This is a genomic window from Pseudomonadota bacterium (assembly GCA_039196715.1).
In the GTDB taxonomy this organism is placed as follows: domain Bacteria; phylum Pseudomonadota; class Gammaproteobacteria; order CALCKW01; family CALCKW01; genus CALCKW01.
In genome coordinates this window covers 1-114,013 of record JBCCUP010000004.1, presented here as the reverse complement: position 1 = coordinate 114,013, position 114,013 = coordinate 1, and the positions used below count along the sequence as shown (strand labels likewise).

Here is a 114,013-nt window from a genome sequence, read left to right as displayed (position 1 = left end):
ACTCCAACAGCGCCATCGGCAAAACGGTCCACCAGCTCGTGCCGCCCGACATCGCGCACCAGCTGTCTGCCGAGGATGACCGGGTGCTGGCGTCGGCCAGTGGCCGGATGACGCGCGTGTACGCGTCGACACGGGGTCACTACCGTGGCCACAAGCAAGTGGTGTTTGACGCCAACGGCGTGCCGGAGCTGATCCTGAGCACGGTTGAGAACGTGTCCTCGTCCGAACGATCCCGCCTCGAGCGGGAGCGCAACACCGCCGATCTGGCGCGCGCGGAGAACATCGCCCGCGTGGGCAGCTACCGCTGTCACCCTGCGGGGTCGCGGCTGTTCATGTCGGCATTTCTGCGGCAGATGTTCGAGTTCGACGACAAGAGCATTGCAGTCAACCTCAAGGAGTTTCTCTCGCGACTCGAGCCGCGCTACCGCGAACGGGTCATGATTGCGCACGAGCGCCTGCGCCAAGGCAAGTCGGTCGAAAAACAGAACATGCGCTACACCAACAGCGCGGGCGACACGCTGCACCTCGAGTTGCGGTGCGAAATGGCGCGCGAGTCCGAGAACGCGCCGTTCTCCATCCACGGCACGGTGCACGACGTTACCGACCGCGTGAAGACCGAGGAGAAGGTGCGCTTCATGGCGTACCACGACGGGTTGACGAAACTGCCTAACCGCTCCTTCTTTTTGCGGCGGGCGACCCAGGCCATGGGTCTGGCCACGGCCGGTGGTCGCCCCTTTGCCCTTCACCTGATCGACCTTGACGGCTTCAAGGCGATCAACGACTCCCGTGGCCATCAGGCGGGTGATCAGGTATTGCAAGTCGTGGCCAAGCGGATCCAGACGACCATCAAGAACAGCGATCTCGGTGCGCGCTTCGGCGGCGACGAGTTTGCTGTGCTGCAGCTTGACGTCAGTTGCGATGCCGATGCGACGGCGCTGAGTCAGCGTCTGATCGAGCGCATCAGCGCCGAGATGATGATCGACGGGCAGTCCACACTCGTTGGAGCGAGTGTCGGTGTTGCGATATTCAACCCGGAAGAAGTCGACCTGCAGGTGATGATGCAACGCGCTGACGAGGTGCTGTACGTCGCCAAGCGGGCCGGGCGAGGTACCTACCGTCTCGCGAGCTGAGTGCCGCTGAACCCCGAGCGACCGAGGCGCGTTGACATCCCCCCTTGACAGCGGCGTGCTCCCGCCAACGCCCCTCTGCACAGCGGCTGTGGCGTGGGGGATTCGGGCATAATGTGGCACGAGTCCACCTGAGCGCACGGCATGCGTTTCCTCCACACGGCCGACTGGCACCTCGGTCGTCAGCTTCACAGCCATCCACTGCTGGCGGACCAGGCCGAGGCGTTGGAGCAGTTGCTCGGTTGGGTGGAGGCGCACCGCGTTGACGCCGTTCTGATGGCGGGCGATGTCTACGACCGCTCGGTGCCGCCCGCTGATGCGGTCACCCTGTTGAGCGACACCCTCGACCGACTCTGCGGCACGCTGAACGTGCCGGTTGTCCTGATCCCTGGCAACCACGACAGTGCGGAGCGCATCGGCTTTGCCTCCCAGCAACTCGCCGCTGCCGGAGTGCACGTGCGCGCCACGCTTGAGCGAGCGCTCGATCCGGTGGTCTTGCGGGATGCGCACGGGGACATCGCCGTGTACGCCTTTCCCTACACGGACCCGCCCGCTGCGCGGGCCGCTTTCGAGGTGCCCTTCGCCAGTCACGATGCCGTGCTCGCGTACGTGTGTGAGCGGGCGCTCGCCGACAACCCGCCCGGGCGCCGCGTGGTTGCGATGGCACACGCCTTTGTCGACGGCGGCGACGCCTCGGACTCCGAGCGACCGCTCAGTATCGGCGGCAGCGACCGCGTGGAAGCGCAGTGCTTTACCGGCTTCGACTACGCCGCACTCGGGCATTTGCACCGACCACAGGCTGTGGGCAGCAACACCGTGCGCTACAGTGGCTCGCTCGGCAAGTTCTCCTTTTCGGAAGTCGGCCACACCAAGGGCGCAGCGCTGGTTGACATGGATGCCACTGGCGAGGTGAGTGTGACGCACTTGGCATTCACGCCGACCCGCGATCTCATGCGCATCGAGGGGTATTTTGATGAGTTGATTGCCTCGCCGTGTGCTGCAGCGCGCGAACACTACCTCACGGTGCGCCTGCTCGACCGCGGTGCCATTCTCGATGCGATGCCACGGCTGCGGGCTGTGTACCCCCATGTGTTGCACCTCGAGCGCCCGAGTTTCGCGCCCGAGCGGAATCCCACAGCGCCGGCTGTGCATCGCGATCACGGCGTCGTCCCGCTGTTTGACAGTTTCATGCAGGCGGTCACCGGTGAGGCGCTGAGCGCGACGGAGACCGCGGCACTGGCCGAGGTGCTCGACGGCATGGCACGCGAGGACCGCTGAGGTGCGGCCGCTGCAACTGCGGATGACCGCGTTCGGGCCGTTTGCCGAGCCGCAGCTGATCGATTTCGAGCGCCTGGGGTCGGCTGCGCTGTTTCTGATCGAGGGGACCACCGGGGCGGGCAAGACCACCATCCTCGATGCCATCTGCTACGCGCTCTACGACCGCTCGACCGGAGGGGAACGCGACGCGCGGCGGATGCGCTCCGACTTCGCTCAGGCTGATGTGCTGACCGAGGTGGAACTGGTCTTCGCGTTGGGCGACGCACGCTACCGCATTCGCCGAGTGCCGGAGCAGGAGCGCCCGCGTCAACGCGGCACCGGTGTCACACGGCAGGCACCCACTGCAGAACTCTGTCGGTTGGACGGCCCGGATGAAACGGTGCTGGTCGCGCGCAAGGTCGGCGATGCAAACGCCGCGATCACACAGCTCACCGGCTTGACCGTCGAGCAGTTTCGGCAAGTCATGGTGTTGCCCCAGGGGCAGTTCCGGCGCTTGCTCACGGCGGAATCGAAGGACCGCCAGGCGATTCTGCAGAACCTCTTCGGCACCGCGCTCTACTCGGACGTGGCCGAACGGCTCAAACGGCTCAGTGGCGAGCTTGCAGGCCGCGATCGAGACATCGGCATACGGCTCGATGCGGCCTGGCAGAGTATCGGACTCCCGCCCGAAAGCGACATTGATGCGCTGATCACCGAGACCCGGCTCGAGGCGGGCGCGCAGCGTGAACGGCGGCATGCGGCAGAGGCCGCTCTGCACACCGCGGTCGAGGCGTTGGCGGACGCCGAACGTCTCGCTGCGGCGCACGCGGCGCTGCGCGTCGCCGACGACGCGCACCGGACGGCGCAGCTGGCGTTGCCGGCGCACCGGAAGCGCGAGGCCGTGCTGGTTGAACTGGAGGCCGTCGACGCGTTGCAGCCCACCTGGCAGGCGTGGCAACAGGCGATCGCCGACCTCGACGTCGTCACGCGAGACGAACAGGCGCAGAGCGCGGCGCTGGCGCGCAGCCAGGCCACACGGGCCGAGGCCGAGGCGCAGGCATCGGGTGCGCAGCGTGACCACGAGCGCCGTGACGGGCTGGTTGCCGAAGCGCAGCGCATGGCGGGCCTGTTGCCGCAACTCGAGGCGCTTGAATCTGCCACTGCCGATGTGCAACGCGCGGCCGTCGAGGTGGTCGACGCGGAACGGGCGCGCACCCTGGCCGACACGGAACACGCCGCGCTGGTGGAGGCGTTGCAAGCGCAGCGCGACACAGTGCTCGTGGCCGAGCGCGCCGCCCTCCGGGTGCCGGAGCTGCGAAATCAGTTGGACTCATGGACGCGGATGGCCGCGGCGCGTGCGCAACGTGCGTCGATAGGTGAGGCCATTGAGCGCCAGCGCGGCGAACTCGACCGCGCGCGACAGCAGGCGAGCACGGCCGCGCAACTGCTCGAGCGCGCGGCCGCCTTGCGCGAGCAGGGTGAGCGCGTTTCGGCGACCCAGCACGCGCTCGAACTGGCCGCGTCGCTGACGCCACAGTCGCCGTGCCCGGTGTGTGGCAGCCGCGACCACCCCGAGCCGGCCGGCGCACAGCGCGAGCTGCTCGACCCCGCGCTGGTCGACCTCGACGCCTTGCACCGCAACGAGCGGGACGCCACGGTCAACCACCGCGATGCGGTGCACGACACCCGCGCCATCGAAAGTCGTATCGACGCGCTGGTCGAGCAGCAGCGTGGCCTCGATGTGCTCACCGCGGGTGTCGATGACACCGCGCAGCGGTCGCTCGAGACCGAGCTGGTCGAGCTGCGCACGGTGGCGTCCGGTCTGGACACGGCTCGCGCTGCCGTGGTGTCGACCGAACACGCGCTGGTTGCGATTGGCGACACACGGCGTGCGGCCGATGAACGTCACCGACAGGTGTTGCAAGTCCTTGCGGCAGCGCAGCAGCAACAACGGCAGTTGGTCGCGGCGTTTGGCGACGCTGTCCCTGAGCGTGCAGCGGTCCTCGCGCGGCTTGTGGCCGTGAACGCCGAGCGCGAGGCCATCGAAGCGGCGTCCGTTCGCGCGCAACAGGCGCTCGAGACCGCCGGTCTGCGTCTGGCCGAGGCAGCGGCCCGACACGACAGCCTGCGGGCGCTGCGGATGCGTCGCGAGCATGACTGCGCGTCGCACGAGGCCAGTTGGCTGCATGCGCTCAGTGCCAGTCCCTTTGCCGAGGTGAACGACTTCCGCGTGGCGCTCGGCAAGCTCGACAGCCGAGACGCGCTGCACGCGGAATCGCTGGCCTTTGAACAGCAGCTGCGCGACCTGGAGGCCGAGCGGGGCGCGCTGCGCACGCTTGTCGACGGGCGCCCGGCGCCGGCGCTCGAGCGCCTGCAACGCCGTGTCGATAGCGCACGGCAAGAGTTCGATTCGTGCGCCGCGCGGCTGGCAACCGTGCAGGCTCGGCTGGCGCAACTCGACCAGGCCGACAAGACCGTGGCCAAGCTGCGGTCCGAGCGTGAAGCGGTCACGTCCCGGTACCGTGTGCTCGGCAGGCTGAGCCAGGCGGCAAACGGGCAGAATGCGTTGCGCCTGAACCTCCAGTCCTTCGTGCTCTCGGTGTTGCTGGACGATGTGCTGATCGCAGCCGATGAGCGGCTGTTGCGCATGACGCGGGGCCGCTACCGCCTGGTGCGGCGTGAAGGCGTAACCCACGGAGGACGGCAAGCCGGCCTCGACCTGGACGTCGACGACGCGCACACGGGGCGACGGCGCCAGGCAGACACGCTGTCGGGTGGCGAGAGTTTCCTCGCGGCGCTCGCGCTCGCGCTCGGACTCTCGGACGTCGTGCAGGCGCACGCCGGCGGCATTCGACTCGACACGCTGTTCATCGACGAGGGTTTCGGGTCACTCGATCCCGAGGCGCTGGACCTCGCGGTGTCGGCGCTGGTCGATCTGCAGTCCAGCGGCAGGCTGATCGGGGTGATTTCCCACGTGCCGGAACTGCGCGAGCAAATCCAGGCCAAACTGGCTGTGCGTGCCTGTGCCAGCGGCAGCCACGCTACACTCACCGTCAATCCAGGCGCTCGCGCCGTGACCTAACGCAGAGGACAGTCTCGATGTCAGCACACGATATACGCTCCCGTCAGGACCGACGGATGGCCGAGGACCTGTTGCAGCAACGGCCCGTCAAGCGCGTCAACGACATGATCGAGCGGCAGGAGGCCGAGGGTCCGATGGGCACACGCCGGCGGCTGCTGGCGACGTCCGTGCGCATGAGCCGGTCCATGGCGCCGGCGATGCACAAGACGTCCGATGCGTGCATTGAAGCGCTCGGGGTCGACATCCCGGTGGAGCTCTACGTGTTTGCCAGCCCGCAATTCAATGCGATGTGCGTCAAGCCTGAGGACGGCCGGCTGTTCATCATGTTCAGTTCCAGCCTGCTCGAGGGATTCAACGACACCGAGTTCAAGTTCGTCATGGGGCACGAGCTGGGCCACTACCTCTACGGCCACCACGACATTCCCATTGGCTACTTGATGCGCGGTCAGAGCCGTCCAGACCCGAAGCTCGCGCTGCAGCTCACCGCCTGGTCTCGGCACGCGGAAATTTCGGCCGATCGCGCCGGGGCGCACTGCGCCCAGGACCTCACTGGTGTGTCCAGCGCGCTGTTCAAGCTCGCCTCCGGTCTGACCGGCTCGCTCGTCGATTTCGACCTCGACGCCTTCATGGCACAGGTCGACGACATGCAGCTCGAGGACGCCGAGCCCGGGGCGGGCGCGCCGACCGGCGACTGGTTCATGACCCACCCGTTCAGTCCGTTGCGGGTGCGCGCGCTCAAACTGTTCCACGAGTCCGAGCTCGTCGTGCCAGGTGGGCGCTCACTCGACGACCTCGACGCGGGCGTACAGGCCCTGATGGGGTTGATGGAGCCCAGCTACCTCGACGGGCGCACGCAAGGCGACGAGAGCATGCGACGCCTGTTGTTCGCTGGTGCGCTGGCGGTGGCCAGCGCGGACGGGCAGATCACCGCCGACGAGATTGCCGTGTTCGAACGGTTTTTCGGCAGCGACAGCTACTCCGATTCGCTCAACCTCGGCCGCCTGGAAGCGGAGCTGCCGGGCCGGGTACAGGATGTTCGGGAGGCGGTTGGTGTCGGTCGGCGGCTGCAAGTGTTGCGCGACCTGGCGACGGTGGCGTGTTCCGACGGGGTCGCCAGCGAGGCCGAGCGGGCGGTGCTCGGTGGGCTCGCGCGCGACCTCGAAGTCGACGCCGGCTTGGTCGACCAGTTCCTCTGCGGTGTGCCCGAACTCGACTGAGCCGCGGTTGCGACGCGCCGCTGGGCGCGCGCCACTGGCCGTGCGCCACTGTCCGTGCGCCACTAGCTCCGTGCAGCGGCGAGCAGGGCCTCGACGTTCTCGTCGTTGCAACCGGAGGGGAGGTAGCCCACGTCGATGGACCAGCCAACCCGCCAGGTACCGCAAAAGCTGACCCACTCGCCGTCCGGGCGGCGCGTGAAACCCGCGTGGATCTCCCGCGCAAACACGCTGCCGGCGTTTTCGACCACGTCAGTCGATAGCCGAGCGACCAGCCAGTACTGGGTGCCGCCACCGTCGAAACGGTAGCCTTCGACCGCACCGTCGCCGGTGTTGCTCAACCCGGTTCCGCCTTGCAAGGGCACACCGTGGATCTCGTCGGGTGGGGCGCCGTTGATGTTGAGCTCGGTCAGGATGCCCACGCTCATGTCGCGCAGGTTCTTTGCTGCCTCCGAGACCTTGGCGTCGCGGACGTAGTCCTTGTAGCTCGGCACTGCGATACCCGCCAATGCACCTATGATGATCAGCGTGACCAACAACTCGAGCAGCGTGAAGCCGGTCGTTTGTTTTCGCATGAGTTTCGCGGCCAGAACAGGGGTATCGATGGGGTTATCGGCAGGCGCGGCGAAAACATTGAACAGTCCTGCGCCGTTGCCCGCGCGCGTGTCAGCCGGTTGTGGTGGCTGAGTGCGTCGAGCGCTTGTCTCGTTTCTGTCAAGTTTGGTACCGTGACGGGATAACCGGGCCACCCGTTGGAACCCCCCTGGCGTGATTGATTCGCATCCCCCGCTGCTTCCGGCCATCGCGCGCGGCGACATCCGCGCTGTCCGGCCGCTGGTGGACCGCTACGGGCCCCTGGTCTGGTCGCTGCTCTGCCGTCACCTTGGCGATGATGCCGCCCGGCACGTGAGCTTTCAGGTCTTTCGCGAACTCTTCGACAACGCGGCATCGCTGGTGCGCGAGGACGTCCCCGAAGTCGTCACGGTCGCGGCGGTCACGCGGCGTCAGCTCGCGGCCAACGGGGCGACGGCGACCGGCACGCGTGTCAAATCCGGCGCAACCACCGTCGCGGACTGCGTCCGCCAGGTCCCGGAGCTCGTGGCCGTGAGCCGCGCGATGATTGCCTTGCCGAACGACCAGAAACGGGTGGTCGAACTCGCTGTCCTGCACGGCCTCAGCGTCGAGGCGATCGCCGACCGGACCGGGATGGCCGTGACCGCAGTGCGTCGCAGTGTGCGACAGGGCCTGCAGGTGTTGCGCGGAGAGATGTCCACCGGCAAGACCGCACCCTCGGCCGAGGAGGGCGCGACGCTGTGAGCTCGGACACCGAAGAGCTGGCGAAACTGCACGAATTGATGTGCAGCGATGCGCTCGAGGGCGGTTTGTCCCTCGACGAATCCGTCGCCTGCCAGCGGTTGTCGGAGCGCTACCCGCAGGTCAACACCCGGTTCTATTGGGAAGCACTCGGCGCCGCAGACCTGGTGCTCGATGGGGCGGGGTCGGAACCGCCCCCGGAGGTGCGCGAGGGGTGGATCGCCCTGTCCGAGTCGGTTGGCCTGAGCGTGTCAGCCGACGAGCGCCTCGATTCGACCGTGGCCGTTTGGGACGACGGGGCTGTTGACGTCGAGCGCTACGCGGCCGAGCGTTCACTCGGTGCGACAGAAACGCGTGAGGGCAGTGCATGGCCCTGGGTTCTGGTGCTGCTGGTTGCCCTCGCTGGCGCCGGCGTCTGGCTGTACCCTGACGTCAGCCGCGCCTTGCAGGAAAGCACCGTCGTACAACAGTGGTTCGGCACGGCGCGCCCGCAGGGTGAGCCACAACCGGTCACGCTTGTGCTGACCGGGGAGGAGGCCGGTCGGGTGGTCTGGGACGACGCGCTGCAACGCGGTCGGTTGGAGATCAACACGCAGGGCATGACGGTGCCACCTGATCGCCAGGCTCAGGTGTGGCTGGTCGACGGCGACCGGGCCCGTCGGCACGTGCCTGCTGCAATGCTGAGCGCCACCCGTTCATTGCAATCGGTCGACCTGGTCGCGCCCGTGCGCATCCGTCAGTACACCGGCCTGCTGATCACCTCGGAGCCCGTGGGCGGCAGCCTGTCCCCCTCGCTGACGCACACGCTGGCCGGGTTCAACGCCAGCACCAACTGAGCCCGCCGCGGGCGCGGTGCCAAACCTGCAGCCGCTGCTACACTCGATCGTGTGAATGAACGTGTTTCGGCACGCCATGAGACCGGGAGTGTGAAATGAATCGGCTGGGAGCAATTGCCGTGTGGCTCTGCTTGCTGGGCTTCGCGTCAGCGTCGGTCGCGCTCGACGTGTTCACGCCGACCGAGTGGGCGCTGTTGCTGGGTGCGCTCGCGCTTGGCCTGATGGTGATGACCCTCGTGAGCGTCGGCCCGGTTCGCGCGGCGAGCGCGCTGTGGCACGCACTGGTACACCGGTGGCATTCCGACGAAGGTGGGCGCCTGTTCGACCAGATTCTGGAGTGGGCGACGGCCGCGCGACGCGGCGATTTCGGCGACGTGGCGAAGCGCCGCCGGCGCGCCCGTAACCGGTTTGCGCGCGAGAGCCTCGGCCTGCTCGACAAGCACGACAGCCCTGTCACGCTGCGCCTCGCACTGGAGCAGAGCATCCGCACCGGCGAGGACGCCGCACTGGCATCCGCACGCGTGTTTGATGCCATTGCGGCCAACGCCTCGGTCGCTGGCGTGTTGGCCGGCAGTGTGGCGTTGTTCGTGCTGGCGGCGCTCGGGCAAGGCACGACTGCGGCGATGGCCGCGGGCGGACTGGCCTTCGGCCTCTTGGTGTCCCTCGGTGTGGTCCTCAGTGGCACGGTGTTCCGGCCGCTCGCGGCCCGGCTGCGTGCGCGGGGTGTCCGGCGTGGACACGACCAGGCGCGCGGCATGAAGGGCCTGATCGCACTGTTGCAGCGCGCGCACCCGCAACGTGTTCGGGTGGCGCTTTACGGCGACCGCTGCGCAATCGAGGTCTGAGTACGGCGCCCGGCTTGTGCGGTCGCCCGCCACGGGTGCGGTTATTGCTCTTCCAGTGTCATTCTGGCCCGGAGAACGCCTGAATGGTTGACGTCAACATCCTGCTGCTCGCGGCGCTCTGCCTGTCACTGGCGGCATGCGCCATGGCCATGGCGTTGCGGCAACACCGCCGGATCCACGAGCAGCTCGTCGCCGACCTGCGTGTGCGTGTCGCCGAACTCAATGAGCAGGTCCAGATGGGCGAAGTGGTCATGCAGAACCAGGCACGTCGGATTGAGCGCCTCGCCTGGGAACTGGGTCAGGTGCAGGACAGTCGGCGCGCACCGCTGGTCTCACCGCCGGTGACCGGAGACTCCAACGAGCGCATCAGCCAGGCAATCAAACTTGCCAGGCGCGGTGAGTCTGTCGAGTCATTGATGTCGCTGTGCGCGCTGGGCCGCGGTGAAGCCGAGTTGCTGGTCAAGTTGCACTACCGTCCCGGGATACACGAAAACAGCGACGCCGCCTGAGCTTTCGTCGCGGTGGGTCCGCCGGTCCACACGCCGCTGTCTCCGCACGTACAACTCCACACCCCGCACGTCGCCTTCTCAGTGCGTCTGTCGCACACCCACGCCGTGTGTTGCCGTGTCGGCCGCTCGACAGTGGCCATGGTTGGCCCACTCAGGGAACTTGGCACGTCGATTGCAATCTGTAATTTCAAGACACGTGTTGTCTTTCTCTGAACAGTCAGTTGCCCGCACAGCGTATGCCGTGCGGGTTTTTTTTTGCCCGTCGCAGAAGCCGGATCGGCCGATGCCCCGTCCTGCAGCGAGGGCAGTCAACTTTTTGCCGCCGTTCGGGTCCCACGGTCAGGGCGCGACGCGACAGCCAGGGCGTCAGGCGAAACCAGACGCGCTGTGCTATGCAATAGCGCTCATGTCAGACCGCTGTCGTACGGTGGCGTCGGTGTCGCGTTTTTTGACGCGCCACAGGTCCCGCCGGAAAAACGTCATGTTTTTGATGAGAATAAGTTTATAACTGATTGAAATTAAAAGAAATAGTATGGCAAGTAAATTGCATAGGTGATACCACGTCCGCACCAGACGGACCGGGGTACACACAATGACCGTTCAAAGGAAATCAACCGTGGTTACGCACAAGCCGACTCAACACGCCACTGCATGGACACTTCGCAAGCTCAAGCTCAGCGAATCCCTCGGCCAGACCCTCGATATCAAGGAGATCGTCAGTCGGTTCTACGACGACGTTCGGCGGGACGTGCCGATGAGCGGACTGCGTTTCGTCCGACCTGAACTGAGCATGGATTTCAGCTTTGGCAACCCGGGTCAGCACCGCGCCGACTTCAGCGTTCGCCTTGGCGGGCAGTTGCTCGGCACCCTGACCCTGTCTCGCAGCTCGCCGTTCAGCCCCGAAGAGGCGCGTCACGTGCGCAATCTGCTGCCGTGCGTTGCGCACCCGTTGCGCAACGCAGGTCACTACCAAAAGGCCCTGCGTTCGGCCTTTCAGGACCCGCTGACGCAAGTGATGAACCGCGCGAGCCTCGAGCAGGCGTTGCCGCGCGAGATCAGCCTGGCACAACGCCACCGGGCGTCGCTGTCGCTGCTGGTGATCGATCTCGACCACTTCAAGACCATCAACGACACCCACGGTCACCTGGTCGGTGACAGCATTCTGGTGAAGATCGCCAACACCATCCGCAGCTGCCTGCGCAGCACGGACCTGGTCTACCGCTACGGCGGCGATGAGTTCGTGGTGTGTCTGCCGTCGACGCGCCTCGGCGCTGCGGTCGACGTGGCCGAGCGTATCCGGGCCAGTGTCAGTCGCCTGCAAAGCGAGATCGACGGTCTGACGTTGAGCGTGACCATCGGTGCCACGGAGGTGGGAGAAAACTGCGTGCTCGAAACCCTGTTCGAGCGCGCCGACACCGCCTTGTACGAAGCCAAACGGCGCGGCCGCAACTGCGTCGAATGTGTTGCAGCGCCGCAGCCCGCGCGGCTGCGTGAAGGGGTCACTGCCTGAGTCGACCGGAAAGGCGGTAGTGGCATTGACACGGTCAACAAGGGGCCCTATTATTCTCGGCTTGCCGAAGCGACCGCTTCGCGGCCTCGTCCCCATCGTCTAGAGGCCTAGGACACCGCCCTTTCACGGCGGCGACCGGGGTTCGAATCCCCGTGGGGACGCCATCTCTCCGCCCGTGGGGGATGCGTTGGCCGAACAGCCATTAGGCCGGCGAACCGCAAACGATTGTCAACCCCGTCACACGCGTCGGCACTGCCCTCGCGACAGCGGTGTGGCCGAGCTTCGGCTGGCGGCACGGGAGGCTCGAGACGCTGACATGCTGATCCTGACGCGCAAGGTGGGAGAATCGGTCATCATCGGCGATCAATTCGTGGTGCGGGTCGTCGACGCGCGTGGCAAACATGCCAAGCTTGGTATAGAAGCACCCAGGGATGTGGCGGTCCACCGTCAAGAGGTGTGTGAGAAACCGCAGCAAGCGGACGACCCCGACACACCTCGGTAGCGCGGATAACGAGCGTGCACGTGAGGTGTGCATCTCACACCTCTCCGCGCTGCACCCGCACTGGCCGGTGCGGCAACCGGCGGTTCACAGCGACGAGTTCGCCCCCCCAGACACAGCCACCGTCGAGCGCGACCACCGGCCCATACACGCCATACCCCAGCGCCGCCCAATGCCCGGTGTGTATGTGCACGTCTGCAAAAGCGGCTGAGGCAGCGGCGTACCAGGGTGTCACACCGACCGGTAACGAATCCGGTGCGCCTTTTTCCTTAAAATTCAAACTGCCGTCGGTGTTCAGGCACCGCATGCGGGTCAGTGACGCCGCGGCGAAGTGCACCGCCTGCCGGGTGTCTGTCGGTGGTTGGCACTCGGCGGGTCGCCGGTAGACCTCCTCGAGCGCGTGCCTGGCATCGTCGCCGCTGAGGCCCCGGTGGAGCGCGTTGGCCATCGCCAGGTTGTCGGCGAATGACAGGCCGGGGAACAACCCGGCGTGCACCAGCACCGCGTCCGATTCCCGGTGGATCAGTGGCTGTCGGCGCAGCCAGTCGCAGAGTTGATCGACATCCGGCGCGTCGAGGATCGACGCCAGGGTGTCACCCGGGCCCGGGTGACGCAGCCCCGACCAGCAGGCGAGCAGGTGGAGGTCATGGTTGCCCAACACCACGCGCAGGCGATCGCCCATGAGCTGGCTGAGCGCGTGGATCCGGCGCAGGGTGTCGAGACACCGTGGGCCGCGGTTGACCAGGTCGCCGGTCAACCAGAGCGTGTCCCGCGTGGTATCCAAGGCGATGCGTTCGCACAAGGCGTTGAACTCGTCGAGACAGCCGTGCAAGTCGCCGATCGCCCAGTCAGTCACGTTGCGTCCGCCCCGCGATGCACACGGGTCAATGCAAGGTGCGCGGCGCGCTCAGCAGGCAATCGGGGATCACGGCGTCGAAGGTCGCGCCCTCGTCCGTCACCATAAGGTAGCGCCCACCGAGCGTGCCCATGTCGGTTTCGAGCATGGTGCCGCTGGTGTATTGAAAGCCTTCCCCGGGCTTGAGGTGTGGCGTTTCACCAACGACGCCTTCGCCGTCGACGTAGGAAATCTTGCCGTTGCCGTCGACGATCTTCCAGTGCCGTTTGATCAACTTGGCCGCAGTGACACCGACGTTTCGAATGGTCACCGTGTAGGCGAAGACGTAGCGTTCGCTGCGAGGGTCTGACTCGGATTCGAGAAAGTGCGCCTCGACCTGAACGTCAATACCTTGACTCAAGTCTTCGCTCATGGGGGGGGTGCTCTGGGACGCGGGGCAGTGGGTGAATCCTAGGGCATCCCACAGGCCGGTGCGAGCCTGTGCACACGTTCACCCGCGCTGCGCTCGCTGGAGCGCACCGAGTTGTCGCGATAGTGCAGCATAGCCGTCCGGTGTGATCCGTTCTGCACGCGATCGGGGGTCCACGCCGGCAGCCGCGATGTGTTCGTCGTCGAGCAATCCCGATAGCGCGTTGCGCAGGGTCTTGCGTCGGGCGTTGAACGCGGTGGACACCACGGTGTGGAAGACATCGAGCGAACCGACGTCGAAGGGCGGCGTGGCGTGCGGCACCAGGGACACGACGGCCGAGTCGACCCGTGGCGGCGGGTCGAAGGCCGTGGGTGGCACGTCGAAACGCGGCACGACCCCGCAGTGGTAGCGCAGCATGACGCTCAGGCGACCATAGGCCTTGCTGCCCGGCGCCGCGGCCATGCGATCGACCACCTCCTTCTGCAGCATGAAGTGCATGCTTTCGACCACGGCCTTGTGTTCGCACACGTGGAAGAGCAGGGGGGTCGAGATGTTGTAGGGCAGGTTGCCCACCAGACGCAAGGGGGTTTCGAGGGACTGCGACAACGCCGTGAAGTCGAAGGCAAGGGCGTCTCCCTGGTGAACCGTCAAATCCCCGATGTCCGCCGCAGCGCGCGCCAGTCTGGGTACCAGATCGCGGTCGAGCTCGAGGGCATGCAGCGTCTTGCACGCCCGCAGCAAAGGCAGCGTCAACGCGCCGAGGCCCGGGCCGATCTCGACCAGTGCCAGCCCCCCGGCCGGGTGCACCTGGCGCACGATTCGGCTGACCGTTGCGGTGTCAGTGAGAAAGTGCTGACCGAAGCGCTTGCGCGGGCGGTGTGCGGGACGCTCGGTCACGGCGCGGTGTGCCGAGACAGACGGCATGCCTCTTCGACCGCGGCGACCAGGCTGAGGTGGTTCGCACGGCCGGTGCCGGCGAGCTCGAGGGCGGTGCCGTGGTCTACCGAGGTACGGATGATCGGCAACCCGAGCGTGACGTTCACGGCCTGCCCGAAGCCGGCGTACTTCAGGACCGGCAAGCCCTGGTCGTGGTACATCGCCAGCACGGCGTCCGCGTCGGGCAAGTGGTGAGGCGTGAACGCGGTGTCGGCGGGCAGCGGCCCGCTCAGGCGCAAGCCCTCGTCGCGCAGTGCCTCCAGCGCGGGTGTGATGACCTCGATCTCTTCGCGGCCGAGGTGTCCCCCCTCGCCGGCGTGCGGGTTCAGGCCGAGCACCAGAATGTGCGGTGAGGGGATGCCGTAGCGGCGTCGCAAGGCGTCGTGCAGCGTGCGGGTGGCGGCCTGCACCGCGGCGGCCGTGATCGCGTCGGCGACACGGGCGAGCGGCAGGTGGGTGGTGACCAGCGCGACCCGGAGGTCGCCCGCCGCCAGCAGCATCACCGGATCGGCACCGCAGGCCTCGGCCAGGTATTCGGTGTGGCCGGTGAAAGCGACGCCTGCGTCGTTGATCACGCCTTTGTGCACCGGTGCGGTCACCATCGCGGCGTAGTCGCCGCGCCGACACCCGAGCAGGGCGTGGTCCAAGGTGTCGAGCACGGCGCGGGCGTTGACCGGGTCAAGGCGACCCGCGGCTACGGGCCGAGGCGTGTCGATCGGCTCCACGACGACAGCGGCCTCGGGTGCGACCGAGCGCAACGGTGGGCAGGCCAGTCCCAGCGACTCGGCACGCGTCGCCAGCGTGCTGTGCGAGCCCACCAGCACCTGCTGACAGTCGCGTCGCTCGGGCAGAGCGAGGCAGATGTCCGGGCCGATGCCCGCGGGTTCGCCAAGCGTTACCGCGATGCGCACGGGGCCGCCACGCGGTCAGCTGGCATCGGGAAATTCGAGGTAGGCCTCGTCCCGCAGGCGTTTCAGGTAGCGGTCGGTTTCGGCGGCGAGTTTGCGCTGGGCGATGCGGTCGCGTGCTTCGTCGCGCAGGCGTGACTCGCTGACGTCCTCGATGCGGCGGTCGAGCACTTCGATCAGGTGCCAGCCGAACTGCGAGCGCACCGGCCCGCTGAGGCTGCCAATGGGCAGAGCGGCCGCGGCTTGTTCAAAGGGTTCAACCATGTCACCGGGACCGAACCACGGCAACTCGCCGCCGAGCACGGCGCTGGAGAAGTCCTCGGAGTGGCGCTTGGCGAGCTCATCGAATGATCCGCCGCGGCTGAGGTGGTCGCGGAACTCCAGCAGCTGCAGGCGCGTGGCCTCGTCGTCGCGAACCGGGTTGGGTTTGAGCAGCAGGTGGCGGGCGAGCGTCTGAGTGATTTCGACCTGGCTCTGCTCGCGCACGTCGGTCAGGCGGAACACGTGCACACCGGCGCCGTCGGGCAACGGCGGTGTGCTGTCACCGACGGCCATCTCGGCGGTCAGGGTGTTGAGCGGTGAGGGCAGTTGTGCCGCGGTGCGCCAACCGAGCTCACCGCTGTCGAACGGGATGCTCTCGCGCCGCAGCGTTTGCACCAGCGTCGCGGTGGTTGCCTTGCGTTCGATCAGCCCGACCAGCCGACGCACTTGACGTTCGAGTGTGGCGCGGCTGCGCGCGGTGTCGGTACGCGGGAACGGAATGCTGAACCGCTCCAGAGCGAACTGGGTTGCGGACATCAGGGAGCGGTTGTCCTCGAGGTACTCGTCGATTTCGTTTTCGTTGACCGCGATCGATGCGAGGATCACGCGCTCGCGCAGGCGCTGCAGCACGAGTTCACCTCGGATGTTCTCGCGCAGCGAAGACCAGGTCACGCCCTCGGCTTCGGCCTGGCGGCGAAAGTCGCTCAGCGACAGGTTGTTCTGTCGCGCGAGCTGCTCCATGCCGCGGTCGAGTGTGGCTTCGTCGACGGCGATGCCGAGCCGCTGTGCCTCCTGCGCCTGAAGTGAGCGCATAATCAATTCTTCGAGCGCGGCTTTGCGCAGCGATTCGCCTTGCAGGCGCGGGTTTTGTGCGCGTATCTGCTGGCTGGTCGAGCGCAGTTCGGACGCCGTGATCACGCCTTCATTGACCAGCGCAACGATGCGGTCGAGCGCCGCCACGGCGGGCTGCAGAGCCAGGAGGACGGTGACGGCGACCGCCAGGAAAAAAGAGTCGCGGCCACGCATCGTCGGGGGCAGCTCAGTAGGGATCTTGGTAGCCAAGAATAGCACGTTCGAATTGCTGCCCCACGCTGTTGCCGAGGCCGCCGAGGCCCTTGAAAATGATCTCGAGTGACACTTCGCTGAGGTCGTTCGTGCCCTCGCTCAAGTACGTGCGTGCACCGCCGCGAAACGCCCAACAGCAACTCTCCCAACTCACCCCGAGAAACTGTTCGATCGAACGGTTGTCGTCCAGGGCGTACTGCCAGCGGCCGAGCAAGGTCATGTCGCTGCGAATGCGGTGGGAGAAGGAGAGATCGGCTTGATCGAAACGGCCTTTGTCGAGCCGGTGGCCCAGGTTCACCAGGCTGTGGCCGTTGCGGTAGCGAAGATCGATGCCACTGCGCTCGAGTTCGCCGTTGTCCGGCGAGAGTTGAGCGGTCGCCCGCAGTTGCCAGTTTCGGATGCCACTGTAGACACCCTCGGCCACGATGTCCGAGCGCGTGCGTTCCGCGTCGTCGTCGTCCAGACCCACGGTTCGGCTATCGAAATAGAAGCTGCTGCCAACGCCGTAGCGCCAGACCTCGCGTCCCGCGCTGTCGGTGTGGCGGCTGCGCAACGCCAGCGAGAGTTGGTTGGCGTCCCCGATCCGGTCGCGGCCGGAGAAACGGTTCTCACGAAACAGCTGGTCGAAGCTGAAGTCGTTGAGGCCGCTGTCGAAGACCGGCAGGTCATCCTGGTCGACCCGCGACGCGTACAGGTAGAACGCGCGCGGCTCCAGCGTCGAGCTGCTGCCGTCGGCGTTCTGACGACGCAGTTTCACGCCGCCGTCGAGCGACAGGATCGGAACCGTGCGTTCGAGTCGCGTCGACTGATCGGGTGATGCGTTCTGCAGCCAGTACCGGGTGTGAGCGAGCGTCGCGGCCGCACTGAAGAAGCCCCACTGCCGCACCTGTTGGTAGGCGAGCCGCGGTCTCAGATCGAGTCGCACCGCGTCGATGGAGTCGTCGCGCTTGAGGTTGACCAGCTCGCTGTTAAGCGTGAGGCGCAGCGGGCCGGGCGGCTCCCAGAGCGTGCCGCCGAGCAGTAACTGGGGCAGGCGGCTGTAGGGCCGATCCGCCGCCGCCAGGTCGTCGTCGAGCGTCTGGTAGCTCTGCACCCGCAGCAGGCCCGCCAGCGAGTCAAGCTGGTAATGCACGTCCAGCCTGCGGTCGATGTGGATGATGTTGGCGATGCTGGCACGGGCACTGAGGTCCTTGAGGTAGTCCGGGTCCGAGACGTCGCCGAACGCGACCTCGGTGCGCACGTTGGCAAAGGGCCGCCCCTTCTGGTTCAACTCGACATGGCGCCGGACGTCGCCGAAATCGCGGTCGTCGAGGATGTCGTAGCGCAACTGCCAGTTCGAAGAGCGCGTCAGATAGCGAAACTCGCTGCGCAGTTGCAGGCCGCGTTTGCTCATCAGCCGTGGCGTGAAGGTCGCGTCCACGTTCGGTCGGATGTTCCAGTACCACGGCACGCTCAGTTCGAAACCGCGGTTGTCGGAGTTGCCGATTCGCGGGTAGAGGAAGCCGGTCTTGCGCGCGTCGCTCAGCGGCCAGCTCAACCAGGGCAGATACATCAGTGGCACGCCGCCCACCTCGAAGCGGACGTCGCGTGCCGTGCCGGTGTCGTTGTCGGGGTCGAGCTCGATCGACGAGGCGCGCAGGTTCCAGACGCGTTGGTCAGGCGGGCAGCTCGTGACGCTGGCGTCGGTCAGTGCGACGCGCTTGTCCTCACCCACGACCAGCGTTTTGGACTCACCGCGCAAGTAGCGTGTCGGGGTTGGCAATTCGAACCGGGCGCCGGAGACGCTGAGCTCGTCGTTGTCGAGTTGCGCGTCGAAGCCGTCGGCGCTGACGACAAGCCCGGGCGTGTGGATGGCGGTTTTGCCGGTGCTGCTGACCCGCAGCGTCTGCGTATCCAACAACGCGCGTTCGGTGCGCAGCACCGTGTCCTGGTACTGCAGCCGCACGTCGCCCTCGAGCGCCAGCACCCCTTCGGGCTCGCCGGACAGCGCGTCGGCCGTCGCGCTGAAGGGCGTGGTCGTGCCAGCGGCTGGCCCCGAGGCCACCGGCGGCAACTCAGGCGCCGGCACCACACATTCGATTGCCACGGCCTGCGCCGGCACCGAGAGCAGGCACAGCAAGCCGAGCCGAGAGACGAACGGAGCGGGAACGGTCAAACTGTCCTCGGTGGTGAGCGCCGTGGTGGGCGAGGGCCGGGTCGAGGCCGGGGCCCCGTGGCGCGCGCGCGGGACCGTTGATCTCAGCCAGTCGGATTGGCCAGAATGGTGGCGGATTCATCGAGAATGTAGCAGCTACCGGGGACAACACGTGCAGGTAACAGAACGGAAGGCTCCGCCGGTCGAGGCGAGCTGGCTGCGGCATATCGGGGCGGAATTCGAGCAACCCTACATGCGCGATCTCTCGGGGTTCCTCCGCCAGCGCAAGCGCGCGGGTGCGACCGTGTACCCGGCCGGCGCCGAGATGTTCAACGCGCTCAATGCGTGTGCCTTTGACCGCGTGCGGGTGGTTGTGCTCGGCCAGGATCCGTACCACGGGCCCGGTCAGGCTCACGGCCTGAGTTTCTCGGTGCGGCGCGGCGTCGACATCCCCCCGTCGTTGCGCAACATCTTCGACGAACTGCAGAGCGACCTCGGCGTCGCACCCGCCGCACACGGCGAGTTGCAGCACTGGGCGGACCAGGGTGTTTGCCTGCTGAACAGCGTGCTGAGCGTCGAGCGCGGGCGCGCGGGGGCGCACCAGGGGCAGGGGTGGGAGCGGTTCACCGATGTGGTGGTGCGGGTGCTGGCGGAACAGCGTGAACACCTGGTATTCATGCTCTGGGGCAGCTATGCGCAGAAGAAGGGCCAGTTCATCGACCAACAGCGTCACCTCGTGATCAAGAGCCCGCACCCTTCTCCGCTGTCAGCCTACCGCGGCTTTCTCGGCAGCAAGCCCTTCTCACGCTGCAACGCCTATCTCGAGCACACCGGGCAAACAGCGATCGACTGGGCGCTGCCCGACTAGCGCGATCGGCGGGCTGGCGGGCGGGCGCGGCGAACGGCTGTGGCGTGCGGCGGTCGCAGCGCTATCCTTCTGAAACCATCAGCCAATGGCGGCGACCTCGTGCCCTTCGACGACGACGGGGTCGGACCCCTGTGGAGACACCATGCCCGGCAGACCCAACCGATCACCCTTCTTCCCTGGCGTCGCCGCTGCAGTGCTGGCGGCGGGCCTCTGTGGCACGGTCGCCCGTGCCGACTACAGCACCCACCCCGAGGCCGCGGCGTTCATCGAGCGCATGCACAGCGCACACGGCCTGCCACCGGCCGAGACCCGGGCGATGCTCGCCGGTCTCGAGCGATACGATGCGGTGCTCGAGGCCATGGCACGGCCGGCAGAGAAGACCCTGACCTGGGCGCGCTACCGGCCAATCTTCCTCAAGCCGGACCGTGCCGAACAGGGTGCGGCCTTCTACCGCGAACACCGGGAGGCCATCGACGCGGCGGCGACGCGCTACGGTCTGCCGGCGGAGATCATCGCGGCGATCATCGGCGTCGAAAGCCGCTACGGCCGCTACAAGGGCAAGCACCCGGCGCTGCGTTCGCTCGCCACCCTGGCGTTTGATCACGCACCACGCGGACGGTTCTTCACGCGCGAGCTCGAGGAATTCCTGCTGCTCACGCGCGAGGAGGCGCTCGACCCGCTGACGGTGAAAGGCTCGTATGCCGCTGCGATGGGCATGCCGCAGTTCATCTCCTCGAGCTACCGGGCCTACGCGGTCGACGGCGACGGCGACGGCCGGCGAGACCTCTTCAACAACATCGAGGACGTGGTTCACAGCGTCGCCAACTACTTCGACGCGCACGGGTGGCGCGTCGGCGAACCGGTCGCGACGCGGGTCACTCCCGCGGGCGACGTGCAGGCCCTGGTCGATCAGGGGTACAAACCGTCGCTCGCACCGGCGCAGCTGGCGACGGTCGGCGTCGAGGTCGACGCGGTCCGGGGCGACACGGTCGCGCTGCTCGCACTCCAGGGGGCCGAAGGGGTGGAGCACTGGGTTGCTTACCCGAATTTCTACGTGATCACCCGCTACAACCACAGTCCGTTGTACGCGATGGCGGTTTTTCAGCTCGCACAAGCTATAAAGAGTGCCATGCCCTGACACTTGTGTTCGCGCGGTGCGTCCCGCCCCGCACGGCGCAGATCACGCCAACCAAGGTGAACCAGACCGATGCGCAAAGCCAACCCGCTCACGGCCGTCCTCGCACTCCTCACGTTGAGTCTGTCCGGCTGCTCGCTGTTGCCCGGCAACGAGTCCTTCGACGAGCTTGCCGACGGGCCCGGTCGCATCCTCCAGCCCGAAGAAGTGTTGGACGCGGTGCCGACCGACGAGCCCTTCGCCGATCTCGGCAACAAGAGCCCGTATTCCGTCAACGGCCGGTTCTACTACGTGATGGAAGACCCGACGCACTACCGGGCACGCGGGGTCGCCTCGTGGTACGGCCGCAAGTTTCACGGCCGCAAGACCTCCAGTGGTGAGGTGTTCGACATGTACAGCATGACCGCGGCACACCGAAACCTGCCGCTGCCGACCTACCTCGAGGTCACCAACCTCGACAACGGCCAGGTGGCCATCGTGCGCGTCAACGACCGCGGCCCCTTCGTCGATGACCGCCTGATCGACTTGTCCTATGCCGCTGCGATCAAACTGGGTCTCGCGGACGCCGGCACGGCCAATGTCGAAGTGCGCGCGATCACCGGTGACGAGATCGCCTCGGCCCGCGAGATCGCCGAGGCGGGTGCCGCCGAGGTGCGCGCCGCCGAGGGCGTCGAGGCGCTCGCCGCGACCGATCCCGTGACGTCGGCGGCTGATGCCGCCGTGGACGGTGCGGCGGACACCGAAGACGACACCGCCGCGGCTCTGTCGGCCGTGATCGCGTCGACTGCGGCATCGAGTGAGGCGACCGAGAGCGCCGCCGAGACTGCCAGCAGCGAAGCTGCCGTGCAGGCGGCAAGCACCACTGTGGCGGTCACCGCGACCGGCGACGCCAGCATGCGCGTGCTGCAGCTCGGAGCGTTCAGTCGGCAGGCCGGCGGTGAGAGCGTACGCAACACCGCGCTCGAGGCAGTGCCGGGCTCGGTGGTGCGCGTGTTGCAGGCGGACCGCGACGGCGCGCCCATCTACCGTGTGCGCCTCGGGCCGATCGCCGACAGCGACATCGATGCGGTCACGGCGGCGCTCGCCGAGGCCGGCATTACCTCGGTGACCGTGATGCCGGCGAGCGCGGCGGCAGGCGATTGTGTGGCGGGCTGCTCCTGAAGTTGTGACAATGGCGCCTCGCCCGTGACGCGTGGCGCCGACCGGTCGGCGTGCGCCGCGGCGGCGTCCTGACCCACCATTCTTGCAGACCGTTCCGATGACATGTTCCAGGGCCCCACTCGCGCTGTTCTGCGCCTGCCTCTGCACGGTGTTCAGTGCAGCGGCCGCCGCCGCCGACATCCTCAAACCGCTGCCGGCGCCGCCCGCGCTCTCGGCGAAGGCCTACGTGCTGATGGAGTACGAGTCCGGCCGGTTGCTGGTGGCGCACAAGGAAACCGAGCAACTCGAGCCGGCCAGCCTGACCAAGGTCATGACGCACTACGTCGTCAGCGATGAAATCGACAAGGGTCTGCTGGCCCGGGACCTGAACGTCACCGTCTCGGAGAAAGCCTGGCGCATGGGCGGGTCAAAGATTTTCATCGAAGTCGGCAAGCAGGTCAGCGTCGACGACCTGATCCGCGGCATGGTCATCCAGTCCGGCAACGACGCCAGCGTGCAGCTGGCCGAAGTGATCGCGGGCAGCGAAGACACCTTCGCCGACCTCATGAACCAGTACGCGACCCACCTCGGCATGCGTGACACGCAGTTCCGCAACGCGACCGGCATGCCGGACACCGAACACGTGACGACGGCGCGCGACCTCGCGACACTCTCGCGCGCGCTGATTCGCGATTTTCCCGATTCCTACGCCCTGCACTCGGAGCGCGAATTCGAGTTCAACGAGATCCGTCAGAAGAACCGCAACGAGTTGCTCTGGCGGGACCCGTCGGTGGACGGCCTGAAGACCGGCCACACCAAGGCCTCGGGCTACGGCTTGATTGCCTCGGCCGAGCGCGAGGGCATGCGGCTGATCTCGGTTGTGCTTGGCGCGGACAGTGCGCAGAGCCGCATCAGCGAAACCGCAAAACTGCTGAACTACGGCTTCCGCTTCTTCGAGACGCTCCGCCTGTTCAAGGCCGAAGAGCCGATGGACGAGCTACGGGTCTGGAAGGGCGCAGAGCGCACGGTCCCGGTCGGCGTGCTGGAGGAACTCACCGTGGCCATCCCGCGCGGCCACGGCGAGCAGCTCGAGAGCAACCTCGAACTGCGCCGCGGCCTGCAAGCGCCGGTGGCCACAGGTGACGAGCTCGGTGTGATCGTGGTCCTGTCCAACGGGGAAGTGCTGCTCGAGCAGCCGGTTGTCGCCCTGCAGGACGTCGCCGAGGGTGGGTTGATCGAAGTCGTGCGCGACAGCATATTGCAGGCTTTCGAATAGCGGTGAGGGGCCATGCGACACGACGATTCGCTGTTGGAGTTTCCGTGCGCGTTCGACGTCAAGGCGATGGGGAAGCCGGAGAACGGCTTTCGCGCGCTGGTGGCGTCGCTGGTTGGCCAGCACGTTGACGATCTGTCCGATGCAACTGTCACCGAAAGCCCCAGCCGGGGCGGCAAGTACGTGTCGGTCACCGTGCGCTTCGAGGCGACCAGCCGTGCCCAGCTCGACGCGATCTACCAGACCCTGACCGACGAACCGCGCGTGCTGGTGGCGCTCTGAGGCAGTGTCGTCGCGGTCGGATCTGGTAGTGCGTACGCTCGGTGAGCTGCGGTACGACGACGCCTTGGCACGGCAGCGGGCGTTCACGGATGCCCGCGGGCCGGACACGGCCGACGAGGTGTGGGTTGTCTCGCATCCGCCGGTGTTCACGCTCGGTCAGGCCGGCAAGCGGCACCATGTGCTCGACGCGGGTGACATCCCCGTCGTGCAGAGTGATCGCGGCGGCCAGGTGACCTACCATGGGCCGGGTCAGGTGGTGGTGTACACCTTGCTCGACCTGCGGCGGCACGGGCTCGGCGTGCGGGCCCTGGTGAGCGCGCTGGAGAACACGGTTGTGGCCGTGCTCGGCGACCACGCGGTGGTCGCGCAAGCCGACCCGTCGGCGCCAGGCGTCTACGTGAACGGTGCCAAGATCGCTGCGCTCGGCTTGCGTGTGAGGCGGGGCTGCAGTTACCACGGGCTGGCATTGAATGTGTCGCTTGATTTGCGCGTCTATGATCGCATTAACCCCTGTGGGTACCCGGACATGACTGTGACACGCACCCGGGACCATGGCATTGGCGCAACGGAAGCGAGCCTGGGCTCGGCGCTGGTTCGCCAGCTGGCGTGCACATTGGGCGTCGGTATCAGCCACGGAGACGACGGTGGGCGGGAACCGCGCACCACAGAGAGGATTGGGCATGAGTGACATTCTGCAGGGCAGCTTTCGTGGCATCCCGGTGGTGCAGGCAAAACCGGTCCGCTCTGGCCAGAAATACGCAACTGTTAACGGTTTCACTGCGATCAAGGACGGCGTCAAGCAGCGGCGCGACACGCCAGAGGAGCCCAGAGCAGAGGCACTCAAGAAGCCCGGCTGGCTGCGGGCGCGTGTGCCGGGTGGCGGCAAGTTCGGCGCGGTCAAGGACACGGTACGCACGCACCATCTGGCGACGGTCTGTGAGGAGTCCAAATGCCCCAACATCGGTGAGTGTTGGAGTGCCGGCACGGCCACCTTCATGGTCATGGGCGCCGTCTGCACGCGGGCCTGTCGGTTCTGCAGCGTCGACACCGGCAACCCGCGCGGCTGGCTGGACCCCGAAGAGCCCGAGAACACCGCGCGCTCGGTGGAGCTGATGGGACTGCGTTATGTGGTCATCACCTCGGTCGACCGCGACGATTTGCCTGACGGCGGTGCCGGCCACTACGCGGCCTGCGTCGAGGCGATCAAACGGCGCTGTCCTGAGACCGCCGTGGAAGCGCTGACGCCGGATTTCGACGGGCGTGAAGCGCTCGTCGAGTGCGTCGTGGATTCGGGCCTGGAAGTCTTTGCGCAAAACGTCGAGACGGTGGAGCGGCTGACACACCCGGTGCGGGACCCGCGGGCCGGTTACGCGCAAACCCTCGCGGTGCTGGCCCACGCCAAGGCGCACCGGCCCGCCGTCCTGACCAAGACCAGCCTGATGCTCGGTCTCGGTGAGACGGACGACGAAGTGCTGCACACCATGGACGACCTGCGTGATCGGTCGGTTGACATACTGACCCTGGGCCAATACCTGCGCCCCACCGCCAACCACCTGCCCGTCGAGCGCTACGTCCACCCCGATGCCTTTGCTGCGCTGCGCGAATCGGGGCTCGAGCGTGGCTTCCGCGAGGTCGTCGCCGGGCCGCTGGTGCGCTCTAGCTACCGCGCCGAACGTGTGCTCGACGGCAACAACGTCGGCTTGTGAACCGCGGCGTGCAGTCTGAGCGGCGGGTGACGGTCCGCGGTGTCTGATTTGCCGCCGCTGCGCGCCGAGCGCTCGCTCCGCCCCCCCGCGCGCAAGCCCTGGTGGCGCCGGCGTCGCGTCTGGTTACTGGGGTTCTCGCTGCTGGCCACAATAGCGTTGCTCGTGGTCACCGTGGTGGCCATGGAAGCGCTCACGGTCATGGATTCGCGCATCGTCAAGGCGATGAACGGGCCGAAGTGGGACATCCCGGCGCGGGTCTACGGTCGCCCGATGGAGCTCTACGTCGGTGGCACGACCACGCAGTCGCAGTTTGAAGGTGAGCTGACGCAGCTTGGCTACCGGCGTGACGAAGCGATCGGCCCCGGACGCTTCGATGTGCTCGGTTCACGCGTCCTGGTGCAGACGCGCGGTTTCCGGTTCGCCGACGGGCCCGAGCCGGCGCGGCGTCTGCAGTTCGATTGGGATGACAGCGGCCTCACCGCGATCGAGGACGGGCAGGGCGACCCGATTGATCTGGTCCGTCTCGAACCGCCGCTGATCGGCCGGATCTCGCCGGACGAAAGCGAAGACCGCTTGCTCGTGGGCCTGGAACACTTGCCCGAGACCCTGCTCGAGACCTTGCTCGCCGTCGAGGACTCACGCTTCTATACGCACCCGGGCCTGTCGTTGCGCGGCATTGTCCGCGCGATGCTGACCAACCTGCAGGCAGGACGGTTTGTCGCCGGCGGCAGCACGATCACGCAGCAGTTGATCAAGAACCTCTTTCTCACCAGCGACCGTACCCTCAAACGCAAACTCACCGAGTGGCCGATGGCGCTGCTGCTCGAGCGCCGCTACAGCAAGGACGACATCCTCACGGCGTTCATCAACGAGGTCTACTTTGCCCAGGACCGCAGCCGCGCCGTGCACGGCTTCGGCCTGGCGAGCCTGCACTTCTTCGGCGTGCCGGTGCAGGAGCTGCAACACCATCAGATCGCCCTGTTGGTCGGTCTTCTGAAAGGACCGAGCTATTACGACCCGGTCCGGCGGCCCGAGCGCGCCAGGGCCCGGCGCGACGTGGTCCTCAAGGTCATGCGGCGCGACGACATCATCGACCAGGCCGCGTTCGAGCGCGCACTTGCGCAACCGATCGCCGTGGCCGCCGGCCAGCGCGGTGCCTCGAACCCGGCGTTTCTGGACGTGGTGCGCGCCCAACTGCTGAGTGACTATGACCTCGCCGACCTGCAACAGGGTGGCCTCAGTGTGTTCACGGGCTTCGACCCCCGCGTGCAACGCGAACTCGAAGACGCGGCAGCGTCGCGCATGGCGGTGTTCGACGCCGCAGAGCAGGCGGGCGGCAGTGAACTGACGCCGCTCGAGCTGGCGGCAGTGGTGACGTCGGTGGCGAACGGTGAGGTGCTCGCGGTGCTCGGCGGGCGCTCGCCACGTTACGCGGGCTACAACCGGGCACTGTCGGCGCGGCGGCAGATCGGGTCGCTGGTCAAACCGGCCGTGTACCTCACGGCACTGATGCAACCCGAGCGCTGGCACCTCGCCTCTCAGCTGCTCGATCAACCCACCGAGGTCGCGCTGGCGAACGGCACGGTCTGGACGCCGGAAAACATCGACGGCGAGAGCGCCGGGCAGGTCAGCCTGCTCGAGGCGCTCACGCGTTCGTTGAATCAGGCGGCGGTGTCTCTCGGCCTCGAAGTCGGGGTCGAGGCGGTGCTCTCGACCCTGCGGCGCCTCGGCGTGGACCACGATCTGCAGCCGCTGCCGTCGGCCTTGCTCGGTGCGATCGAGCTGACCCCCTTGGAAGTGGCCCAGGTCTACCAGACCCTCGCGTCCGACGGGTTCAGTACCCCGCTTCGCGCCATCCGCTCCGTGGTGTCGCGCCAGGGAGAGGTTTTGCAACGCTTTCCCCTGCGGGTGCGCCAACAGATCCCGCCCGACGTGCTGCACGTGTTGCAATACGCGTTGCGCAACGTCATGCGCGAGGGCTCCGGTCGTCGCGCCTACTGGCGCCTGCCCGAGCGGACCGAGCTCGCCGGCAAGACCGGCACCAGCAACGCGTTGCGCGACAGCTGGTTTGCCGGTTTCGGTGGCGACTACCTCGGCGTGGTCTGGATCGGGCGCGACGACAACACCAGCGCCGGCCTGACCGGCAGCCGGGGTGCCCTGAGTGTCTGGTCGGCGGTGTTCGACCAGCTCGGTGAGCGCGGCTTGGTCAACGCAGAACCCTCGGGCGTGCAGTACCGCTGGGTGGACCTGAGTTCAGGGCGTGCAATCGATGCGAATTGCGAAGGTGCGCGGTATATTCCCTTCGCGACGGGGAGCGAGCCGGGGCCCCCTGCACGGCGCCGGCTGTTCTCCCGGTGTCCCTGATCCAACCCGGCTTGCCAGCACATGAACAGCACCCCCTCTGCCGTGCGCCTCGCCGCACTCGTCGTCTCAGCGGCCTGGCTCAGCAGCTGCGCGGTGCCAAGCGAGCGCGCGGTGGTCGTGCCCACGACCCCGCAAACCGCCGTTGAACCCGCGGTTGGCGCCGACCCGATCGAGTCGGTGGTGCCCACGCGCTCGACAACGCCCGCGCCGCCGCCCATCCCGGCCGCCGAGCGGCTCAAGGCGCAGGCCGCTGCCGCCTACGACGCGGGCGACTTTGCGCGCGCGCTCGTGCTACTCGAACGCGCGCAGCGAATCGCGCCGCGCGACGGCACCATCTACCTGGACATGGCCACGGCACACCGGGCAGACGGGCGCAACGCGCTCGCGTGCCAGTTTGCCCGCAAGGGCCTCTCCGTGCCGGTCAGTGGGGAAGTGGCGGATGCCCTCGAGGAACAGCTCGACCCCTGCTAGCACGCCGCTCAGCGGCGTTGCAATTCCGCGAGTTTTCGGATCATCGCAACGCGGTCGGCGTTGGCGCCGAAATCGCGAATGCCAAGCCGTGACGCACTGCGAATCGCCACCGTGCCGTGGTCGCGTTGCCACAACAGTTCGAGGTCGTCACGGTAGTTCATCAGCGGCGTGCGTGACTCGAAATGCACGTAGTCGCCTTCGCGGGCACGCTGTGTGAAGCCGGGCAGGGAGCCGATCGCGTCCAGCAGGCCCTGCCAGTCGCGCTCACTTGCGTCCTCGAAGGCGATCGCGTCGATCGCGTTCGGGTCGACGGCGTTCGACGTGACGCAGTTGGTGGCGCGCTTGCACACCGCGAGCCCGTTTTCCACGGCGCCGCCAGCAGCCGTCTTGCTTGACAACACCGGCACGATCAGCGCCCGCAGCAGCGACCACACGATCAACGGTGTGATCAGGATGATGATCACGGTCTTCATGGGCTCAGCCGATCGATCTGCCAGCCGCTGTGCAGGCGTTGGTAGAGGAACCGGTCGTGCAGTCGGCTGGTGCGCCCCTGCCAGAACTCGAAGCTTTCGGCGCGCAGGCAGTAGCCACCCCACCGGGCGGGCCGCTCGATCGGACCGCCGTGGGCTTCGGCCTCGAAGGTCGACACGGCGTGTTCGAGCGTGGCGCGGTCGGCCAGCACCTGGCTCTGGTGCGAGGCCGCTGCGGCGTGTTGGCTGCCCGCCGGACGCGAGGCGAAGTAGCTGTCGGCGGCGCTGTCGGGCAGGCGGGACACCGGCCCGGTAATGCGGATCTGACGGTGCAGAGTGGCCCAGTAGAACAACAGCGCCGCGCGCGGGTTGGCCTGCAGTTCACGGCCCTTCCGGCTCTCGGTGTCGGTGTACCAGCAGAAGCCGTCCTCGTCGAAGTGCTTGAGCAACACCACACGCGCCGAGGGCACGCCATCGGCGTCAGCCGTGGCCAGGGTCATGGCCGTGAAGTCGTATTGCCCCTCGGCGTTGGCGGTTTCGAGCCAGTGTTCGAACAGCGTGTGCGGGTTGTCGGGCAGCTGGTCTCGGGTCAGTTCGACCGAGCCGTAGTCGTTGCGGGTGTCGCGTTGGTCTCGCATGGCGGGTGTCGGCGGTTCGACGGAGAGTGTGGGGCCCCGCAGTGTACACGGCTGCTCCGCGAGGCACCTCGGGTTGCTAGAATCGCGGGCGATTCAGGTCCCGACAACCGCCCCCGGAGAGTGCCATGCCCTCATTCGACATCGTGTCCGAGGTGGACGCCCACGAACTTCAGAACGCCATCGACCAGGTCAACCGCGAGATCGGCAACCGCTTCGACTTCAAGGGCGCTGACGCCAGGGTGGAGCTCAACACACCCACGCTGACCCTGTCTGCGCAAAGCGATTTCCAGGTCAAGCAGATTCGCCCCATGCTGTACGAACGGCTGGCGAAGCGCGGTATCGACGTCCAGTGCCTGGACGAGGGTGCAGTCGAGCCCACCGGCCAGCGGGCGCGTCAACTGATCACGGTGCGCGAGGGGGTCGACAAGGACCTGGCCCGCAAGGTCGTCAAGCTGGTCAAGGACAGCAAACTCAAGGTGCAGGCTGCAGTCCAGGGTGACCAGGTGCGCGTCAGCGGCAAGAAGCGTGACGACCTGCAGAAGGTGATGGCGGTGATCCGCGGGGCCGAACTCGGGCAACCGCTGCAGTTCAACAACTTTCGCGATTGAACCCTTGCCGGTGTCGGCCTGAGCGCGTAGTCTGGCGCCGTTCTCGGGGCGGGGTGGAATTCCCCACCGGCGGTGAACGCACCGGTGGCACAGGTCGCCGTGTGCGGCAGCCCGCGAGCGCTTCGACCGAACCCCTTGGGTTGGTCGAAGGTCAGCAGATCCAGTGAGACTCTGGAGCCGACGGTGAGAGCGCGAAGGGCGCCCGTGCAGCGGGTGCGCTAGTGCGCTCCGACAGTCCGGATGTGAGAGAACGCCGCGCCGATCCGGCGCGCCGCGCGTGCGCGCGGCGTGCGGTCGTGAGCGGCGCCGCCCCGTTGGTTTTCGCAACACGGGGCGCACACATGTCACTTCACAACGCCAACATCGCCTTCATCCGGGCGCGCTGGCACGCCGAGATTGTCGATCAGGCCCTGGTGGGTTTTCGCGCGCGGGCAGCCGAACTCGGCCACCCTGATTCCGGGTTGCGTGTCGTCGACGTGCCGGGTGCCTTCGAAATGCCGCTGATGGCCAAACGGCTCGCCGCCACCGGCGAGGTCGACGCGGTGGTCGCCGCCGCCCTGGTCGTCGACGGCGGCATCTACCGGCACGATTTCGTCGCCAGCGCGGTGGTCGACGGCCTGATGCGTGTGCAGCTCGACACCGACGTGCCGGTGTTTTCGGTCTCGCTCACGCCCCACCACTTCCACGACGGCGAGTACCACCGCAACCAGTTTCACGCCCACTTCGTCGATAAAGGGCGCGAGGCCGCGAACGCCGTCGACGCCCAGCTTGCGGCCCTGGCCGCGCTCTAGATGCTGTCGTCACGAGCCGGATAATCGGCTGTAAACGGCGCGGGCGTCGTACGTCGTACGTCGCACGCTTTGCTGCGCTTCCGCTGCTGGCCTGTACCAACACGTACACTGCGCTGCGGTTCTCGCAAATCGTTCCACGCCGGCGCTGTTTTCGCTCGAGTCTTCAACTCGTGACGACAGCATCCAACAAGCTGTCTCAGGACTGCGTGTGCTGCTGTAGCCAGCGGTCGAGGTGGTTGGCGAAGCGTTGGCGGTCGGCCGGGCTCAGCGGGGCGGCGCCGCCGGTGTCCACGCCGCTGGCGCGCAGGGTGTCCATGAAGTCGCGCATCTGCAGGCGGGCGCGGACGTTGTCGGCGGTGAAGGGCTCACCGCGGGGGCTCAACCCGGTGGCGCCGCGGGCAACGACGTCTGCGGCGAGCGGGACATCCGCGGTGATCACGAGGTCACCCGGCTGACACCGCTGCACGATTTCGTGGTCGGCGACGTCGTAACCGCGGGGCACCTGCACGCCGACCACGTGCGCGGAGCGCGGCAGCGGCAGGGCGTGGTTGGCGATGAACACAGTGCGCATGGCGCAGCGTTCGGCGGCGCGGCACAGCAGCTCGCGCAGCGCGACGGGACAGGCGTCGGCGTCCACCCAGATGGTGCGCTGAGGGGCGTGGTCGTCGGTCACGGTGCTGGGGACACGCGGTTCAGGGGCCGGCGCATGTCAGTTGGCCCCGGCAGTGCGCACGGCCCGGAGCAGGGCGCCGCCGTAGAGATCGTAGCGCGTGTGCGCGGAACGCAGGTCGCCACTCGGTGCGGGCCCGGTCAGGCACGGCGCGGTGCGCGGCCGCTTGACCACCACGCGTCGGGTGGCGACGTTCAGGGCGACGTCGAGCAGTTGGTCGCTGTCGGTGTCGGCACCCGCGAGGAGCTGCAAGCGCTGCATCGCGCGGGCGTTGGCGGCGGTGTGCTTGCTGCGGGGGTACATGGGATCGATGTAGACCACCTCGGGTGCGTCGAGCTCGGGTGCGGCCAACAAGGCGATGGCATCGCCCTCGACCACGGTCATGCGCTCGGCGATGGCGCCGGTGTCCGGGTGCGCGCGCGCCTCGGCCAGGGCCGTGCGCAGTGCCGTGGCCGCCTCGGGCACGCGTTCGATCAAGGTCACGGTGCAGCCGAGCGACGCCAGCACGAAGGCATCGGTGCCGACGCCTGCGGTCGCGTCGACCACGCGGGGCGCCGGCGTGCCCCGCACCCCGACAGCGCGCGCCAGCGGTTGCCCGCGGCCCCCGCCGAACCGGCGCCGGTGCGCCATCCGCCCACCCACGAAATCAACCGTGAGCGGCTCCCCGGCGTGGGGCCTAATCGGGGCGACCCTTGGTGTGGCGGATGTCCTTGCCGTGCACCAGATACACCACGTACTCGCAGATGTTGTTGGCGTGGTCGCCGATCCGCTCGAGGGCCCGGGCGCACCAGCTCACTTCGAGGATGTTTCGGATTTCGCGCGGGTCTTCCATCATGTGCGAGATCAGCAGGCGGGACAGCGAGTCGTATTCGCGGTCGATGTCGCCGTCCTGCTTTGCCGTGCGCAGTGCCGCGTCCACGTCCATCCGGGCAAAGGCGTCGAGCGTGTCGCGCAGCACCGCCTTGACGTGCTCGCCGAGGTGCCGGAGCTCGGCGTAGTAGGCCGGTCGGCGCGGCTGGGTCGAGAGCGACACCGACACGCGACCGAGTTTCTGTGCCTCGTCTCCGATGCGCTCGAGGTCGGTGATGGTCTTAATCACCATCAGCACGAGGCGGAGGTCGGAGGCGGCCGGCTGCCGCAGCGCCAAGACCTGCGTGCACAGCTCGTCGATCTCGACTTCCATGCCGTTGACCTGGTGGTCGGTGTCCAGCACTTCCTGGCCCAACTCGCTGTCGACGTCGAGCAGCGCCTTGAGCCCGTTGGCGACCTGCTGTTCGACCAGGCCGCCCATCTGCAGCACGCGGTTGCGCACGTCCTCGAGCTCTTCGTTGTAGCGGTGCGAGGTGTGTTGGTTGAGGTTCAAATTGTCGACGCCGACTCTGTCCATCAGCCGAACCGTCCTGTGATGTAGTTTTCAGTCAATTGGTGACTGGGGTTGGTGAAGATGTCGTTGGTGGCGCCCACTTCCACCAGGCGCCCGAGGTGGAAATAGGCCGTTCGGTCCGACACCCGCGCGGCCTGTTGCATCGAGTGTGTGACGATGGCGATCGAGTAGTTCTTGCCGAGCTCGTCGATGAGTTCCTCGATTTTCGCCGTGGCGATCGGATCCAGCGCAGAGCAGGGTTCATCCATCAGGATCACCTCGGGGCTCACTGCGATGGTGCGCGCGATGCAAAGGCGCTGCTGCTGACCGCCAGACAGGCCGGTGCCGGGCTTGTCCAGGCGATCCTTGACCTCACTCCAGAGGCTCGCACGGCGCAGGCTTTGTTCGACGATGTCGTCAAGTTGCGATTTGCTTGAGGCAAGCCCGTGAATCCGGGGGCCGTAGGCGACGTTGTCGTAGATCGACTTGGGAAAGGGGTTGGGCTTCTGAAAGACGATGCCGACGCGGGCACGCAGCAGCACCACGTCCTGCGATTTGTCGTAGATGTCCTCGCCGTCCAGCGTGAGCTCGCCTGACACGCGGCAGCTCTCGATCGTGTCGTTCATGCGGTTCAGGCAGCGCAGGAAGGTCGACTTGCCGCAGCCCGAGGGGCCGATCATCGCCATGACCTCGGTCTTGCCGAGGTCCAGGTCGACCCCGTGAATCGCCTGCGTTTCGCCGTAGTGCACGTCGACCGCTGACATGCGCATCTTGGCGTCCTCCACCCGCACGTTGCCCACCGTGCCGTCAAACTGTTCCAACTGACCTTCGAGGTCGGGTGCGGCGGACTCGGCGTGGGCGGCCGGGGTCAGAGGCGCTGTCTCGGTATACGTGGTCATGCGAGAACGTCCGGTGGGGTGGTGCGCGGCTACCAGCTGCGCTCGAAACGCTTGCGCAGGTACACGGCAAACGCGTTCATCATAATCAAAAAGACCAACAGGACCACGATGGCCGCCGACGTGCGCTCGGTGAAGGCGCGCTCGGGGCTGTCGGACCAGAGGTACACCTGCACGGGCAGGACCGTGGCCGGGTCCGTGACGCTGGTTGGCACATCGACGATGAACGCCACCATGCCGATCATCAGGAGCGGCGCCGTTTCGCCGAGCGCCTGGGCCATGCCGATGATGGTGCCGGTCAGGATGCCGGGCATCGCGAGCGGCAGCACGTGGTGGGTGATCGCCTGCATGCGCGACGCACCGAGCCCGAGCGCCGCGTCGGCAATCGACGGCGGCACCGATTTGATCGCGGCGCGGCTCGCGATGATGATCGTCGGCAAGGTCATCAGTGACAGCACGATGCCGCCGACCAACGGCGCCGAGCGCGGCAGGTGCAGGAAGTTGATGAACACGGCCACGCCAAGCAGGCCGAAGACGATCGAGGGCACAGCGGCCAGATTGTTGATGTTGACCTCGATCAGGTCGGTCAGGCGGTTACGCGGTGCGAAGCTCTCGAGGTAGACCGCCGCGGCGACGCCGATCGGGAACGACAACAGGAGCGTCACGATCAGGGTGTAGAAACTGCCCGCCAGCGCCCCGCGGATGCCGGCGAGTTCGGGTTCGCGCGAGTCGCCGCGTTCGAAGAAGGTCCAGTTGAAGCGGGTGGCAATGCGGTCCTCGGCCTCGAGTTGATCGAGCCAGCCAACTTGCACATCCTTGAACCGGCGGTCTTCCTCGGGCACCGCTTGCAACGCGGGGTTCTTGCGGTAAGTGTCGAGGTCGTCGTCCGCGAGCACCCAGAGCGAATAGGTCGTGCCGATCAGCGCAGGGTCGGCCTTCACGCGGTCGGCCAAGGTGAACTCGGCCTGCGCACTGACGAGCTGGTACAGCGCCCGTTTCTGCTTGCGGTTCGTGACGTTCGGGAACATGTCCCGCAAGCCTTGTTTCACGGCACGGCCGTAGCGCGCCTTCGCGATGTCCTCGGCACCGGCGTTGTCAGGCAGGCGCAGCACGTCGGGCATGAGCGGCACGTCGATCTGCACGTAGGTCGAGGTGAACGCCGGTAGCGCCTTGGTGATGATGTTGCCAAGCAGGAAGACGAGAAAGACGCCGCTCGCGACCACCGAGGCGAGGCCCCAGAGCCGGAAGCGTCGCTCGCGCGCGTAGCGCCTGGCGAGTCCTGCACGGACGATTGCAGTGGTGGTCGACATGCCGCGTTACTCGTACTGCTCGCGGTATTTGCGCACCACATGGAGTGCGAACACGTTGAGCAACAGGGTGGTGAAGAACAGCATCAGGCCCAGCGCGAACGCCGCGAGGGTTTTGGCCGAGTCGAATTCCTGGTCGCCCGTGAGCAGGGTCACGATCTGCACCGTGACGGTGGTGACAGCCTCGAGCGGGTTGATCGTGAGGTTGGCCGATAGCCCAGCTGCCATCACCACGATCATGGTTTCGCCGATGGCGCGGGACGCCGCGAGCAGGATCGAGCCGACGATGCCGGGCAGCGCCGCCGGGATCACGACCTGGCGGATGGTTTCGGACTGGGTCGCGCCGAGGCCAAAGGAGCCGTCGCGCATGGCCTGGGGCACGGCCTTGATCACATCGTCTGACAGCGAGGAGACAAACGGGATGATCATGATGCCCATGACCAGGCCGGCCGCGAGTGCGCTTTCCGAGGCGACGTTCAGCCCGATCGACTGACCGAAATTGCGGATCGCGGGCGCCACGGTCAGCACGGCAAAGAAGCCGTAGACCACTGTCGGTATGCCAGCCAGGACCTCCATGACGGGTTTGGCGACCGACCGCACGGCGCTTGGCGCGTATTCGGACAGGTAGATTGCCGACATCAGGCCGATCGGCACCGCCACGATCAGCGCGATGGCGGAGATCAGCAGCGTGCCGACGAAGAGCGGGATGGCCCCGAACGACCCGGAGGCGCCGACCTGGTCTTCGCGGATCGCGGTCTGCGGGCTCCAGACCGTGCCGAAAAGGAAGTCGGTCGGCGGAATCTGACGGAAGAACTGCAACGCTTCGAACAGCACCGACAGCACGATGCCGAGGGTCGTGAGAATCGCGACCGAGGCGCTCGCGGTGAGCACGCCGAGCATGAATCGCTCGACGCTGATGCGCGCGCGCAGGGATCGGGTGATGCGCATGCTGGCGACCGCGGCGCCGGCGATGGCCAGCGCCAGGGCCAGCACCGTGCGCAGGGTGCTCGAACGGACTTGCAGCGCTTGGTAGTGCTCGGCCAGCGCACGCGTGTTCTCGTCGGTCTCCGTGTCGAGCTTGCCACTCTCGAGCAGGTTCTTGGCCTGGTTGAGCAGCAGGTCGACGTTGGTCGCCGCAGCCGTGCTCGGGTCGATTCGCGAGGCCACCTGGCGGTCGATCACCGGGCCCTCGAGCACGCCCCAGAGCACGAGCAGGATCAATGCAGGCACGACACACCAGATTGCCGCCAACGCGCCGTAGTAGCTGGGCAGCGAGTGGAGCTGGCTGACATTGCGCCAACCGCCCACGGTCCGGAGTGAGCGGTGTTTGGCGTAGAGGTAGGCCGCGACCGTCAGTCCGAGCAACAGCAGGATCAAGGAGTAGAGGGTCATGACTTGGGTGTCAGTGGGCGTCCGGAGGGGGCAGCGGGCCGCAGTGTAGCAACGCGGGCATCGGTATCGGACAAAAAATGGCTCGCCGGTGCGGCGAGCCTGCGCTTCGGTCTGTCACCGGCGCCCGATTCAGAGCGCCGTCAGCGGGGTGCCGGACTGCGCACGTGAGGCCACTTCGTCGAGCGCATCGTCGTCGAGCGGGATCAGGCCGCGGTCGGTCAGGTAGCCCTCCGGGCCCATGGTGTCGATGTCGGTGAACTCGGCGACGAACTCGGCCATGCCGGGGATTTGGCCGATGTGCGCTTTCTTGACGTAGAAGTAGAGCGGGCGCGACACGGGGTAGTCGCCGTCGGCGATCGTGTCAAAGCTCGGCTCGACGCCGTCCACCAGTGAGCCCTGCACCTTGTCGGCGTTCTGCTCGAGGAACGAAAAGCCGAACACACCGAGTGCGGCGGGGTTGGCCTCGAGCTTCTGGACGATCAGGTTGTCGTTCTCGCCGGCTTCGATGTAGACGCCATCCTCGCGCACACTGTGGCAATACGCCTTGTACTGGTTCTTGTCAGACTTGCGCATCGCCTTGACGAAGTCGTACTGCTTGCAACCACCCTCGAGCACCAGCTCGGCGAAGGCGTCGCGGGTGCCGGATGTCGGCGGCGGTCCGATTACCTCGATCGACGCGGCAGGCAAATCGGCGTTGACTTCGGACCACAGCGTGTAGGGGTTGTCGATCATGGTCTCCGAACCGTCCGGGTTCGGCACCTGCTTGGCGAGCGCGAGGTACAGGTCCTGGCGGCTCAGGCTGAGTTGCTCGGTGCCCTTGGCGTTGGCGATCGCGATACCGTCGTATCCGATCAGCACTTCGATCACGTCGGTGACGCCGTTGGCCTGGCACTTGTCGAGCTCGGACTGCTTGATCCGACGGGACGCGTTGGTGACATCGGGGGTGTCGACACCGAGGCCGGCGCAGAACAGTTTCATGCCGCCGCCGGAACCGGTGGATTCGATCTTCGGCGTCTTGAATTCGGTGTTGCGACCGAAGCGCTCGGCGACAACGGTGGCAAAGGGGTAAACCGTGGAAGAGCCGACGATTTCGATGTAGTCGCGGCTCGCGATTGCGGACTGGCTGGCCAAGGCGATGGCACCGGCCACCAAGCTGACGGACAGGGTTTTCACAGGGTGTCTCCGAAGGGGATAAACGGTTCTGACGATGCGAGCGCAGTCTAGGGGCCGTATGTGACCGTTATATGACGGTCAAGGTCCGCGCGGTGCCGGACCGAAATCAGCAGGCCCGATCCGGTGGAAAGCGGGCGCTGAAGGTGCTGCCGCGTCCCGGCTCACTGTCAATCAGCAGCTCGCCGCTGTGCCGGCTGACGATGTGCTTCACGATGGACAAGCCGAGACCGGTGCCGCCCGTGTCGCGGGAACGGCCGGCGTCCACGCGGTAGAAGCGCTCGGTCAGGTGAGCGAGGTGCTCTGGGGCGATGCCGGTGCCGGTGTCGGTGACCGAGAAGGTCGGTCGCCCGACCTCGTCACGCGACCAGCGCAGGCTGATGTCGTCCTCGGGTTCGGTGTGGCGCAGGGCGTTGTTGACCAGATTGCGCACCACACTCATCACCTCGGTTGTGCGGCCGCGCAGGCAGAGTCCGGCGTCGAGGTCAAGCGACAGGGTCTGGCCGCGGTAGTGCTCTGCCAGCCGTGTTGCCTCGACGAGGTCCGAGACCTCTGCGGCGACCGCGATGGGTTCGCTCTGCGCGTCGCTCAGGTGCGTGTTCTCGAGGCTGGTCAGGGTCAGGAGGTCTTCGACAATCGCGAGCATGCGGTTGGCTTCGCGGTGCGCACTCTGCAGGGACTGCTCGACGTGGTCTGGCAACGCCGGGTCGTCGGCGAGCAGTTCCAGGTGCCCGGCCACCACGGTCAGCGGCGTGCGCAATTCGTGCGAGGCATTGGCGACGAAGGTCTGGCGCATCTCCTGGGCAGCCATGACCGCCGAGACGTCCTGTGCGACCAGCAGCGCGCCCTCGCCGTAGCGTGACAGGCGCAGTGTCAGGTGGACGCGCTCGTCCTGCGGCGACCGGGCTTGCGTCTCAGCGCCGGGCCGGTTGTGTTGCCAGAGCGCCTGCACGGCCGGATCTCGCAACAGGTTGTCAACGCGCTGCCCGCGATCTGTGGCATTGTCGATGCCAAGGAGATCATGTGCCTTGCGGTTCGCCCACTGGATCTGGCGTTGGTGGTCGACCAGCACGGCGGCGTCCGGTAGCGCTTCGGCAGAGTCGCGGTAGCGCCTCAACAGCCGGCTGATCTCGCGTCGTTGACGCGTGTTCTGGCGGCGCTCTCGGTGAATTTCACTGGCAATGAATGCCCAGAGCCCCTCGTAGACCGACGGCTCCGCGTCTGTGCCGGTGAGCCAACGTGCCACATCGTGGCCGCGCCTGATCTGGTAAGCCGCCAGGCCGAAGCCGCCCAGGGCAATGCACCAGGCCCAGTACCCAGTGACCCCTCCGAGCACCACCGACGTCGCAAGCACCAGCAAGAGTCGGCTGCGCTCGAAGCTGACGGCTCGTTGCATGGACAGGACTCGGTGGGCGTGGGCGGGTCAAACGCCGCAATTGTCAGCCATAGACGGCCGCACCGCAAAGTGGTTGCGTGTTCGGCTGCGACACGGATGCACTCAGGGCATACCGAGCCGGTAGCCCGCGCCGCGCACGGTCTGGATCAACGCGTCGGCGCCGCCGGGCTTGAGCGCCTTGCGCAGCCGCAACACATGCACGTCGACCGTGCGCTCCTCGACCTCCGAGCTGCGGCCCCAGACGTGGTCGAGCAACTGCGCGCGGCTGTAGACGCGCTCGGGGTTGGCGACGAGGAACCTCAGCAGTTGGAACTCGCGTTGACCGAGCGCCACCGGGTCGCCGTCGACGTAGGCGCGGTGGGCCGCGTTGTCGACGGTGAGGTTGGCAAACGCGAGAACACTGTCCTCGCCTGCACCGGTGCGACGCAACAGGGCGTTGATGCGGGACATCAGCTCGCGCGGCGAGAACGGCTTGCCGACGTAGTCGTCGGCGCCAGCGTCGAGCCCCTTGATCACGTCGCCTTCCTCGCCGCGCGCCGTCAGCATGATCACAGGCAGGGCCTTGGTCACAGCGTCCCGGCGCATGCGTTTGATCAACTCGAGTCCGCTGACGCCCGGCAGCATCCAGTCGACCAGCGCGAGGTCGAAGCCCTGTTTGCCGAGCAGCCTCTCGGCCCCGGGTGCGTCGGCGGCGAGCACCGGGGTGTGGCCGCTGCGCGTCAGGGTGATCGCCAGCAGTTCGGCGATCGCGGGTTCGTCTTCGACAATGAGGATGCGCGCTGACATGGACACCAGCCCCAAAATGGATCACGGCATTGTGCCCCGCCGATTGTGACAACGACGTGACCGGACCACGATAGCGCACCGATGGCTTGCCGGCACGCCCGGGATGCCGGAGAATTGCGGGTTCGACGGTGGGCCGTGCCGGTCCTCTCGCGGCGATAGGTCGTAAACCCCGCCAGGCCCGGAAGGGAGCAACGGTAGCGGCTGATTCGGGCGCCGGGATGTGGCTGGCGCGGTGCACCTCCACCGACTACCCCCGCCGGCGCGCCGTGTCCTGCCGGCCCCAGGCGGCATTCGACCCCGATGAGCTACCAAGTTCTGGCGCGAAAGTGGCGGCCCCGGTCCTTTGGTGAGGTGGCGGGGCAGGAACACGTGCTGCGCGCGCTGATCAATGCGCTCGACACCGGCCGCTTGCACCACGCCTACGTGTTCACCGGCACGCGCGGGGTGGGCAAGACCACCCTCGCGCGCATCCTCGCCAAGTGCCTGAACTGCGAGCGCGGTGTCTCGTCAACGCCCTGCGGCGCGTGCCGCGCGTGCACCGAAATCGACGAGGGGCGCTTCCTCGACCTGATCGAAATCGACGCGGCGTCGCGCACGGGCGTCGACGATACGCGTGACCTGCTCGACAACGTCGCCTACGCGCCCAGTGTGGGCCGCTACAAGGTCTACCTGATCGACGAGGTCCACATGTTTTCGCGCAGCAGCTTCAACGCGCTGCTCAAGACGCTCGAAGAACCGCCTGAACACGTGAAGTTCGTGCTCGCGACCACCGATCCGCAGAAAATCCCGGTGACGGTGTTGTCGCGCTGCCTGCAGTTCAACCTCAAGCGCTTCCCGGCCTCGTTGATCGTGGCCCAGTTGACCCGTGTGCTCGAAGCCGAGGCGGTGTCTTTCGATGTGCTCGCGCTCGACACGCTTGCGCAGGCGGGTGAGGGGTCGATGCGCGACGCCATGAGCCTGCTCGACCAGGCGATTGCCTTCGGCAACGGCACGGTCACGGCCGAGGGTGTTCAGCGCATGCTCGGCGTGGTCGACGAGGCCGCCCGCTTCGACCTGCTCGAAGCCGTCGCCGACGAGGACGGCGCGGCTGTGCTGCGCATTGTCGACGCGCTTGACGAATTCGCACCAGACTACGAAGCCCTGCTGGGTGACCTCATCTCGTTGTTGCACGCTGTGGCGATACAGCAAAGCGTGCCGGACGGCGCCAACCCGGCGGTCGCCGACACGCGCCGTCTGCGCGCACTGGCTGAACGTGTCTCACCCGAAGCGGTGCAGCTCAACTACCAGATCGCCGTGCTCGGCCGTCGCGACATGCCGGTGGTGCCGGTCGCGCGGCAGGCCTTTCAAATGACGCTGCTGCGGATGCTGGCCTTCCGCCTCGAGGACGGCGTGTCACCCACGCCCGCCGCAGCGCAGCCATCGACGCCCGCACACGCGGCAGCGGCCCGTGCCGCCCTGGCGCGACCGGCTGCAGCGGTTGCCCCGGTGACGACGCCTGAAACCGCGCCGTCCCAGCCCGGGCCACCAGCCCCTGTGCCGCCGCCGGCCGCGACGCCGCCGCCAGATCAGCTGCCGGAAGCCCGGACGCCGGACGCCCGGACGCCGGAGGCCCGGACGCCGGAGGCCCGGATGCCAACGCCCACACCGGGCTCGGACACGGACCGGCAGCCCATCGCGCTCACGCCGGCGAGTTGGCCGGAGCTGGTGTCACGGCTCGCGCTCAAGGGCATGCCGCACCAGCTCGCGATGCACTGCGTGCCGACGCGGGTGGACGGAGACCGCGTCGCCTTGCGCCTGCCCGAGGCGCACCAGCATCTGGGTGCAGAGCGTTTCGTTCGACGGCTTGCGGACGCGCTCGAGTCCCATTTCGGTCAGGCGGTGTTCATCCAGCTTGAGCTCGGCGAGAGCGAGGTCGCGTCACCGGCTCGGCAGCTCGCCGACGATGCGGATGCACGGCAGCGCCAGGCCGAGGCGGCGATTTACAATGACCCGGTTGTGCAACAGCTGCAGAACCGCTTTGACGCGGAAGTGCAACCCGATAGCATCCGGCCCTTGGACGAGCGACAGGGCGATCAGTGAACGCGAGGAGAACAAGATGAAAGGCGGCATGGCGGGCTTGATGAAACAAGCCCAGAAGATGCAACAGGACATGCAGAAGGCGCAGGAGGAAATCGCCAACCTGGAGGTCGAAGGCCAATCCGGCGGCGGACTGGTCAAGGTGACCATGACCGGTCGTCACGAGCTCAAACGTGTGGTCATAGACGACAGCCTCATGGGCGACGACAAGGAAATGCTCGAAGACCTGGTCGCCGCTGCGGTCAACGACGCGGCCCAGCGGGTCGACAGTGAAACGCAGGCGCGCATGGGCGGTATCACCCAGGGCATGAACATCCCGGGGCTCAAGCTGCCGTTCTGACCCGATGTCCGATTCGCTGCTGACCGACCTGACCGAGCACCTGTGCTGCCTGCCCGGCGTGGGCCCGAAGTCTGCCCAGCGCATGGCCCTGCACCTGCTCGAACGCGATCGCCCGGGCGGCCTGCGCCTGGCCAACACGATGGCGCGCGCGATGTCGGACATCGGCAACTGCGCGCGGTGCCGCACCTTCACCGAGTCTGACGTGTGTGCACGCTGCAGCGATGACACGCGCAACGCGCGGCTGCTGTGCGTTGCAGAAACCCCGGCCGACGTGCTGGCGTTCGAGCGCAGCACCGATTTCCGGGGCCAGTATTTTGTCCTGATGGGCAACTTGTCGCCGCTCGACGGCATCGGACCGCAGCAGATCGGACTCGATCTGCTGCAACGTCGCTTGCAGGCCGAGCCGCTCGACGAGCTGATCCTCGCGACCAGCGCCACCGTGGAGGGCGAGACGACAGCCCAGTACATCGCCGAGATGGCTCGGGTGGCGGGCGTCGCCATCAGTCGGCTTGCACAAGGGGTGCCGCTGGGCGGCGAACTCGAATACCTCGACGGTGGCACCTTGCAACACGCCTTTCGCAGTCGTCAGGCGGTCGAGTAGGGCTTCGGCGGGCCTCGGTGCGTGGTCGGCGTGTCGCGCCGCGGATACCGCGACGCCACCACGTGTCAACGAGCGACGAGATCAACCTTACCCGGATCGAACCCGACGGCCGTCGCCAAAGCGAAACGGTCTGGGGCGGCATGAACCTCATGGACGCAGCCGTCCAGGCTGTCGTCGACGGCGATCGCGGTGGCTGTCTGTCGTGCCAGATCACGATGTCCACGGTTCTGGACGGGCTGGAGATGTGCGTCCCGCCGGTGGACTGAAACGCGCTATTGCCGTTCGGCGCGCGCCAGGGCCGCGCTCACGGACGCGGCTGCACCGGCCGGGTCATCGAGCATGAAGGTGTGTCGGCCCGGCACCCACGCGTGCTGGATCTGCGGGCTCCAACGGGGCCAGACCTCACCGGCTCGGCGGAACCAGCTGTCGGTGTTTCGCCCGCTGAACACCGTGGTCGGCACGGTCAGCCGTCGCAGCACGCGCGGATGGTGGTACGGCATCGTGCAAAAGACATCGGCCTCGAGGTCCCGCGGGCAACGCACCCGCACCCCGTCGGCGTCTGCTGTAAAACCGTACTGCAAGTAGGCCTCGAGACAGCCCGGGTCAAAGCCGCGGTACAGACTGCGCCCGCGCAACCACGTTCGGGTCTGTGACACATCCGGCCACCGTGCAGTCGCCTGCCGCGTCTTGCGCGCCAGGGCGTGAAAACGCAGCAGATTGAGGCGTTCCAACGGCCAGGTCGCGGCCAACATGGCCGGCGGGAACCAGGCCGGGTCCAACAGCACTGCAGCGCTGAAGTGTTCGGGCGCACGGTCCATGAGATCAAACGCCACTGCAGCACCAAAACTGTGCCCGACCAGCACCCAGCGTTTGCCCGGCAACGCCCTGTGCCAGTGTCGACAGGTGGCGAGCACACGGTCAGCAACCGCGTGCCATCCTCGGAACGCGGCTTCCGGTGGGTTTTCACCGTGCCCCGGCAGGTCGATCAGCAGCGTGCCGACCGGGTGGCTGAGCCTCGACAGAAACGGTTCGTAGGCGCGTGAGCAGAGGCCGTTGCCGTGCAGAAACACGACCACCGTGTCGTGTTCGAGGTGCGCCGACCAACCCGAGAGCGTGTCGGCGTCCGACGCGTGCGACCAACGGCGGTAGGCCGACTCGGCGGTCGGGCCCGCAGTCGGCGTCACGGCGGGCGCATCGATGCCCGCAGCCGTCGGCCGCAGTGTCCCGTCACGCTCGGCAGGGGCCACCGGTCGTGTGGCTCGCGTCACCGGCGCCACTCAGGGCAGTAACACGGTGTGAAGCACTCTCAGGTTCGTGGCGAGCGCTGAGCGGGCAAGGGTGATCATGGTGCAGTTTCCAGTTGGTCCACGTGTCGCGGGGGCAGGGTGGTCATGTCAGCGTCAACCCGTCGACGGCGCGTGAGCATGGCCTGGGGGCGACGGCCTCGGGGTCGTGATTCGGAGAAGATGCCGGGTGTGGGGCTCACCGTGCACGCCAGACACACAGCGGGTGTACGGCGCGCGCGTGCGTCGGCACTCAGATGGCGTTCTGCAGGGCGTCCTGAATGTAGATCTCGCGCAGGCGACGCGTGACCGGACCGGGCTTGCCATCGCCTATGGGCGCGCCGTCGAGCGCGATCACCGGCGTCACGAAGCCGGTGGCAGAGGTGTAAAAGGCTTCAACCGCCTCGGCCGCTTCTTCGAGTGTGAAGGCGCGCTCGTCCACGGTGAGCTGCAAGTCGTTGGCGCACTTGAGCACGGTTCGTCGTGTGATGCCTGGCAGGATGTCGTGCCCGAGATTGCGGGTCACGATGCGACCGTCGGCAAGCACGATGTACGCGTTGTTGGACGAGCCCTCGGTGACGCCGATGTCGTCGACCATCCACGCGTCGTCTGCGCCGGCCTGCTTGGCCTCCATCTTCGCCAGTGACGGGTAGAGGAGTTGAACCGTCTTGATGTCGCGCCGCCCCCAGCGCCTGTCCGGGATACTGATCACCGAAATGCCCGTTTCCGCACTGTCTGCAGAAAGGAAATTCTTGTGTTGGGTGAACAGCACCACGGTCTGCTCGGTGTCGGCCGGGGGGAAGGCGAAATCCCGGTCTGCCGCGCCGCGCGAGACCTGCAGGTAGACCAGGCCCTCGGTCACCGCGTTTCGGCTGAGCAACTCACGGTGGATCGCCAGCAGCGCGTCGGCGTCGCACGGCATCGGCATGCCGAGTTCGGAGAGCGAGCGTTCCAGCCGGGCGATGTGCGGCTCGAATTCCACCAGCTTGCCGTCGAGCACGGCGGTGACTTCGTAGACAGCGTCCGCGAACAGGAAGCCCCTGTCGAAGACGGAGATCCGGGCGTCGTGCTCGGGCACGTACTCGCCGTTGACGTAAACGGTGCGGTTCATTTCACCCCCAAAGTGACGGTTGAGCCGGGTACAGGACCGAGCCCTCGACCGCGAGTGGCGGATCGCGGTCCTCGGCGAGCAGCAAGGGGCCGTCGAGGTCGACGGTCTCGGCGTCCTGGGCAACCAGCAGGGCGGGCGCCATGGCGAGCGAGGTGCCCACCATGCAGCCGACCATGATTTGAAAGCCCTGTTCTCGCGCTGCGGCGTGCAGCGCCAGGGCTTCGGTCAGGCCGCCGGTCTTGTCCAGCTTGATGTTGATGACGTCGTACTTGCCGGCCATGCCGGGCAGCGACGTTCGGTCGTGACAGGATTCGTCAGCGCAGATGCGAATCGGACGCGGCACCTCGAGCAGGGCGTCGTCGTTGTCGGCGTGAAAAGGCTGTTCGACCAGCGTCACGCCCAACTCGTCCAGCACCGGCAACAGGGCCAGGTAGTCGTCGCGTGTCCAGGCTTCGTTGGCATCGACGATCAACTCCGCCGTGGGTGCACCGGCCCGGACTGCGCGCAACCGGGGCACGTCTCCGGGGCTGCCGAGTTTGATTTTCAGCAGCGGGCGGCTGCTGTGCTCGCGGGCCTTGGCCTCCATCGCCTCGGCTGTGTCGATGCCGATGGTGTACGCCGTGGTTACCGGCGCGAGCGGGCCGAGCCGGGCCAGCGCGGCGACGCTGGTGCCGCCGGCCTTGGCCTCGAGGTCCCACAGGGCGCAATCGACCGCGTTGCGGGCCGCGCCGGCGGGCAGCGCGCCCTGAAGCGCCTCGCGGGTCAGCGCGTCGCCGCGTGCCGCAAGCGACTCGATCTGATCGACCACCGACGAGACGGTCTCGCCGTAGCGTGCGTACGGCACGCACTCGCCTTGGCCTGTGGCACCCGCGTGCGATGCGCTGACGCGCACCACGTGGGCCTCGGTGCGGCTGCCGCGCGAGATCGTGAAGGCGCCGTCGAGCTTGAACTGCTCGGTGTGCGCGGTCAGGTGCATCAGCGCAACTGCTCGATCAGCGGGCCGCAGCCGGTCTTCATCGGGTCGACCGAGGGCAGCGACAGGGCCTGTGCACAGGCGTCGAGGCAGGCTGCCGTGTCGGCGTCGCCCAGCCCGGAGGTGTTGATTGCGGAGCCGATCACGCGGCAGTCGGGGTTGACCCGCTGGGCGTGCGCCAGTGCACTGTCGTGCACCTGCTGCAGGGTGGGCAGGTCGTAGTGCGGCAGGCCGCGCATGTGGGTGCGAGTGGGCTCGTGGCAGATCACCAGTGCGTCGGGCGCGCTGCCGTGGATGAGCGCCATGGTCACGCCGGAGTAGGACGGGTGAAACAGGCTGCCCTGGCCCTCGACCAGGTCCCAGTGGTCCGGCTCGCCGTCGGGTGTCAGCACCTCAATGGAGCCGGCCATGAAGTCGGCGACGACGGCGTCGAGCGGCACACCCGAGCCGGTGATCAGGATGCCGGTCTGGCCGGTGGCGCGGAAGTCGGCGTCGAAGCCGGCGGCGCGCATGTCGCGCTCCAACGCAAGCGTTGCGTACATCTTGCCCACCGAGCAATCGGTGCCGACGGTCAGCAGACGCTTGCCCGTGCGGCGCTTGCCGTTGCCGATCGGGAAGTCCCGGTCCGGGATGCGCACGTCGAACAGCCGGCGTCCGCAGCGTTCGGCCGTCTCGACCAACACGGGCTCGTCGCGCAACAGGTTGTGCAGGCCGCTGGCCACGTCCATGCCAGCTTCGAGCGCCTGCGTGAGTGCATCCAACCAGGACGCGCTGATCACACCGCCGCGGTTGGCAACCCCCACCACCAGCGTCTTGGCGCCGGCAGCCGCAGCCTCGGCAATGCTCATGTCGCTCAGGCCGACGTCGGTCTTGCAGCCGTCGAGCCGCAATTGGCCCACACACAGGTCAGGGCGCCAATCGCGAATTCCCTTGGCAACCTTGGCGGCCAGGTCGTCGGGAGCGTCCCCCAGGAAGAGCAGGTACGGTGCGTTGATCACGGGGAAATCCTGTGTTGAAAAGTGCGGGCATTGTAATCCAGGCACGTCACCGCCCGTGTGTCGGATTTCGCGCTGCAGAGGCGATTTGGTGCCTGATGGCGATGCCAACCCCGGAGCAGTGATGGGTCCAGCCCTGGCGCGGACGGGCCGGGGGTCGCCGTACCGGCAGCGCACGCGGCGGTTGCCCGCAGCGCGCGCTCAGGACACGCTGGCGTTGGTCTCGGAGTCGGTCAGCAGGCTGACGTAGTTGGCGTAGCGTTGCGCGTCGATCGCGTCTGTCGACACTGCGTCCTTCACCGCACAGGCCGGTTCGTGCCGGTGGCTGCAGTTGCTGAAGCGGCAGCCCTGCGCGGCATCCGCGATCTCGCGAAACCCGCGGGCGATGTCGCGTGGCGGCAGGTGGTCGACGCGGAATTCGCGCACCCCCGGCGAATCGATCACCGCGCCGCCGTCAGCGGTGTCGTACCAGTAGGCCGCCACGGTCGTGTGGCTGCCGAGGCCGGCCTTGGACAGCGCCCCGACGGCGATGTCCCGGTTGGGAACAAAGTGTTGAATCAAGGAAGACTTTCCGACCCCGGACTGGCCCACGAACACACAGGACTGCGCTGCCAGGCGCGCGGCGAGCGGCGCCAGTGTCGCCGGGTCGTGCGCGGCACAGAACACCAGCGGGTAATCCACCCGGGCGTAGCAGGCGAGTTCCGCGCGGGTGGCGGTGAGTGCGTTGCCCTGCAGGAGGTCGGATTTGTTGACCACGAGCACCGGGGCCACGCCAGCCGAAGACGCCGCGACCAGGTACTGGTCGATGATCAACCGGTCGATGCCCGGTGTCGGGGCCGAGACGATGACCATGCAGTCGAAGTTGCTGGCGAGGGTGCGGTCGCGGCCGCGACGGTCTCGCCGCTGGAGTGCGCTGCGCCGCTCGTCCACGGACTCGATGCAGAGGGTGTTGTCGTCGATGCGGCTGCAAGCGACCCAGTCGCCGACCACGGCCTCGTCGCCGCGGGTGCGCGCGCTCGCCGCACTGACGCCGCCGTCCGCCGTTCGAACGAGGCGGTGCGCACGGTGGTGGGCGATGACGCGGGCTCTGACGTTGACGTGCTTATCCTGCCTCTGGGCTACACTGCGCAGTGAGTGGTCGAAGACGGGCAGCACTATACTGGCCCGCGACCGGTCGCTCCAATTCGCCTGCGACGACGAGACTGATGGGTACCCCCGACGCGTCCAATCTGATCTGGATCGACCTCGAAATGACCGGGCTGGACCCCGATCGGGACGCCATCATCGAGGTGGCGACGATTGTCACCGACGCCCAGCTCAACAACCTCGCCGAGGGACCGGTGCTCGCCGTGCACCAGAGTGACGCGGTGCTCGACGCCATGGACGCGTGGAACCAGACCCACCACGGGCAATCCGGGTTGATCGAGCGTGTCAGGCACAGCAGCCTGGACGCCGCGACCGCCGAGCAGCAGACGCTGGCGTTCCTGCATGAGTGGGTACCGCCGGGGGTATCGCCGATGTGTGGCAACAGCATCTGCCAGGACCGGCGCTTTCTCGCCCGGCTGATGCCCGAGCTCGAGGCCCATTTCCACTACCGCAACCTCGACGTGTCGACGCTCAAGGAGCTGGTTCGCCGGTGGTCGCCCGACACCTTGTCGCAGTTCAGCAAGCGGGGCACGCACCTCGCCCTGGACGACATCCGGGAGTCGATTGCCGAATTGCAATTCTACCGGCGCAGCGTCCTCTCCATCTGACGGCGCTGCAACGGGACGCACCGGCCCCGCCGGCCACGCCTGCACTGCGCGTCGAGCGGAGCCGGTGGGTGGGGCCAGAACCGCGTATACTGCCCAACGGCACTCCAGGCGTGGCATACCGCCACTGTAATGCGTGAAGAATCGAACTATTTCGCGGCGTCGGACTCACTGTAGGTACGTGGACAAACACAGTGGGTGAGTCGGTCTCAGACAACGAGCTGGTGCTGCGTGTCCAGCGAGGCGACAAGGCAGCGTTCGACCTGCTGGTGATGAAATACCAGAACAAGGTCGCGAGCCTGGTTGGACGCTACCTGCGCGAGCCGGCAGACGTGGCGGATGTGTGCCAAGAAGCGTTCATCAAGGCCTACCGGGGCCTCGGGAACTTTCGCGGCGACAGCGCATTCTACACGTGGTTGTACCGGATTGCCGTCAACGCGGCGGTCAACCACATTGCGACGCGCAACCGCCGACCGCAAGGGGCGTCGCTTGATGTCGAGGACAGTGGGCTTGCTCAGACCGTGGAGAAGCTTCACGAGCTGGCGAGCCCTGACCACCAGGCGTCGACGGACGAGCTGGCCGAGACGATTCGAAATGCGGTGGAAGGTTTGCCGCCGGACCTTCGCACGGCGATCACGCTGCGCGAGTACGACGGCTTGTCCTACGAGGAGATTGCGACGGTGATGGAATGCCCGATCGGAACGGTACGGTCGCGCATATTTCGTGCACGCGAAGCGATAGAAGCCCAGATTGAACCGGTGTTGCACGCCAACACGGAGAGTGGAAGATGAACGAACAAGACCGCGCCGATTTGTCAGCGTTTTTTGACGAGGAACCTGTCGACCTCGACCGTGCGATCCGGCTGCTGAACACCGACGTCGGCCGCGACGCGTGGGAGCGCCAGTGTCTGGTGCGCGACGCGCTGCGCGGGGAGCCGCTGACCGGCGCATCGTGTGACATGGTGTCGCGCGTGCGCGGCGCGCTCGCGGACGAGCCCGTGATCTTCAACCCCGGCGCGCGGGCTCCGAATGTGTCGCTTGGCGCGCCGGTGACGCGCAACCGGCAGTTTGCCGGCCTGGCGCTGGCGGCAACGGTGGCCGGCGTGGCTTTTCTGGGCCTGACGCAGTTCAACCAGGCACCGCCGGGCAGTCAGGTCGCGGGTGGCGCGACACCGTCTGCTGCCGATTTTCCCCCGGTCAACGGCATCGGCGGCGCGGTTGTCGCCACGGACGTTCGCCCGGTGACCCGAATCGTCGACGAGAACGAAGATCTTTCTGAAAACCGCCCTGCGGTAACGCCGTCACAGCCGTGACGGCAGGCGGCCGGGTCACACCCGTGCTGCGTGTCCCCCCTTCCGATCCCACACATCCCCTCGACTGCCGACTGAGTCACGGCGGGCGCACGGGCGTGCGTCGATGGCATGCCCGGTCGGGCAGCAGGTCGGCGCAGCAATTGCAGCGGTGGGTGCCGGGGTCGACTGCGTCTCGCCCGTTGCCGATTGCGCTGCGCTGACAGGCCGGTTGCTCAGGCGCGGTGAACACTGACGTGTTACGCGTGTCTGACACCCCGACAACGAACACCGGCGCCGGGTTGGGTTGACCCGACCGCGCCACTCAACTTTCAACAGGACCTTGCCATGGTGCGCATGCTAATCGCTGGAGTGTTTCTGATTTTTTCCTGGGCCGGCCTGGCCAGCGCGGCGTCCATGGGGCTGCCGGATTTCACCGAGCTGGTCGAGGAAAACCACCCGGTTGTCGTCAACATCAGCACGACGCGCTCACAGAGCGGCAGCGGGCCGCAGTTGCCGCCCGGGATCGAGTGGCCCGACATCGAGGGCACGCCGTTCGGCGAGTTGTTCCGAAAGTTCTTCGAGGAACAGGAGCGCGGTGGCGGCGAAGGCAACCGCCGCGAGACCCCGTCCTCGCTCGGCTCGGGTTTCATCATCTCGGACGACGGGTACGTGCTCACCAACAACCACGTGGTCGATGGCGCAGAACAGGTCTTCGTGCGCCTGCACGATCGCCGCCAGCTCGCCGCCGAGGTGATCGGCACCGATGAGCGCAGTGACGTGGCCGTACTAAAGATCGAGGCCGAGAACCTGCCAGTCGCCAAAATCGGTGCGTCCAAATCGCTGAAGGTGGGTGAATGGGTGCTCGCGATCGGCTCGCCCTTCGGATTCGATCACTCGGTGACCGCTGGTATCGTCAGCGCGAAGGGGCGGTCCCTGCCGCGCGAGAACTACACCCCCTTCATCCAGACCGATGTCGCCATCAACCCGGGCAACTCGGGCGGACCGCTGTTCGACCTCGAGGGCCGTGTGGTCGGTGTGAATTCCCAGATATACAGCCGCAGTGGCGGATTCATGGGTCTGTCGTTCGCGATCCCCATCGAGGTGGCCATGGACGTGGCTGAGCAGTTGCGCGACAACGGCCGGGTCTCGCGTGGCTGGCTCGGCGTGGTCATCCAGGAGGTGACCCGCGAACTGGCCGAGAGCTTCGGCATGGAGCGGGCACGCGGCGCCCTGGTGTCACAGATCGTGCGTGGCAGCCCGGCTTCACGCTCGGACATCGAAGTCGGCGACGTGATCGTTGAATTCAACGGCGAGCCGGTGCCGACCTCGAGCAGCTTGCCGCCACTCGTGGGCCTGGTGCGCGCCGGCACGGACGCCGAGGTCGTTGTGCTGCGTCGGGGTGAGCGTACGGTGCTGGCCGTGACCATCGGCGAACTGCCCGGTCAGGAAGAACTTGCCAACGCCACCGGACGCGGGGTCGAGCCCAAGCCGACCGCCACCCGTCTCGGCGCGGTTGTGGCGGAGCCTGACGACACCCAGCGCGAGGCCGCTGGCGTGCCTGAGGGCGGTGTCATCGTCACCGAAGTCAAGGACGGTGGGCTCGCCGACCAGGCGGGCATCGAGCCCGGAGACATGGTGCTCATGCTCGGCAGCGACAAGGTCGACAGCGTGTCCGACTTTGATCGGCTGGTCGAGGGGTTGCCGACCGGTAGTTCGGTCGCCGTGCTGGTCCACCGCGGCGCGAACCCGCTGTTCCTGCCCCTTCGCTTGCCGGAGTAGCGAGTTTCGGCCAAACTGGACGGTTTGATCTGTGGGTGACGTGTGTGCAACCCCGCCGTGTGCTGAAGCTCGATTCCCCGGCACCGTCCGTCTCCGATCGGCGCGATCGCGTGCCGATCACGCTGCTCGGGCGGCGCGGCTGTCACCTGTGTGACGACGCGTCGCTCGCGCTCTCGGCGCTGGCTGACACGCTGGGCATTCAGGTGATCGAGACCGACGTCGACCACGACGCGGCTCTGCGTGCCCGATTCGACGTCCACGTCCCCGTGCTGCTGCACGGCGACACCGAAATCTGCCGGCACGCGCTGGACATACCCGCGCTGGAACGCCACCTCGCGACCCTGCTGCGCCGAGACCCGTCATGCAGAACCTGATTCGCAATTTCTCGATCATCGCGCACATCGACCACGGCAAATCCACCCTGGCTGACCGCTTGATCCAGCTCTGCGGTGGCCTCAGTGAGCGCGAGATGGAAGCCCAGGTGCTCGATTCAATGGACATCGAGCGCGAGCGCGGCATCACCATCAAGGCCCAGGCGGTGACCCTCGACTTCAACGCGGCGGACGGCAACACCTATCAGCTCAACATCATCGACACCCCGGGGCACGTCGATTTTGCCTACGAGGTGTCGCGCTCCCTGTCGGCCTGCGAGGGCGCCATGCTGGTGGTCGATGCCTCGCAGGGTGTGGAGGCGCAGAGCGTCGCCAACTGCTACACGGCGGTGGAGCTGGACCTGGAAGTCCTGCCGGTGCTCAACAAGATCGATCTGCCCGCGGCGGACCCGGACCGGGTGGCCGAGGAGATCGAGGAGATCATCGGCATTGATGCGACCGGCGCGCTCGGCATCAGCGCCAAGACCGGCGAGAACGTGCCGGCTCTGCTCGAGCAGATCGTCGAGCACATCCCGTCTCCCAACGGCGATCCCGTCGCGCCGCTCAAGGCGCTCGTCGTCGATTCGTGGTTTGACTCCTACGTCGGTGTGGTCACTTTGGTTCGCGTCATCGAGGGCTGCCTGAACCGACGCGACAAGTTCCAGTTCATGTCGACGGGACGGAGCTACACCGCCGATCAGGTGGGGTTCTTCACGCCCAAGCGGCTGCCGCAGGACCGCTTGGCCTGCGGTCAGGTCGGCTACGTGATCGCGGGGATCAAGGAGATCGACTCCGCTCGGGTCGGCGACACCATCACGTTGGCCAGCAACCCGGCGACAGAGGCCCTGCCGGGTTTTCGCGAGGTCACACCGAAAGTGTTTGCCGGTGTGTTTCCGGTGAGCTCCGACGATTACGAGAACTTCCGCGATGCGCTGGAGAAGCTGCGGCTCAACGACTCCTCGCTCGCCTACGAGCCCGAGTCCTCGGCGGCGCTCGGGTTCGGCTTTCGCATCGGTTTTCTCGGCATGCTGCACATGGAGATCGTGCAGGAACGCCTCGAACGGGAATACAACCTCGACCTGATCACCACCGCGCCGACAGTGGTCTACGAAATCGCCGACACCAAGGGCGTCGTACGGTCGATCAACAGCCCCTCCGAGCTGCCGCCGCCGAACGAGATCGCCGAGCTGCGCGAGCCGATCATCGAGGCCAGCATCCTGGTGCCGCAGGAGTATGTCGGCGAGGTCATCAAGCTCTGCGTGGAAAAACGCGGCGTACAAAAGCGAATGCAGTACGTGGGGCGACAGATTTCACTCGGGTACGAGTTGCCCTTGAGTGAGGTGGTGCTGGATTTCTACGATCGGCTGAAAAGCTGCAGCCGTGGCTACGCCTCCTTCGAGTACAGTTTCCTGCGTTTCGAACCGGCGGACCTGGTCAAGGTGGACGTCCTGATCAACGGCGACAAGGTCGATGCGCTGGCGATCATCCTGCACCGCGCGAAGGCACAGACACGGGGTCGGGACCTGGTCGAGAAGATGAAAGAGATCATCCCGCGGCAGATGTTCGAAGTCGCCGTGCAGGCGGCGATCGGCACGCATATCATTGCGCGTTCCAACGTCAAGGCGCTGCGCAAAAACGTGTTGGCAAAGTGCTACGGCGGAGACGTGTCGCGCAAGCGCAAGTTGCTGGAAAAACAGAAAGCGGGCAAGAAACGCATGAAGCAGATCGGCAGTGTCGAGATTCCGCAAGAGGCCTTCCTGGCCGTGTTGAAGGTGGACTGAGCCGATGACATTCGACTTCGAGATCCTGCTGGTCGGGCTGACCGCCGTCTCAGGCCTGATCTGGGCCTTGAACGCGCTGGTCTTCAAGAGCGACGGCGCCATGGCGGAGTACGGCCGGTCGTTCTTCCCCGTGCTGCTGTTCGTTGTCCTGTTGCGCTCCTTCATCGTCGAGCCGTTTCGCATCCCGTCGGGCTCGATGATCCCGACCTTGCAGATTGGCGATTTCATTCTGGTGAACAAGTTTTCCTACGGCGTGCGCCTGCCGATCGTGCACACCAAGGTCATCGATCTCGGGTCACCCGAGCGTGGTGACGTGGTGGTGTTCCGCTACCCGGATAACCCCCAGATCGACTACATCAAGCGTGTGATCGGGGTGCCGGGTGACGAGATCGCCTACCGGGACAAGCAGGTGTTCGTCAACGGCGAGCCCTTGCCGGTGGAGGTGGTGGGGCCGGTCAACGATCCGAGCGGGCGTGGTATCCAGACGCTGGAACTCAAGGAAACGCTGGGGGATGAGCCCCACCGCACACTCGTGCAGAACACCCCGTTTCGACGGCAGATCCAGACCACCGTACCGCCGGGCCAGTATTTCGTGATGGGCGACAACCGCGACAACAGTGCCGACAGCCGTATGTGGGGCACCGTGCCTGAGGAAAACCTCGCTGGCCGGGCCTTTTTCATCTGGATGAATTTCAGCAAGCAACCTGGAATGGATTTTGATGTGGATTGGAAACGAATTGGTTCCCGCATCCACTGAATCCGAGGTTGGCGTGAAAAATCAGGCAGGTCGTGTCAATTTACTCACTCTCATGGGCGTGGTCGCTCTGTGCGTTTTGGTCGTGGTTGGAATGAAGGTGGCACCGTCCTACCTTAACTATTGGTACATCCAGGCTGCAGTTGAATCGGTTCACGCGTCGCCGCCGCGTTCCTCCGATACTGACGCCGATGTGTACAGGCGTCTTGAACGCCACATGCAAGACAACGCGGTGTACGGCATCGAACCCGAAGAGGTGGTCACGATCACAGGTCGCGGCCCCAAGCGGCGCATCTTTGTGGACTACGAAGTGAAGATTCCGCTGTTTTTCAACGCTTCGCTGGTGTTCAACTTCGGCGAGAACGCCGACAGCGAACCGGGATGAGCCCGGCTCGCTAAACTGAGCGCGTCACCGTCCGTCTGGCGCCCAAGCTCCCAGGGGTACCCGAAGCCCCGATCCGCGCGTGAGGACACGCTACAATGGCGCATGTCCAACCCCCTCTCCGATCTGCAAGCGCGCCTCGAGTACCGTTTCGCCGATCCGCAGCTGTTGACCGCCGCGCTCACGCACCGCAGTGCCGGGGCGGCAAACAACGAGCGCCTCGAATTCCTCGGTGACAGCGTCCTGAGCTGTGCCATATCGGCTGCGTTGTTCCGCCTTCGGCCAGACCTGTCCGAAGGCGACCTGAGCCGGTTGCGCTCGCGCCTGGTGCGCGGCACCGCGCTCGCCGTGATCTCGGCCGAGCTCGGCCTGCCCGGGTTGCTGATCATGGGGCAGGGCGAATTGCGCAGCGGCGGATTTCAGCGCGAGTCCATCCAGGCGGACGCCTTCGAGGCGGTGCTCGGCGCGGTTTTTCTCGACGGTGGCTTTGCCGCCTGCGAGCGCGTGATCTTACGGCTTTACGCTGCGCGCCTCGCCGACCTGCCGGACACCGCGACCCTGAAAGACCCGAAAACGCGCTTGCAGGAGTGGTTGCAGGCGCGCGGTGTGGCGTTGCCCAGCTACGAGCTGGTCGGCAGCGCCGGCAAGGCGCACGAACGGCAGTTCACTGTGGCCTGTCACGTCGCACACGCCAATCTGCGCGTGGAAGCGCGTGGCAGCAGCCGCCGCAAGGCCGAGCAGTGTGCTGCCGAAACCGCGCTTGACGCCCTGACCGACAGCAGCGGAGGCACCGCATGACGCGCGACGACAGGACCAGATTCGGCACAGTCGCCCTGGTCGGACGGCCAAACGTGGGCAAGTCCACCTTGCTCAACCGCCTGGTGGGTGAACGCGTGAGCATCACCGCGCACCGACCCCAGACCACGCGGCACGCCGTGCGCGGCATCGCGACCTGGGGCGAGGTGCAGGCCGTGTTTGTCGACACGCCGGGCATCCACGGCGGTGGCAACCGCGTGCTCAACCGCGTGCTCAACCGCACGGCGCGCGGGTCGCTCTCGGATGTCGACCTCATCGTGATGTTGGTACAGGCTCCCGTGTTCGAAGCCGACGACCAGCTCGCTCTGGACGCGGCCCTGCGCAGTGGCCCGCCAGTGATCCTTGCGGTCAACAAGATCGACCGGGTCAACAACAAGTCGGCGCTGCTGCCATACCTGCAATCGCTTCCGCGGGTGGCCGAGCTCGCCGAGGTCGTGCCGGTCTCGGCGCGCAACGGCGACGGCATCGAGGCACTCAAGGCCTGCTTGATCGCACGGCTGCCCGAGGGCGAGCACGCCTACGAGGCCGATGCCCTGACCGACAAGAGTGAACGGTTCCTGGCCGCCGAACTGATTCGGGAACAGCTGACCCGGCAACTCAACGAGGAGCTGCCCTACGCGATCACCGTGCAGATCGAGCAGTTCGATGCCAGCCCGAGCGGCTACCGCATTCTGGCGGCCATTTGGGTGGAGCGCGAGAGCCAGAAAGGCATCGTGATCGGGCGCCAGGGCAGCAAGCTCAAGGCGGTCGGCACGCGTGCACGCGCACGCATGAGCGAGCTGTTTGGCGTGCCAGTGCACCTCGAACAGCGGGTCCTGGTCCGGCGTGACTGGTCGGACGACCACGATGCCCTGCAGTCGCTTGGCATCAGTGATTGAGCTCGATCCAGCCTGGGTGCTGCACACGCGCGACTACCGCGAGACGAGCTTGCTGGTGGACCTCTTCGGCTTGCGAACCGGCCGGTGTCGCGTGGTTGCAAAAGGCGCGCGACGGGGTAAACGCAGTCAGCGGGCCGTGCTGCAGCCGTTCCGCCCGCTGTTGTTCTCGGCGGTGGGGCGAGGTGAACTGCGCACCCTGACCGCCGTGGAAGACAGCGGCCCGGTGGTGCCGTTGGCCGGCATGGCACTGGCGTGCGGCTTGTATCTGAACGAACTGGTGCTCGCGCTGCTGCCCGCGGGCGATGCCTCGCCTGAAGTCTTTGCTCAGTATGGCACCTCGATTGCCACCATTGCGGCAGGTGAGCCAGCGGGGCCGGCCTTGCGTATCTTCGAATTGACCGTGCTTCTCCACCTGGGGCTGGCGCCGGCCTTTGACGTGACCGCTGGCACCGCGCAGCCCATCGAAGCCGAACGCGATTACGGCCTGTACCGCGACGGCATCGAGCCGGCCTCCGACCAACCGGCGGCGTGTGTCGTGTCCGGGGCGGCGCTGCTGGCGTTGGCGCAACGCGACTTCAGCGTCCACCGTGCAGAGCAACGCAAGCTGCTCGCTGCCCTGTTGCAGGAACCGCTCGGTCACCGCGAACTGCGCAGCCGGGCCCTGTTGCAGGAGTTCCGCGCCCTGGCCGCTCAGCCTGGTCTGCAACGCGACCAGCCGCCCCCCGAGGCGTCGGAGCAACAGGGACATGGCTGAGCCCACACTGCAGGCAGCCGCCCTGGCGTGCCTGATGACCGGTGACCCGGTGGAGAAATGCCGCGCGGTCCGGGCGCTCGCCGCGTCGGTGTCGGCCGGCGCCTGGGACGAGCGTCCCGGCGACGCGGTCCCCGACAGACTGTCGGTCCCGGGTCGTCCGGACAAGCCTGAGCTGGTGCACCCGGCTGCGGTGAAAAAGCGTGGGCCCGGTTCGGCGGTCGGCCGTGCCAGCCTCTACCACGCGCTGGCCCACATCGAGTTCAACGCGATCAACCTGGCACTCGACGCGGTCTACCGTTTCACCGGGTTGCCCCGTCGCTTCGCCGCCGACTGGATGCGGGTGGCTGACGACGAGTCGCGCCATTTCCTGATGCTGACGGATCACCTCGCCGAGTCGGGCTACGCCTACGGTGACTTTCCTGCCCACAACAACCTCTGGGAGATGGCCGTGCGCACCGACTTCGATCCGATGGTGCGTATGGCGCTGGTGCCGCGGGTGCTCGAGGCACGTGGACTGGACGTCGCCCCGGGCATGATCGACAAGCTCGAGGCGGTCGGTGATCCGCGGGGTGCTGCGATTCTGCGGGTCATCCTGCGGGACGAAGTGGAGCACGTGCGCATTGGCAACCGGTGGTTTCTCCACCACTGCGAAGCGCGGGCGCTCGACCCGCGGGCGACCTTCCGGGACCTGCTTCGGCGGCACACGCGCGGGTTTCTCACCGGCCCGTTCAACGAGCGCTATCGCAAGCAAGCCGGTTTCACCGACGCCGAGTTGGCGGACTTGCGAGACATCGAGGCGGAGTTTGTCGCTCAGGTGCGCGACGGGTTGCGCTAGGGGCTCGGTCCGGGCGGCCAGTGGGCCAGGCGGACGCCGTGGTCGTCGAGCAGGGCGACGGTGGCGCCGCCGGGCAGCCACTCACCCAGCACGTGGCGCGTGCCGTCGCCGCAGCGGTGCGTGCCCGGCCGGTGAGTGTGGCCGTGAACCAGCCAGTCGGCCCGGTGCTCCCGCAGCGCTGCCGCGCAGGCCGCGGGGTGAGCGTCGGTGAGTGCGAGCTGCTTGGCGGCGGTCTTGGCGCGGCTCTCGGCACGCAGGGCCTTGGCCTGGGCTTGCCGGTCTGCCAGCGGTTGTGCCAGGAAGGCGCGCTGCCACTCCGGCGTTCGCACCGCGGCGCGCACGGCGAGGTAGTCGGTGTCGTCAGTGCAGAGCGTATCGCCATGCATCACCAGCGCACGGTGTGCGCCGAGCTCGACAACCGCGGTGTCGGCCCGGTCCAGCGTCGCGCCGACACGCCCCGCGAAGTCCTCGCCGAGCAGGAAGTCGCGGTTGCCGTGCATCAGGGTGACCGCGACCCCACGCGCCGACACGGCTGCGAGTGCGTTGAGAAACGGGGCTGCCCAGTCCACCGTGTCGTCGTCACCGACCCAGGCCTCGAACAGGTCGCCGAGGATGTACAACGCCGTCACGTCGTCCAGCGCCGTCTCGAGGTAGCGCACCGCAAGTGCCTGGGTATCAGGGGCACTCGGATCCAGGTGCAGGTCGGATATCAGTGCGACGCGGGTCGGCGGCACCGGGTTGGATCAGTCGTCGACCGTGGCGGTCACGATGAGCACTTCTTCGAGCGGCACGTCACCGTGGTGGCCGACGCTGCCCGTCGGTACCGCGACGATCTGGTCAGCCACGTCCATGCCCTCGACCACGTCGGCGAACACTGCGTAGCCCCAGCCGTTGGGGTTCGGCGCGGTGAAATCGAGGAAGGCGTTGTCCACGACATTAAGAAAAAACTGTGAGGTCGCCGAATGCGGGTCCGAGGTGCGCGCCATCGACAAACTGCCCCGCACGTTCTTCAGCCCGTTGTCGGCTTCGTTCTTGATCGGCGCACGCGTCGGTTTCTGCTGCATGCCGCTCGAGAATCCGCCACCCTGGATCATGAAACCCGGGATAACGCGGTGAAACAGGGTGCCGTCGTAGTGGCCGTCGGCCACGTACTGCTTGAAGTTGGCGCAGGTTTCCGGCGCGCTGTCTTCGTGCAGTTTGATCTTGATGTCACCGAGGCTGGTGGAGAACGTAATCATGGTCGTGTGGTCTTGAAAACGGGAAAGTGGAGAGTGCTGGTTGCGGCGGCGGCAGGGCGGCGGCGTGTCGCTCGGGCCGAGCTCGGCAGTGCACGTGACAGCCGGTCCAGCGGAATGCGTCGCAGTCTACCAGAGCATCCGGTAACATTTTCGGTTTCCACACCGTTGCGCCCCAGGCATGTTGACCCTCTACAACACGCTCAGTCGGACCAAGCAGGCCTTCGAGCCGCTCGAGCCCGGCAAAGTCAAGATGTACGCCTGCGGTATCACGATCTACGACCGGTGCCACATCGGTCACGCCCGGGCCCTGATCACCTACGACATCATCTGCCGCCACCTGCGTGCGACCGGGTGGGACGTCACCTACGTGCGCAACATAACCGATGTCGACGACAAGATCATTGCGCGCGCCGAAGCCAATGGCGAGGCCATTGACGCGCTGACCGAACGCTACATCGCGGCAATGGACGAGGACGCGGCGGCGCTCAATGTGTTGCCGCCCGACCAGCAACCGCGCGCGACCCAATGGATCGACCGGATGATCGAGCTGATCGAGACACTGATCGACAAGGGCCATGCGTACCCGGGAGACAACGGTGATGTTTACTACGCCGTCGACACCTTCGATGGCTACGGCAAGTTGTCGGGCCGCACGTTGGCAGACCAGCGCGCCGGCGAGCGCGTGGCTGTCGACGAACACAAACGCGACCCGCTCGATTTCGTGCTCTGGAAAGCGGCGAAGCCCGGTGAGCCCGCCTGGGACTCGCCCTGGGGGGCGGGCCGGCCAGGGTGGCACATCGAGTGCTCCGCGATGGCCAAACACACCCTCGGGCCGCAGTTCGATATCCACGGTGGCGGTTCGGACCTGATCTTTCCGCACCACGAAAACGAAATCGCGCAGTCGGAGGCGGCGAACGGGTGTGCGCTGGCCAACTATTGGCTGCACAACGGCATGATCACGCGCGACGGCGAAAAGATGTCGAAATCGCTCGGGAATTTCGACACGGTTCGCGACCTGCTGGCGCACCACACCGGTGAGGAAATCCGGCTGTTCGTGGTCGCCGCGCAGTACCGCTCGCCGCTGGCCTTTGTTGCGAGTTCACTCGACCAGGCGCGCGCCTCGCTGACCCGCTTGTACAGTGCCTTGCGCGACGCGCCAGCGGCCGATGACGCAGCGCTCGACGTCGACGCCGTGGCGCGCTTCGACGTCGCGATGAACGACGACTTCAACACGCCGGTGGCGTTGGCTGTGTTGTTCGAGCTGGCCGGCACGGTCAACCGGGCCTTGGCCGACGGAGACCCCGCCGGTGCCGTCACTGCGGCGCACACGCTGCGCAGTCTGGGCCAGCGGCTTGGCCTGCTGTACCTCGACGCCGAGGCCTACTTGCAGCGCGACACCGGTTCGGCCGGGCTCTCGGCGGCGCGTGTCGACGAGCTGGTCGCCGAACGCATCGCGGCGCGCGGTGCGCGCGATTTCGCCCGCGCCGATGCGATTCGTGACGAATTGACGGCGGCGGGCATCACGCTCGAGGATGTTGACGGGCAGACACGGTGGCGGCGGGGCTGACGGCGGTTCAGGGAGCGTGGGGCTGCATTGAACCTCTTGCGATCCCGGCGTATACTCACTCGGCTTGGCAGCTTGTTAACTGTCTCGACGGGGCATGGCGCAGTCTGGTAGCGCATCTGGTTTGGGACCAGAGGGTCGCAGGTTCGAATCCTGCTGCCCCGACCACTTGCCGCGTGCGCTGAACGCGTGCGTATGGCAGGGTGGCGCACAACGGCGCTGTGAACGCCGGGGTGTGCCACGATAATGCGCTCGTAGCTCATCTGGATAGAGCATCGGCCTTCTAAGCCGAGGGTAGCAGGTTCGAGTCCTGCCGAGCGTGCCAGTTTCAGTGGTGGGCGTAGCTCAGTTGGTAGAGCACAGGGTTGTGATCCCTGTTGTCGTGGGTTCGATCCCCATCGTCCACCCCACTTTTTTTCAGCCCGACTCAGGTCGGGCTTGTTTGTGCTCGGACCGCCGAATTGCGATCCGCGCCAAGGCTCAAACGGGCGTCACCGTCGCTGTTGTCGGTGCTGCGCGGGGGTGAATCACGATCTCAAGGGCGAGAGTGGCGGAATTGGTAGACGCGCTGGATTTAGGTTCCAGTGGGGTAGCCCCCGTGAGAGTTCGAGTCTCTCCTTTCGCACCAACAAATGTCCGTCGGCCAGCCCCGCTGGTTTGACGCTAAACCATCGAATCAGTTAGAGGAAGACCATGCAAGTCACCGTCGAATCGAGCGAGGGCCTGCAGCGCACGATCGCCGTTTCAGTGCCAGCTGAGAGGGTTGATACGGCTGTCGATCAGCGCCTGCAAGAACTGCGTAAGAGCGCCAAGATCAACGGGTTCCGGCCCGGTAAGGTGCCGATGCAGGTGGTGCGCAAGCGCTACTCCGGGCAAGTTCGCCAGGAAGTGGTGGGCGAGTTGATCCAGAGCACGTACCAGGAGGCCATTGAGCAGGTCAACCTGCGCCCGGCCGGCTGGCCCAGTGTCGAGCCCGCCGACAGCGACGGCGACGACTCGGGTGAGTTCGCGTACAAGGCGACGTTCGAGGTCTACCCCGAGGTCAACCTCGCCCCGGCCAGCGAGCTCGCGCTGGATCGGCCGACGGCCGACGTACAGGACAGCGATGTCGAGGACATGATCGACACACTGCAGAAGCAGCGCACAACCTACGAAGTGGTCGAGCGCGAGGCACAGGACACGGATCAGGTCATGATCGATTTCACCGGCTTTATCGACGGTGAAGCCTTCGAAGGTGGCACTGCCGAGGGCGCTCCTCTGGTGCTTGGCTCCAACACCATGATCGACGGCTTCGAGTCCGCGATTGTCGGCCTCTCCGCGGGCGACGAGAAACGCATCCAGGTCACATTCCCCGAGGCGTACCACAACGCCGAACTGGCCGGTAAGCCGGCTGAGTTCGACATCAGGGTCAACGAGGTGCGCGCGGCCGACGTGCCCGAGCTCGACGACGAGTTTGTCAAGGCGTTCGGCGTCGAATCCGGCGGACTGGATGCACTCAAACAGGACATCCGGTCCAACATGGAACGCGAATTGCGCGGTTCAGTGGAACAACTGGTCAAGCAGAACGTCATGGATGGGCTGATCGAGCAGAACGAGGTCGAGCTGCCCAAGGCGCTGGTGAGCGACGAGATCGGGCGCTTGCGCCAGCAGCTGATTGGACGCATGACCGAACACATGGGCGGCCAGAAACCGCCGGAGGGGACCTCCTTCCCGGATGACATGCTCACCGAGGAGGCGGAACGTCGGGTCAAGTTGGGCCTGGTCATTGCCGAAATCGTCAAGAGCGCGGAACTCAAGGCCGATCCGGACAAGGTCCGGGCTCGCGTCGAAGAGTTGGCCTCGGCCTACGAAGACCCCAAACAAGTCGTTGACTACTATTACGGAAACCCCGAACTGCTCCAGAGTGTCGAAGGTGTGGTACTCGAACAGGTCGTGACCGACTGGGTTCTGGACCAGGCGAAGGTCACGGACGAGCCGCTGGCCTTCAAAGACGTGATGGAGCGTCGGCAGCAGTCGCGCGCAGGCGCATAGGAGACAGTGAATCTGATGTCTTTGGACAATCTGGACGGATACGGCATCGCGGGTGTGAGCAACGCACTTGTGCCGATCGTGGTGGAGCAGACCCCGCGCGGCGAACGTTCGTACGACATTTATTCACGCTTGCTCAAAGAGCGTGTGATCTTCGTCGTCGGGCAGGTTGAGGACCACATGGCCAACCTGATCGTGGCGCAGCTCCTCTTTTTGGAGTCGGAGAATCCAGAGAAAGAGATCTACCTCTATATCAATTCGCCCGGTGGGTCGGTCACCGCGGGCATGTCGATCTACGACACCATGCAGTTCATCAAGCCCGATGTGAGCACGATGTGCATCGGCCAGGCGGCGAGCATGGGCGCGGTGTTGCTGGCGGCGGGCGCCAAGGGCAAGCGCTTTGCGCTGCCCAACTCCCGGGTCATGGTGCACCAGCCCATGGGCGGCTTTCAGGGCCAGGCATCCGACATCGACATCCACGCGCGCGAGATCCTCGGTATCCGTCAGCGCTTGAATGAAATTCTGGCCGAACACACCGGTCAGAGCCTCGACAAGGTGCAGGAAGACACCGACAGAGATTATTTCCTCAACGCCGACGCGGCGCTTGAGTACGGCTTGATAGACAAGGTGGTCAGCAGTCGGGCTGTGACGTCAGCAGACTGATTCAGGAGGCCGGTGCTCGGCGGTGTGACCGGCTCGCCAAGGCAGCCGATCACCAAAGCTGGGAAGTGGATCGCAGCTCGGACCAAGCCGGGTTGCAATGGCTCATGTAAGGCGGCATTGTGAATCCATTGGCGCCTGGGAGATGACAGATGGGTGACGGTGAAGATCGCGGCAAAGACGACAGCAAGCTGTTGTACTGCTCGTTCTGTGGCAAGAGTCAGCACGAAGTACGCAAGCTGATCGCTGGCCCGTCGGTGTTCATTTGCGACGAGTGTGTCGACCTTTGTAATGACATCATTACCGAGGAGATCCAGGAGCAGAGCACATCGAGCAGCGCGAAACTGCCCAAACCCACCGAGATCAAGGACGTTGTCGACCAGTACGTGATCGGGCAGGAAGCCGCCAAGCGGATTCTGGCGGTCGCGGTGTACAACCACTACAAGCGCCTCGAGCACAGCGGTGGCAAGGACGAAGTCGAGCTTGCCAAGAGCAACATCCTGCTGATCGGCCCGACAGGCTCGGGCAAGACCTTGCTGGCCGAGACGCTCGCGCGCCTGCTCAACGTGCCGTTCACCATCGCCGACGCCACCACGCTGACCGAAGCCGGTTACGTGGGTGAAGATGTCGAGAACATCATCCAGAAGCTGCTGCAGAAGTGCGACTACGATGTCGAGAAGGCCCAGAACGGCATTGTCTACATCGATGAAATCGACAAGATCTCGCGCAAGTCCGACAACCCCTCCATCACCCGCGACGTGTCGGGCGAGGGCGTCCAGCAGGCGTTGCTGAAATTGATCGAGGGCACGCTCGCCTCGGTCCCGCCGCAGGGTGGCCGCAAGCACCCGCAGCAGGAGTTCCTGCAGGTCGACACCCGCAGCATCCTGTTCATTTGTGGCGGCGCCTTCGCCGGTCTCGAAAAGATCATCCGCGATCGCACCGAGAAGGGCGGTATCGGGTTTGCCGCCGACGTGCGGGCCAAGGACGGTGATTCGGCGCTGGGTGACGTGTTGCACCAGACCGAGGCCGAAGATCTGGTCCAGTACGGCTTGATTCCCGAGTTTGTCGGTCGCCTTCCGGTGATCGCGACGCTCGAGGAGCTCGACGAGGACGCCTTGGTGCGCATCCTCAAAGAGCCGAAGAACGCACTGACCAAGCAGTACGAGAAGCTCTTCCGCATCGACGGCATCGAGCTCGAGTTCCGCGAGGACGCGCTCTATACGCTTGCCAAGAAGGCAACGGAACGCAAAACCGGTGCACGGGGACTGCGCACGATCCTCGAAGGCGTGCTGCTCGACACCATGTACGAAACCCCCTCGGAGGAGGGGATAAAGAAAATCGTCATCGACGACGCCGTCGTTCGCGGCGAAGCCCAACCGTACAAGGTGTACGGCACCGGCGACGACGCGGCAAACGAGAAAACCGCGTTCCGCAAGGCCGCATCCGACGACTGAGGTCGGACGCCCTCGGCACCGATCGGGGGCTGGCGTCCCCCTGCAATCGGCCTGCCCCCGGGCTATCGCGACGTTTGGTACCATGTCCGCAATTCCGTGACCGGCGACGCCGTCGCCGTGTTCCGCTGTCCTGTTTGAGGAGTCCCGCGTGTCGAACGAAAGCGCGCTGCAGTTCCTGCCCGTCTTGCCCCTGCGAGACGTGGTGATCTACCCCCACATGGTCACGCCCTTGTTCGTCGGGCGCGCCAAATCGATTGCCGCGCTCGACGCGGCCATGCTCGACCAGAAGCGGGTCTTCCTGATCGCACAGTGCAGCTCCGATGTCGACGAGCCCGGTGTCGGCGACCTCTTCTCGCAGGGCACGGTCGCCAACGTGCTGCAGCTGCTCAAGCTGCCTGACGAAACCATCAAGGTGCTCGTCGAAGGCGAGAGCCGTGCGGTGTTGCACCAGCTCGACACGGCGTCCGACGGCTACCTGATGGGCGGCATCGAGGTGCTGTCCGAACCGCCGTTCTCGCGTGAACAGGAACGCGACGTGATGATCCGCTCCATACGCGAGCTGTTCGAGCAGTACGTCAAGGTCAATAAGAAGGTCCCGGCGGAGGTGCTGTCGACGCTCGACGGCATCGATGACCCGTCGCGGCTGGTCGACACCATCGCCGTGCACATGTCGCTCAAGCTCGAAGAGAAGCAGGGTGTGCTGGAGATCCTCGACGTCGGCGCGCGCTTCGAAAAGGTCATGGCGCTGATCGAAGGCGAACTCGACGTGCTGCAGGTCGAGAAGCGTATTCGGGGTCGCGTCAAGCAGCAGATGGAAAAGAGCCAGCGCGAGTACTACCTGAATGAGCAGATGAAAGCCATTCAGAAGGAACTCGGCGAACTCGAGGACGCACCCAACGAGATCGAGGATCTCAGTCGTCGTGTGCAGGAAGCTGGCATGCCGCAAGAGGCTTTCGACAAGGCGCAGTCCGAACTCGGCAAGTTGCGGCAGATGTCGCCGATGTCGGCCGAGGCCACGGTCGTTCGAAACTACCTCGACACGCTCTTGGGGGTGCCCTGGGTAAAGCGGAGTCGCGTCAAGTCGGACCTCGCGGCCGCGCAGAAGATTCTCGACCGGGACCACTTCGGACTGGAGAAGGTCAAGGAACGTATTCTCGAGTACCTGGCCGTGCAGAAGCGCGTGCGCAAGCTCAAGGGACCGATACTCTGTCTGGTCGGTCCGCCCGGTGTGGGCAAGACATCGCTGGGCCGCTCACTCGCCGCGTCAACCGGTCGGAAGTTCGTGCGCATGTCACTCGGCGGCCTGCGCGACGAGGCGGAAATCCGCGGACACCGTCGCACCTACATCGGCTCGATGCCTGGCAAGATCGTTCAGAACCTCTCCAAGGCAGGCACACGCAACCCGCTGATGTTGCTCGACGAAATCGACAAGATGTCGATGGACTTCCGGGGTGACCCGTCCTCGGCCATGCTCGAGGTGCTCGACCCGGAGCAGAACAACAGCTTCGCCGACCACTACCTTGAAGTCGACGTGGACCTGTCCGACGTGATGTTTGTCGCCACGGCCAACTCGCTCAACATCCCCGCACCGCTGCTGGACCGCATGGAGGTGATTCGCATCGCCGGATACACCGAAAACGAGAAGCTCAGCATCGCGCGTCGCTACCTCTTGCCCAAGGCCATCAAGGACAACGGGCTCAAGGCAGACGAGCTCGCCGTACCCGATGAGATGGTGCTTGAGACCGTGCGCCGTTACACGCGTGAAGCCGGTGTCCGCAGTCTGGAGCGCGAGATCAACAAGATCTGTCGCAAGGCGGTCAAGGACGTGCTGACCGGAGACATGGTTGCACCGATCACGGTCGACACCGACCTGCTCGAGCGGTACCTCGGTGTGTACAAGTACCGTTACGGCCTGGCAGAGCAAAACGATCAGGTCGGGCAGGTGACAGGCTTGGCATGGACAGAAGTCGGTGGTGAGTTGCTGACCATCGAGGCCGGCGTGATCAGTGGCAAAGGCAAGTTGCACTACACCGGACAGCTTGGCGATGTCATGCAGGAGTCCATTCAGGCTGCGCACACCGTTGTGCGATCGCGTACCGCCAGCCTGGGGCTGGAAGTGAATTTCTACGAGAAGCTCGACCTGCACATTCACGTACCCGAAGGTGCGACACCCAAGGATGGGCCGAGTGCCGGTATTGGCATGTGTACGGCGATGGTGTCTGCCCTGACCGGTATACCGGTCAAGTGTGATGTCGCCATGACCGGTGAGATCACGTTGCGCGGGGAAGTCCTGCCGATCGGCGGCTTGAAAGAGAAGCTGCTCGCTGCTAACCGCGGCGGCATATCGCAGGTGATCATCCCGGCTGAAAACGAGAAGGACCTCGCCGAAGTGCCGGCGGATATCCTCGACGGTCTCGATGTCGTCGCGGTACGCTGGATCGATGAGGTGCTCACCCTGGCACTTGCGGAGCAACCCAAGCCGCTGGACCCGCAGCCGACGTCGGTGGCTGAGGTAGAAGCCGTTGGCAAGGGCCCAAAGGGGTCCGGCGTGTCGAAGCACTGAGGCGCTGATCCCGTCGCTCCCACCGTGTTTGCGTGCGCGAAGCACGCCTCGATGCACTATCTTGTGTGCATGCGCTCGGGTTCGGACGCGTATACTCAGGGGCGCGCGCTGAACACGCTGACCGGGGTCCGGTTACCGTGATGGAAAGCAGCGCCCCGAACACCACGACAGCCTGCGCCCGGCGGTGCCGCCGGACGACTGTCGGTCGCGCGGTGCCCTCACCGGTTGCGGCCTTTAACCCCTTGAGGAAGAGAATGTGAACAAATCAGAGTTAGTCGACGCCATCGCTGACAAGGCAGACTTGTCCCGTGCCGAAGCCAGCCGTGCGTTGGATGCCTTGACCGCCGTGGTGTCGGATGCCCTCAAAGGCGGCGATCAGGTCGCGCTGACCGGATTCGGCACGTTCCTGAGCCGCCGTCGCGAAGCCCGCGAAGGGCGCAACCCGAAGACCGGCGAAACCATTCAAATCGCGGCGGCCAACGTGCCGGCGTTCAAGGCTGGCAAAGCACTGAAAGATGCCGTAAACTAGTCGGCTTGGGTGCTTAGCTCAGTTGGGAGAGCGTCGCCCTTACAAGGCGAGGGTCGGGGGTTCAAGTCCCTCAGCACCCACCACACGCATTCTGGAGCGGTAGTTCAGTTGGTTAGAATACCGGCCTGTCACGCCGGGGGTCGCGGGTTCGAGTCCCGTCCGCTCCGCCATCAGTTCGAACAGGGCGCCTCAGGCGCCCTGTTTTGTTTCCGGGCCTGAACTTCGCTCGGATCAACCGGTCAGGAATGAGGCTGCGCGACCCTGCGGTGCGCGCGCGTTTTGGAGGGGACAGTTCATGTTGACATCTTTCCGCGACGGCTTGCGGAACTCGAAAATCCTCAAATACGTGTTCGTTGGCATCATCTCGGTGCCCTTCGTGTTTGTCGGTGTGGCGAGTTACGTGGGCGGTGGCGCCGACGTGGATGCGGCCACGGTCAACGGCGACGCGATTCCCACAGCGCGTTTCGAACAGGCGAACTACCAGCAGCAGCAGCGCATGCGGCAGCTGTTCGGTGGTCAGTTGCCGGCCGAGTTGATCAACACCCGGGCGCTCCGCGAGGACGTGCTCGAGGCCCTGATCAACGAGCAGCTGATGCTGCAACGCTCGCAGGCCGACTACTACACCGCGTCGGATCTGGAACTCGCCAAGGCGGTTCAGACCGACCCGAATTTTCAGGTGGATGGCCAGTTCGACCGCGACCGGTATGCACAGATCCTGAGCGCGAACCGCAGCTCACCGCTGGTTTACGAGGAGACGCTTCGGCGTCAGCTGGTATTGCAACAGCTCTACCAGGCCATCAGCAGTTCCGATTTCGAGCTCGACGGCGAGCGCCTACGCAGCGCAGCACTGTCAGGTCAGGAGCGCGAAGTGTCGCGAGCGCGCTTCAGCCTCGGTCAGCTCCGCGACACCCTGAGTGTCTCCGACTCGGAGATCGAAGCGCGCTATCAGAGCAACCGCGACGACTACATGCGACCCGAGCAGTACAAAGTCGCGTACATTGACGTGAACGCTGACGCCTTGCGCGACGGCGTCAGCCTCGACGAGGACACCATTGAGGGTGAGTACCAGCGCCGCATCGGTGAGTTCGGCCGGGCTGAAGCCCGCGAGGCCTCTCACATTCTCGTCGCCGTCGACGACATCGAGTCCGGCTCCGAGGTGGACGCGGCGCGCGAGAAAGCCGAGGCTTTGCTCGTACGTATCCGCGCGGGCGAGGACTTTTCGGCGATTGCGGCCTCCGACTCCGATGACGCGGGGTCCGCCGACATCGGCGGCAGCCTGGGCGAATTCGAGCGGGGTGTCATGACCCCGGCCTTTGATGACGCCGTCTTTTCGCTCGACGTCGGCCAGATCAGCGACGTGGTTCAAACTGATTTCGGGTTCCACATCATCCGGCTCGACCGCATCGCTGAGACCACGGCGGCGCCACTCGACGAGGTGCGCGGTGAGATCGAAGCGGGTCTGCGGGCCCAGCTGGCAAGTGAAGCCTTCGCCGACCAGCGCGAAACACTCTCGGCTGAATCCTTCGAGAACCCGAACAGCCTGGACTCGGCGGCTGACCTGCTCGGCGTCGAAGTGCAGGTGTCGGATTGGGTCAGTGCTGAGCTGACCGACGGGCTGGGCGCGTTCCCGGCCGTGCTCGAAGCGATCCGCAGTGACGATGTGTTCAACCAGGCGCTCAACTCCGAGATCATTGACCTCGGTCCGGAGCGCTCGGTGGTACTGCGTCTCGAGGATGTCCAGGCGACCGAACTCAAGCCGCTCGATGAGGTGCGCGCGCAGATCGAGGGCGAGTTGCTCGACCAGGCGGCGGCGACGCGTGCTGACGAGCTGGTGGCCAGTGTGCTCGCGGCTGTCGAAAGCGGGACTCCGCTCGAAGACGCGGCGTCAGAGTTGGGTGCCGTGTTCGAGCCGCCGGTTTGGGTGGCTCGGCAGGGCGGTGTCGTCGATGGCGCCGTCGCGACAGACGTATTTGAAGCGTCCCAGCCGGGTTCAGGTGGGCCGGTGTACCTCCGCAGCGAACGCGGCGACGGTGACCCGGTGGTGGTGGCTCTGCACGCCGTGCGGGCTGGCTCGCTGCCGGCATCGGACGCGCAGCAGGCCAGCGCGTACGCGCTCGCTTTCGGCAACGCTGCGTTCAGGGCCGTGCAACAAGCCATGCGTGCAGACGCCGACGTGACTATCAACGAACGCGTGCTCGACCCGGATTTCGTGCCCTACGGCGCCGATCACGGCCAGGGCCTCTGACCCGGGCCGGAATCACGCACCGCTCTGGGGTTGATCTGGCGCGTTTTCAGCCGTGGCAGGGCGTCGGCAGGCGTCCGGCGGCCCACTGCGCCGAACGTGATCTGCCTCCCGACGGCCCAGTCCGCCACCGACGCGCGTCAACGGCATCAGGTGATGTTCGACGGCTGGGTGGAGGTGGAAACGCCGTTTGTCCACGGCGCCGCACCGGGCCCGGTGCGCGTGGAGAACACGTCGCCCGACACCGCGCGGTTTCAGACCACCCGCCGGATGGGGTGACCAGGTCTCCGGTCCGCTCACCCGCTGGGCAAGCGGCGAGCGCGGTTCAACTGAGCGAGGTTGGCAGCAGTCGTGCCAGCACCGATTCGTAGACGGCGGTGACCGTGGTGATGTCTTCGCAGGCGATCGCCTCGTCAATCTGATGGATCGTGGCGTTGCGCACGCCGAACTCGACGACCTGGGCGCCGGTGGGCGCAATGAAGCGGCCATCCGAAGTGCCACCGGCCGTGGACTGCGTGGTTGCGATGCCGGTTTCCGCTTCGATCGCCGCAGAGACTGCGTCGATCAACTGCACGGATTCGGTCAGGAACGGTTCAGCACCGCAGTGCCATTCGAGCGTGTAGTCGAGTTGGTGCGCGTCCAGAATCGATTCGACGCGCGAGCGCAACTGCGCCACGGTGGACGCTGTGCCGAACCGGAAATTGAAGTGCAATTCGACCGCAGCCGGAATGACATTGGTCGCTCCGGTGCCGGCCTGGATGTTCGAAACCTGGAAGGTGGTCGCAGGAAAGTGGGCGTTGCCGTCGTCCCAGCGCGTTGCGCTCAGCGCCGCGAGTGCCGGTGCGACCTTGTGCACCGGGTTGTCAGCGAGGTGCGGGTAGGCGACATGCCCTTGAACGCCCTGCACCTGCAAGTGGCCACTGAGCGAGCCGCGGCGGCCGACACGCAGGGTGTCGCCAACACGTTGATCGCTGCTGGGCTCGCCGACAATGCACCAGTCAATGTGTTCGCCGCGGGCTTGCAAGGTGTCGACAACGTGCCGTGTGCCTTCGACAGCAGGCCCTTCCTCGTCGCTCGTGATCAGCAGTGCAATCGAGCCAGGGTGGTTCGGGTGTGCGCGCACGAAACGCTCACAGGCGACAACCATCGCGGCAACGCCGCTCTTCATGTCGGCGGCGCCACGTCCGTGCAACACCCCGTCTTCGAGATGGCCGCTGAACGGCGCGTGCGTCCATGCCTCGAGTGGGCCGGTGGGTACCACATCGGTGTGACCGGCGAAGGCCATTACCGGACTGTCTAGGCCACGCCGCAACCAGAGGTTGGTCACCGGGCCACTCGGCAGCCACTCGGCCCGGAATCCCAACGGTTCGAGCCGAGCGGCGATCAGCGCCTGGCAACCCGCGTCTGCCGGGGTTTGCGAATCACGGCGAATCAGCTCTCGGCACAAGTCAACGGCATCGTCGATCGTCATAATGCAAGCTCGGTTGAAAGCGTGTGGACCAGCGTGTCACGCAACTTGTCCAAGTGGTTGGCGTCCGTCAAGGGCGCACCTTGCTGATCGGTGACGTAGAAGACATCCTCGGCTTTCTCGCCGAAGGTCGCGATCTTGGCGGCGTGGATGACGACACCGTGTTCCTTGAAGCTGCGCGCGATCTGGTACAGGAGGCCAGGGTGGTCGCGCGCAGTGATCAACACGGAGGTCATGGTGCGGCTGCGTTCGGTGCCGTAGGTGACCGTGGGCTTGAGGCTGAAAACGCGCAAACGCCGCGTGGCGATGCTCGGTTGCATCGGGTCGAGCGGCTCGGCATGCCGCGGCAGCGTGTCGAGCAGTCGCTGGGTGTCCAGCGCGTCCAGCGCGTCGCCCGAGGGGTTGACCACGTTGAACACATCGAATGCGTAGCCGCTGGCGGCGGTCATCACACGCGCATCGAGAATGTTCAGACCGAGTTGACACAGCAGGCCGGTGAGGTTGGCAAACAGCATGTCGTGGTCGGCGGTGTACACCGCGATCTCCGTGGTCTCTGCCACGGTGCGCACGTAGATGTGCTCGATCCGGGTGTCGGACTCGCGCCCGAGCGTGCGCATGTGCCAGGCGATTTCGTCGGCCGTGAATCGCAGGAAATAATCGTCGCCCAGCAGAGCTCGCATGTGGTCGAGCGTTGCGCTGTCGGCGTGGTCGGTGCGTTGGCTGCTGAGTTCGATGACTTCCTGTTGCCGTGACTCGGCAATTTGTTCGCTGTCCGGCACTTCGGCGAGGCCCTGCTCGAGCACATCGCGGGTCGAGAGGTAGAGTTGGGTGATCAGCTTGTTCTTCCAATCCGTCCACAAGGCGGGATCGGTCCCGCAGATGTCGGCCACAGTCAGCAGGTAGAGGTGATTCAGGCGGTTCAGCGAGCCGACCTCAACGGCGAAGTCGTGGATCACGGTGGGATCGTGAATGTCGCGGCGTTGCGCGACCAGCGACAACAGCAAGTGGTTTCGCACTCCCCAGACGGCGAGTGCCGTGTCTTCCTCGGTCATGCCGTGGTGCTGGCAGAATACGCGGGTGTCCTCGGCCCCGAGCACCTCGTGCGCGCCACCGCGGCCCTTGGCGATGTCGTGAAACAGGCCCATCACGTACAACACGTGGGGGCGTGGAATCAGTTTGAAGACCTCTGTGCACAGCGGGTGGGTTTCCGCGTGCTCGGGCACGGCGAACTGGCGGAGGTTTCGCACCACCATCAGTGTGTGTTGATCGACCGTGTAGATGTGAAACAGGTCGAACTGCATCAGGCCGACGATACGCTCGAAGTTCGGCAAGTAGGCTGCCAAAACGCCGAGTCGGTTCATGCGTGCGAGCTGGTGGGTCAGCCCATGCGGTTGGCGGAACAGGTCGATAAAAATACGCCGGGCTTGCAGTTCGTCCCGGAAGCCCGCGTCGATCAGGTGGAGGTGCTGCTGGATCAGACGGATCGTGCCGGCGCGAATGCCCTTGATATCAGGGTGCCTGGCCGAGATGTTGAAGATGTCGAGCAGCGCAGGCGGGTAGCGGTCGAAGACGTCGTCCGATCGGGCTTCGATGTAGCCGTTCTGCACCTGGAAGCGCTTGTCGAGGACGACGATCTGGCCGGCTTGCGGGTCGATGAACTCCTCGCGAAAGAGCTGCAGCAGCATCTCGTTCAGGCGGGTGACGTGGGTCACCACGCGGAAGTAGTTCTGCATGAAGGCCTCGACCGCGGCGTTGTCGGACGCACCGTCGCCGTTGAACGCGGCGGCCAGGCTGCGCTGGTGGTCGAACAGCAGACGGTCGTCGCCACGCCGCGCCAGCCGGTGCAACGCGAACCGCACGCGCCAGAGGAACTCGCGCCACTGACGCAGGGACGCCACTTCCTCGGCCGTCAACAGGCGGTGCAACACCAGCTCGTCCAGAGCCTCGCCGCCGAAGTGGCGCACCGCAATCCACCGGATGGTCTGCAGATCGCGCAGGCCACCCGGGCTCTCCTTGACGTTGGGCTCCAGTCGGCCGGCACTGTCGAAGAATTTGCTGCGGCGTTCCTGTTGCTCCTCGAACTTCGCGCGAAAGAAGGCCTCGGAAGGCCAGAGGTCGTCGCTCTGCAGCGCATCGCCAAGTGCCTGGAACAGTCGGATATCGCCGCACAGGCTGCGGGATTCGAGCAGGTTGGTCATCACCGTGATGTCGTTCGCCGCCTGTTCTCGGCTCTCTGACACCCGCCGCACCGAACTGCCGATATCGAGCCCGATGTCCCAGAGGCCGGTCAGGAACTGACTCAACGCGGTCTCGTTGAACGCGGTCTCCGGTGTGAGCACGCTGATGTCGACGTCGGACCCGGGGTGCAACTCACCGCGGCCGTAACCGCCAACCGCGATCAGGCACAGGCGCTCGGCGTCGTCGCCCAGGCGAAGCTGCCAGAGCCGCCTGAGTACCGCGTCGACGATGCGGGCGCGGGCGTAGACCAAGGTGGCGCCGTCGGCGCCGCGGTCGAAGGCGTCTTCCATCGCCTCGCGCGCACGGTCGAGCGCCGCCCGGAACGCCGCGTTGTCGACGCTGCCAGTGGCGTCGACCTCGGCGATGAGACCGGCTATCTGCGCGTCGAGTTGCACAGGCACGTCAGGGTTGGCCGGAGGCGCCCAGGGTCAGGATGTCACAGCCGTTTTCGGTGACCGCGATGGTGTGTTCCCACTGCGCCGACAGGCTGCGGTCGCTGGTGATCACGGTCCACTGGTCGCCCAGTACCTTCACCTTGCGTTTGCCGAGGTTGATCATCGGTTCGACCGTGAACACCATGCCGGTCTGCAATCGCAGCCCTTCGCCGGGTTTGCCGTAGTGCAGCACCTTGGGCTCCTCGTGGAAGGCCGTGCCGATTCCGTGCCCGCAGTATTCGCGAACGACCGAACAGCGCTCGGCTTCTGCGTAGCTCTGGATCGCGTGTCCGATGTCGCCAAGGGTGGCCCCGGCGCGAACGGCAGCCAGTCCGCGCATCAGGCTCTCGCGCGCCACGTCGCAGATTCGGCGCGCCGGCGCCGACACCTCACCCACCGTGTACATGCGGCTCGAATCGCCAAAATAGCCGTCCTTGATCACCGTGACGTCGATGTTGACGATGTCGCCGCGCTTGAGCCGCTTCTCGCTCGGAATGCCGTGACACACCACATGGTTGATCGACGTGCAGATCGATTTCGGGAAACCCTGGTAGTTCAGCGGCGCGGGGGTCGCCTGTTGATCGGAGGTGATGTGCTCGTGGCAGATGCGGTCGAGCTCGGCCGTGGTCACGCCGGGAACGACGTGATCGGTGATCAGGTCGAGCACCTCGGCGGCCAGTCGCCCGGCCGTGCGAATGCGCTCGATTTCGTCCGGAGATCGTAACGTGGTGGTCATGCGGGGCGGTCTGGGGTCTCTGTGTGTCCGGGCGGACCGGCTGTGGCCGGTCGCGGGATCGTCAATATCGTGACGTGGCAGGATATGTGCCCGTCGGGCGGTGCGCGCAGCCTTGCAGGGGCGGGTGTGCAGACGCGGTCCGGCCAGCCGGGCCGTGCCGCACGGCGCACCAACACCCTGCGCTGCGTGCTTGTTCAAGAGTAACAAATTCTGCTATAAAGCGCAGTTGGGCTATCCGGCCTGACCCACGCGGGTCGAAACGGAAATCCGCACACACCGTCCCCTGACGCGTTGGTGGGTGCCCGGCCTCGGCTCGGGTTGCCAGCGCAGGGCGGTGTGGTGGTCAAACCCGATACAAGAAGGAAACCCTCATGGCTCGTGTATCCATGCGCCAGATGCTGGAGGCCGGTGTGCATTTCGGCCACCAGACGCGCCACTGGTGCCCCAAGATGGCACCGTACCTGTACGGCGAACGCAACAAGATCCACATTTTCAACCTCGAGCACTCGGTGCCGGCCTTTGAAGATGCGTTGAACTTCATGGGCAAGCTGTCCGCCAAGGGCGGGCGCATCCTGTTCGTCGGCACCAAGCGGTCTGCGCGCGAAGCGATTGCGTCAGCGGCATCGGCTTGCAACATGCCCTACGTCGACAAGCGGTGGCTCGGTGGCATGATGACCAACTTCCGCACGGTCAAGCAGTCGGTTCGTCGGCTCAAGGAAATCGACCAGCAGATCGAGGACGGCGTCGAACAGCGCCTCAACAAGAAGGAATTTCTCGACCTCACGCGCGAGCGCAACAAGCTCGAGACCAGCCTCGGCGGCATCAAGGAGATGGAGCGCCTGCCGGACGCGCTGTTCGTTATCGACATCGAACACGAGAAAATCGCCATCGCCGAAGCGCGGAAACTCGGCATTCCGGTCATTGCCGTGGTCGATTCCAACTGCAACCCGGCTCCGGTCGATTACGTGATCCCGGGCAACGACGATTCGGTGCGCGCGATCAAGCTGTTCACCTCCGCAGCGGCCGAGGCCATCCAGGAGGCGAAGACCGCCAAGTCCGGTGGGCGTGATGGCGACTTCGTCGAGGAGCCGGCCGAAGCCGACGTGGCCCCGGCGGGCGAATAACGCAAGGTCCAACCTGGCGACCTCGCGCGCGGTGACGCGCGGACGAGGCGCCGCGCTCGCTGGCGCGTGTGCGCCAGCGGCGTTCTAACCCTGACGAGGAAGACGATGGCTATTGCCGCATCTCAAGTCAAAGAGCTCCGCGAGCGCACCGGCGCTGGCATGATGGAGTGCAAGAAAGCCCTGGTGGAAGCCGGCGGCGATATGGAAAAAGCGGTCGAGAACATGCGGATCGCTGGCCTGGCCAAGGCCGACAAGAAGTCCGGACGCACCGCGGCCGAGGGCAAGATCGTGGTCGCACGCGCCGCAGACGACAGCGCCATCGCGATGGTCGAGGTCAACTGCGAGACCGACTTTGTCTCGATGGGCGATGATTTCGTCGCTTTCGCGGACGCCGTTGCGCAGACCGTGCTGTCGCATGGCGCAGACCTCGACGCGCTGAACGCCGCACCGGTCGACGCCTTCGGTGGCGATGCGCTGAGCGATGTGCGTCAGGCGATGGTGGCCAAGATTGGTGAGAACATCCAGGTGCGCCGCGCCGTGTTGGTGTCGGCGCCCGACGGCGGCGACCTCGGAGTCTACCTGCACGGCGCGCGCATTGGCGTGGTCGCCGCCGTGTCCGGTGGTACTGCGGACCTCGCCAAAGACATCGCCATGCACGTGGCGGCGTCGAAGCCCGTGTGCGTCGACGCCGATGGCGTACCGGCCGAGACGCTCGAGAAAGAGCGGGCCATCCTGGTCGCCGAGGCCAAGGAGAGCGGTAAACCCGACGAGATCATCGACAAGATGGTTGAGGGGCGGATGCGCAAGTACCTCGCCGAGATCACCCTCGTCGGCCAGCCGTTCGTCAAGGACCCGGACCAGACCGTGGGCAAGCTGCTCGATGCGGCGTCTGCATCAGTCGCGGAGTTCGTACGCTTCGAAGTGGGCGAGGGTATCGAGAAGAAACAGGAAGATTTCGCTGCCGAGGTGATGGCCACCGCCAAAGGCGACGCCTGAGCCCGCATCGATCCGATCAAGGCCGGCACAATTGCGCCGGCCTTTCTTTTGTCCATACTTAACCGAGCTCGTGCAGCGCCGCCACCACCGCTGAGGTCTCCATGTCGAACGTCAAGCCCGTGTACAAACGCATCCTCCTGAAGCTCAGTGGTGAGGCGCTCATGGGGGATGAGAACTACGGCATCGACCCGAGCTTCATTCGTCGCATCGCCGAAGAGATCAAACAACTCAACGACATGGACGTTGAGGTGGCGCTGGTGATCGGCGGGGGCAACATCTTTCGCGGCGCCGGGTTGGCCGAGGCCGGTATGGAACGGGTCACCGGCGATCACATCGGCATGCTCGCCACCGTGATCAACAGCCTGTCAATGCAGGATTCACTCGAGAACCTCGGGGTGTTCTGCCGCGTGATGTCGGCCCTGCGCATCAACGACGTGTGCGAGGACTACATCCAGCGCCGGGCGGTCAGACACCTGCAAAAGGGGCGGGTGGTCATTTTTGCAGCCGGCACCGGGAACCCGTTCTTCACCACGGACTCCGCTGCCAGCTTGCGCGCGGTCGAGATCGGCGCAGACGCGATGCTCAAGGCGACGAAAGTCGACGGCATCTACGACAGTGATCCGGTCAAGAACCCCGATGCGGTCCTGTTCGACGAGTTGTCTTACGACGAGGCAATCGGTCGTAAACTGGGCGTCATGGACACCACGGCGCTGGTAATGTGTCGTGACAATGAGATCCCGCTGCGCGTGTTCAACCTGAACACGCCGGGGGAAATGTTGCGTGTTGTCAGCGGTGAAGCGGTCGGCACGACGGTCAGGTAGAACCCAATGATTGACGAAATTCTCGAAGACGCAGAGACGCGCATGGCGAAGTCCATCGTCGCGCTCAAGAAGGAGTTCACCCGCATCCGGACGGGCCGCGCGCACGCGAGCCTGCTCGACGGACTGGTGGTGGAGTACTACGGCGCAGAGACGCCGCTGAACCAGGTGGCCAACGTGTCTGTCGAGGACGCCCGCACACTGCTGGTCAGCCCGTGGGAGAAGACCATGGTCGGACCGGTGGAAAAGGCCATCATCGACTCGGATCTCGGGCTCAACCCGAACACCGCGGGCACCGCGATCCGCATTCCCCTGCCCCCGCTGACCGAGGAGCGGCGGCGTGAACTCGTCAAGGTCGTGCGCGCCGAGGCCGAGGGCGGCAAGGTGGCGGTGCGGAACATCCGTCGCGATGCCAACAGCGACCTCAAAGAGCTCGAGAAGGAGAAAGAGATCTCCGAGGACGAGCTGCGCCGCTCCGAGACCGACGTGCAGGCGCTGACCGACCGCTTCATCAAGGAAGTCGACGCCGCGCTCGCCGAGAAAGAAAAAGACCTGATGGAAGTCTGACGCGCCGACCGTGCAAGAGGACTGTGCCCGCACATGAACGCCCTGGCGACTGACAATCGAACCCCGGCGCCGCTCGCGTCGCTGCGCATGCCGGCGCACGTGGCGATTGTCATGGACGGCAACGGGCGGTGGGCTGAGCGGCGGGGCAAACCGCGCACCTACGGTCACCGGCGCGGCGCGCGAGCGGCGCGTGCCGCAGTTGAATTCTGTGTGCGCAACGGCATCCCCAATTTGACACTCTTTGCGTTCAGCAGCGAGAACTGGTCGCGCCCGGCTGAGGAAGTCAACGTGCTGATGACGTTGTTTCTGCGCGCGCTCAAGAACGAGGTGCGCGACCTGATCAAGTACGGTGTCAGGTTGCACTTCATCGGCGACCTGTCGCGGTTTTCACCGCAGCTGCAAGACGCTATGCACCAGGCCGTGCGCGACACCGAGGGCGGGCAGAAGCTGAACTTGCACATCGCTGTGAACTACGGCGGCCGGTGGGACCTCACCCAGGCCACGCGAAGCCTGGCCGAGCAGGTTGCACGCGGTGAGCTGGCACCTGATGACATCGACGAGGCGCGAGTGCGCGGTGCGCTGAGCCTCGCCGACGTCCCCGAGCCCGACCTTTTCATCCGCACGGGCGGTGAAATCCGCATTTCCAACTTCCTGATCTGGCAACTCGCCTACACCGAGCTGTATTTCACCGATGTGATGTGGCCCGATTTCGATGCTGCCGCCTTTCACACCGCGGTTGCGCACTTCAACGACGTGCAACGGCGTTTCGGGCAGACGGGCGAGCAGGTCCAGGCCAGTCAACGTGCTTAAACAACGGGTTATCACCGCGTTGGTACTGGTGGTCGTGCTGGCGTGGGCCGATTTCTTCTGGTCCAGCGTCTACTTTTCTGCGTTGATTCTGTTGGTCGCGTTGGCAGCGGCCTACGAGTGGTCGGCGCTGCAGGGCTTGAACGGTGCACTGCGCTGGTCTGCCGCCCTGGCGCTGACCGCGCTCAGTGGCGTGGCCGTGTTCGCCCTGGACAGTGCAGCACTGAGGCTGCTTTCCGGCATCGTGCTGGCCGTCTGGGTGGCCTTGGTGGTCTGGTTGTTCCGGATCGATCGCACGGCTGCGGTGTTGACGCCGCAACCGTGGCGCGGGCTCCTGGCAGTCGTGTTGTTGCCCACGGTCAGCGCGTTGCTGGTGGCCCTGCACGCAGTCGGTCCGTGGTTGCTGTTGTACGTACTGGCGATTGCCTGGTCGGCAGACATCGGTGCGTATTTCGTCGGCAAGCGCTTCGGTCACCGCAAACTCGCGCCGAACGTCAGTCCGGGCAAATCGATCGAGGGTTTTGTCGGCGGACTCGTGTGCGCGCTGCTGCTCGCGTTGCTGTCGCTCGCGGTGTTCGATGCGGCCTCCGCGTCGCCGGGCAGCTGGATTGCCGCGTCGGTGGTGGCCGCGGTGTTGTCGGTCGCCGGCGACTTGTTTGAAAGCACGCTCAAACGCGCAGCTCAGGTCAAGGACAGTGGCCGGATCCTGCCGGGGCACGGTGGCGTCCTCGACCGCGTCGACAGTTTGCTCGCTGCGGTGCCGGCCTTCGTCGCGCTGGCACCTGCGGTGTTGCGATGACGGCAGGCCTGCCGCTCGGCATCGGTGTGCTCGGCGCAACCGGGGTGATCGGCGCCAGCGCGTTCGATGTGGTCGCCCGTCACCCGTCGCGTTTCCGCGTTCGCGGGCTGGCCGGTGGTCACAGTGTCGAGGCGATGCGGGCGCTCTGGCTGCGTCTTGGCCGGTGGGTCGTCTCGATGGCGGACCCGTCGGCGGCCCGTGCTCCGGAGACGGCGTTGGCGGGCGAGGTTTCCGGCGTCGAGGTGCTCTCGGGGAATGCGGGCGTCAACGTGGTCGCCGTGTTTGGTGACGCCGACACCGTGCTGTCCGCCATCACCGGAGCGGCCGGCCTCGGACCGACGCTTTCACCGGCACGCGCCGGCACGCGGATACTGCTGGTGCACAAGGAAGCGCTGGCGCAATTGCGCTTCGAACAGCCGGACAGCACGGCCTCTCCCGCCCTGCGGTTGGCCCGCGAGGCCATGCGCACCGGCGGGACCGCGACTGCCGTGTTGAACGTGGCCAACGACATGGCTGTCAGCGCGGATCTCGCGCGTGAGATCGGCTTTCGAACCATCAGCGAGGTGGTGGATCACACCTTGCAGCGCAGTGAGGTCAAGGCGGCGAGGTGTATCGACACGGTGTTGGACGCCTACCGCCAGGCGCGTGAATTCGCAGCCGCGCACATCGCGCACCCGACAGTGGAAGCAACATGATTTCCAGTACGCTTTGGTATGCCCTGTCCTTCATTGTGGCGCTCGGCATACTGGTGGCCATCCACGAATACGGGCACTTCTGGACCGCCCGCACCCTCGGTGTGAAGGTGCTGCGCTTTGCCGTGGGCTTCGGTCGGCCGTTGTGGCGACGCGTCGGCGCCGACGGCACCGAGTACGTGATCGCGATGATCCCGCTCGGTGGCTACGTCAAGATGCTGGACGAGCGTGAGGGTGATGTCGATCCGCGGGACGCCGAACGGGCCTTCAACCGGCAGTCGGTCTGGACCCGCATCGCGATTGTGGCCGCCGGGCCGCTCGCCAATTTTCTGCTTGCGATTGTCGCGTATTGGCTGATGTTCGTCATCGGCATCTCCGGGCTCGCGCCGCGCATGGACACCCCGGTTCCCGGGTCAGCTGCCGACCGGGCAGGCCTCATGGCCGGCAGCCAGATCGTGGCTGTCGGTGAGCGTGACACGGCCAGTTGGGAGAGCGTGCGCCTGGCGATGCTCGACAGCGCGCTGGCCAACCCCACGGAACCGGTTCCGCTGCGCGTGCAGTTGCCCTCCGGGGGCGAGCGCTCGCACGCGCTCGACGTGGACGCCCGCGGCGCCCTGGAGTCGGGCAGCGACATCGTCTCTGACGCCGGGTTGCGCGCGTGGTTGCCTGCGCTCGACGCCGTGATCGATGTGGTCAGTCCCGGTGAGGCAGCCGAGCGGGCCGGGTTGCGCTCCGGTGACCGCATCGTTCGCGTGGACGGTCAGGCCATCGGCGACTGGGGCGACTGGGTCAACGTGGTGCGCAGCAGCCCCGGCGAACCCTTGCAGGTGGCGGTGTTGCGGGGCCAGGACACCTTTGACACCACCCTGATCCCGGGCAGTCGGGGTGAAGGCGAGGGGCGTTACGGTTTCATCGGCGCCTCGGCGCTGACGACCGATGCTTACCGCGAGGAGGTGGCTGCCTTGCAAAGCGTCGACCGCTACGGGCCGGTCGACGCGGTGACCAAGGCCGTTGCCCAGACCTGGCACATGACATCCCTGACGGTTCAGATGATCGCCAAGCTCGTGACCGGGCAGGCGGCGCTGGAGAACGTCAGTGGCCCGCTCACCATCGCCCAGTTCGCCGGCGAGTCGGCCCGCGTGGGGGTGGATCACTACCTCAAATTCATCGCGCTGATCAGCGTGTCGCTGGCGGTGCTGAACCTCCTGCCCGTGCCGGTGCTCGATGGCGGACACCTGCTGTTCTTTGCGATTGAGGCGGTCAAGGGCTCGCCCTTGTCGGATCGCATGCAGCTGCTCGGGCAACAGATCGGCCTTGCGTTGCTGGCGGGCCTGATGGGCCTCGCGTTCTACAACGACATTCTCCGATTGATTGGCTGACGCGCGTCGGCCCGCGTGTCAACTGGTCGTCATATCTTCTAAACTCTAGCGAGCCCGCAGGGTCCTGCGGTGCGCTGTCTGTCTCTGGAAAACGGGAACGATGACGAGATTGCTTGCTCGTGTGCTGTCAGCACTCGTGGTGCTGTCGGTGGCCGGAGCAGTGCAGGCCGAGTCCATGCGTGTTGAACGCATTGAGATCGAAGGCAATGTGCGGGTCAGCACAGGCACTGTCCTCAACTACATCACCGTGCAGGAAGGTGATGACATCGATCTCCAGCGCGACACCGGTCGCCTCATCCAGGACCTCTTCGCCTCCGGTCTGTTCGACAACGTGAGCTTGCGCCGCGACGCGGGCACACTGGTCGTCCAGGTGGTCGAACGACCTGCTATCGCGGCTTTTTCCATCGAAGGCAACAAGGCGATCCCCTCCGACACCTTGCAGGACCGGTTGCGCGACATCGGCCTCGTCCGCGGGCGCCTGTTCAACCGGGCGACGCTTGACGCGGTCGACCGCGAGCTTCGCGAGGTCTACTTCGACCAGGGCTACTACAGCCTGGAGGTCGAGACCGACGTCGCCGAACTGAACCGCAACGAGGTCGAGGTGGCGATCACCATCGCCGAAGGCGTGCGTGCGGAGATCCGCGACATCCGCGTGGTCGGCAACCGGGCGTACGAAGAGAGCACGTTGCTCAAGTTGTTCGAACACCGGGCCCGGCCCTGGAACCCGCTGAGCCAGCGCGACCGCTACAACAAGGCGACCCTCGACGGCGACGTCGAACGGCTCGAGGCGTTTTACCGCGACCGGGGTTACCTCAAGTTCGAGGTCGTCTCGACCCAGGTGTCACTGGGCGAGAACCCCGAAGATGTTTTCATCACCATCACGATCGACGAGGGGCCGGTCTACACGCTCGGCGACGTGCGGCTCGGTGGCGACTTTGCCGTGCCGCGTGACGACCTGCGCGCGGCCCTCACGGTGGCGTCGGGCGACATCTTCTCCCGGCGTGAGGTCAGTGCGAGTCAGGAGGCGATCGGAGACCGGCTCGGCGAGGACGGCTACGCGTTTCCAGACATCACGATCACCACCCAGGAGCACGAGGCCGAGCGCAAGGTCGACCTCAATTTCATCGTCTCCAGTGGTCGACGGTTCTACGTGCGTCGGATTCAGTTCAACGGCAACATCGGCAACCAGGACAGCGTCTACCGACGCGAAATGCGCATCGTGGAGGGCAGCCTGTTCTCACCGTCCTTGATCCGCCGGTCGCGCGAACGCCTGAACCGGTTGCCCTTTGTCGACTCGGTCGGCGTGCGCTCCGAGCGGGTGCCAGGCCGTGATGACATGCTCGACGTGGTTGTGACCATCAACGAGGGCGGGCCGGGCACCTTCACCGCGTCGGTCGGCTACGGCTCCAATGGCTTCCAGTTCGCGCTGAACCTCGACCTGCACAGTGCCTTCGGGTCCGGCAACAACGTCAAGCTCGGATTCTCCCGTTCCGAAACCACCGAGCGGATCAACGTCTCCTACCGCGAGCCCTACTACACGCTGGATGGCATCAGCCGCACCTTGTCGGCGGACTTCAAACGCACCGACACCGAGAACACCGAAACCACCGCCGAGTGGATCGCAAACTCCTGGGGCCTGGGTGCGGTCTACGGCATCCCGCGCAGTGAGTTTGCAACCCTGCGACTGGGCTGGGGCTACGACTCCATTCAGATCGATGAAACCGATCAGACCTCCACCGAGATCCGCGATTTCCTCGCCACCAACGGGGACCGGTTTGCCGGCTTGAATCTGACCCTGGGATACACCCACGACACCCGTGACCGGATTGTCTTTCCGAACGTCGGCACGATTCACCGTATCACCCTCAAGGGTGGAGCGCCGAACCACGACTACCCCTACTACAAGCTCGGCTACGGTTTCGACACCTACCGTCCGCTGTTCGGTGACACTGTGTTGAGTTTCGGTCTGAAAGCCGACTACGGCGAAGGGTACGGAGACGACTTCACGACCCTGCCATTCTTTGACCGGTTCTACGCGGGCGGCCCCGATTCGGTGCGTGGTTTTCGCAACAGCAGCCTTGGGCCGCGCGATTCACAAGGCGACGCGGCTGGCGGTGATGTCGGACTCGAGGCCACACTCGCGTTGCTGTTTCCGCCGCCGAATCTCTCCGGCGCGGAGGAAACCATCGGACCGCGTCGCACGCGCATGAGCCTGTTCATTGACGCCGGCAACGTGTTCACCGACGCCGACAGCTTCGAGGCGTCCGAGTTGCGCCTGACCTACGGCGTGGGTTTCACGTGGTTGTCGCCCATCGGGCCGCTGAAGTTCAGCCTTGCAAAGCCCTTCGACGAGGAGCCGGATGATGAACTTGAGGCCTTCCAGTTCAACATCTCGTTCTGAATCTGCGCCGCGAACGGCCTCTGTCGGTGGCCGGTTTTGGTAGACTGGCGGTGTCCTCCAGTGCCGGGTATGCCATGGCCAAGCAGTTTGCCGTTGCCGTTGTCGTGTTGTGCGCGCTCGTGCTCGGGCAGCCGGCGTGGGGCGCGGACGGCGCCCGGATCGGGTTTGTCAACGTCGGCTACCTGATCGACAACTCACCGCAGGCCGCGGCTGCCACCAAACGACTCGAGCTCGAGTTTCAACCGCGGCAACGCGAGGTTGCCGAGACAAGCGGCTTGCTCGACGCGTTGCGTGAGGAGGCCACCAACGCGGAAGACGGCGCCGAGGAGACCGTCGAACTGCAGCGGCGTATCGTCGAGCTGGAACGCCGTCTTGTGCGCACCGAACAGGCCTTTCGCGAGGACCTCAACATCCAGCGCAACATCGAATTGCGTAACGTTCGCGAAGAGGTATTGCAGTCGGTCGCGGCTTTCGCCAACGCGCAGGGCTTCGACGTCATCCTGACCGACGGCGTGGTGTTCGCGAGTGAGCGGGTCGACGTCACCGAGCGCGTGCTGCAACAGCTCCGCGAGCAGAACTGAGTGGCTCGCACCGTCACGGCTGAGGAGATCGCGTCGGCCCTCTCCCTGACCGTCTCCGGCGATCCGACACGGCGCGTGTCTGCGCTCGCCCCGTTCGACACGGCGACCGCCGATGACGCCACCTTTGTCGACAATGAGAAGCTCGCCACCGAACTGCCGGGCTCGTCGGCGGGCGTTGTCATTGTCCGCCCGCAGTTCGACCAGGCATGTTCGGCGACGCGGCTGTTGAGCGACAACCCACGGCTCGACTATGCGCGCCTGACGCAGTGGTTGTACCCCGCGCCCGCCGTCGTCCCGGGTGTGCACCCGAGCGCGAGCGTCGCGGACACCGCTGAGGTTCACGCGACGGCGTGCATCGGTGCGCACGCGGTGGTCGAGGCCGGTGCGCAGGTCGGCGCGGGCTGCAGCATCGGGCCGCAGTGCTTCCTTGGCACCGATGTCGTGGTCGGCGCGGACACACGCTTGCACCCGCGCGTGACGCTGTGTGATGGCGTCAGCCTCGGTCGGGCCTGCACCGTGCACAGCGGTGCCGTGATCGGTGCGGACGGGTTCGGCTTTGCGCCTGACCGCGCGGGCCATTGGCACAAGGTGCGGCAGCTCGGCAGCGTGCGCATTGGCGACAGCGTCGACATCGGCGCAAATACCACCATCGACCGTGGCGCCATCGACGACACCGTCATTGGCGACGGCGTGATTCTCGACAACCAGATTCAGATCGGCCACAACGTGGTGATAGGCGAGCACAGTGCGCTCGCCGGGTGCACGGGTGTGGCGGGCAGTACGCGCATCGGCAAGCGCGTGCAGATCGGTGGTCACAGCGCGATCCTCGGGCACCTCGACATCTGCGACGGTGTGGTTTTGCTCGGCCACTCCGTTGTCAGCGGCAGCATTGCGTCACCCGGTGTCTACTCCTCGGTCATGCCGGTCTTGCCGGTGCGGGTCTGGCGCCGTCTGGTTGCACGCTTTCGGCGACTCGATCGGCGCTGACGAAACGGCCTCGGCTGGGGTTGGTGTGGCCCGCGTCTGTCGGCACAAACGGCGGGCGGCTATACTCTTTTGGACGCACTGTCGGTCGCGCGCGCACCGACCGACCCGGTGCGGGCCACCCCGCCACAGCCTCAGCCGGATCCCCGCCGATGGAACTGACCGACATCCTCACACACCTGCCGCACCGTTACCCGTTTCTGCTGGTCGATCGGGTCGTGGACATCGACGTCGGCGTGTCGATCAAGGCGATCAAGAACGTGTCGGCGAATGAACCGCAGTTTCAGGGGCATTTTCCCGACCTTCCGATTTTCCCGGGTGTGCTCATCCTTGAAGCGCTTGCCCAGGCCTCGGCACTGTGTGCCTTCCGGGCAGCGGATGGCAGTGCCCTGGGTCAGCTCTACCTGTTCGTCGGTATCGACAACGCACGGTTCAAACGGCAGGTCGTGCCGGGCGACCAGCTGGTGTTGAACGTCGGGGTGATCAAGTCGCGCCGCGGCATCTGGCGGTTTCAGGGCGAGGCCACGGTCGATGGCGACGTCGCCGCCACTGCCGAGCTCATGATCGCCGTCCAGGACAAGCCCGCATGATTCACCCTACCGCGGTGGTGCACAACGGAGCCCAAGTCGACCCGAGTTGCGAGGTGGGCGCCTACAGCGTCATTGGCGATCGGGTATCGCTTGGACCCAACACGGTGATCGATCCGCACGTGGTGATCGAGGGCCCGACCCGCATCGGTGCGCACAATCGGATTCACGCGTTCGCGTCCGTTGGCGGCGCGCCGCAGGATCTGAAATTCGATGGCGAAGAGACCTGGCTCGAGATCGGAGACCACAACACCATCCGTGAGTACGCCACGATCAACCGCGGCACCGGTCAGGGCGGTGGCTATACCCGCCTGGGCGACCACAACCTCTTCATGGCGTACACGCACATCGCCCACGATTGCCAGGTTGGAAACCACGTGGTGTTTTCAAACGGCGCCTCGCTCGCAGGCCACGTCGTTGTCGAAGACCACGCCACCTTGGCGGGGTTTTCCCTGGTGCACCAGTTCTGTCGGGTCGGGTGCCACAGTTTCGCGGGCATGGGCTCGGCCATCAATTGCGATGTGGCGCCCTACACGCTGGTGTCGGGCAACTTTGCCAAGGCGCGTGGCATCAACCTCGTCGGTCTGCGTCGCAAGGGCTTTGCGCGGGAGACGCTGTCGGGGCTCAAGCGCGCTTACGCGTCCTTGATCCGCCGGCACGGCGACCGTCAACAGGCGCTGCAGGACATCGACGAGCTGGTGCGGGCACACCCGGAGGTGGCGCATTTTGCCCAGTTCGTTGCCTCGAGTACGCGCGGCGTTGTGCGTCACAACACGCGCAAGGCACCGTCAGAGGCCTGAGCCGGTCTCGCCTCCGCGCGCCGGTGTGGCGAGCTGCTCGATAAGCTGACCGACCCGCGCTGACGCACCGGGTGCGCCCATGCGCGCACTGACGTCTGCAAGGTCGCGCCGCACCGTGTCGGCGTGCGTCGGGTCATCCAGCAAACGCGTCAGTTCAGCGCACACCGCATCCGGGGTCGCTTCGTTCTGGATGAGCTCGGTGACGATGCCGCGCTCGGCGACGATGTTCACGAGACCGATGTGGGGTATGCGCACCAGGCGCGAGAGAATCGCGTAGTTGACCGCTTGTACCTTGTAGAGAATCACCATCGGCACCCCGAGCAGGGCGACCTCGAGGGTTGCGGTGCCCGAGGCCACAGCCACGGCGTCGCACGCGGTGATCGCCACGTGCGTGTTGCGTCTGACGACCTGCAGCGGCAGCTCGGCAAGTGCGGGGTGGGCATCGAGCAAGGCGTCGTCAAGCGCGTCAGCGAGGGGCAGGACGAATCGCAGTGTCGGATCGCGCTGCAACAGCAACCGAGCGGCCTCGATCAACACCGGCAACAGGCGATTGAGTTCGCCGCGTCGGCTGCCGGGCAACAGGCCGATCACCCGGGCGTCGTGAGGGAGATCGAGTGTGAAGCGGCAGTCAGCGCGCTCGAGGTCGCGGGGCACCTCATCCATGAGCGGGTGACCCACATAGCTCACGGGGATGTGCTCGGCTTCGTAGTACTTGGTCTCGAACGGGAACAGCACAGCCATGTGTGACACCAGGCGGCCGATCCGCTTGATGCGGCCGGCTCGCCACGCCCAGATCTGCGGGCTGATGTAATACAACACCGGAATGTTCAGTGAGACCGCGGTCTCGGCCAGCTTGAGGTTGAAATCCGGGTAGTCGACCAGCATCAGGAGGTCCGGTTTCTCCTCTGCCAGAAGCGACCTCAGCAGGCGCAGCTTGCGCTTGAATTCCGGGTAGCGTGCGAGCACCTCGACGATGCCGATCACCGCGAGTTCACGGTTGTCGACATCCAGGCGCATCCCGAGCTCTTGCAAGCCCAGCCCACCCATGCCGAAGCACTGTGGGTGCACGCCGCGCGCCTGCAGTGTCTTCAGGGCGTTGGCGGCATGCAGATCGCTGCTGGCTTCGCCCGCGCTGATCATCAGTTTGAAGCTCAAGGCGTGATCTCGTGACCGCCACGCAGGTAGCGGCGCGGCACCCTGGCGCTGATGCCTGCAAGAATGTCGTGCGCGATGGTGTCGGCGTGCTCGGCGACATCACAGACCGTCAAGGCGTCGCCCATCAGCGTGACGGTCTCGCCGTTGGCCGCCTCGTCTTCGCCGACGTTGACCATGATCTGGTCCATGCAAACGCGCCCGACCACAGGGTAGCGCTTGCCCCGAATCAGGACCTCGCCGCGGTTCGACAGCCGCCGCGGGTAGCCATCGGCGTACCCCACGGGAACGGTCACCACGCGGGTGTCGGTTTCGCTCTGCCAGGTGCACCCGTAGCTGACCGGGTGGTCGGGTTTGACCACCTTGGTGAACACCACGCGAGATTCCCACCGCATCGCGGCGTGCAAGCGCACGCAGTCAGCCAGGTGGGGGGCGGGCAGGGCGCCGAACAGGGCCTGGCCGCAGCGCACCATGTCGAGGTGGGCGTCGGGCAGCGCCAGCGTGGCAGCCGAGTTGGCGATGTGTCGGAGCGGCTGATAACCAAGGGTGTCACTCAGTGCTGCAACGCAGTCGTTGAAACGGGCAAGTTGGAGGTGTGTGTAGCTGAGGTCGGCGTCGTCGGCATTGGCAAAGTGGGAAAACACCCCGGCGATGTCGCAGTGCTGCGCCCGTTTTGCCGCTGCAAAGAGCGCTTCGGCGTTGTAGTAGTGGGTCCCGATTCGCTCCATGCCGGTGTCGATTTTCAGGTGTACCGTCGCACGGACACCGAGCTCGCCCGCAACCCGGTCGATGTGCATCAGTTTCGCCACCGATGACGCCGCCAGTTGGATGTCGTGCGCAAGAAAATCTGCCACCTGCTCGAGCACCACACCGCCGAACACCAGCATCGGCGTCCGGATGCCGAGCGCGCGAATCAGCAGGGCTTCTTCGAGATAGGCGACGCCGAAGTAAGCTACACCCGTGCTGGCCAGGTGGCGTGCGACCACGCCGATGCCGTGGCCGTACGCGTTGGCTTTGAGCACCGCCATGGACGGTTGACCGGCGTGGCGGGAGAGGCTGTCGTAGTTGGCGGTGATCGCGTCGAGATCGACATCAAGGCGGGTGGGCCTCGCCGTGCTGGCGGGGACAGTGTAAGCGCTGAGGAGGTCGGTCACGGGCGGGTTCTCGGGCATCTATACTCAGTGACGTGCTCAGCGAGCGAACAAGCGCGCTCATCGAGCAACACTGACAGCTGGCCTGCAAGTATTGCATCGAGTCGATCGGGTCACAAAACACCTTGGCCAATTTCAACACACATTTTTCCGCCTCGGCGGTGCAGAGCGGTGTGCTCGTGTGCGGTCTGCTCGCCCTCGGTCACGTCGAGCCGCAAGAGGCGGCCCTCGGGTTCGTGTTGGGCACCGCCGCCGGGCTCGCGCCGGACCTCGATGCGGAGCGCAGCACGCCGGTGTCGGTTGCCTTCAGCGTGCTGGCGTTGCTGCTGGCTTTCGCCGCCGTGTTCGCGGTGGCCAGCCGTCTGTCGATTGCCGAGAGCGTGGTGCTTTGGGTGGTGATCTACGCGGCCGTGCGCCTGGTGCTCGCGCACCTCTTTGCCGCCATCACGACCCACCGGGGCATGTACCACTCGCTGCCTGCAGCGCTCCTCGCCGGCGTGCTGGTGGCGAATGCGCTGCACAGCCTGTTTGGTCAGACGGCGTTTATCAGCACCCTGCACGGCCTCGTCGTGACACTCGCCTACCTGCAACACCTGGTGCTCGACGAGCTGGTCAGCGTCAACCTCACGGGACGCCGGGTCAAGCGCTCGTTTGGCACGGCCCTGAAACTGTTCGATCGACGCAACCTCTTCACGACCGCACTGACCTGGGGCCTGCTGGCCCTGGCGCTCGCGGTGGTCCCGGATCCCGGTCCGCTGCGCGACCTGTTCGTTGAGCAGAACCTGTTGGCCAACCTGCGGGCGATCGGCCTGCCGAACGGCGTCTGGTTCGAAACCCTCGTGAACCGGCCCAACTAGTCGGCGCCGCCGTCGATGGGCTGACACGGGAAGAAGACCGGCGCCGGCACCCGCTCGAGAATCCGTGCTTGGCACCACCCGAGCAGAGCCTGTTCGCGGTCTTCGGCTATCGACACCATACCGTCCCGTCGGCTCATCGGCCCGGCGAAGAAGGGTTCGTCGGGGTAGAGCCGGGTAACGGTTTTCATGAAATCCACGGGCAGCCTGAACCCGCCGAGGCTGACCGAATGAACCGCTTCGATCGGCACGCAATCGAATACCCGATCAAAGAAGTCGCGGTAGAGCGCACGGTAGTCGTCTGACCACACGACCGGGTCGAATCGCAGTCCGATTTGCCATCCGGCCTCTGCCAGCGTCGCGATCGCCGACAAGCGCTTTTGCAAGGGCGGTGCCTTGTGCTCCAGCGCGCGTGCCACCGGGTCCGGTGCCAGACTGAATGCGACGACGATGTTGGCGTGCGCCGACCGCCGCAGCAGGGGCCGAATCTGCGTGCTCTTGGTGCGCAGCTCGAGATTGCACTCGGGGCGCACGCCGAACCAATCCAGTACGGCGTCGGCAAAGCCGCTCCAGGGATCGAGTGCGAGTGAGTCACAGTCGTAGCCCGAGAAATACCAGCCCGGCGCGCTGAGCGCGTCCTGCCGCGTGCCAATGGCGTCGAAGAAATCCTCGTAGTTGACAAACAACACGTAGTTCGCACTGCGGAACATGCCCTGGAGAAAACAGTAGCGGCAGTCGTAGACACAGTTCAGCAGGTGGCTGAAGTAGTAGTTGTGCTCACCGCCGATGCTGTAGTCGGGCGGCGCGGGCAACACCCAGTTGTCGTGTTTGCGCGCCAGGATAAGGGCAGGCTGCTGCTTCTGCAGACGGAAGTTCTGGCGTTTCCGATTGAACAACTCACCGTAGCGTTCGATCGTGTGCACGCTGGCGCGGGGCAGCCGGGCCAGGACCTCGCGCGTGCGCGGGTGGTCCCGGACCGCGGCTTCGACGTAGACGGTTTCAATCATCCGTAGTGCACCGGCACCGCGTCGAGTTCGGTTCGCAGCGCCGAGATGAGCCCGCGTGCACCGTTCGGGCAGCCGGTGTCTGGTGCGGGCCAGCGGCCGTGCAGTGCGTGGTAGCGCACACACAAGGCCAGGATCTGCAGCCGCTGGCTGTGGGTGGCGTGCGCACCGCCGAGCAGGGTGTCGGCCAGGTCAACCGGGGGCGACGGCGGGACCGCCTCGGTGAGCCGGTGGAACGCCGGCGTGGCGTCGAGCAGCGCGCGGGTGCGCGTACTCGGGGCCAGGTCTGGAGGGGTGGCCAGCAGCACGAGCAATTCGGCGGTGTGGAGGCGCACGAGGGCGTTGTAGGCCGTGAGCGTCGCGTCCCCCACATCGAGCGTGGTGCGCGGCAACCGGGTCTGAAAATGGATCGGTGGATAGCGCGATTCACGGGCACCGCGCAGGCGATCAACCACCTGCAGCGCGCCGCGCTGCGTCCGGTCGCGCGGCAGCGTGAGCAACCACACCCACACCGCCGATCGCAGGGTGGCGTCGTTTTCAACAGCCTCGCGCGCGTGTGCGATCAGTGCCGCCGGGTCCGACGCGTCGAGGCAGCGCCAGTGTTGTGTGTCTCGCAGTTCGGCGGCAAGCGGTGTGCCCAGCAAGATCAACACGGCGGCGGCCCCGCAGACAGCGCAACGCGCCGGCGCAGCGCAGCGTCGAGTTCGGTGGTGTTGCCCCGTTTGCGCGCACCGTCGCCGTAGACCTGCAGTTTGGCGTCCAGGGTGTTCAGCGCGGCTGCCCGATCGGCGGCGGAGAGGGGCGTGCGCTCGAGCAGGTTCAGCAGGGCGAGGATGCGGAATCGGTCCATGGCTTCGTAGCGGCGAGACAGCTGGTCTGCGTGTCCCCCGGATTTGATGACGAGCTTTTCGTCGACGTAGAGCACGGGTTCCCGGCTGCAGAGCCGCAACCAGTAGTCGTAATCCTCACAGGCCGGCAGGGTCTCGTCAAAGGGGCCGATGTCGTCGAACACGGACCGGTGGATCAACGCGGCCGAGGGTGATATCGCACAGAGGGGCAGGCAGTGGCGAAAGATGTGGCCGCCGTGTTTGGCGTGTCGGCGTTTCGGGTTCACGCGCACGCCGTTTCGGATCCAGATCTCGTCGGTGTGGCAGAGTCGATGGCCGGGCGCAGCCTGCAGGGCAGCGAGTTGCACCGCCAGCTTCCCCGGCTGCCACGCGTCGTCCGAATCGAGCAGCGCGACCCAGTCACCGGTCGCGTGGGCAATACCGCGGTTGCGCGCAGCACTGACACCACGGTTGTCCTGCTGGACGGTGGTGACCTCAGGTCGGTGCGCGCGCAGCCAGTTCGCGGTGCCGTCGTCTGAGCCGTCGTCGACGACGATCGTCTCGTGCGGTGGATGGGTCTGGACGATGACCGAGTCGAGTGCGGTCTCGAGGGTGTGGCGGCGGTTGTGGGTCGGCACGATCACCGACACGCGGGCTGTCACAGTGCCGTCCCTGAACAGTTCAACGCGTCCTTCAGCGCGGCTGACAGGGTCTCGCGCACCGCGACGGTTTTGCCGAAACGGCGTGTTGCCGTACGCGCGATACCCGCGGCACGCGCACTCAGGGGCAGCACGGTGGCCACCGCGAATAGGCCGCTGGTCGCCTCCCGTACCTGGCCGAGGTAGACCGGTGCATAACCGGCGCGGGCCCAGAACCGACACACGCCCGGGTCGCCAGCGAAACTGGTGCCGAGTGCGTCGATGCCCCGTTGCTGTGCCTCGGCGGCAAGCCAGTCCAGCAGCGCGCGCCCCCGACCGCGGCGCTGGTGATCGGGGTGCACAGCGATGCGCACCACGCGCCACCACCGCTGGCTCAGGGCCTCGTCGAGACCGCAGTGCCAGGCGAGCACTTGCGGCAGCAGGTGGCCTCGTGGGCGACGGGTGCCGGCGCAAATGGCGTCGCGCAAGGCCGGGTCGTTGAACCCGCCCTCCTCGGCAACCAGGGCGGCCGCGATCGGTTGCGACGGGTCGCCGACAACCACCGTGTGCAGGTTCGGTCCGTCGAGCAGGTGGCGCAAATCGAGTGGCCGCGTGCGGTAGTGCGCGTCGGCCAGCAGCGCGTAGACCGCGCGCAACGCCGTCTCGTCGGCGGCGAGGCGGTCTCTGTCAATCCGGCACGGCGTCGGCGTGCCGGTCGGGGGCGCGGCTTCGGCGTCCAGCGCCAGCAACGCGTGGGTGCACTGCTCAAGCGGGTCGTGCTCAGACCAGCGCATCGGGACCGAGAGCGTCAGTGCGAGGTGCCGGTGCGGTTGATCGGCCAACAACTGGCGGAAGCGCAGGGCAAAACCGCGCCCGGTGCCCTCGTAGCCGTGCACCGTGCCGGCAAACACAACCCGCTGCCAGGCGCGCAACACATGGGCGCTCAAGTTGAGGTGCAGGCCCCCGGCCTCGTCGACCAGCAGCACGCCCTCGCCGTGCGCCGGCAGCGCATCCGGTGCGGAAAACGGCAGGGCCTCGGGTGTCCAGCGCGACGGCCACGCGGCCTCGGCGTGGTGGTACAACACCGCGGCGGCGCGGCGGCTTGGCGCGGTGACCACAACCCGCTCACCGCGCGCGGCGAGCTGCGCTGCGAGCAGGCCGAGGGTGGCGGATTTGCCGCGCCCGCGGTCGGCCGTGAGCACCGCAGCCAACGCGCCGGCCGGCGTCAGCGCGTCCGCCAGGGTCTCCACGGTGCGACGCTGGGCCTCGGAGGCGGTCGGTGACAGCGGCCGGTGCGGCGGGGCCGGTTGCGACCCGGTCTGGCGCGACCCGGTCTCGCGAGCCTCGATCTTGCGAGACCCGGACCGACCCCAGGGGGGGGCGGCAGCGAGGGCCTCTTCCGTGAGCAGGGTACAAGGCAGGTTCGGCAGCAGCCGCGCGAGGCGGGCGAGGTAGCGAGAGCGCGTCAGCGTGGTTCCGTGCGGCGCAACACGGGCGTTCACTGCGTCATCGCTGTGCGGCCAGTGCGCCAGCGGCGGGCAGAGCAGCACCGCGACGCCACCGGCGCGCACGGTGCCGACCGCGGCGCCGAAGGCATTCGGGTCGAACCCGTGGTGCGCGTCCACCACCAGCGCGTCGCACTCCGAGCCAAGCCAGCGGCGGGCGCCGGCGAGCGAAAGGGTCTCGAACCCCGCCGGCCCGCCGTCGCCCAACCACCGCCTGTGGATGGCGTTGTGCAGCCAGCGCGCCGCCGTCACCCGGACCGTGGCGGGGTCGCCGGTGACAACGCACAACGCACGGTGGCCTCGAGAGCGCAGCGTGTCTGCCGATGGTACGTCTGGTGTGGCGACGGTCACGTCAACTGCAGCTCACGCGGGCCGCGGTTGGCAGGCCACGCCTGCGCACCCGGACGGTGCGGAACGCGAGTGGCGGTCCTGACGCGGAGACACTAGGCTCCTGGTGAGGGCTGCACATTCGGTGGCAATCATCCCCGCCGTGGGTGAATGGTCGGTCCGATTGGCTGGCATGGAACACACTGTGAAGCTCCTCAGACACCGCCTACGCATCAGCCGTGTGTTACTCGGCATCGCCACCCTGGTCCTGGGTATGGTGCTGGTGCCGCTTCCCGTGCCGCTGGGCTGGCTGTTTTTGCTGCTGGGCATGGCCCTGATCACCAACGAAGTGATTTGGCTGAGGCGTGTGGTCGCCTGGTTCCGATTCAAGCTGCCGTGGGCTGACCGCCTGTTGCGCCGATTTTATCCGCTTTCGCCGGTGCTGGTCCGCGACTTCATTGATGCGACCGACCCCGGCGCGCCCGGGCGTTCGGACTGATTCGCCGCACGCACCTGGCCGATCACTCGGACTGGGGCGTGGTGCTCGCCGGCGCCGGCTCGGACAACGCCTGCATGAATGCCACGAGTTGTTCGATCTCGCGCGCGTCCAGCGACAGGGCCTGCAACTCGTGGGCACCGACCGCAGCGCGGTCGGGCGGTGTGTTGTAGTGCGAAACCACGTCCGTGAGCGTTGCGGCAGAGCCATCGTGGAAGTACGGGGCCGTGTTGGCAACGCCGCGCAGGCCGGGTGTCTTGAAGGCCCCCTCGAGCGGAATGTGGTGCCCGCTGTTCAGAAACCGCAAGGCCGTGCAGGCCTCGGGCGTGGCGTCACTGTAGGGGCCCAGGCAATTGAACTCGTCAAGTAACACCGCCTGCAGGCCGAAGGCTCGGCCGTAGTCGAGAATCTCGCCGTCGAAGTTGCCGGTGCCGATGTTGTGGAATCCCCCGTTCGACAGGGTGGGACCGTTGTGGCATTGCAGGCACTGCGTGCGCTCGGCGTCCATGAACAGCCGCGCGCCGGCCTTCGCGTCGTCGCCCAGCACGGCGCTTTGGCCGTCGCCGGACTCGAGCTGACGCACGTAGGCGTCGAAGCGGGTGTCTTCGGGGCGCAGCGTGCGTTCCCAGGCCGCGATCGCCTTGCCGACATTGGCGAAACTCCGGTTGATGCGCTGTTGGTCCCGGACCGGGAGGCGGTACCAGGCGTCGCGGCGACCCGCGTCCGCGAGTGGACCGGCTGCGCTGACCGGCAGGCTGTCGAGGTCGGGGAGGGGCCCGAACAGGGCCCGGTACTGGCTTGACAAATCAGGGTCCGCCGCGAGTGTGCGCAGCACCGAGACCCGGTCGCTGCCCATCTCGCTTACGGCCTCGAACGGGATCAAGGCCTGCGCCCAGAGCGAATCCCGCCGACCGTCCCAGTAGAACCAGCGGTTCCAGGCCGTTCCAGTGATGGTGGGGGTGTTGCGGTTGCCGGTGCCGAGGCCGATGGCGCGCGGCACGCCGTCGGTGAAATCGCGCTCCGGCACGTGGCAGGTTGCGCAGGACACCGCGCCGTTGCCACTGAACCGCGGGTCGAAGAACAGGGCCTTGCCGAGGGCCGCGGCCGCCGGGTCGTCCGCGACGCGGTTGCCGGGTGAGGCCGGCACCTCGCCGAGCCGGTCGAGCGACAGGCTGCGCATCACGCGCCGCTCTCGCTCCGTCCAGGTCCACGTGCTCTCGGCGGCGACTGCCCCCGCGCAGAGGATCAGGACGGCCGCCAGCGCGCGCTCAGAAATCGATCTCAAACTGGAGTTCGGCGATGTCACGCAGGCCACCGTATTCGATGCCGATGCGCAGCGTCCACTCGCCTGCCATGTTGAACCTGACACCCTCGATGCGGTGTGTGCCGTCACCAAGGTAGGCCGTGATCTGCGGTTGCGTGGGCAAGCCATGGCCGTGCCCCGCCATGCCGCCGCCGACGGCGAGGGCAACCGGGTACACCGGGTCACCGGCGCGGTCGGTGACCCGCACGAGCCAGCTGTGGAGCGTGCCGATCTCGGGCGGCGACCGCTCGGGTCGCAGGCTCACGTCGAAATGCGCACGCAACGACTGCGCCTCCAGGGCGTAGGCGTCCTCGCTGGCGTCCGGCGTGTCGGCGAGTACACTGGCGCCTGGCAGGGCCAGTGCCAACAGGACCAGACCGCAGAGCAGGCAATGGGACAGGGAGTGACGCATGACACAGGTGTGGAAACCGGAGGTGTGGACGTGAGGGTGCAGGATGTGTGCCCCGCGGTGGTAGGGCCAGAGCGTGGCGAGTGCGCCGGTGTCAGCTGAACGCGGCCCGAGCGCATGCCTGATCGGGGCCGGTCGCGCGGGGGGTTCGCTTGCGCTTGCGTGGCACGCCGCCGGCCAATTGCGCTTCGCTGGCGTGGTGACCCGCTCAGGTGCGTCAGCTGTCGCAGAACAGCTTGATTGCCCCGCGTACCGCGACCTCGCGGCGCTCCGGCCGGTGGACGTGTGGGTCATTGCCACACCCGATGACAGTCTCCCGTCGGTCGCGTCGGCACTGGCCCGCACGGGTGTTGCGCGCGCACCCGCCACGGCCTTTCACCTCTCCGGTGCGGCCACAAGTGACGTCCTGGCGCCGCTTGCCGCACAGGGTGTGGCGGTCGCGAGTGCCCACCCGGTTCGGAGCTTTCCGCGTCTGGAGACGGTCTTGAGCTTCGAGGGTACCCACTGTGCGCTCGAGGGCGAGACCGCGGCGGTCACGGTGGCCGGCGGCTTGTTCACAGCGCTCGGTGGCCGGTGTTTTGATCTCCATGCGGACGGAAAGGCGGCCTACCACGGTGCTGCCGTGCTCGCGAACAACGGCCTGGTGGGCCTCGCGGACGCAGCACTGACAGCCTGGCAGACAGCCGGTGTGCCCTCGGAGCTCGCGACCGGGTTGTTCTCGGACCTGGCCACGGCCGCGATTGACAACCTCGTGGCCGGCGGCCCCCGTGCCGCCCTGTCGGGTCCGCTCGTTCGGGGGGACACGGGTGTGGTCTCTCGTCACTGTGAAGAGCTCGACGCTCGGGATCCGCTCGCCGCCGAGATCTACCGCGCGCTCAGCCGGCGCTTGCTGCAGCTCGCATCGGACCGGCTCGACGCCGACACCCGTGACGCGCTTAAACGGGTGCTCGAATCGCGTTGAAACGCGTTGGCATACGCCGTGCCGCTGGGCAACAATGCGCGCTGAACCCGCGGCACCGCGAGAAGGCATGAGCGCTCAATCGGAAACCAGACCCGTCACAGTGGCGACCCTGCAGAAAATGAAAGGCGAGGGCACCCCGTTTTCGTGCCTGACGGCCTACGACGCGGCCTTCGCCGGCGTCCTCGACCGTGCCGGTGTCGACGTCGTGCTGGTGGGCGATTCCCTCGGCATGGTGGTTCAGGGGGTCGAGACGACCATCCCGGTCACGATGGAACACATGATCTACCACAGCCAACTCGTGGCCCGGGGCATGCGCCGGCCGATGTTGATGGTCGACATGCCCTTCATGAGTTACGCGACCCCCGAGGCCTGTCTCGCAAACGCAGCTCGGCTCATGAAAGAAGGCGGAGCGCACGTCGTCAAGCTCGAATGGGGCGAGCTGCAGCTCGACATGGTGCGTCGCCTCAGCGAGTGCGGCATCCCGGTGTGCGCGCACCTCGGGTTGACACCGCAGGCCGTGCACAAGATCGGCGGCTACCGCGTGCAGGGGCGCGACGACGACACCGCGCGCAAGCTGCGGGAGGACGCGCTGGCGCTGGAACAAGCCGGCGCGGACATCCTGTTGCTTGAATGCGTGCCGATGGCGCTCGCGGCCGAGATCACCGCGGCGTCAGGCGTGCCGGTGATCGGCATCGGTGCTGGGCCGGACTGTGACGGTCAGATCCTCGTGCTCTACGACATTCTCGACATTGCACCGGGCAAGCGTACGCGCTTCTCGAAGAACTACATGGCCGAGGCCGGGTTTATCGAAGGGGCGGTGTCGGCCTATGTGCAGCAGGTGTCCGACCGGCGGTTCCCGACCGACGAATTCGCATTCGAGTAGCGGGACATGCACGTTTTGACGTCCATCGATGACCTGCGCGCGCTGCGCCACGCGTGGCGTGCGGAGGGGCAGACGGTCGGTTTCGTGCCGACCATGGGCAACTTGCACGACGGCCACCTATCGCTGCTCGACCTCGCGCGCTCGCGCTGCGACCGCACGCTCTGCAGCATCTACGTCAACCCGCTGCAATTCGATCGGGCGGGCGACCTCGACCGCTACCCGCGCACGCTCGAGGAGGACCTCGACAGCCTGCAGTCGCTCGGCGCCGACGCGGTGTTCGTGCCGGACGACGCGATGATCTACCCGCGCGGCATGGCCCACGCGACCACCGTCGACGTGCCGGGCATCACCGACATCCTCGAGGGGGCCCACCGGCGTGGCCACTTCGTCGGCGTGGCCACGGTGGTCTGCAAACTGTTCAACCTGGTTCAGCCCGACGTCGCGGTGTTCGGAGAGAAGGATTTCCAACAGCTGCTCGTGGTCAAGCGCATGGCGGCGGACCTCAACCTGCCGGTCGACGTGGTCGGTGCGCCCACGGCGCGCGACGCCCACGGCCTGGCGCTGAGCTCGCGCAACGGCTACCTCACCGACGCCGAGCGCGGGCTGGCAGCGCAGCTCTACCGTGAAATGCACGCCTGTGCGCGTGCCTTGCTCTCCGGCGAGAGCGATGTTTCGGGCCTGGAGCGCAGGCACACGCGCGCCCTGGCCGACGCCGGATTCAAACCCGACTACTTCACCGTGCGCAGCACCCTCGACCTCGAGTCGCCCCACGCCGACGAGCGACCGCTCGACTGGGTGATCCTGGTTGCCGCTCAACTTGGCAAAGCGCGCCTCATCGACAACCTGCGGGTATCCGCCGCACAAAACCCAGGTGACCCACCATGACACACCGTATCGCCGTGATCGCAGGTGACGGGATTGGCCTGGAGGTCATGCCCGAAGGTCTCAAGGCGCTTGATGCGGCGGCGAAGCGCTTCGGCATCGACCTGCAATACGAACACTTTGACTGGAACTGCGAACGCTACCACCGCGAGGGTGCGATGATGCCGGCCGACGGCCTCGAAACGCTGGCCGACTTCGACGCGATCTACCTCGGTGCGGTGGGCTACCCGGGGGTGCCTGACCACGTGTCGCTCTGGGGTCTCCTGATTCCGATTCGGCGGCAGTTCGACCAGTTCGTCAACCTTCGACCCGTGCGGCTGTTCGATGGCCTGCCGTGCCCGCTGGCGAACCGCAAGCCTGGCGACATCGACTTCTACGTTGTGCGCGAGAACGTCGAGGGGGAATACTCCAACGTCGGTGGTCGGATGTACACCGGTACCGAGCACGAGGTGGCATTCCAGCAGGCGAACTTCTCGCGCCGTGGCTGTGACCGTGTCATGCGCTACGCCTTCGAACTCGCGCAGTCACACAACGCCAAGCGTGTCACGTCGGCCACCAAATCCAATGGCATCATCCACACCATGCCGTTCTGGGACGAGCGGTTCGACGCAATCGCGAGCGAGTATCCGGAGTTCGAGACGGACGCCTTCCACATCGACATCCTGTGTGCGCATTTCGTCAACCGCCCGGATCACTTCGATGTCGTCGTTGCGTCAAACCTGTTCGGTGACATCCTCTCGGACCTCGGGCCGGGTGTGACCGGCACCATCGCGATCGCGCCCAGCGCCAACCTCAACCCGACGCGGGCTTACCCGTCGATGTTCGAGCCCGTGCACGGCTCGGCTCCCGATATCGCAGGGCAGGGCATTGCCAACCCCGTCGGCATGATCTGGTCGGGTGCGATGATGCTCGACCACCTCGGTCACCGCGACGCCCACGACGCCATGTTGCAAGCGATCGAGCGGGTGTTGGCCGCTGGCACCGCGATGACGCCGGACATGGGAGGCCGTGCAACGACGACCGAGCTCGGCGAGGCGATTGCCGAGGCGATTGCCTGACCACAAACCGGCTTCAGTGCTGCCGCCGGTCCTGCGCCGGCGTGCGGCCGACGTGTTGACGGTAGTGCGAGGTCATGTGTGACTGACTCGCGTAGCCCACGGCGATTGCGACATCGGCGAGAGGCAGGTGCGTATGGCGCACCAGCGATTGCGCCCGCATCACGCGCCGTTGGCGCACCGCCTGACCCGGTGTCATGCCGGTCTCGCGCTTGAACATGCGCAGCAGCTCGCGTCGGCTCAGCCCCACGTGGCGTGCCATTTCGCCGACGGTCAGGCGCTCGGCGTGGGACGCCTCCAATCGGTCGAGCGCACGCTGCACCGTGGTCGAGTACCGCGGGCCGCTGTTGAGCGGCAAGGGCGCGTCGTCGCCGGGTGGCAGGTTCAAGGCCTGCAACAGCATCTGCTGTGACACCAGACTGGCAATGCGGGGCGCGTGTTCGCGCCGCAGCCATTCGATCAACAGGTCGAGCGTACTCGTGCCGCCCGAGCAACTCATGCGGTTTCCGTCGATGACCGTGCGTTGGTAGCGGGCGCGCACGGTTGGAAACCGCTGGTGGAAAGCGCTGAAGTCTTCGAAGTGCACCGTCGCCGGCCGACCCTCGAGCAGCCCAGCGTGGGCGAGCAGGAACGAGCCGTTGGATATCCCGCCAACCGGGATGTCCCGCTTGCCCTCGGCACGAAGCCACGCGGTGAGCTGCGGCAGGGCATCGCCGTCCAGTTCGTAGCCCGCCACCACGAAAACCGCATCGGTGCGCGTGCGCGCTCGCGCCACCGCACGGGTCTCCAAGGCGAGGCCGTTGCTGTCGCAGACGCTCCCGCCGGTGTCGCTGACCAGGTCCCAGGTGTAGAGCTCGCGCTCGGCAAAGCGGTTGGCGTGGCGCAGCACTTCGACCGCGCACGCGAGCCCGAACAGCGGGAACCGCGTGACCAACGCAAAGGTGATGTGCCGGGCTGTCGTCACGACGGCGCACCCGGGCCGAGTAGGCTGTACTCGCTGCCCGAAACTAACAAAAAACGCCCCAAAGCTGATATCTATCCGGAACAATACCGCAGGACACTGCACGATTGAATGCCGCTCGCGCCGGTACGCCCACAAGGACCCCGCATGACCACCACCCAACGCCGCAAGCGGAACCGCCGCCGCAACGACACGCTGGTCACCCCGTCGCGCTTGCCGCAGCTCGCCTACAGCACGGTGCGCAACCGTTTTGCACCGATCGAAGCGCTCGACGAGGAACAGCTTGAGCTGATCCACGAAGCCTCACTCGACCTGCTGGAAGAGCAGGGCATCGAAGTCCTCGGGGACGAGCCACTGCGCTTGTACCGCGAGGCCGGATGCACTGTCGAGGACGGCATCGTGCGGATCGACCGCGCTTTGGTCATGCAGCTGATGTCAACCGCGCCGTCGGCGTTCACTGTCCATGCACGCAACCCGGAGAACAACATCGACGTCGGTGGGGATGCGGTGCACTTCGGCCTGGTGTCCGGCCCACCCAATGTGCACGACTGTGTCAACGGCCGCCGCGCCGGCAACTTTGCCGACTACCAGTCACTCATCAAACTCGGTCAGTTTTTCGACGTCATCACCTTCTTTGGCAACCAGGCGATTGCGCCGACCGACCTGCCGGCCAACAGCCGTCACCTCGACACCACCTTGTGCAACCTGACGCTGGCCGACAAGGCCTTTCTGGCGACGGGCATCGGTGCAGGGCGAGCGCGGGATTCGGTCGAGATGGCCGCGATCGCGCGCGGCCTGACACTGGATGAGCTCGGCGACAGCCCATCGGTCATGACCAACATCAACGTCAACTCGCCACGCAAGCTCGACGACGCCATGGCCTACGGCCTGATGCAGATGGCGTCATTGGGGCAGGTGACGGTGGTCACGCCGTTCACGCTCATGGGCGCCATGACCCCAGCGACCATGGCGGGTGCGCTGGTGCAACAGAACGCCGAGGCCTTGCTCGGCATGGCGCTGACGCAGCTCGTCAGACCCGGAGCACCGGTGGTGTACGGCGGCTTCACGTCCAACGTGGACATGCGCTCCGGCGCGCCGGCCTTCGGTACGCCTGAGAACAGCCTTGCCAATATTGCCGGTGGCCAGCTCGCACGGCGTTACAACCTGCCGCACCGCACCAGCGCGTGCAACGCGAGCAATACCGCCGACGCGCAATCGGTCTACGAGACCCAGATGGCGCTCTGGGGTGCGGTCATGGGGCACGGCAACCTGATCTACCACTCGGCGGGCTGGCTCGAAGGCGGCCTTGTCGCGTCCTTTGAAAAACTCATCATCGACGTCGAGATGCTGCAACACATGCGCGCCATGCTGCAGCCCATCGCCATCAACCGGGATGAGATCGGCCTCGAGGCGATGGCGGAGGTGGGCCCGGGCGGCCACTTCTTCGGCACCACCCACACACTCGAGCGGTACAAGGGGGCCTTCTACGAGCCGATGCTCAGCGATTGGCAAAACCAGGAAAACTGGCAGCTCGCCGGCGCCAAAGACGCCACCCAACGCGCCACCGAACTCTGGCAGGCCGCGCTGAAGGCCTACGAGGCGCCACCGCTCGATCCCGCCCGAAAGGAGGCGTTGGAACACTACGTCGCCACGCGCAAGGAATGCCTGGGTACCGACGAACCGCTGCTCGAGGTGTTTGTCCCGTAGTCGTCGCGTTGGCTGCGGCCGCACCGCGCGCGCGCGTCAGCCAGGGTTGTCAATCACGCGCGCGCGGCCGTGTCGTCCTCGTCACTGGCGGCCTCGGCTTCCTCGATTGCAATCTCCGTTGCGATCTCGACCGCGACCGGCGACATGCGCGAGGGCACGGTGACAAACGGGCCCTGCTCGTCCGCTGTGGCGCGCTGTGTCATGCGGTAGAGGCCATAGACACTGATACTCATCATGAGCACGCCGACGAAACCGAAAAACCCGTTGGGCCCGACCTGCGCCATGATGGCCCCGACAATCACCGGGCTCGCCATCGCGCCCACACCGTTGATGAAGATCATGCCGCCGCTGGCGGCCGCCATCTGGTCATTGTCGAGGAAGTCGTTGGTGTAGGCGATCAGCAGCGAGTACAGCGGATTGGACGTGCCGCCGAGCACGAAGGCGATGATGAGCAGGCTCGTGAAGGTGTTTTCGATGTAGTAGACCGCGACGCACGCTACGGTGCACGTGGCGGTGACCGCAATGATCAGCAGGCGCCTGTCCAGACGGTCGGAGAGCCAGCCGATCGGGTACTGCAGGACCATGCCGCCGACATAGATTGCGGTGATGAAACTCGACACCTCGGCCAGGGTGAAGCCGCGCTCCGTCGCGTAGACCGCGCTCATGCCGAACAACGCTGCGAACACACCGCCGAGCGCAAACATCCCGAAGCAACCGAGCGGGGAGGCCTTGAACAATTCGATCAGGGTCATCGGTCGCGAGGTCTCGAACACGGGGGTCGCGGTGGCTGTCAGCAGGATCGGCGCGAATGACAAGGAGACGAGCACCGAAATCAGCACAAACAGCGCGTACCCGCCAGGGTCAGCGATGTTCAGCAGCACCTGGCCAAGTACGATCCCGGCCATCTGCACGATCAGGTAGAGCGAGAGCGCCTTGCCGCGCGTCTGGTTGTCTGCGGCGTCGTTCAGCCAACTCTCGGCGACCACGTAAACGCCGGACATGCAAAACCCCACCACGATGCGCAGCACCATCCAGCCGATCGGGTGCACCCAGGCCGCGTAGAGGATGAACGCGGCCGACACGAGCGAGCCGAGGGCGGCAAACACGCGCACATGGCCGACCCGCCTCAGCAGCAGCGGGGTGATCTGTGAGCCGCCGAGGAAACCGATGAAGTACCCGGACATGACATAGCCGAGCGTGCTCGGGTCCATGTCTTCGAGCGCGCCACGCACGCCGAGCAGCGTGCCCTGCAACCCGTTACCCAGCATGATCAGCAGCATGCCGAGGAGCAGCGGCCAGGTGTTACGCAGGAAAGTGGCCATGGCGGTGACCAGCGCGTTGAAGTGCGGCAAGACTAGCAGTGGACCTGCTGGCCCGCCAGCGGATTTTCAGTTGACCTTCGGTGTGGGATCGACGGCGTGTTTGGTGTGCCTCGGCACCGGCAGGGACGGCGTGTCGCACCCCATCGGCTGCGACTCGACTGCAGTCTGTGCTGCGGTGGCGCCGGGGTTGCAGTCCAGCTCGACACCGTTGTTGGGCCGGGCTCGAGCGCGTGCGCCCGCGTCCCGACGGGTCGCTGTCTCCGCTGGTACACTCGAGCCCGGTCAACCGATGGGTGTCACACCATCACCACGCCCCGTTCTGCCGTTTCCGTCCGCGAAGACCCGCCCTGGACGCTGTGGTCCGACCCGGCCTGGTCTGGTACCCCCGACGCGAGCTGGCTCGATGGCAGCACGCAACGCACCCCGGTGTCGGGCGGTCGTGGTGCGGCCTGGTTTGTCGACATCGACGGTGTGCCTGCGGTGGTCCGCCGCTACAGACGCGGCGGATTGCCGGCCCGCCTCAGCGAGCGCCACTACGTCTACACCGGCCTGACCCGATCGCGGCCCTGGCGTGAGTGGCAACTCACGCAGGCGCTGTTCGACCGGGGGCTGCCGGTGCCCCGTCCGTTGTTCGCTGGCCTGCGCCGCGCCGGGGTGTTCTACGAAGCCGCCTTGGTGACGCAACGACTCCCGGCGGCGATCAGCCTCGCCGAGGCGCTTGCCGCCGGCGAACCCGCTGTCGATTGGGGTGCGCTCGGTGCAACGGTTGCGCGTTTTCACATCGCGGGTGTGGACCACGTAGACCTCAACGCCTTCAACCTGATGTGGAGCGGCGCTGGCTGGCACCTGATCGACTTCGATCGGTGCCGTTTGGGCAAAGCGGGCGGCCGCTGGGCGCGGTCCAATTGCCGGCGACTGGCGCGCTCGTTGCGCGCACTCGACATCTACGACGATGCAGGTTGGGTGGCGTTTGACGCCGCGTACAGCGCTGCGATGCCGTCGAGGTAGCGCGGCAACACGTCAGCGACCTCGGCGACCGCTGCGCGCGCGCGCTCGCCCTGGGCCTGCGCCAGCTCGGGTTGTGCGAGCACCTCGCACACCTGAGACACCAGCGCCTGCGGTGTTGATACACAGGCAATCGCGTTGGCCTGTCGAAGCAGATCCACTTCGTCCTGGAAGTTGTGCACGGTCGGCCCGGTGGCGATCCATTTCGCGTGTACGGCGGGCTCCAGCACGTTGTGGCCGCCGGTGTCGACAAACGACCCGCCGACAAACACGGCGTCGGCGTAGTGATACCAGGCTTGCAATTCACCGAAGGTGTCGGCGAGGATCACGTCCGGTGACGCCGCCTCGGTTTCGCCCAGACTGCGCGTGGCGACGCGCAGCCCGAGCGCAGTCAGTTGTCGGCGAATGGCCACGGCGCGGCCAACGTGGCGGGGCACGATCACCAGGGTATGGCGTGTTCGCGCGGTTGCGGCCTGCCAGGCCGCGGCGATCTGCTGTTCCTCGTCCGCGTGGGTTGATGCGACGAGCCAGTACGGCACCGCACACAACCGCGGCTGCTCGGTTGTGGCCGTGGCGAGGGCCGCGTACTTGAGGCTGCCGGTGACCTGAATCCGTTTGGGTGGCACGCCGAGGGTCCGCCAGGCGGCGGCGTCACGTTCCGAGCGGGCGAGCACCCGGTGCAGGTGCTGGAGCGCGCTGGCCATCACCGGCCGCCACCACCGCGGCGCGTTGGCAGTGCGCGGACTGACACGGCCGTTGACGATCGCGAGGGTCACGCCGCGCGCGCGCGCCTGGGCGTAGAGGTTCGGCCAGATCTCGGTTTCGACGACCAGGCCCAGCGTTGGCCTCAGCGCCGCGAGGAAGCGGCCGGTCGCCGCGGCGGTGTCGATTGGCAGGTAGCTGTGCGACACCGCGTCGCCCCAGGTCTTGCGCACGGTTTCGGCGCCGGTCGGTGTCACTGTGGTGAGGTGCACGCGGTGGCCACGTTGCCGCAGCGCGTTGATCAGGGGCGCGGCCGTGTTGACTTCGCCAACCGACGCGCAATGGCACCAGATCTCGGTGGGTCCGTCTGGCAGCTGGTACGCGAGACGCTGGGGCAGCAACCGCACGTCACCGGCGGCGCGGCCCTGGTGCCAACTCAGCCCGGCCAGGGCGGGCCAGAGCAGGCGCGAGAGCACGCGGTAGCGCAGTGGCGGCGGCTGGCACGGCGTGGTCGCCGTACCCGGTGCTCGGACCATGGCGTGTGTACCTGTGATCGATCGTGGCAGGCCGCGCGGTGCCTGGGGACAAGCTTGCGGCCGCGCCGTCGGGGCGCGCATTGTCGCACACTGCCCACCCCGACCGATCCCCCGCCAGCTGCTACTTTTAGTGTGTTACCCCGCGGCGAGGCAGGTGCCGCGAGATCCCAGCGTGAGGCGTTTGCTGTCATGGCCGAGACTTCGAATTCAACTGCCCCCGCCGTGTGCTTCGTTGTGCCGTCGGGCGTGCGCAGCGGAGAGGCGCGCCAGGCCTATCTGCACCTGAGCATGGTACGGCACGCCGGTGGGCGACTGGTCGTCGCCGGCGACCCCGAGTCCTGGTTCGCGCGGCAGTGCCGCGCGTCGGAGGTGCCGGTGATTCCGATCGGTGCCGGGCTGGGGGGGCAGCGCGCGCTGCAACACCAACTCAAAACCCACCCTGTCGACGTGGTGCACGGTTTCGGCTTTGCCGGCAGCCAGGCAGCGGTGAAGCTCGGCCGCAGCCACGACAGCGCGTCGGTGGTGTCCTTGTACGACTGCGACGACCTCAAACCGGCGCGCAAAGCCACGCACGTTCTGGTGGCCGACTCGGCCTGTCTGGCGGCGGCCGAGTCCGTCGGTGTGGGATCGGATCGCGTGACCCTGCACGGCTTTGCCGTACCTGATCACAGCCGGCTCGGCGCGCACACACGCGAGACGGCGCGGACGGCCCTGCGTCTCGAGCCGGATCACGTCGCGGTCTTCGTGCCCGGGCCACTCTGCGCAGACATGGGACAGGACCTGCTGCTCTCGGCGCTCGACGCGGGCACGGACGCGCGCCTGCGCGTCGTTCTGACCGGCAGTCGCGACACGGAGTACGCGCGTGAGATGCATCTGCGTGCTGCGCAGATGACCACGACCGTGGGCGGCGTGGTCGGGCAGTTGGCCGACCCGTCCCTGTTGCTCGGATTCGACCTTTGCGCGGCGCCGGTCCGGGCCGGCCACGCCAGCCACCACGTACTGGCCTCGCTGAACGCCGGCCTGCCGGTGCTGACCCACCCGGTCGGTGCGATGGCCGACCTGATCGAGGACGGCGAGAGCGGCATGTTTGCCCTGCGGGAAACGGCCGCCGGTTGGCAACGTGTGCTCGAGCGTGCGCTCGCCGACCCCGGTGAACTCGCGCGCATGGGTGAGTGTGCCCGGCTGGGCTTTCGATCGCGGTGTGGCATGCGTGCGAGCGCACGGCGCTACCTCGCCATTCTTGAGTCGCTCGTGGTCGAGCCGGACACCGCCTGAGCCGGTTCAGTGTCCCTTGAGACTCCGGATGGTCTGGCGCACCTTGGGTAACCAGCCGGTCGCTCGATAGCGCCCCTTCGCCTTGTGGCGAATGCGGTGCAGGCCGCGCACATCGACCGCCGTGCCCTGATCGCGAATCAGTTGCCGAAACGCGGTGTCCTCGAAGGTCTTGCGCCAGTGCACGCTCGGCTGCTGGTAGAGGGCGATGCCCGGGCAGTACCCGCAGTGGCGCGCGACATCGCCGTGCACGATCTGAAACGCCCCCTTGGCCTTCGTAATCGGCGACACCGAAAACGCCTCGGTGTCGATCGTCGGTTCGGGTGTCGCACGCGGGTCGACATTGACGACCGGGTCGCTCGCGTCGAGCATCGGAGTGATGCACTCGCTCGCCGGGTAGACCAGGCGGTCCCGACGGTCGCGCAGCGCCGTTGCCAGCGACGCGAGACAGCCCTCGTGGAAGATCAGGTCGCAGTCGGCAAACCAGATCCAATCGGCCTCCGTCGCCAACGCACTGCGGTTGCGCCCGATGGCGCGGCGTTTCAGTTCAGCCTCGGGCAGGGCGTGCCAATTCCAGTGAACCTGTGAGTTGCCCCGCGTGCCGTAGTGGTTGATCAGGTCCACCGTCAGGCGGTCTGATTCGCAGAAATACAACGTGTAGGTCAGGTCGACGGTGTCTGGCGTGTGTCGGTGCACGGCGTGAAGCTGGTACGCGAGCAGGTGTGCGTAGTGCCAGCAGTGCGCGACGATCTCGAGCTTGACCGGCTGCGCGGCCGGCGTGAGCGACGCCGGGTCGGGCGGTGTTGGGCCGAACCAGCGGACCGGCAGCACGCCACCGATCAGCGGCACGACGCAGCGGTTGTACAACCAGTAGTGCAGTTCGGAAGCCATAGCGTGGTGGGGAGCCGTTGACGGTGGTAAGGGTAGAGTCTGTCGGCGTTGTCCGCAGCACTCCGCTATCATTTGACGTATGCCACGCTGTCTCCTGCGCGCGCCAGTGTATTGCCTTTTGGGCCCACCGTGATTGCCGAAACCCCGCCGCCAGAGCGGAATACCCTGACCAACCCCGGTGCGTGGCCGCTGCTGCTCGGCCTCGGCTGCGTCAGGCTGCTCGGTGCGTTGCCCGAGCGGTGGTGGCATCGGATCAGTCACACGCTGGGCGGTGTTCTCTGGCGCCTGGCCGGTTCCAGGCGCCGCGTCGTCGACACCAACCTGGCCATTGCCCTGCCAGAGATGTGCGAGCCCGCGCGTGCCGATCTGTCGCGTGTGTGTTTCGAGCGCCTCGTGCTCTCCCTCATCGAGGTGGGCAAGTTGTGGTTCGGGCCGGCATCGTTTGCGTCAGCCCGCGTCGAGCTGCGGGGGCTGGACCGTGTGCGAGAGGTCAACCGCACGCACGCCGTGTTGCTCACCGCCCCGCACTGGTTCACCGTGGAGGTGGTGGGCGTTGCAATCGCCCGGGCCGTGCCGCTCTCCGCGGTGTACGCGCGGGCCAAGAACCCCCACTTCGAGCGATTCGAGGTGGCCAAACGCATGCGGTTTCTGGTCTCGCTGATCGAACGTCAGCAGACCGTGCGCATGGTGCGGGCGCTGCGTGGCAAGCAGATCATCTGGTGGTTGCCCGACCAGGCGGTCGGTGCGTCGCGTGGCGCGGTCGAGTCGCGTTTCTTCGGGCGCACGGTGTTGTCGAGTCGCGCGACCGCCTGGTTCCTGGCGCGCGAGGCCGTGAAGGTGATGCCGGTGTCGGTTGTCCGCAGCGAGTCAGGTCGGATCGTTGCGACGATCGGCGAGCCGTTGGACGATCTCGTCGGTGACGATGCCGAGGTCACGGCGCAACTCGATGCGCACTTCGAGCGTGAAATTCGGCGGCAGCCGAGCGAGTATTTCTGGATGCACCGCCGCTTCAAGCCGGTGCGCCCTGGCGGCGACGACCCTTACAAACGGAGCAACTGACATGCAATTCACGTCTTTCGATACCCGCGATGCGTTGTACCTGGCGCTGGCTGATGCGGTGTCGGCGTCGATCGAGGCGGCGGTGTCTGCCGGACGGCGCGCCAGCCTTGTCGTACCAGGTGGTAGCTCACCGGCCCCCGTGTACCGGGCCTTGGCGGTGCGGTCGCTGCCGTGGTCGGATGTCGACGTGACACTGACGGACGAACGTTGGGTGGCACCGGACGACGCGGCCAGCAACCAGCGCATGATCTCCGAGACGCTGCTGACCGAACAGGCTGCCGCTGCCCGCTTCGTGCCGCTCATGGGCGAGGAGGCTTCACCGGAGGCCGGGCTGATGCAGGCCGCAAACCGGCTGTCGGGCCTCGCACGGCCGTTTGATGTGGTCCTGCTGGGCATGGGCCTCGACGGACACACGGCATCGTTGTTTCCGGACATGCCGACGATTGACGACGGGCTGGCTGACGGAGCACCGGTGTGCCTGGCTGCACGGCCGGAATCGCAACCCGTGGCACGCATCAGCCTGTCGGCCGAAGTGCTCGGTGACGCGCGCGCCGTGTGGTTGTTGGTGACGGGTGAGGACAAACTCGCCGTGCTCGAAGCCGGTGCGCGGGCCGATCTTCCGCCGCCAGTGGTCTCGGTGCTGTCGCGCCACCCTGAACCGGTGGTCTGGTGGGCGCCCTGAGTCGGAACAGGGGCTGAGCGATTCAGGTCTCGTGTTCGAGTGCCGTGCTCGTGCGTTCGAGCTCGGCGATGCGGGCTGATTTCTCGCGCAGCAGGGTCTGGTAGTAGTGTTCCTTGCGCTCGAGGTTGAGCTTGCCGTCCGCTTGCAGGTGTGCGATCCGGGTGCGCAGGTGTTGAATTTCGAGATCGGCGACCTGCGCGGGGGAGCCGTGTTCATCGCGCTGAACCAGTTCGCCCAGGTTGCTGCGCAGGGCCACGAGCTGATGCTGCAATGGCCGCAGCTCGTCAAGCTCGGCGTCGGCGCGCCGGAGCGCTTGTTCGCGTCCATCGTGATCGCGGCGCAATTGAGCGAGGTCCGTTTCGAGCCGGTGTAGCTCGCCGCGCAGCGCCGTGTTGTCCCTGGTCAGTGCCTCGAGACGCGCTGTGGCGTCGTCGCCCTGATCGAGCGTGCCATGCAGGGGCATCGCCTCCATGCGCGCAGCGTCCCGCTCGGCGTGTGCGGTGTCGAGCAGGGCCTGCAGCGTGCCGACGTCGTCACTGAGTTGGGTGCAGCGTGATTCCAGCTCGGCGACCGTGCTCACACGCTGTTCGGCAGCTTCGATTTCGGTGCGCAAGGCAGCGTTGGCGGCACTCAGGCTTTCGCTGTGGGCGCTGTGCTCTGCAAGCTGTCTCTGCGTGTCGCTGAGGTTCGACTGCAGCGATTCGACCTCGCGGTGCAGGCTTGCAGTGTGCTCGGCGTCGGTTGCCCGCTGGCTGTTGAGCGCGCTGACCTTGTGCAGCAATTCGGCACGCTCCTGTTCGACCGCGGCCAGCCGTGTTGCACCCTGCTGCTCGAGGGCGTCCCGCAGGCGCGCGATCTCGGCGTCACGCTGTACCAGGGCTGCGTGCTGCAGCGCCGCGGCGTCATCGCCGTCGGCGGCATCAGGGCCGCTTGCAGTGCGCTCGCGCAAGCTGCTGAGCTCGGTTTCCTGTTCAGCGACCTGCGCGCGGAGGTCGACTAGCATGGATTCGAGCTGTTGGCGAGAGTAGTTGCTGTTGTCCTCCTCGGCGTCGACCGCGGCGCCGTCTTCGATGACGGCCTCCTCGACGCCGCGGTGGGCGCGCTCGAGCTCGGCGATGCGTTGGTTTTTGTGCGCGACGAGTTGGGCAAACTGCGTTCGCTCACGCTCCCAGCGCGTGTGCAGTGCCACATAGCGCTCATCGAGGTTGGCAAGCTTTTGCTTGAGGGTTTCGGTCTCTTCCGCGCTACCGGCAATCAGCACGGCATTGGAGCCTTGTTCGAGCTCGTAGGCTTGCTGATCGAGCAGATCGCGTTGCTGCGCGATTTCGTCCTGGCTGCTTTCAAGGTCGCTGCGCAAGGTTGCGATTTCGTATTGTGCGCGTTGTGTTGCGCCTCGCTCTGCCTCCGCCACGCGCTTGTTGAGTTGGGAACCGCGCCACAACCAGGCGAAAACGCACCCGATCAGAAATGCGATCACGAGACTGACAGCGATTTCGGAAAGCAGTACGGTCATGTCGGGTCCAGTGAAAGTGGTGGGTTACGCGGGTTGGCCGTCACCCGCGTTCGCCGTGCTGTCGCGCAGCGCGGTCGCGTGCGCTTTCAGCAACCGCTCCTGCTCGCGCTGCAACGTGTCGATCGTGGCGTTCTTGTGCACGACGAGGTTGGCGAACCGGATGCGATCCGACTCGCGCGCGGTCTGGCTCGCCTTGAGCTGCGCACGGACACTCGCCAGCTCGGCGCGTAACTTTTCGGTGTCCTCGGCACTGCTGGCGATCACCGTGGCGGACGGCGCAGGTGCGTTGAGACGCTCGCTCAGTCGCTGACACGCGCTGTCCAGGGCGGCGTTCTTCTCGCGCTCGGCGTCGAGCGCGTCGCGGGCATCGCCGAGCTCCATCTTCAACCGTTCTTCTTCGAGCAGATCGCGTTGGTGTTGCGACCTGCCGCGCACCCACAGGCTGACGAGCCCGGTCATCAGGCACCCCACCAGAAAGGCAATGACGAGGCTGAAACCGTAGTCCGCTGCCGTGGGGTCCATAGTCGTTCGCTCGTGTCGGGGGGTTAAGTGTATCCCAGCCGTCATCGCCGCCGCGCGACGCTTCGGCAAGAGAGGAGAATCCCCGAATACAGAGCGGTTTTCAAAGCGCGGACGTGAAGCTGTGACACAGTTCCCGTTTGCAACGCAGACACTTTGCTAAAAGTCTCTGTACTGCAACAGTTGGGTGGGTACTGTTGCTATTGATGTACACCCACCTAGGCTGACGGGCGTGTGGCGACCGATGAGACAATCAGGCACCGCAGTGGACGTACGTCTGCAGTCAGTGCAGTGCCAGATGGCTCAGATTGAACCGCGCGTGCGGCGAAACGGGTGGACAATCGCAGCGAGTGCGAAGAACACCATGGCGCCGACCACCGCGCCTCGCAGATCGATAATGATGTCGTCTAATCTGCCGCTTCTGCCCGTGAGGAACAGCTGACCCGACT

Annotated in this window: 111 protein-coding genes, 7 tRNA genes, 1 other RNA gene and 1 riboswitch (1 of these 120 cut by a window edge); of the genes, 77 read left to right on the top strand and 42 right to left on the bottom strand. The window is 66.2% G+C overall.

Annotation, left to right across the window (positions count from 1 at the left end; all coding sequences use genetic code 11):
- The 4 genes from AAGA11_03430 to AAGA11_03415 form a co-directional block, all read left to right on the top strand.
- Nucleotides 1-1,130, top strand: partial view of a GGDEF domain-containing protein gene (locus AAGA11_03430; GenBank protein MEM9601888.1) — the 3' portion only. 472 nt of this gene lie to the left of the window's left edge; 1,130 of the gene's 1,602 nt are visible here — the last part of the coding sequence; its start codon lies beyond the left edge, outside the window; the stop codon is at nt 1,128-1,130.
- 141 nt (nt 1,131-1,271) lie between these two features.
- Nucleotides 1,272-2,405, top strand: coding sequence for an exonuclease SbcCD subunit D (locus AAGA11_03425; GenBank protein ID MEM9601887.1), 1,134 nt, complete (start codon nt 1,272-1,274; stop codon nt 2,403-2,405).
- A 1-nt stretch (nt 2,406) separates the two neighbouring features.
- Entirely contained in the window at nt 2,407-5,466 is a 3,060-nt protein-coding gene (locus AAGA11_03420; protein MEM9601886.1) for an SMC family ATPase, read from the top strand.
- A gap of 17 nt (nt 5,467-5,483) precedes the next feature.
- Nucleotides 5,484-6,683 carry a M48 family metallopeptidase gene (locus AAGA11_03415; protein MEM9601885.1) on the top strand — a complete coding sequence of 400 codons (1,200 nt, stop codon included), beginning with the start codon at nt 5,484-5,486 and terminating at the stop codon, nt 6,681-6,683.
- Nucleotides 6,684-6,745: 62 nt separating this feature from the next.
- Here AAGA11_03415 and AAGA11_03410 read toward each other — a convergent pair whose 3' ends face one another.
- On the bottom strand, nt 6,746-7,255 hold the full coding sequence (locus AAGA11_03410; protein ID MEM9601884.1) for a prepilin-type N-terminal cleavage/methylation domain-containing protein: 510 nt from the start codon (nt 7,253-7,255) through the stop codon (nt 6,746-6,748).
- Nucleotides 7,256-7,448: 193 nt separating this feature from the next.
- On the opposite strand from AAGA11_03410, the gene AAGA11_03405 reads away from it, so the two are divergent.
- The 7 genes from AAGA11_03405 to csrA all read left to right on the top strand — a co-directional run bounded on the left by AAGA11_03405 (nt 7,449) and on the right by csrA (nt 12,196).
- Nucleotides 7,449-7,997 carry a sigma factor-like helix-turn-helix DNA-binding protein gene (locus tag AAGA11_03405; protein ID MEM9601883.1) on the top strand — a complete coding sequence of 183 codons (549 nt, stop codon included), beginning with the start codon at nt 7,449-7,451 and terminating at the stop codon, nt 7,995-7,997.
- Nucleotides 7,994-8,830: an anti-sigma factor gene (locus AAGA11_03400; GenBank protein MEM9601882.1), complete on the top strand. Its 837-nt coding sequence runs from the start codon at nt 7,994-7,996 to the stop codon at nt 8,828-8,830. The genes AAGA11_03405 and AAGA11_03400 overlap by 4 nt, the downstream gene beginning before the upstream one ends.
- Nucleotides 8,831-8,925: 95 nt before the next feature.
- Entirely contained in the window at nt 8,926-9,675 is a 750-nt protein-coding gene (locus AAGA11_03395; GenBank protein ID MEM9601881.1) for a hypothetical protein, read from the top strand.
- A gap of 83 nt (nt 9,676-9,758) precedes the next feature.
- Nucleotides 9,759-10,184, top strand: coding sequence for a DUF2802 domain-containing protein (locus AAGA11_03390; GenBank protein ID MEM9601880.1), 426 nt, complete (start codon nt 9,759-9,761; stop codon nt 10,182-10,184).
- 616 nt (nt 10,185-10,800) lie between these two features.
- Nucleotides 10,801-11,694: a GGDEF domain-containing protein gene (locus AAGA11_03385; protein MEM9601879.1), complete on the top strand. Its 894-nt coding sequence runs from the start codon at nt 10,801-10,803 to the stop codon at nt 11,692-11,694.
- Nucleotides 11,695-11,782: 88 nt separating this feature from the next.
- Nucleotides 11,783-11,858 (top strand) — tRNA-Glu (locus tag AAGA11_03380).
- Nucleotides 11,859-12,010: 152 nt separating this feature from the next.
- The gene (csrA, locus tag AAGA11_03375) at nt 12,011-12,196 is read left to right on the top strand and encodes a carbon storage regulator CsrA (GenBank protein MEM9601878.1); all 186 of its coding nucleotides are present in this window, start codon (nt 12,011-12,013) and stop codon (nt 12,194-12,196) included.
- 34 nt (nt 12,197-12,230) lie between these two features.
- On the opposite strand, the gene AAGA11_03370 is transcribed toward csrA, so the two are convergent.
- The 6 genes from AAGA11_03370 to lptD all read right to left on the bottom strand — a co-directional run bounded on the left by AAGA11_03370 (nt 12,231) and on the right by lptD (nt 18,783).
- Nucleotides 12,231-13,049 (bottom strand): symmetrical bis(5'-nucleosyl)-tetraphosphatase, encoded by an 819-nt coding sequence (locus tag AAGA11_03370; protein ID MEM9601877.1) that lies wholly within the window; start codon nt 13,047-13,049, stop codon nt 12,231-12,233.
- A gap of 28 nt (nt 13,050-13,077) precedes the next feature.
- Nucleotides 13,078-13,461 (bottom strand): Co2+/Mg2+ efflux protein ApaG, encoded by a 384-nt coding sequence (gene apaG, locus AAGA11_03365; protein MEM9601876.1) that lies wholly within the window; start codon nt 13,459-13,461, stop codon nt 13,078-13,080.
- 78 nt (nt 13,462-13,539) lie between these two features.
- Nucleotides 13,540-14,355 carry a 16S rRNA (adenine(1518)-N(6)/adenine(1519)-N(6))-dimethyltransferase RsmA gene (gene rsmA, locus AAGA11_03360; GenBank protein ID MEM9601875.1) on the bottom strand — a complete coding sequence of 272 codons (816 nt, stop codon included), beginning with the start codon at nt 14,353-14,355 and terminating at the stop codon, nt 13,540-13,542.
- On the bottom strand, nt 14,352-15,305 hold the full coding sequence (gene pdxA, locus AAGA11_03355) for a 4-hydroxythreonine-4-phosphate dehydrogenase PdxA (GenBank protein MEM9601874.1): 954 nt from the start codon (nt 15,303-15,305) through the stop codon (nt 14,352-14,354). The genes rsmA and pdxA overlap by 4 nt, the downstream gene beginning before the upstream one ends.
- 15 nt (nt 15,306-15,320) lie before the next feature.
- Nucleotides 15,321-16,589 (bottom strand): peptidylprolyl isomerase, encoded by a 1,269-nt coding sequence (locus AAGA11_03350; GenBank protein MEM9601873.1) that lies wholly within the window; start codon nt 16,587-16,589, stop codon nt 15,321-15,323.
- A gap of 13 nt (nt 16,590-16,602) precedes the next feature.
- The gene (gene lptD, locus AAGA11_03345; GenBank protein MEM9601872.1) at nt 16,603-18,783 is read right to left on the bottom strand and encodes an LPS assembly protein LptD; all 2,181 of its coding nucleotides are present in this window, start codon (nt 18,781-18,783) and stop codon (nt 16,603-16,605) included.
- A gap of 151 nt (nt 18,784-18,934) precedes the next feature.
- On the opposite strand from lptD, the gene ung reads away from it, so the two are divergent.
- The 9 genes from ung (at nt 18,935) to AAGA11_03300 (ending at nt 28,001) form a co-directional block, all read left to right on the top strand.
- Nucleotides 18,935-19,630, top strand: a complete 696-nt coding sequence (gene ung / locus AAGA11_03340; GenBank protein MEM9601871.1) for a uracil-DNA glycosylase — start codon at nt 18,935-18,937, stop codon at nt 19,628-19,630.
- Between the two features lie 142 nt (nt 19,631-19,772).
- Nucleotides 19,773-20,768 carry a lytic murein transglycosylase B gene (gene mltB / locus AAGA11_03335; protein ID MEM9601870.1) on the top strand — a complete coding sequence of 332 codons (996 nt, stop codon included), beginning with the start codon at nt 19,773-19,775 and terminating at the stop codon, nt 20,766-20,768.
- 69 nt (nt 20,769-20,837) lie between these two features.
- Nucleotides 20,838-21,926, top strand: coding sequence for a septal ring lytic transglycosylase RlpA family protein (locus tag AAGA11_03330; protein MEM9601869.1), 1,089 nt, complete (start codon nt 20,838-20,840; stop codon nt 21,924-21,926).
- Between the two features lie 97 nt (nt 21,927-22,023).
- Complete coding sequence (locus tag AAGA11_03325; protein MEM9601868.1) at nt 22,024-23,181, top strand: D-alanyl-D-alanine carboxypeptidase family protein; 1,158 nt, start codon at nt 22,024-22,026, stop codon at nt 23,179-23,181.
- 12 nt (nt 23,182-23,193) lie between these two features.
- Entirely contained in the window at nt 23,194-23,460 is a 267-nt protein-coding gene (locus AAGA11_03320; protein ID MEM9601867.1) for a DUF493 domain-containing protein, read from the top strand.
- Nucleotides 23,461-23,488: 28 nt separating this feature from the next.
- Nucleotides 23,489-24,148 (top strand): lipoyl(octanoyl) transferase LipB, encoded by a 660-nt coding sequence (lipB, locus tag AAGA11_03315; GenBank protein ID MEM9601866.1) that lies wholly within the window; start codon nt 23,489-23,491, stop codon nt 24,146-24,148.
- Nucleotides 24,141-25,166, top strand: a complete 1,026-nt coding sequence (gene lipA, locus AAGA11_03310) for a lipoyl synthase (GenBank protein ID MEM9601865.1) — start codon at nt 24,141-24,143, stop codon at nt 25,164-25,166. The genes lipB and lipA overlap by 8 nt, the downstream gene beginning before the upstream one ends.
- A 39-nt stretch (nt 25,167-25,205) precedes the next feature.
- On the top strand, nt 25,206-27,530 hold the full coding sequence (gene mrcB / locus AAGA11_03305; protein ID MEM9601864.1) for a penicillin-binding protein 1B: 2,325 nt from the start codon (nt 25,206-25,208) through the stop codon (nt 27,528-27,530).
- Between the two features lie 21 nt (nt 27,531-27,551).
- Nucleotides 27,552-28,001, top strand: coding sequence for a hypothetical protein (locus AAGA11_03300; protein MEM9601863.1), 450 nt, complete (start codon nt 27,552-27,554; stop codon nt 27,999-28,001).
- 8 nt (nt 28,002-28,009) lie between these two features.
- On the opposite strand, the gene AAGA11_03295 is transcribed toward AAGA11_03300, so the two are convergent.
- Both AAGA11_03295 and pdxH read right to left on the bottom strand, forming a co-directional pair.
- Nucleotides 28,010-28,474, bottom strand: a complete 465-nt coding sequence (locus tag AAGA11_03295) for a DUF1499 domain-containing protein (GenBank protein ID MEM9601862.1) — start codon at nt 28,472-28,474, stop codon at nt 28,010-28,012.
- The gene (pdxH, locus tag AAGA11_03290) at nt 28,471-29,109 is read right to left on the bottom strand and encodes a pyridoxamine 5'-phosphate oxidase (GenBank protein ID MEM9601861.1); all 639 of its coding nucleotides are present in this window, start codon (nt 29,107-29,109) and stop codon (nt 28,471-28,473) included. The genes AAGA11_03295 and pdxH overlap by 4 nt, the downstream gene beginning before the upstream one ends.
- Before the next feature lie 125 nt (nt 29,110-29,234).
- Here pdxH and AAGA11_03285 point away from each other — a divergent pair, with 125 nt between their 5' ends.
- Nucleotides 29,235-29,717 carry a YajQ family cyclic di-GMP-binding protein gene (locus AAGA11_03285; GenBank protein ID MEM9601860.1) on the top strand — a complete coding sequence of 161 codons (483 nt, stop codon included), beginning with the start codon at nt 29,235-29,237 and terminating at the stop codon, nt 29,715-29,717.
- Nucleotides 29,718-29,752: 35 nt separating this feature from the next.
- Nucleotides 29,753-29,973: riboswitch (FMN riboswitch) on the top strand.
- Between the two features lie 85 nt (nt 29,974-30,058).
- The gene (locus AAGA11_03280; GenBank protein MEM9601859.1) at nt 30,059-30,508 is read left to right on the top strand and encodes a 6,7-dimethyl-8-ribityllumazine synthase; all 450 of its coding nucleotides are present in this window, start codon (nt 30,059-30,061) and stop codon (nt 30,506-30,508) included.
- Nucleotides 30,509-30,704: 196 nt separating this feature from the next.
- Here the strand turns inward: AAGA11_03280 and AAGA11_03275 are convergent, their stop codons facing one another.
- The 9 genes from AAGA11_03275 to AAGA11_03235 form a co-directional block, all read right to left on the bottom strand.
- A complete protein-coding gene (locus tag AAGA11_03275) occupies nt 30,705-31,181 on the bottom strand; it encodes a YaiI/YqxD family protein (protein ID MEM9601858.1) in 477 nt (158 codons plus the stop codon).
- 36 nt (nt 31,182-31,217) lie between these two features.
- Nucleotides 31,218-31,859, bottom strand: coding sequence for a class I SAM-dependent methyltransferase (locus AAGA11_03270; GenBank protein ID MEM9601857.1), 642 nt, complete (start codon nt 31,857-31,859; stop codon nt 31,218-31,220).
- On the bottom strand, nt 31,855-32,565 hold the full coding sequence (phoU, locus tag AAGA11_03265) for a phosphate signaling complex protein PhoU (GenBank protein ID MEM9601856.1): 711 nt from the start codon (nt 32,563-32,565) through the stop codon (nt 31,855-31,857). The genes AAGA11_03270 and phoU overlap by 5 nt, the downstream gene beginning before the upstream one ends.
- The gene (pstB, locus tag AAGA11_03260; GenBank protein MEM9601855.1) at nt 32,565-33,440 is read right to left on the bottom strand and encodes a phosphate ABC transporter ATP-binding protein PstB; all 876 of its coding nucleotides are present in this window, start codon (nt 33,438-33,440) and stop codon (nt 32,565-32,567) included. The genes phoU and pstB overlap by 1 nt, the downstream gene beginning before the upstream one ends.
- A 29-nt stretch (nt 33,441-33,469) precedes the next feature.
- The gene (gene pstA / locus AAGA11_03255; GenBank protein ID MEM9601854.1) at nt 33,470-34,747 is read right to left on the bottom strand and encodes a phosphate ABC transporter permease PstA; all 1,278 of its coding nucleotides are present in this window, start codon (nt 34,745-34,747) and stop codon (nt 33,470-33,472) included.
- Between the two features lie 6 nt (nt 34,748-34,753).
- Complete coding sequence (pstC, locus tag AAGA11_03250; protein ID MEM9601853.1) at nt 34,754-36,136, bottom strand: phosphate ABC transporter permease subunit PstC; 1,383 nt, start codon at nt 36,134-36,136, stop codon at nt 34,754-34,756.
- A 129-nt stretch (nt 36,137-36,265) separates the two neighbouring features.
- The gene (locus AAGA11_03245; GenBank protein MEM9601852.1) at nt 36,266-37,300 is read right to left on the bottom strand and encodes a PstS family phosphate ABC transporter substrate-binding protein; all 1,035 of its coding nucleotides are present in this window, start codon (nt 37,298-37,300) and stop codon (nt 36,266-36,268) included.
- A 115-nt stretch (nt 37,301-37,415) separates the two neighbouring features.
- Nucleotides 37,416-38,702, bottom strand: a complete 1,287-nt coding sequence (gene phoR, locus AAGA11_03240) for a phosphate regulon sensor histidine kinase PhoR (protein ID MEM9601851.1) — start codon at nt 38,700-38,702, stop codon at nt 37,416-37,418.
- 102 nt (nt 38,703-38,804) lie between these two features.
- On the bottom strand, nt 38,805-39,488 hold the full coding sequence (locus AAGA11_03235; GenBank protein MEM9601850.1) for a winged helix-turn-helix domain-containing protein: 684 nt from the start codon (nt 39,486-39,488) through the stop codon (nt 38,805-38,807).
- Between the two features lie 136 nt (nt 39,489-39,624).
- Between AAGA11_03235 and ffs the strand changes: the two genes are divergently transcribed.
- The 5 genes from ffs to AAGA11_03210 all read left to right on the top strand — a co-directional run bounded on the left by ffs (nt 39,625) and on the right by AAGA11_03210 (nt 42,771).
- Nucleotides 39,625-39,721, top strand: an RNA gene (gene ffs / locus AAGA11_03230) — signal recognition particle sRNA small type.
- A gap of 67 nt (nt 39,722-39,788) precedes the next feature.
- Nucleotides 39,789-41,567 carry a DNA polymerase III subunit gamma/tau gene (gene dnaX, locus AAGA11_03225; GenBank protein ID MEM9601849.1) on the top strand — a complete coding sequence of 593 codons (1,779 nt, stop codon included), beginning with the start codon at nt 39,789-39,791 and terminating at the stop codon, nt 41,565-41,567.
- A gap of 16 nt (nt 41,568-41,583) precedes the next feature.
- Nucleotides 41,584-41,904, top strand: coding sequence for a YbaB/EbfC family nucleoid-associated protein (locus AAGA11_03220; protein ID MEM9601848.1), 321 nt, complete (start codon nt 41,584-41,586; stop codon nt 41,902-41,904).
- A 4-nt stretch (nt 41,905-41,908) separates the two neighbouring features.
- Nucleotides 41,909-42,505, top strand: coding sequence for a recombination mediator RecR (recR, locus tag AAGA11_03215; protein MEM9601847.1), 597 nt, complete (start codon nt 41,909-41,911; stop codon nt 42,503-42,505).
- 62 nt (nt 42,506-42,567) lie between these two features.
- The gene (locus AAGA11_03210) at nt 42,568-42,771 is read left to right on the top strand and encodes a hypothetical protein (protein MEM9601846.1); all 204 of its coding nucleotides are present in this window, start codon (nt 42,568-42,570) and stop codon (nt 42,769-42,771) included.
- A gap of 6 nt (nt 42,772-42,777) precedes the next feature.
- On the opposite strand, the gene AAGA11_03205 is transcribed toward AAGA11_03210, so the two are convergent.
- The 5 genes from AAGA11_03205 to rsgA form a co-directional block, all read right to left on the bottom strand.
- Nucleotides 42,778-43,773, bottom strand: coding sequence for an alpha/beta hydrolase (locus tag AAGA11_03205; protein ID MEM9601845.1), 996 nt, complete (start codon nt 43,771-43,773; stop codon nt 42,778-42,780).
- 268 nt (nt 43,774-44,041) lie between these two features.
- Nucleotides 44,042-44,899 carry a D-amino-acid transaminase gene (locus AAGA11_03200; GenBank protein ID MEM9601844.1) on the bottom strand — a complete coding sequence of 286 codons (858 nt, stop codon included), beginning with the start codon at nt 44,897-44,899 and terminating at the stop codon, nt 44,042-44,044.
- 1 nt (nt 44,900) lies between these two features.
- A complete protein-coding gene (dgcA, locus tag AAGA11_03195) occupies nt 44,901-45,875 on the bottom strand; it encodes an N-acetyl-D-Glu racemase DgcA (GenBank protein ID MEM9601843.1) in 975 nt (324 codons plus the stop codon).
- Nucleotides 45,875-46,870, bottom strand: a complete 996-nt coding sequence (gene dgcN, locus AAGA11_03190; GenBank protein ID MEM9601842.1) for an N-acetyltransferase DgcN — start codon at nt 46,868-46,870, stop codon at nt 45,875-45,877. The genes dgcA and dgcN overlap by 1 nt, the downstream gene beginning before the upstream one ends.
- Nucleotides 46,871-47,068: 198 nt before the next feature.
- A complete protein-coding gene (gene rsgA, locus AAGA11_03185) occupies nt 47,069-48,022 on the bottom strand; it encodes a ribosome small subunit-dependent GTPase A (GenBank protein ID MEM9601841.1) in 954 nt (317 codons plus the stop codon).
- A gap of 50 nt (nt 48,023-48,072) precedes the next feature.
- Between rsgA and orn the strand changes: the two genes are divergently transcribed.
- From orn to AAGA11_03125, 12 genes are all read left to right on the top strand, one after another.
- Complete coding sequence (gene orn, locus AAGA11_03180; protein ID MEM9601840.1) at nt 48,073-48,621, top strand: oligoribonuclease; 549 nt, start codon at nt 48,073-48,075, stop codon at nt 48,619-48,621.
- Nucleotides 48,622-48,812: 191 nt separating this feature from the next.
- Nucleotides 48,813-49,409, top strand: a complete 597-nt coding sequence (gene rpoE, locus AAGA11_03175) for an RNA polymerase sigma factor RpoE (GenBank protein MEM9601839.1) — start codon at nt 48,813-48,815, stop codon at nt 49,407-49,409.
- Complete coding sequence (locus AAGA11_03170) at nt 49,406-49,930, top strand: sigma-E factor negative regulatory protein (GenBank protein ID MEM9601838.1); 525 nt, start codon at nt 49,406-49,408, stop codon at nt 49,928-49,930. Before rpoE ends, AAGA11_03170 begins: the two co-directional genes overlap by 4 nt.
- A gap of 324 nt (nt 49,931-50,254) precedes the next feature.
- A complete protein-coding gene (locus AAGA11_03165) occupies nt 50,255-51,688 on the top strand; it encodes a Do family serine endopeptidase (GenBank protein ID MEM9601837.1) in 1,434 nt (477 codons plus the stop codon).
- 44 nt (nt 51,689-51,732) lie between these two features.
- Entirely contained in the window at nt 51,733-52,062 is a 330-nt protein-coding gene (locus AAGA11_03160) for a glutaredoxin family protein (GenBank protein MEM9601836.1), read from the top strand.
- On the top strand, nt 52,050-53,840 hold the full coding sequence (gene lepA, locus AAGA11_03155) for a translation elongation factor 4 (protein MEM9601835.1): 1,791 nt from the start codon (nt 52,050-52,052) through the stop codon (nt 53,838-53,840). The genes AAGA11_03160 and lepA overlap by 13 nt, the downstream gene beginning before the upstream one ends.
- A 4-nt stretch (nt 53,841-53,844) precedes the next feature.
- Entirely contained in the window at nt 53,845-54,597 is a 753-nt protein-coding gene (gene lepB / locus AAGA11_03150; protein ID MEM9601834.1) for a signal peptidase I, read from the top strand.
- Nucleotides 54,598-54,610: 13 nt separating this feature from the next.
- A complete protein-coding gene (locus AAGA11_03145; protein ID MEM9601833.1) occupies nt 54,611-54,979 on the top strand; it encodes a DUF4845 domain-containing protein in 369 nt (122 codons plus the stop codon).
- A 102-nt stretch (nt 54,980-55,081) separates the two neighbouring features.
- A complete protein-coding gene (rnc, locus tag AAGA11_03140) occupies nt 55,082-55,774 on the top strand; it encodes a ribonuclease III (GenBank protein MEM9601832.1) in 693 nt (230 codons plus the stop codon).
- Nucleotides 55,771-56,670, top strand: a complete 900-nt coding sequence (era, locus tag AAGA11_03135; protein ID MEM9601831.1) for a GTPase Era — start codon at nt 55,771-55,773, stop codon at nt 56,668-56,670. The genes rnc and era overlap by 4 nt, the downstream gene beginning before the upstream one ends.
- Nucleotides 56,663-57,424, top strand: coding sequence for a DNA repair protein RecO (recO, locus tag AAGA11_03130; GenBank protein ID MEM9601830.1), 762 nt, complete (start codon nt 56,663-56,665; stop codon nt 57,422-57,424). The genes era and recO overlap by 8 nt, the downstream gene beginning before the upstream one ends.
- Nucleotides 57,417-58,259 (top strand): ferritin-like domain-containing protein, encoded by an 843-nt coding sequence (locus AAGA11_03125; GenBank protein ID MEM9601829.1) that lies wholly within the window; start codon nt 57,417-57,419, stop codon nt 58,257-58,259. The genes recO and AAGA11_03125 overlap by 8 nt, the downstream gene beginning before the upstream one ends.
- On the opposite strand, the gene AAGA11_03120 is transcribed toward AAGA11_03125, so the two are convergent.
- Nucleotides 58,256-58,993 carry a UDP-2,3-diacylglucosamine diphosphatase gene (locus tag AAGA11_03120; protein MEM9601828.1) on the bottom strand — a complete coding sequence of 246 codons (738 nt, stop codon included), beginning with the start codon at nt 58,991-58,993 and terminating at the stop codon, nt 58,256-58,258. The two genes, AAGA11_03125 and AAGA11_03120, sit on opposite strands and share 4 nt — an antisense overlap.
- Before the next feature lie 9 nt (nt 58,994-59,002).
- A complete protein-coding gene (locus tag AAGA11_03115) occupies nt 59,003-59,497 on the bottom strand; it encodes a peptidylprolyl isomerase (GenBank protein ID MEM9601827.1) in 495 nt (164 codons plus the stop codon).
- A 178-nt stretch (nt 59,498-59,675) separates the two neighbouring features.
- Between AAGA11_03115 and cysS the strand changes: the two genes are divergently transcribed.
- The 14 genes from cysS to AAGA11_03045 all read left to right on the top strand — a co-directional run bounded on the left by cysS (nt 59,676) and on the right by AAGA11_03045 (nt 70,816).
- A complete protein-coding gene (cysS, locus tag AAGA11_03110) occupies nt 59,676-61,064 on the top strand; it encodes a cysteine--tRNA ligase (protein ID MEM9601826.1) in 1,389 nt (462 codons plus the stop codon).
- 88 nt (nt 61,065-61,152) lie between these two features.
- Nucleotides 61,153-61,229, top strand: a tRNA-Pro gene (locus tag AAGA11_03105).
- A gap of 80 nt (nt 61,230-61,309) precedes the next feature.
- Nucleotides 61,310-61,386 (top strand) — tRNA-Arg (locus AAGA11_03100).
- A gap of 9 nt (nt 61,387-61,395) precedes the next feature.
- Nucleotides 61,396-61,471, top strand: a tRNA-His gene (locus AAGA11_03095).
- A 131-nt stretch (nt 61,472-61,602) separates the two neighbouring features.
- Nucleotides 61,603-61,689: transfer RNA gene (locus AAGA11_03090), tRNA-Leu, on the top strand.
- A gap of 65 nt (nt 61,690-61,754) precedes the next feature.
- Entirely contained in the window at nt 61,755-63,092 is a 1,338-nt protein-coding gene (tig, locus tag AAGA11_03085) for a trigger factor (protein MEM9601825.1), read from the top strand.
- A 15-nt stretch (nt 63,093-63,107) separates the two neighbouring features.
- Nucleotides 63,108-63,752 carry an ATP-dependent Clp endopeptidase proteolytic subunit ClpP gene (clpP, locus tag AAGA11_03080; protein ID MEM9601824.1) on the top strand — a complete coding sequence of 215 codons (645 nt, stop codon included), beginning with the start codon at nt 63,108-63,110 and terminating at the stop codon, nt 63,750-63,752.
- Nucleotides 63,753-63,901: 149 nt separating this feature from the next.
- Nucleotides 63,902-65,203, top strand: coding sequence for an ATP-dependent Clp protease ATP-binding subunit ClpX (clpX, locus tag AAGA11_03075; protein MEM9601823.1), 1,302 nt, complete (start codon nt 63,902-63,904; stop codon nt 65,201-65,203).
- Nucleotides 65,204-65,351: 148 nt separating this feature from the next.
- On the top strand, nt 65,352-67,766 hold the full coding sequence (gene lon / locus AAGA11_03070) for an endopeptidase La (protein ID MEM9601822.1): 2,415 nt from the start codon (nt 65,352-65,354) through the stop codon (nt 67,764-67,766).
- 256 nt (nt 67,767-68,022) lie between these two features.
- Complete coding sequence (locus tag AAGA11_03065; GenBank protein MEM9601821.1) at nt 68,023-68,295, top strand: HU family DNA-binding protein; 273 nt, start codon at nt 68,023-68,025, stop codon at nt 68,293-68,295.
- A 7-nt stretch (nt 68,296-68,302) separates the two neighbouring features.
- Nucleotides 68,303-68,378: transfer RNA gene (locus tag AAGA11_03060), tRNA-Val, on the top strand.
- Nucleotides 68,379-68,388: 10 nt separating this feature from the next.
- Nucleotides 68,389-68,465, top strand: a tRNA-Asp gene (locus AAGA11_03055).
- Between the two features lie 125 nt (nt 68,466-68,590).
- Nucleotides 68,591-70,540: a SurA N-terminal domain-containing protein gene (locus AAGA11_03050; GenBank protein MEM9601820.1), complete on the top strand. Its 1,950-nt coding sequence runs from the start codon at nt 68,591-68,593 to the stop codon at nt 70,538-70,540.
- Between the two features lie 96 nt (nt 70,541-70,636).
- A complete protein-coding gene (locus tag AAGA11_03045) occupies nt 70,637-70,816 on the top strand; it encodes a hypothetical protein (protein MEM9601819.1) in 180 nt (59 codons plus the stop codon).
- A gap of 46 nt (nt 70,817-70,862) precedes the next feature.
- Here the strand turns inward: AAGA11_03045 and dapE are convergent, their stop codons facing one another.
- From dapE to map, 3 genes are read right to left on the bottom strand one after another with little or no spacing between them, the layout of a single operon-like run.
- Entirely contained in the window at nt 70,863-72,008 is a 1,146-nt protein-coding gene (dapE, locus tag AAGA11_03040) for a succinyl-diaminopimelate desuccinylase (protein ID MEM9601818.1), read from the bottom strand.
- Nucleotides 72,005-74,644, bottom strand: coding sequence for a [protein-PII] uridylyltransferase (glnD, locus tag AAGA11_03035; protein ID MEM9601817.1), 2,640 nt, complete (start codon nt 74,642-74,644; stop codon nt 72,005-72,007). Before glnD ends, dapE begins: the two co-directional genes overlap by 4 nt.
- A gap of 1 nt (nt 74,645) precedes the next feature.
- The gene (gene map / locus AAGA11_03030; protein ID MEM9601816.1) at nt 74,646-75,413 is read right to left on the bottom strand and encodes a type I methionyl aminopeptidase; all 768 of its coding nucleotides are present in this window, start codon (nt 75,411-75,413) and stop codon (nt 74,646-74,648) included.
- A 371-nt stretch (nt 75,414-75,784) separates the two neighbouring features.
- On the opposite strand from map, the gene rpsB reads away from it, so the two are divergent.
- The 13 genes from rpsB (at nt 75,785) to lpxA (ending at nt 87,948) form a co-directional block, all read left to right on the top strand.
- Nucleotides 75,785-76,537 carry a 30S ribosomal protein S2 gene (gene rpsB / locus AAGA11_03025; protein MEM9601815.1) on the top strand — a complete coding sequence of 251 codons (753 nt, stop codon included), beginning with the start codon at nt 75,785-75,787 and terminating at the stop codon, nt 76,535-76,537.
- Nucleotides 76,538-76,642: 105 nt separating this feature from the next.
- Nucleotides 76,643-77,533: a translation elongation factor Ts gene (gene tsf, locus AAGA11_03020; protein MEM9601814.1), complete on the top strand. Its 891-nt coding sequence runs from the start codon at nt 76,643-76,645 to the stop codon at nt 77,531-77,533.
- 101 nt (nt 77,534-77,634) lie between these two features.
- The gene (gene pyrH, locus AAGA11_03015; protein ID MEM9601813.1) at nt 77,635-78,354 is read left to right on the top strand and encodes a UMP kinase; all 720 of its coding nucleotides are present in this window, start codon (nt 77,635-77,637) and stop codon (nt 78,352-78,354) included.
- A 6-nt stretch (nt 78,355-78,360) separates the two neighbouring features.
- On the top strand, nt 78,361-78,918 hold the full coding sequence (frr, locus tag AAGA11_03010; GenBank protein ID MEM9601812.1) for a ribosome recycling factor: 558 nt from the start codon (nt 78,361-78,363) through the stop codon (nt 78,916-78,918).
- Between the two features lie 33 nt (nt 78,919-78,951).
- Nucleotides 78,952-79,728, top strand: coding sequence for a polyprenyl diphosphate synthase (gene uppS, locus AAGA11_03005; protein ID MEM9601811.1), 777 nt, complete (start codon nt 78,952-78,954; stop codon nt 79,726-79,728).
- Nucleotides 79,721-80,524 carry a phosphatidate cytidylyltransferase gene (locus AAGA11_03000; GenBank protein MEM9601810.1) on the top strand — a complete coding sequence of 268 codons (804 nt, stop codon included), beginning with the start codon at nt 79,721-79,723 and terminating at the stop codon, nt 80,522-80,524. The genes uppS and AAGA11_03000 overlap by 8 nt, the downstream gene beginning before the upstream one ends.
- Nucleotides 80,521-81,219 (top strand): hypothetical protein, encoded by a 699-nt coding sequence (locus tag AAGA11_02995; protein MEM9601809.1) that lies wholly within the window; start codon nt 80,521-80,523, stop codon nt 81,217-81,219. Before AAGA11_03000 ends, AAGA11_02995 begins: the two co-directional genes overlap by 4 nt.
- Nucleotides 81,216-82,595, top strand: a complete 1,380-nt coding sequence (gene rseP / locus AAGA11_02990; protein MEM9601808.1) for an RIP metalloprotease RseP — start codon at nt 81,216-81,218, stop codon at nt 82,593-82,595. Before AAGA11_02995 ends, rseP begins: the two co-directional genes overlap by 4 nt.
- Nucleotides 82,596-82,695: 100 nt before the next feature.
- Nucleotides 82,696-84,996 (top strand): outer membrane protein assembly factor BamA, encoded by a 2,301-nt coding sequence (gene bamA, locus AAGA11_02985; protein ID MEM9601807.1) that lies wholly within the window; start codon nt 82,696-82,698, stop codon nt 84,994-84,996.
- A gap of 74 nt (nt 84,997-85,070) precedes the next feature.
- Nucleotides 85,071-85,577: an OmpH family outer membrane protein gene (locus tag AAGA11_02980; protein ID MEM9601806.1), complete on the top strand. Its 507-nt coding sequence runs from the start codon at nt 85,071-85,073 to the stop codon at nt 85,575-85,577.
- A complete protein-coding gene (gene lpxD, locus AAGA11_02975; GenBank protein MEM9601805.1) occupies nt 85,578-86,564 on the top strand; it encodes a UDP-3-O-(3-hydroxymyristoyl)glucosamine N-acyltransferase in 987 nt (328 codons plus the stop codon).
- A gap of 149 nt (nt 86,565-86,713) precedes the next feature.
- Nucleotides 86,714-87,151: a 3-hydroxyacyl-ACP dehydratase FabZ gene (gene fabZ / locus AAGA11_02970; GenBank protein MEM9601804.1), complete on the top strand. Its 438-nt coding sequence runs from the start codon at nt 86,714-86,716 to the stop codon at nt 87,149-87,151.
- Entirely contained in the window at nt 87,148-87,948 is an 801-nt protein-coding gene (gene lpxA / locus AAGA11_02965; GenBank protein MEM9601803.1) for an acyl-ACP--UDP-N-acetylglucosamine O-acyltransferase, read from the top strand. Before fabZ ends, lpxA begins: the two co-directional genes overlap by 4 nt.
- On the opposite strand, the gene lpxB is transcribed toward lpxA, so the two are convergent.
- On the bottom strand, nt 87,937-89,103 hold the full coding sequence (lpxB, locus tag AAGA11_02960; GenBank protein ID MEM9601802.1) for a lipid-A-disaccharide synthase: 1,167 nt from the start codon (nt 89,101-89,103) through the stop codon (nt 87,937-87,939). The genes lpxA and lpxB overlap by 12 nt on opposite strands.
- Complete coding sequence (alr, locus tag AAGA11_02955; GenBank protein ID MEM9601801.1) at nt 89,100-90,254, bottom strand: alanine racemase; 1,155 nt, start codon at nt 90,252-90,254, stop codon at nt 89,100-89,102. Before alr ends, lpxB begins: the two co-directional genes overlap by 4 nt.
- Before the next feature lie 122 nt (nt 90,255-90,376).
- Between alr and AAGA11_02950 the strand changes: the two genes are divergently transcribed.
- Entirely contained in the window at nt 90,377-91,108 is a 732-nt protein-coding gene (locus AAGA11_02950) for a hydrolase (protein ID MEM9601800.1), read from the top strand.
- Here AAGA11_02950 and AAGA11_02945 read toward each other — a convergent pair.
- The 4 genes from AAGA11_02945 to AAGA11_02930 are packed head-to-tail and all read right to left on the bottom strand — an operon-like array spanning nt 91,105 to nt 95,430.
- Nucleotides 91,105-92,112: a spore photoproduct lyase family protein gene (locus AAGA11_02945; protein MEM9601799.1), complete on the bottom strand. Its 1,008-nt coding sequence runs from the start codon at nt 92,110-92,112 to the stop codon at nt 91,105-91,107. The genes AAGA11_02950 and AAGA11_02945 overlap by 4 nt on opposite strands.
- Nucleotides 92,109-92,762: a hypothetical protein gene (locus AAGA11_02940; protein MEM9601798.1), complete on the bottom strand. Its 654-nt coding sequence runs from the start codon at nt 92,760-92,762 to the stop codon at nt 92,109-92,111. Before AAGA11_02940 ends, AAGA11_02945 begins: the two co-directional genes overlap by 4 nt.
- Nucleotides 92,756-93,598 carry a glycosyltransferase gene (locus AAGA11_02935; GenBank protein MEM9601797.1) on the bottom strand — a complete coding sequence of 281 codons (843 nt, stop codon included), beginning with the start codon at nt 93,596-93,598 and terminating at the stop codon, nt 92,756-92,758. The genes AAGA11_02940 and AAGA11_02935 overlap by 7 nt, the downstream gene beginning before the upstream one ends.
- Entirely contained in the window at nt 93,595-95,430 is a 1,836-nt protein-coding gene (locus AAGA11_02930) for a GNAT family N-acetyltransferase (protein ID MEM9601796.1), read from the bottom strand. The genes AAGA11_02935 and AAGA11_02930 overlap by 4 nt, the downstream gene beginning before the upstream one ends.
- A 121-nt stretch (nt 95,431-95,551) precedes the next feature.
- Between AAGA11_02930 and AAGA11_02925 the strand changes: the two genes are divergently transcribed.
- Nucleotides 95,552-95,905, top strand: a complete 354-nt coding sequence (locus tag AAGA11_02925; GenBank protein ID MEM9601795.1) for a PGPGW domain-containing protein — start codon at nt 95,552-95,554, stop codon at nt 95,903-95,905.
- A gap of 22 nt (nt 95,906-95,927) precedes the next feature.
- On the opposite strand, the gene AAGA11_02920 is transcribed toward AAGA11_02925, so the two are convergent.
- Both AAGA11_02920 and AAGA11_02915 read right to left on the bottom strand, forming a co-directional pair.
- A complete protein-coding gene (locus AAGA11_02920) occupies nt 95,928-97,187 on the bottom strand; it encodes a cytochrome c peroxidase (GenBank protein ID MEM9601794.1) in 1,260 nt (419 codons plus the stop codon).
- Complete coding sequence (locus tag AAGA11_02915) at nt 97,171-97,617, bottom strand: auxin-binding protein (GenBank protein MEM9601793.1); 447 nt, start codon at nt 97,615-97,617, stop codon at nt 97,171-97,173. The genes AAGA11_02920 and AAGA11_02915 overlap by 17 nt, the downstream gene beginning before the upstream one ends.
- A gap of 88 nt (nt 97,618-97,705) precedes the next feature.
- Between AAGA11_02915 and AAGA11_02910 the strand changes: the two genes are divergently transcribed.
- From AAGA11_02910 to AAGA11_02895, 4 genes are all read left to right on the top strand, one after another.
- The gene (locus tag AAGA11_02910; protein ID MEM9601792.1) at nt 97,706-98,575 is read left to right on the top strand and encodes a Rossmann-like and DUF2520 domain-containing protein; all 870 of its coding nucleotides are present in this window, start codon (nt 97,706-97,708) and stop codon (nt 98,573-98,575) included.
- A gap of 67 nt (nt 98,576-98,642) precedes the next feature.
- On the top strand, nt 98,643-99,458 hold the full coding sequence (panB, locus tag AAGA11_02905) for a 3-methyl-2-oxobutanoate hydroxymethyltransferase (GenBank protein ID MEM9601791.1): 816 nt from the start codon (nt 98,643-98,645) through the stop codon (nt 99,456-99,458).
- Nucleotides 99,459-99,464: 6 nt separating this feature from the next.
- Complete coding sequence (panC, locus tag AAGA11_02900; GenBank protein MEM9601790.1) at nt 99,465-100,343, top strand: pantoate--beta-alanine ligase; 879 nt, start codon at nt 99,465-99,467, stop codon at nt 100,341-100,343.
- A complete protein-coding gene (locus tag AAGA11_02895) occupies nt 100,340-101,398 on the top strand; it encodes a tartrate dehydrogenase (GenBank protein ID MEM9601789.1) in 1,059 nt (352 codons plus the stop codon). The genes panC and AAGA11_02895 overlap by 4 nt, the downstream gene beginning before the upstream one ends.
- 13 nt (nt 101,399-101,411) lie before the next feature.
- Here AAGA11_02895 and AAGA11_02890 read toward each other — a convergent pair whose 3' ends face one another.
- Entirely contained in the window at nt 101,412-102,359 is a 948-nt protein-coding gene (locus AAGA11_02890; protein ID MEM9601788.1) for a GlxA family transcriptional regulator, read from the bottom strand.
- A 144-nt stretch (nt 102,360-102,503) separates the two neighbouring features.
- Between AAGA11_02890 and AAGA11_02885 the strand changes: the two genes are divergently transcribed.
- The gene (locus AAGA11_02885; GenBank protein MEM9601787.1) at nt 102,504-104,063 is read left to right on the top strand and encodes a trimethylamine methyltransferase family protein; all 1,560 of its coding nucleotides are present in this window, start codon (nt 102,504-102,506) and stop codon (nt 104,061-104,063) included.
- 53 nt (nt 104,064-104,116) lie between these two features.
- On the opposite strand, the gene AAGA11_02880 is transcribed toward AAGA11_02885, so the two are convergent.
- Nucleotides 104,117-105,385 (bottom strand): MFS transporter, encoded by a 1,269-nt coding sequence (locus AAGA11_02880; GenBank protein ID MEM9601786.1) that lies wholly within the window; start codon nt 105,383-105,385, stop codon nt 104,117-104,119.
- 96 nt (nt 105,386-105,481) lie between these two features.
- Here AAGA11_02880 and AAGA11_02875 point away from each other — a divergent pair, with 96 nt between their 5' ends.
- Nucleotides 105,482-106,393: a 3-deoxy-D-manno-octulosonic acid kinase gene (locus tag AAGA11_02875; protein ID MEM9601785.1), complete on the top strand. Its 912-nt coding sequence runs from the start codon at nt 105,482-105,484 to the stop codon at nt 106,391-106,393.
- On the opposite strand, the gene AAGA11_02870 is transcribed toward AAGA11_02875, so the two are convergent.
- Entirely contained in the window at nt 106,330-107,628 is a 1,299-nt protein-coding gene (locus AAGA11_02870) for a glycosyltransferase N-terminal domain-containing protein (GenBank protein MEM9601784.1), read from the bottom strand. The two genes, AAGA11_02875 and AAGA11_02870, sit on opposite strands and share 64 nt — an antisense overlap.
- A 222-nt stretch (nt 107,629-107,850) precedes the next feature.
- Between AAGA11_02870 and AAGA11_02865 the strand changes: the two genes are divergently transcribed.
- Entirely contained in the window at nt 107,851-108,903 is a 1,053-nt protein-coding gene (locus AAGA11_02865; GenBank protein MEM9601783.1) for a glycosyltransferase, read from the top strand.
- A gap of 6 nt (nt 108,904-108,909) precedes the next feature.
- On the opposite strand, the gene AAGA11_02860 is transcribed toward AAGA11_02865, so the two are convergent.
- Nucleotides 108,910-109,791, bottom strand: a complete 882-nt coding sequence (locus AAGA11_02860) for a glycosyltransferase family 2 protein (GenBank protein ID MEM9601782.1) — start codon at nt 109,789-109,791, stop codon at nt 108,910-108,912.
- Nucleotides 109,792-109,920: 129 nt separating this feature from the next.
- Between AAGA11_02860 and AAGA11_02855 the strand changes: the two genes are divergently transcribed.
- Nucleotides 109,921-110,850: a hypothetical protein gene (locus AAGA11_02855; GenBank protein MEM9601781.1), complete on the top strand. Its 930-nt coding sequence runs from the start codon at nt 109,921-109,923 to the stop codon at nt 110,848-110,850.
- A gap of 1 nt (nt 110,851) precedes the next feature.
- Nucleotides 110,852-111,532: a 6-phosphogluconolactonase gene (gene pgl, locus AAGA11_02850; protein MEM9601780.1), complete on the top strand. Its 681-nt coding sequence runs from the start codon at nt 110,852-110,854 to the stop codon at nt 111,530-111,532.
- A gap of 22 nt (nt 111,533-111,554) precedes the next feature.
- Here the strand turns inward: pgl and AAGA11_02845 are convergent, their stop codons facing one another.
- Both AAGA11_02845 and AAGA11_02840 read right to left on the bottom strand, forming a co-directional pair.
- A complete protein-coding gene (locus tag AAGA11_02845) occupies nt 111,555-113,045 on the bottom strand; it encodes a hypothetical protein (GenBank protein MEM9601779.1) in 1,491 nt (496 codons plus the stop codon).
- A gap of 24 nt (nt 113,046-113,069) precedes the next feature.
- Nucleotides 113,070-113,567, bottom strand: a complete 498-nt coding sequence (locus AAGA11_02840) for a hypothetical protein (GenBank protein MEM9601778.1) — start codon at nt 113,565-113,567, stop codon at nt 113,070-113,072.
- Between the last annotated feature and the right edge of the window lie 446 nt (nt 113,568-114,013).

Bases quoted from the DNA above. Each gene is read 5' to 3' on its own strand.
- AAGA11_03415 (MEM9601885.1), top strand. From the start codon at position 5,484: ATGTCAGCACACGATATACGCTCCCGTCAGGACCGACGGATGGCCGAG.
- AAGA11_03220 (MEM9601848.1), top strand. From the start codon at position 41,584: ATGAAAGGCGGCATGGCGGGCTTGATGAAACAAGCCCAGAAGATGCAA.
- uppS (MEM9601811.1), top strand. From the start codon at position 78,952: ATGAACGCCCTGGCGACTGACAATCGAACCCCGGCGCCGCTCGCGTCG.
- AAGA11_03125 (MEM9601829.1), top strand. From the start codon at position 57,417: ATGGCTGAGCCCACACTGCAGGCAGCCGCCCTGGCGTGCCTGATGACC.
- panC (MEM9601790.1), top strand. From the start codon at position 99,465: ATGCACGTTTTGACGTCCATCGATGACCTGCGCGCGCTGCGCCACGCG.
- tig (MEM9601825.1), top strand. From the start codon at position 61,755: ATGCAAGTCACCGTCGAATCGAGCGAGGGCCTGCAGCGCACGATCGCC.
- AAGA11_02880 (MEM9601786.1), bottom strand. From the start codon at position 105,385: ATGGCCACTTTCCTGCGTAACACCTGGCCGCTGCTCCTCGGCATGCTG.
- AAGA11_03200 (MEM9601844.1), bottom strand. From the start codon at position 44,899: ATGAACCGCACCGTTTACGTCAACGGCGAGTACGTGCCCGAGCACGAC.
- AAGA11_02870 (MEM9601784.1), bottom strand. From the start codon at position 107,628: ATGGTCCGAGCACCGGGTACGGCGACCACGCCGTGCCAGCCGCCGCCA.
- AAGA11_02860 (MEM9601782.1), bottom strand. From the start codon at position 109,791: ATGGCTTCCGAACTGCACTACTGGTTGTACAACCGCTGCGTCGTGCCG.
- dapE (MEM9601818.1), bottom strand. From the start codon at position 72,008: ATGACGATCGACGATGCCGTTGACTTGTGCCGAGAGCTGATTCGCCGT.
- recR (MEM9601847.1), top strand. From the start codon at position 41,909: ATGTCCGATTCGCTGCTGACCGACCTGACCGAGCACCTGTGCTGCCTG.
- AAGA11_02980 (MEM9601806.1), top strand. From the start codon at position 85,071: ATGGCCAAGCAGTTTGCCGTTGCCGTTGTCGTGTTGTGCGCGCTCGTG.
- fabZ (MEM9601804.1), top strand. From the start codon at position 86,714: ATGGAACTGACCGACATCCTCACACACCTGCCGCACCGTTACCCGTTT.
- rseP (MEM9601808.1), top strand. From the start codon at position 81,216: ATGATTTCCAGTACGCTTTGGTATGCCCTGTCCTTCATTGTGGCGCTC.
- lepA (MEM9601835.1), top strand. From the start codon at position 52,050: ATGCAGAACCTGATTCGCAATTTCTCGATCATCGCGCACATCGACCAC.
- AAGA11_03165 (MEM9601837.1), top strand. From the start codon at position 50,255: ATGGTGCGCATGCTAATCGCTGGAGTGTTTCTGATTTTTTCCTGGGCC.
- orn (MEM9601840.1), top strand. From the start codon at position 48,073: ATGGGTACCCCCGACGCGTCCAATCTGATCTGGATCGACCTCGAAATG.
- pstB (MEM9601855.1), bottom strand. From the start codon at position 33,440: ATGACCACGTATACCGAGACAGCGCCTCTGACCCCGGCCGCCCACGCC.
- rnc (MEM9601832.1), top strand. From the start codon at position 55,082: ATGTCCAACCCCCTCTCCGATCTGCAAGCGCGCCTCGAGTACCGTTTC.
- AAGA11_03325 (MEM9601868.1), top strand. From the start codon at position 22,024: ATGACATGTTCCAGGGCCCCACTCGCGCTGTTCTGCGCCTGCCTCTGC.
- AAGA11_02915 (MEM9601793.1), bottom strand. From the start codon at position 97,617: ATGCGTCACTCCCTGTCCCATTGCCTGCTCTGCGGTCTGGTCCTGTTG.
- AAGA11_02945 (MEM9601799.1), bottom strand. From the start codon at position 92,112: ATGATTGAAACCGTCTACGTCGAAGCCGCGGTCCGGGACCACCCGCGC.
- tsf (MEM9601814.1), top strand. From the start codon at position 76,643: ATGGCTATTGCCGCATCTCAAGTCAAAGAGCTCCGCGAGCGCACCGGC.
- pstC (MEM9601853.1), bottom strand. From the start codon at position 36,136: ATGACCCTCTACTCCTTGATCCTGCTGTTGCTCGGACTGACGGTCGCG.
- AAGA11_02995 (MEM9601809.1), top strand. From the start codon at position 80,521: ATGACGGCAGGCCTGCCGCTCGGCATCGGTGTGCTCGGCGCAACCGGG.
- AAGA11_03235 (MEM9601850.1), bottom strand. From the start codon at position 39,488: ATGTCAGCGCGCATCCTCATTGTCGAAGACGAACCCGCGATCGCCGAA.
- mltB (MEM9601870.1), top strand. From the start codon at position 19,773: ATGCCCGGCAGACCCAACCGATCACCCTTCTTCCCTGGCGTCGCCGCT.
- lpxA (MEM9601803.1), top strand. From the start codon at position 87,148: ATGATTCACCCTACCGCGGTGGTGCACAACGGAGCCCAAGTCGACCCG.
- pgl (MEM9601780.1), top strand. From the start codon at position 110,852: ATGCAATTCACGTCTTTCGATACCCGCGATGCGTTGTACCTGGCGCTG.
- AAGA11_03350 (MEM9601873.1), bottom strand. From the start codon at position 16,589: ATGCGTGGCCGCGACTCTTTTTTCCTGGCGGTCGCCGTCACCGTCCTC.
- AAGA11_02840 (MEM9601778.1), bottom strand. From the start codon at position 113,567: ATGGACCCCACGGCAGCGGACTACGGTTTCAGCCTCGTCATTGCCTTT.
- AAGA11_03285 (MEM9601860.1), top strand. From the start codon at position 29,235: ATGCCCTCATTCGACATCGTGTCCGAGGTGGACGCCCACGAACTTCAG.
- AAGA11_03050 (MEM9601820.1), top strand. From the start codon at position 68,591: ATGTTGACATCTTTCCGCGACGGCTTGCGGAACTCGAAAATCCTCAAA.
- dgcA (MEM9601843.1), bottom strand. From the start codon at position 45,875: ATGCACCTGACCGCGCACACCGAGCAGTTCAAGCTCGACGGCGCCTTC.
- AAGA11_03425 (MEM9601887.1), top strand. From the start codon at position 1,272: ATGCGTTTCCTCCACACGGCCGACTGGCACCTCGGTCGTCAGCTTCAC.
- phoU (MEM9601856.1), bottom strand. From the start codon at position 32,565: ATGGACAGAGTCGGCGTCGACAATTTGAACCTCAACCAACACACCTCG.
- AAGA11_03295 (MEM9601862.1), bottom strand. From the start codon at position 28,474: ATGAAGACCGTGATCATCATCCTGATCACACCGTTGATCGTGTGGTCG.
- clpX (MEM9601823.1), top strand. From the start codon at position 63,902: ATGGGTGACGGTGAAGATCGCGGCAAAGACGACAGCAAGCTGTTGTAC.
- cysS (MEM9601826.1), top strand. From the start codon at position 59,676: ATGTTGACCCTCTACAACACGCTCAGTCGGACCAAGCAGGCCTTCGAG.
- era (MEM9601831.1), top strand. From the start codon at position 55,771: ATGACGCGCGACGACAGGACCAGATTCGGCACAGTCGCCCTGGTCGGA.
- rpsB (MEM9601815.1), top strand. From the start codon at position 75,785: ATGGCTCGTGTATCCATGCGCCAGATGCTGGAGGCCGGTGTGCATTTC.
- map (MEM9601816.1), bottom strand. From the start codon at position 75,413: ATGACCACCACGTTACGATCTCCGGACGAAATCGAGCGCATTCGCACG.
- lepB (MEM9601834.1), top strand. From the start codon at position 53,845: ATGACATTCGACTTCGAGATCCTGCTGGTCGGGCTGACCGCCGTCTCA.
- AAGA11_03300 (MEM9601863.1), top strand. From the start codon at position 27,552: ATGAACAGCACCCCCTCTGCCGTGCGCCTCGCCGCACTCGTCGTCTCA.
- dnaX (MEM9601849.1), top strand. From the start codon at position 39,789: ATGAGCTACCAAGTTCTGGCGCGAAAGTGGCGGCCCCGGTCCTTTGGT.
- bamA (MEM9601807.1), top strand. From the start codon at position 82,696: ATGACGAGATTGCTTGCTCGTGTGCTGTCAGCACTCGTGGTGCTGTCG.
- pdxH (MEM9601861.1), bottom strand. From the start codon at position 29,109: ATGCGAGACCAACGCGACACCCGCAACGACTACGGCTCGGTCGAACTG.
- AAGA11_03170 (MEM9601838.1), top strand. From the start codon at position 49,406: ATGAACGAACAAGACCGCGCCGATTTGTCAGCGTTTTTTGACGAGGAA.
- phoR (MEM9601851.1), bottom strand. From the start codon at position 38,702: ATGCAACGAGCCGTCAGCTTCGAGCGCAGCCGACTCTTGCTGGTGCTT.
- pstA (MEM9601854.1), bottom strand. From the start codon at position 34,747: ATGTCGACCACCACTGCAATCGTCCGTGCAGGACTCGCCAGGCGCTAC.
- AAGA11_03410 (MEM9601884.1), bottom strand. From the start codon at position 7,255: ATGCGAAAACAAACGACCGGCTTCACGCTGCTCGAGTTGTTGGTCACG.
- lipA (MEM9601865.1), top strand. From the start codon at position 24,141: ATGAGTGACATTCTGCAGGGCAGCTTTCGTGGCATCCCGGTGGTGCAG.
- panB (MEM9601791.1), top strand. From the start codon at position 98,643: ATGAGCGCTCAATCGGAAACCAGACCCGTCACAGTGGCGACCCTGCAG.
- csrA (MEM9601878.1), top strand. From the start codon at position 12,011: ATGCTGATCCTGACGCGCAAGGTGGGAGAATCGGTCATCATCGGCGAT.
- AAGA11_02895 (MEM9601789.1), top strand. From the start codon at position 100,340: ATGACACACCGTATCGCCGTGATCGCAGGTGACGGGATTGGCCTGGAG.
- AAGA11_02845 (MEM9601779.1), bottom strand. From the start codon at position 113,045: ATGACCGTACTGCTTTCCGAAATCGCTGTCAGTCTCGTGATCGCATTT.
- apaG (MEM9601876.1), bottom strand. From the start codon at position 13,461: ATGAGCGAAGACTTGAGTCAAGGTATTGACGTTCAGGTCGAGGCGCAC.
- AAGA11_03320 (MEM9601867.1), top strand. From the start codon at position 23,194: ATGCGACACGACGATTCGCTGTTGGAGTTTCCGTGCGCGTTCGACGTC.
- pyrH (MEM9601813.1), top strand. From the start codon at position 77,635: ATGTCGAACGTCAAGCCCGTGTACAAACGCATCCTCCTGAAGCTCAGT.
- clpP (MEM9601824.1), top strand. From the start codon at position 63,108: ATGTCTTTGGACAATCTGGACGGATACGGCATCGCGGGTGTGAGCAAC.
- AAGA11_03390 (MEM9601880.1), top strand. From the start codon at position 9,759: ATGGTTGACGTCAACATCCTGCTGCTCGCGGCGCTCTGCCTGTCACTG.
- AAGA11_03330 (MEM9601869.1), top strand. From the start codon at position 20,838: ATGCGCAAAGCCAACCCGCTCACGGCCGTCCTCGCACTCCTCACGTTG.
- AAGA11_03395 (MEM9601881.1), top strand. From the start codon at position 8,926: ATGAATCGGCTGGGAGCAATTGCCGTGTGGCTCTGCTTGCTGGGCTTC.
- AAGA11_03115 (MEM9601827.1), bottom strand. From the start codon at position 59,497: ATGATTACGTTCTCCACCAGCCTCGGTGACATCAAGATCAAACTGCAC.
- frr (MEM9601812.1), top strand. From the start codon at position 78,361: ATGATTGACGAAATTCTCGAAGACGCAGAGACGCGCATGGCGAAGTCC.
- AAGA11_02885 (MEM9601787.1), top strand. From the start codon at position 102,504: ATGACCACCACCCAACGCCGCAAGCGGAACCGCCGCCGCAACGACACG.
- AAGA11_03280 (MEM9601859.1), top strand. From the start codon at position 30,059: ATGTCACTTCACAACGCCAACATCGCCTTCATCCGGGCGCGCTGGCAC.